The sequence below is a fragment of the Pseudarthrobacter oxydans genome (assembly GCF_030812335.1).
In the GTDB taxonomy this organism is placed as follows: Bacteria; Actinomycetota; Actinomycetes; order Actinomycetales; family Micrococcaceae; genus Arthrobacter; species Arthrobacter oxydans_B.
In genome coordinates this window covers 57,672-150,055 of record NZ_JAUSSN010000013.1, presented here as the reverse complement: position 1 = coordinate 150,055, position 92,384 = coordinate 57,672, and the positions used below count along the sequence as shown (strand labels likewise).

At 66.4% G+C, this 92,384-nt stretch carries 95 protein-coding genes, 1 tRNA gene, 1 pseudogene and 1 riboswitch (1 of these 98 only partly in view); of the genes and pseudogenes, 49 read left to right on the top strand and 48 right to left on the bottom strand.

Translation table 11 applies throughout. The annotated features are described in order from the left end of the window. Positions 1-407: 407 nt before the first annotated feature. Positions 408-1,310 (bottom strand): hypothetical protein, encoded by a 903-nt coding sequence (locus J2W14_RS19350; protein WP_307465546.1) that lies wholly within the window; start codon positions 1,308-1,310, stop codon positions 408-410. A 9-nt stretch (positions 1,311-1,319) separates the two neighbouring features. Then, positions 1,320-2,381 carry an SPFH domain-containing protein gene (locus J2W14_RS19345; RefSeq protein WP_307465544.1) on the bottom strand — a complete coding sequence of 354 codons (1,062 nt, stop codon included), beginning with the start codon at positions 2,379-2,381 and terminating at the stop codon, positions 1,320-1,322. A 107-nt stretch (positions 2,382-2,488) separates the two neighbouring features. Here J2W14_RS19345 and J2W14_RS19340 point away from each other — a divergent pair, with 107 nt between their 5' ends. Next, the gene (locus J2W14_RS19340) at positions 2,489-3,223 is read left to right on the top strand and encodes an NUDIX hydrolase (RefSeq protein ID WP_307465542.1); all 735 of its coding nucleotides are present in this window, start codon (positions 2,489-2,491) and stop codon (positions 3,221-3,223) included. A gap of 21 nt (positions 3,224-3,244) precedes the next feature. Here the strand turns inward: J2W14_RS19340 and arr are convergent, their stop codons facing one another. Beyond that, positions 3,245-3,670, bottom strand: coding sequence for an NAD(+)--rifampin ADP-ribosyltransferase (gene arr / locus J2W14_RS19335; protein WP_307465540.1), 426 nt, complete (start codon positions 3,668-3,670; stop codon positions 3,245-3,247). A gap of 156 nt (positions 3,671-3,826) precedes the next feature. On the opposite strand from arr, the gene J2W14_RS19330 reads away from it, so the two are divergent. Further along, positions 3,827-5,251, top strand: coding sequence for a phenylacetate--CoA ligase family protein (locus J2W14_RS19330; RefSeq protein WP_307465538.1), 1,425 nt, complete (start codon positions 3,827-3,829; stop codon positions 5,249-5,251). A gap of 54 nt (positions 5,252-5,305) precedes the next feature. Here J2W14_RS19330 and J2W14_RS19325 read toward each other — a convergent pair whose 3' ends face one another. Then, positions 5,306-5,800, bottom strand: a complete 495-nt coding sequence (locus J2W14_RS19325; RefSeq protein ID WP_307465536.1) for a hypothetical protein — start codon at positions 5,798-5,800, stop codon at positions 5,306-5,308. Positions 5,801-6,060: 260 nt separating this feature from the next. On the opposite strand from J2W14_RS19325, the gene J2W14_RS19320 reads away from it, so the two are divergent. Next, positions 6,061-6,276 carry a hypothetical protein gene (locus tag J2W14_RS19320; RefSeq protein WP_307465534.1) on the top strand — a complete coding sequence of 72 codons (216 nt, stop codon included), beginning with the start codon at positions 6,061-6,063 and terminating at the stop codon, positions 6,274-6,276. Positions 6,277-6,389: 113 nt separating this feature from the next. Here J2W14_RS19320 and J2W14_RS19315 read toward each other — a convergent pair whose 3' ends face one another. Together J2W14_RS19315 and J2W14_RS19310 are read right to left on the bottom strand one after the other, a co-directional pair. Beyond that, the gene (locus J2W14_RS19315) at positions 6,390-8,801 is read right to left on the bottom strand and encodes an alpha/beta fold hydrolase (RefSeq protein WP_307465532.1); all 2,412 of its coding nucleotides are present in this window, start codon (positions 8,799-8,801) and stop codon (positions 6,390-6,392) included. Between the two features lie 133 nt (positions 8,802-8,934). Beyond that, entirely contained in the window at positions 8,935-11,082 is a 2,148-nt protein-coding gene (locus tag J2W14_RS19310; RefSeq protein ID WP_307465531.1) for a transglycosylase domain-containing protein, read from the bottom strand. A 209-nt stretch (positions 11,083-11,291) separates the two neighbouring features. On the opposite strand from J2W14_RS19310, the gene J2W14_RS19305 reads away from it, so the two are divergent. After that, positions 11,292-11,984 (top strand): hypothetical protein, encoded by a 693-nt coding sequence (locus J2W14_RS19305; protein WP_307465528.1) that lies wholly within the window; start codon positions 11,292-11,294, stop codon positions 11,982-11,984. A gap of 3 nt (positions 11,985-11,987) precedes the next feature. Here the strand turns inward: J2W14_RS19305 and J2W14_RS19300 are convergent, their stop codons facing one another. Next, the gene (locus J2W14_RS19300) at positions 11,988-13,001 is read right to left on the bottom strand and encodes a LacI family DNA-binding transcriptional regulator (RefSeq protein ID WP_307465526.1); all 1,014 of its coding nucleotides are present in this window, start codon (positions 12,999-13,001) and stop codon (positions 11,988-11,990) included. 302 nt (positions 13,002-13,303) lie between these two features. Here J2W14_RS19300 and J2W14_RS19295 point away from each other — a divergent pair, with 302 nt between their 5' ends. The 5 genes from J2W14_RS19295 (at position 13,304) to J2W14_RS19275 (ending at position 18,175) form a co-directional block, all read left to right on the top strand. Then, complete coding sequence (locus tag J2W14_RS19295) at positions 13,304-14,323, top strand: asparaginase (protein WP_307465524.1); 1,020 nt, start codon at positions 13,304-13,306, stop codon at positions 14,321-14,323. A gap of 64 nt (positions 14,324-14,387) precedes the next feature. Next, the gene (locus J2W14_RS19290; RefSeq protein WP_307465522.1) at positions 14,388-15,275 is read left to right on the top strand and encodes a polysaccharide deacetylase family protein; all 888 of its coding nucleotides are present in this window, start codon (positions 14,388-14,390) and stop codon (positions 15,273-15,275) included. Then, positions 15,275-16,669: an MFS transporter gene (locus J2W14_RS19285; protein ID WP_307465520.1), complete on the top strand. Its 1,395-nt coding sequence runs from the start codon at positions 15,275-15,277 to the stop codon at positions 16,667-16,669. Before J2W14_RS19290 ends, J2W14_RS19285 begins: the two co-directional genes overlap by 1 nt. Next, positions 16,666-17,433: an SDR family NAD(P)-dependent oxidoreductase gene (locus J2W14_RS19280; protein WP_307465518.1), complete on the top strand. Its 768-nt coding sequence runs from the start codon at positions 16,666-16,668 to the stop codon at positions 17,431-17,433. Before J2W14_RS19285 ends, J2W14_RS19280 begins: the two co-directional genes overlap by 4 nt. A gap of 19 nt (positions 17,434-17,452) precedes the next feature. Then, positions 17,453-18,175 carry an SDR family NAD(P)-dependent oxidoreductase gene (locus J2W14_RS19275; protein WP_307465516.1) on the top strand — a complete coding sequence of 241 codons (723 nt, stop codon included), beginning with the start codon at positions 17,453-17,455 and terminating at the stop codon, positions 18,173-18,175. 526 nt (positions 18,176-18,701) lie between these two features. Here J2W14_RS19275 and J2W14_RS19270 read toward each other — a convergent pair. The 5 genes from J2W14_RS19270 to J2W14_RS19250 are packed head-to-tail and all read right to left on the bottom strand — an operon-like array spanning position 18,702 to position 21,127. After that, positions 18,702-19,319: a hypothetical protein gene (locus tag J2W14_RS19270; RefSeq protein WP_307465515.1), complete on the bottom strand. Its 618-nt coding sequence runs from the start codon at positions 19,317-19,319 to the stop codon at positions 18,702-18,704. A gap of 48 nt (positions 19,320-19,367) precedes the next feature. Beyond that, complete coding sequence (locus tag J2W14_RS19265) at positions 19,368-19,955, bottom strand: DUF6286 domain-containing protein (protein WP_307465513.1); 588 nt, start codon at positions 19,953-19,955, stop codon at positions 19,368-19,370. Continuing rightward, on the bottom strand, positions 19,952-20,422 hold the full coding sequence (locus tag J2W14_RS19260; RefSeq protein WP_307465511.1) for an Asp23/Gls24 family envelope stress response protein: 471 nt from the start codon (positions 20,420-20,422) through the stop codon (positions 19,952-19,954). The genes J2W14_RS19265 and J2W14_RS19260 overlap by 4 nt, the downstream gene beginning before the upstream one ends. Beyond that, complete coding sequence (locus tag J2W14_RS19255) at positions 20,419-20,598, bottom strand: hypothetical protein (RefSeq protein WP_307465510.1); 180 nt, start codon at positions 20,596-20,598, stop codon at positions 20,419-20,421. The genes J2W14_RS19260 and J2W14_RS19255 overlap by 4 nt, the downstream gene beginning before the upstream one ends. 58 nt (positions 20,599-20,656) lie before the next feature. After that, positions 20,657-21,127, bottom strand: coding sequence for an Asp23/Gls24 family envelope stress response protein (locus tag J2W14_RS19250; RefSeq protein WP_307465509.1), 471 nt, complete (start codon positions 21,125-21,127; stop codon positions 20,657-20,659). A gap of 191 nt (positions 21,128-21,318) precedes the next feature. On the opposite strand from J2W14_RS19250, the gene J2W14_RS19245 reads away from it, so the two are divergent. The 4 genes from J2W14_RS19245 (at position 21,319) to J2W14_RS19230 (ending at position 24,989) form a co-directional block, all read left to right on the top strand. Continuing rightward, positions 21,319-21,909 (top strand): RNA polymerase sigma factor, encoded by a 591-nt coding sequence (locus J2W14_RS19245; RefSeq protein WP_307465507.1) that lies wholly within the window; start codon positions 21,319-21,321, stop codon positions 21,907-21,909. Next, entirely contained in the window at positions 21,900-22,514 is a 615-nt protein-coding gene (locus tag J2W14_RS19240; protein ID WP_307465504.1) for an Asp23/Gls24 family envelope stress response protein, read from the top strand. Before J2W14_RS19245 ends, J2W14_RS19240 begins: the two co-directional genes overlap by 10 nt. Continuing rightward, positions 22,507-22,902 carry an Asp23/Gls24 family envelope stress response protein gene (locus J2W14_RS19235; protein ID WP_307465503.1) on the top strand — a complete coding sequence of 132 codons (396 nt, stop codon included), beginning with the start codon at positions 22,507-22,509 and terminating at the stop codon, positions 22,900-22,902. The genes J2W14_RS19240 and J2W14_RS19235 overlap by 8 nt, the downstream gene beginning before the upstream one ends. 143 nt (positions 22,903-23,045) lie before the next feature. Further along, on the top strand, positions 23,046-24,989 hold the full coding sequence (locus tag J2W14_RS19230) for a plasmid pRiA4b ORF-3 family protein (RefSeq protein WP_307465501.1): 1,944 nt from the start codon (positions 23,046-23,048) through the stop codon (positions 24,987-24,989). Positions 24,990-25,463: 474 nt separating this feature from the next. On the opposite strand, the gene J2W14_RS19225 is transcribed toward J2W14_RS19230, so the two are convergent. From J2W14_RS19225 to J2W14_RS19210, 4 genes are all read right to left on the bottom strand, one after another. After that, positions 25,464-25,536: transfer RNA gene (locus tag J2W14_RS19225), tRNA-Lys, on the bottom strand. 27 nt (positions 25,537-25,563) lie between these two features. Beyond that, positions 25,564-25,833: a hypothetical protein gene (locus J2W14_RS19220; protein WP_307465499.1), complete on the bottom strand. Its 270-nt coding sequence runs from the start codon at positions 25,831-25,833 to the stop codon at positions 25,564-25,566. Continuing rightward, positions 25,830-25,979, bottom strand: coding sequence for a hypothetical protein (locus J2W14_RS19215; protein ID WP_307465497.1), 150 nt, complete (start codon positions 25,977-25,979; stop codon positions 25,830-25,832). Before J2W14_RS19215 ends, J2W14_RS19220 begins: the two co-directional genes overlap by 4 nt. A gap of 316 nt (positions 25,980-26,295) precedes the next feature. Next, positions 26,296-28,518 carry a transglycosylase domain-containing protein gene (locus tag J2W14_RS19210; RefSeq protein WP_307465560.1) on the bottom strand — a complete coding sequence of 741 codons (2,223 nt, stop codon included), beginning with the start codon at positions 28,516-28,518 and terminating at the stop codon, positions 26,296-26,298. Between the two features lie 310 nt (positions 28,519-28,828). Here J2W14_RS19210 and J2W14_RS19205 point away from each other — a divergent pair, with 310 nt between their 5' ends. Next, a complete protein-coding gene (locus J2W14_RS19205) occupies positions 28,829-29,008 on the top strand; it encodes a hypothetical protein (RefSeq protein WP_307465496.1) in 180 nt (59 codons plus the stop codon). Between the two features lie 562 nt (positions 29,009-29,570). Here the strand turns inward: J2W14_RS19205 and J2W14_RS19200 are convergent. From J2W14_RS19200 to J2W14_RS19190, 3 genes are all read right to left on the bottom strand, one after another. Next, positions 29,571-30,374, bottom strand: a complete 804-nt coding sequence (locus J2W14_RS19200; RefSeq protein ID WP_307465494.1) for a MetQ/NlpA family ABC transporter substrate-binding protein — start codon at positions 30,372-30,374, stop codon at positions 29,571-29,573. A 61-nt stretch (positions 30,375-30,435) separates the two neighbouring features. Next, entirely contained in the window at positions 30,436-31,137 is a 702-nt protein-coding gene (locus J2W14_RS19195) for a methionine ABC transporter permease (RefSeq protein ID WP_307465493.1), read from the bottom strand. Then, positions 31,134-32,114: a methionine ABC transporter ATP-binding protein gene (locus J2W14_RS19190; protein ID WP_307465491.1), complete on the bottom strand. Its 981-nt coding sequence runs from the start codon at positions 32,112-32,114 to the stop codon at positions 31,134-31,136. The genes J2W14_RS19195 and J2W14_RS19190 overlap by 4 nt, the downstream gene beginning before the upstream one ends. Positions 32,115-32,484: 370 nt before the next feature. Here J2W14_RS19190 and ggt point away from each other — a divergent pair, with 370 nt between their 5' ends. Both ggt and J2W14_RS19180 read left to right on the top strand, forming a co-directional pair. Beyond that, positions 32,485-34,317: a gamma-glutamyltransferase gene (gene ggt / locus J2W14_RS19185; RefSeq protein WP_307465489.1), complete on the top strand. Its 1,833-nt coding sequence runs from the start codon at positions 32,485-32,487 to the stop codon at positions 34,315-34,317. A gap of 117 nt (positions 34,318-34,434) precedes the next feature. Then, on the top strand, positions 34,435-34,947 hold the full coding sequence (locus tag J2W14_RS19180; protein WP_307465487.1) for a mycothiol transferase: 513 nt from the start codon (positions 34,435-34,437) through the stop codon (positions 34,945-34,947). Here the strand turns inward: J2W14_RS19180 and J2W14_RS19175 are convergent. After that, positions 34,944-35,492 (bottom strand): hypothetical protein, encoded by a 549-nt coding sequence (locus J2W14_RS19175; protein ID WP_307465486.1) that lies wholly within the window; start codon positions 35,490-35,492, stop codon positions 34,944-34,946. The two genes, J2W14_RS19180 and J2W14_RS19175, sit on opposite strands and share 4 nt — an antisense overlap. Positions 35,493-35,494: 2 nt before the next feature. Next, positions 35,495-36,052 carry a hypothetical protein gene (locus tag J2W14_RS19170; protein ID WP_307465485.1) on the bottom strand — a complete coding sequence of 186 codons (558 nt, stop codon included), beginning with the start codon at positions 36,050-36,052 and terminating at the stop codon, positions 35,495-35,497. Between the two features lie 261 nt (positions 36,053-36,313). Here J2W14_RS19170 and J2W14_RS19165 point away from each other — a divergent pair, with 261 nt between their 5' ends. The 5 genes from J2W14_RS19165 (at position 36,314) to J2W14_RS19145 (ending at position 40,105) form a co-directional block, all read left to right on the top strand. Continuing rightward, positions 36,314-36,772 (top strand): universal stress protein, encoded by a 459-nt coding sequence (locus J2W14_RS19165; RefSeq protein ID WP_307465483.1) that lies wholly within the window; start codon positions 36,314-36,316, stop codon positions 36,770-36,772. Between the two features lie 193 nt (positions 36,773-36,965). Then, positions 36,966-37,286 (top strand): GYD domain-containing protein, encoded by a 321-nt coding sequence (locus J2W14_RS19160; RefSeq protein WP_307465481.1) that lies wholly within the window; start codon positions 36,966-36,968, stop codon positions 37,284-37,286. Between the two features lie 55 nt (positions 37,287-37,341). Then, positions 37,342-37,992 (top strand): DNA alkylation repair protein, encoded by a 651-nt coding sequence (locus J2W14_RS19155; RefSeq protein WP_307465476.1) that lies wholly within the window; start codon positions 37,342-37,344, stop codon positions 37,990-37,992. Between the two features lie 111 nt (positions 37,993-38,103). Further along, a complete protein-coding gene (locus J2W14_RS19150; protein ID WP_442512638.1) occupies positions 38,104-39,177 on the top strand; it encodes a DNA polymerase IV in 1,074 nt (357 codons plus the stop codon). Between the two features lie 121 nt (positions 39,178-39,298). Continuing rightward, positions 39,299-40,105: an aminoglycoside phosphotransferase family protein gene (locus J2W14_RS19145; protein WP_307465474.1), complete on the top strand. Its 807-nt coding sequence runs from the start codon at positions 39,299-39,301 to the stop codon at positions 40,103-40,105. A 398-nt stretch (positions 40,106-40,503) separates the two neighbouring features. On the opposite strand, the gene J2W14_RS19140 is transcribed toward J2W14_RS19145, so the two are convergent. Both J2W14_RS19140 and J2W14_RS19135 read right to left on the bottom strand, forming a co-directional pair. After that, on the bottom strand, positions 40,504-41,241 hold the full coding sequence (locus J2W14_RS19140) for a GrpB family protein (protein WP_307465471.1): 738 nt from the start codon (positions 41,239-41,241) through the stop codon (positions 40,504-40,506). Positions 41,242-41,357: 116 nt separating this feature from the next. Further along, positions 41,358-41,876, bottom strand: coding sequence for a hypothetical protein (locus tag J2W14_RS19135; RefSeq protein WP_307465470.1), 519 nt, complete (start codon positions 41,874-41,876; stop codon positions 41,358-41,360). Positions 41,877-42,139: 263 nt separating this feature from the next. Between J2W14_RS19135 and J2W14_RS19130 the strand changes: the two genes are divergently transcribed. Continuing rightward, positions 42,140-42,853 carry a phosphotransferase gene (locus J2W14_RS19130; RefSeq protein ID WP_307465467.1) on the top strand — a complete coding sequence of 238 codons (714 nt, stop codon included), beginning with the start codon at positions 42,140-42,142 and terminating at the stop codon, positions 42,851-42,853. 58 nt (positions 42,854-42,911) lie between these two features. On the opposite strand, the gene J2W14_RS19125 is transcribed toward J2W14_RS19130, so the two are convergent. From J2W14_RS19125 to J2W14_RS19115, 3 genes are all read right to left on the bottom strand, one after another. Further along, entirely contained in the window at positions 42,912-43,601 is a 690-nt protein-coding gene (locus tag J2W14_RS19125; protein WP_307465464.1) for an SDR family NAD(P)-dependent oxidoreductase, read from the bottom strand. Positions 43,602-43,678: 77 nt separating this feature from the next. Further along, on the bottom strand, positions 43,679-44,155 hold the full coding sequence (locus J2W14_RS19120) for an HIT family protein (protein WP_307465462.1): 477 nt from the start codon (positions 44,153-44,155) through the stop codon (positions 43,679-43,681). Between the two features lie 171 nt (positions 44,156-44,326). Beyond that, positions 44,327-44,635, bottom strand: a complete 309-nt coding sequence (locus J2W14_RS19115) for a hypothetical protein (protein ID WP_307465460.1) — start codon at positions 44,633-44,635, stop codon at positions 44,327-44,329. Positions 44,636-45,070: 435 nt separating this feature from the next. Between J2W14_RS19115 and J2W14_RS19110 the strand changes: the two genes are divergently transcribed. Beyond that, positions 45,071-45,622, top strand: a complete 552-nt coding sequence (locus tag J2W14_RS19110; protein ID WP_307465459.1) for a hypothetical protein — start codon at positions 45,071-45,073, stop codon at positions 45,620-45,622. A gap of 106 nt (positions 45,623-45,728) precedes the next feature. On the opposite strand, the gene J2W14_RS19105 is transcribed toward J2W14_RS19110, so the two are convergent. Further along, positions 45,729-46,307 (bottom strand): GNAT family N-acetyltransferase, encoded by a 579-nt coding sequence (locus J2W14_RS19105; RefSeq protein WP_307465457.1) that lies wholly within the window; start codon positions 46,305-46,307, stop codon positions 45,729-45,731. Between the two features lie 84 nt (positions 46,308-46,391). Between J2W14_RS19105 and J2W14_RS19095 the strand changes: the two are divergent. Both J2W14_RS19095 and J2W14_RS19090 read left to right on the top strand, forming a co-directional pair. After that, positions 46,392-47,562, top strand: a pseudogene (locus tag J2W14_RS19095) (IS30 family transposase). A gap of 258 nt (positions 47,563-47,820) precedes the next feature. Next, a complete protein-coding gene (locus tag J2W14_RS19090; RefSeq protein ID WP_307465449.1) occupies positions 47,821-48,258 on the top strand; it encodes a VOC family protein in 438 nt (145 codons plus the stop codon). 264 nt (positions 48,259-48,522) lie between these two features. Here J2W14_RS19090 and J2W14_RS19085 read toward each other — a convergent pair whose 3' ends face one another. Further along, positions 48,523-48,819: a hypothetical protein gene (locus J2W14_RS19085; RefSeq protein WP_307465448.1), complete on the bottom strand. Its 297-nt coding sequence runs from the start codon at positions 48,817-48,819 to the stop codon at positions 48,523-48,525. A gap of 203 nt (positions 48,820-49,022) precedes the next feature. Next, positions 49,023-49,193: riboswitch (cyclic di-AMP (ydaO/yuaA leader) on the top strand. A gap of 4 nt (positions 49,194-49,197) precedes the next feature. Between J2W14_RS19085 and J2W14_RS19080 the strand changes: the two genes are divergently transcribed. After that, on the top strand, positions 49,198-49,935 hold the full coding sequence (locus tag J2W14_RS19080) for a hypothetical protein (protein WP_307465446.1): 738 nt from the start codon (positions 49,198-49,200) through the stop codon (positions 49,933-49,935). A 59-nt stretch (positions 49,936-49,994) separates the two neighbouring features. Here the strand turns inward: J2W14_RS19080 and J2W14_RS19075 are convergent, their stop codons facing one another. Continuing rightward, on the bottom strand, positions 49,995-50,765 hold the full coding sequence (locus J2W14_RS19075) for a dihydrofolate reductase family protein (RefSeq protein WP_307465444.1): 771 nt from the start codon (positions 50,763-50,765) through the stop codon (positions 49,995-49,997). 55 nt (positions 50,766-50,820) lie between these two features. On the opposite strand from J2W14_RS19075, the gene J2W14_RS19070 reads away from it, so the two are divergent. The 4 genes from J2W14_RS19070 to J2W14_RS19055 all read left to right on the top strand — a co-directional run bounded on the left by J2W14_RS19070 (position 50,821) and on the right by J2W14_RS19055 (position 53,656). Further along, complete coding sequence (locus J2W14_RS19070; RefSeq protein ID WP_307465442.1) at positions 50,821-51,018, top strand: helix-turn-helix transcriptional regulator; 198 nt, start codon at positions 50,821-50,823, stop codon at positions 51,016-51,018. Next, positions 51,018-52,211 (top strand): type II toxin-antitoxin system HipA family toxin, encoded by a 1,194-nt coding sequence (locus tag J2W14_RS19065; protein ID WP_307465440.1) that lies wholly within the window; start codon positions 51,018-51,020, stop codon positions 52,209-52,211. The genes J2W14_RS19070 and J2W14_RS19065 overlap by 1 nt, the downstream gene beginning before the upstream one ends. A gap of 171 nt (positions 52,212-52,382) precedes the next feature. Then, a complete protein-coding gene (locus tag J2W14_RS19060) occupies positions 52,383-53,450 on the top strand; it encodes a serine hydrolase (RefSeq protein ID WP_307465438.1) in 1,068 nt (355 codons plus the stop codon). 5 nt (positions 53,451-53,455) lie between these two features. After that, on the top strand, positions 53,456-53,656 hold the full coding sequence (locus J2W14_RS19055; RefSeq protein WP_307465436.1) for a DUF1918 domain-containing protein: 201 nt from the start codon (positions 53,456-53,458) through the stop codon (positions 53,654-53,656). On the opposite strand, the gene J2W14_RS19050 is transcribed toward J2W14_RS19055, so the two are convergent. Next, a complete protein-coding gene (locus J2W14_RS19050; RefSeq protein WP_307465434.1) occupies positions 53,653-55,110 on the bottom strand; it encodes a DUF5129 domain-containing protein in 1,458 nt (485 codons plus the stop codon). The genes J2W14_RS19055 and J2W14_RS19050 overlap by 4 nt on opposite strands. 180 nt (positions 55,111-55,290) lie before the next feature. Here J2W14_RS19050 and J2W14_RS19045 point away from each other — a divergent pair, with 180 nt between their 5' ends. Then, positions 55,291-55,884: a hypothetical protein gene (locus J2W14_RS19045; protein WP_307465433.1), complete on the top strand. Its 594-nt coding sequence runs from the start codon at positions 55,291-55,293 to the stop codon at positions 55,882-55,884. Next, on the top strand, positions 55,884-57,563 hold the full coding sequence (locus J2W14_RS19040) for a DUF5671 domain-containing protein (RefSeq protein WP_307465432.1): 1,680 nt from the start codon (positions 55,884-55,886) through the stop codon (positions 57,561-57,563). Before J2W14_RS19045 ends, J2W14_RS19040 begins: the two co-directional genes overlap by 1 nt. 14 nt (positions 57,564-57,577) lie before the next feature. Here the strand turns inward: J2W14_RS19040 and J2W14_RS19035 are convergent, their stop codons facing one another. From J2W14_RS19035 to J2W14_RS19015, 5 genes are all read right to left on the bottom strand, one after another. Continuing rightward, positions 57,578-59,272 (bottom strand): SulP family inorganic anion transporter, encoded by a 1,695-nt coding sequence (locus J2W14_RS19035; protein ID WP_307465430.1) that lies wholly within the window; start codon positions 59,270-59,272, stop codon positions 57,578-57,580. 11 nt (positions 59,273-59,283) lie between these two features. Further along, positions 59,284-59,994, bottom strand: coding sequence for an endonuclease/exonuclease/phosphatase family protein (locus J2W14_RS19030; protein WP_307465557.1), 711 nt, complete (start codon positions 59,992-59,994; stop codon positions 59,284-59,286). Between the two features lie 178 nt (positions 59,995-60,172). Then, entirely contained in the window at positions 60,173-60,490 is a 318-nt protein-coding gene (locus J2W14_RS19025) for a hypothetical protein (RefSeq protein ID WP_307465428.1), read from the bottom strand. After that, positions 60,481-62,376: a carbohydrate-binding domain-containing protein gene (locus J2W14_RS19020; RefSeq protein ID WP_307465426.1), complete on the bottom strand. Its 1,896-nt coding sequence runs from the start codon at positions 62,374-62,376 to the stop codon at positions 60,481-60,483. Before J2W14_RS19020 ends, J2W14_RS19025 begins: the two co-directional genes overlap by 10 nt. Next, on the bottom strand, positions 62,373-63,011 hold the full coding sequence (locus J2W14_RS19015) for a DUF4956 domain-containing protein (RefSeq protein WP_307465424.1): 639 nt from the start codon (positions 63,009-63,011) through the stop codon (positions 62,373-62,375). Before J2W14_RS19015 ends, J2W14_RS19020 begins: the two co-directional genes overlap by 4 nt. 259 nt (positions 63,012-63,270) lie before the next feature. On the opposite strand from J2W14_RS19015, the gene J2W14_RS19010 reads away from it, so the two are divergent. Then, a complete protein-coding gene (locus J2W14_RS19010) occupies positions 63,271-64,074 on the top strand; it encodes a thioesterase family protein (protein ID WP_307465422.1) in 804 nt (267 codons plus the stop codon). A 47-nt stretch (positions 64,075-64,121) separates the two neighbouring features. Here the strand turns inward: J2W14_RS19010 and J2W14_RS19005 are convergent, their stop codons facing one another. Continuing rightward, complete coding sequence (locus J2W14_RS19005; protein ID WP_282383559.1) at positions 64,122-64,505, bottom strand: DUF2177 family protein; 384 nt, start codon at positions 64,503-64,505, stop codon at positions 64,122-64,124. On the opposite strand from J2W14_RS19005, the gene J2W14_RS19000 reads away from it, so the two are divergent. Both J2W14_RS19000 and J2W14_RS18995 read left to right on the top strand, forming a co-directional pair. Further along, complete coding sequence (locus tag J2W14_RS19000; RefSeq protein WP_370871353.1) at positions 64,498-65,271, top strand: lipoate--protein ligase family protein; 774 nt, start codon at positions 64,498-64,500, stop codon at positions 65,269-65,271. The genes J2W14_RS19005 and J2W14_RS19000 overlap by 8 nt on opposite strands. A gap of 176 nt (positions 65,272-65,447) precedes the next feature. Continuing rightward, entirely contained in the window at positions 65,448-65,690 is a 243-nt protein-coding gene (locus J2W14_RS18995) for a hypothetical protein (protein WP_307465419.1), read from the top strand. Positions 65,691-66,304: 614 nt separating this feature from the next. Here J2W14_RS18995 and J2W14_RS18990 read toward each other — a convergent pair. The 5 genes from J2W14_RS18990 to J2W14_RS18970 all read right to left on the bottom strand — a co-directional run bounded on the left by J2W14_RS18990 (position 66,305) and on the right by J2W14_RS18970 (position 69,653). Then, a complete protein-coding gene (locus tag J2W14_RS18990) occupies positions 66,305-66,538 on the bottom strand; it encodes a hypothetical protein (protein WP_307465418.1) in 234 nt (77 codons plus the stop codon). A 358-nt stretch (positions 66,539-66,896) separates the two neighbouring features. Beyond that, positions 66,897-67,544 (bottom strand): MBL fold metallo-hydrolase, encoded by a 648-nt coding sequence (locus J2W14_RS18985; RefSeq protein WP_307465416.1) that lies wholly within the window; start codon positions 67,542-67,544, stop codon positions 66,897-66,899. Beyond that, entirely contained in the window at positions 67,541-68,626 is a 1,086-nt protein-coding gene (locus tag J2W14_RS18980; protein ID WP_307465413.1) for an S-(hydroxymethyl)mycothiol dehydrogenase, read from the bottom strand. Before J2W14_RS18980 ends, J2W14_RS18985 begins: the two co-directional genes overlap by 4 nt. 165 nt (positions 68,627-68,791) lie before the next feature. Beyond that, on the bottom strand, positions 68,792-69,049 hold the full coding sequence (locus J2W14_RS18975; RefSeq protein ID WP_056429693.1) for a mycoredoxin: 258 nt from the start codon (positions 69,047-69,049) through the stop codon (positions 68,792-68,794). 118 nt (positions 69,050-69,167) lie between these two features. After that, positions 69,168-69,653, bottom strand: a complete 486-nt coding sequence (locus J2W14_RS18970; protein ID WP_307465411.1) for an AAA family ATPase — start codon at positions 69,651-69,653, stop codon at positions 69,168-69,170. 93 nt (positions 69,654-69,746) lie between these two features. Between J2W14_RS18970 and J2W14_RS18965 the strand changes: the two genes are divergently transcribed. The 4 genes from J2W14_RS18965 (at position 69,747) to J2W14_RS18950 (ending at position 72,206) form a co-directional block, all read left to right on the top strand. Continuing rightward, entirely contained in the window at positions 69,747-70,493 is a 747-nt protein-coding gene (locus J2W14_RS18965; protein ID WP_307465409.1) for an SOS response-associated peptidase, read from the top strand. A 46-nt stretch (positions 70,494-70,539) separates the two neighbouring features. Continuing rightward, a complete protein-coding gene (locus J2W14_RS18960) occupies positions 70,540-70,791 on the top strand; it encodes a hypothetical protein (protein WP_307465408.1) in 252 nt (83 codons plus the stop codon). After that, a complete protein-coding gene (locus tag J2W14_RS18955) occupies positions 70,788-71,333 on the top strand; it encodes an AAA family ATPase (protein ID WP_307465405.1) in 546 nt (181 codons plus the stop codon). The genes J2W14_RS18960 and J2W14_RS18955 overlap by 4 nt, the downstream gene beginning before the upstream one ends. Before the next feature lie 351 nt (positions 71,334-71,684). Continuing rightward, positions 71,685-72,206, top strand: a complete 522-nt coding sequence (locus J2W14_RS18950; protein ID WP_307465403.1) for a GNAT family N-acetyltransferase — start codon at positions 71,685-71,687, stop codon at positions 72,204-72,206. Positions 72,207-72,212: 6 nt separating this feature from the next. Here the strand turns inward: J2W14_RS18950 and J2W14_RS18945 are convergent, their stop codons facing one another. Further along, positions 72,213-72,635, bottom strand: a complete 423-nt coding sequence (locus J2W14_RS18945; protein WP_307465399.1) for a VOC family protein — start codon at positions 72,633-72,635, stop codon at positions 72,213-72,215. Positions 72,636-72,655: 20 nt separating this feature from the next. Here J2W14_RS18945 and J2W14_RS18940 point away from each other — a divergent pair, with 20 nt between their 5' ends. Further along, positions 72,656-72,976 (top strand): chorismate mutase, encoded by a 321-nt coding sequence (locus J2W14_RS18940; protein WP_307465397.1) that lies wholly within the window; start codon positions 72,656-72,658, stop codon positions 72,974-72,976. A 10-nt stretch (positions 72,977-72,986) separates the two neighbouring features. Here J2W14_RS18940 and J2W14_RS18935 read toward each other — a convergent pair whose 3' ends face one another. Next, a complete protein-coding gene (locus J2W14_RS18935) occupies positions 72,987-73,373 on the bottom strand; it encodes a hypothetical protein (RefSeq protein ID WP_307465395.1) in 387 nt (128 codons plus the stop codon). 143 nt (positions 73,374-73,516) lie between these two features. On the opposite strand from J2W14_RS18935, the gene J2W14_RS18930 reads away from it, so the two are divergent. From J2W14_RS18930 to pdxS, 6 genes are all read left to right on the top strand, one after another. Next, entirely contained in the window at positions 73,517-73,849 is a 333-nt protein-coding gene (locus tag J2W14_RS18930; RefSeq protein ID WP_307465554.1) for a DUF6504 family protein, read from the top strand. After that, entirely contained in the window at positions 73,846-77,346 is a 3,501-nt protein-coding gene (locus J2W14_RS18925; RefSeq protein WP_307465394.1) for a DNA polymerase III subunit alpha, read from the top strand. The genes J2W14_RS18930 and J2W14_RS18925 overlap by 4 nt, the downstream gene beginning before the upstream one ends. Before the next feature lie 106 nt (positions 77,347-77,452). Further along, positions 77,453-79,462 carry a threonine--tRNA ligase gene (thrS, locus tag J2W14_RS18920; protein WP_307465393.1) on the top strand — a complete coding sequence of 670 codons (2,010 nt, stop codon included), beginning with the start codon at positions 77,453-77,455 and terminating at the stop codon, positions 79,460-79,462. A gap of 20 nt (positions 79,463-79,482) precedes the next feature. Next, complete coding sequence (locus tag J2W14_RS18915; protein WP_307465392.1) at positions 79,483-80,106, top strand: HIT family protein; 624 nt, start codon at positions 79,483-79,485, stop codon at positions 80,104-80,106. Then, the gene (gene pgsA, locus J2W14_RS18910) at positions 80,096-80,734 is read left to right on the top strand and encodes a phosphatidylinositol phosphate synthase (protein WP_307465389.1); all 639 of its coding nucleotides are present in this window, start codon (positions 80,096-80,098) and stop codon (positions 80,732-80,734) included. Before J2W14_RS18915 ends, pgsA begins: the two co-directional genes overlap by 11 nt. Positions 80,735-80,905: 171 nt before the next feature. Next, a complete protein-coding gene (pdxS, locus tag J2W14_RS18905; RefSeq protein WP_307465386.1) occupies positions 80,906-81,832 on the top strand; it encodes a pyridoxal 5'-phosphate synthase lyase subunit PdxS in 927 nt (308 codons plus the stop codon). A gap of 151 nt (positions 81,833-81,983) precedes the next feature. On the opposite strand, the gene J2W14_RS18900 is transcribed toward pdxS, so the two are convergent. Then, positions 81,984-83,996, bottom strand: coding sequence for a M3 family metallopeptidase (locus J2W14_RS18900; RefSeq protein ID WP_307465384.1), 2,013 nt, complete (start codon positions 83,994-83,996; stop codon positions 81,984-81,986). Positions 83,997-84,077: 81 nt separating this feature from the next. Here J2W14_RS18900 and J2W14_RS18895 point away from each other — a divergent pair, with 81 nt between their 5' ends. Both J2W14_RS18895 and J2W14_RS18890 read left to right on the top strand, forming a co-directional pair. Further along, positions 84,078-85,364 (top strand): CapA family protein, encoded by a 1,287-nt coding sequence (locus J2W14_RS18895; protein ID WP_307465381.1) that lies wholly within the window; start codon positions 84,078-84,080, stop codon positions 85,362-85,364. Positions 85,365-85,387: 23 nt separating this feature from the next. After that, on the top strand, positions 85,388-86,224 hold the full coding sequence (locus J2W14_RS18890; RefSeq protein WP_307465378.1) for an alpha/beta fold hydrolase: 837 nt from the start codon (positions 85,388-85,390) through the stop codon (positions 86,222-86,224). 24 nt (positions 86,225-86,248) lie between these two features. Here J2W14_RS18890 and J2W14_RS18885 read toward each other — a convergent pair whose 3' ends face one another. The 4 genes from J2W14_RS18885 to J2W14_RS18870 all read right to left on the bottom strand — a co-directional run bounded on the left by J2W14_RS18885 (position 86,249) and on the right by J2W14_RS18870 (position 91,883). Continuing rightward, positions 86,249-86,722, bottom strand: coding sequence for a GNAT family N-acetyltransferase (locus tag J2W14_RS18885; protein ID WP_307465552.1), 474 nt, complete (start codon positions 86,720-86,722; stop codon positions 86,249-86,251). Between the two features lie 300 nt (positions 86,723-87,022). Then, positions 87,023-89,473: a hypothetical protein gene (locus J2W14_RS18880; RefSeq protein WP_307465377.1), complete on the bottom strand. Its 2,451-nt coding sequence runs from the start codon at positions 89,471-89,473 to the stop codon at positions 87,023-87,025. Between the two features lie 290 nt (positions 89,474-89,763). After that, positions 89,764-90,552, bottom strand: a complete 789-nt coding sequence (locus J2W14_RS18875) for a type 1 glutamine amidotransferase (RefSeq protein ID WP_307465376.1) — start codon at positions 90,550-90,552, stop codon at positions 89,764-89,766. After that, entirely contained in the window at positions 90,549-91,883 is a 1,335-nt protein-coding gene (locus tag J2W14_RS18870) for a Mur ligase family protein (RefSeq protein WP_307465375.1), read from the bottom strand. Before J2W14_RS18870 ends, J2W14_RS18875 begins: the two co-directional genes overlap by 4 nt. Before the next feature lie 81 nt (positions 91,884-91,964). Between J2W14_RS18870 and pdxT the strand changes: the two genes are divergently transcribed. Beyond that, positions 91,965-92,384 carry the 5' portion of a pyridoxal 5'-phosphate synthase glutaminase subunit PdxT gene (pdxT, locus tag J2W14_RS18865; protein ID WP_307465374.1) on the top strand. It continues 282 nt past the right edge of the window, so 420 of the gene's 702 nt are visible here — the first part of the coding sequence; its start codon is at positions 91,965-91,967; its stop codon lies off the right edge, out of view.

Genomic DNA, 92,384 nt, shown 5'->3' with positions numbered 1-92,384 from the left:
GCCCCGGTGCCGCTGATTGCAGCCAGCTCCGTAACGGACGCCGCGACAGCCGCCAGTGCCGCCCTGCTCTCCGCACTCCACACCGTGCTTTCCATACCCGCGGATTATCGGGTGGCTACGACAATTTTTGATCGCCCGGACCCAGCGGATGCTTCACTGGAATGTACGGCAACGGCAACGCTGCGGGCCCGCAGATTTGAACGGCAGTTCCGGACGATGGGCGCCTTCATGTTCGGGCGGGTCACCCATGTGCTGATGGCCGGATACTGGCCCACTGCCGACCAGGATCCGTCCATCTCGGCGGAACTCGCAGAGTTCGCCGGGATCTGGCGCGAGATGCTCACGTTCAATTTTGGCCTCCACTTGAGGCGCCGACCGCTCCTGAACGCGGACCAGCCTGGGCAAGGTTATAGGTCCACCAGCCGCAGCGGCCGTTCCCCCAGCTGCACCAGAATCTCCTGCCCCCATGACGCGGTGAGCCGGTCGTACTCCATGCCGTCGCCGAACACCACGAGCTGGTCGGATGCAACGGTGACGCGCAGTGCTTCGCCCGCGGCCAGCATCCCCTCGGTCAAGGAGGCCCCCGTGATGGGGGAGGGCCAGGCCTCACGGACGAACCACGCGAGCCGGGGATCCGTTGGTGCCGGCAATGCGCGTCCTCCGCGCTCCAGGGCGATGGAGGCGCACCAGCCCGTGGCGCCGGTGCCCGTGGAGACGATCAGGCCTGAGGAAGAGTGGCGTTCGGCCCGGCCGTCCGGGGTGGTGAGTTGGTAGCGGGCCGACTGGTGTGAGGCGTGCCCGATGAATACCTCGTTGAGCCCCGAGAGTTCCTGCCCGTCGTCGAGCCGTGCTGTCACTGTGGCGAGTTCCCGGCAGCGCAGCCGTACCACCGGGCCGGCGAGGCCGGCCTCCCGGAGCAGCTTTGCCGCCGCGTCGGGCGTGTGCCGGACCAGGACGCCCGGATTCGCCGCCGGTTCCGGATCGACCCCGATGACGGGCTGGCCGTTGAGATACTTCGCGGCGTTGGCCACGAGCCCGTCCTGACCCACCACCGCGATGATGTCCTCCGGGGTGAGCAGGAAGCGGCTCAGGTCGGCGCGCTCCACCTCGGCGTGACGCCACTCGCCCGGAACCGCGGCGCGGACGGTCGCCAGGGCCGCGGTGAGTCTGTCATGGCGCTCCTGCACCTCCTGGAGCGTGCGGCCGCGGGTCCGGAGGAAGAATTCGGCCTGGCCGCGTGTGGCGTGCCGGTCCAGGAGTTCCTGGAGCTCGGTGCGCCGGTGGACGATGACGAGACGGGGGTTTGCCATGACCGGATGCTACTTCCCGACCCGGACGGCTGTCGCAGCCCTGGCGCCGGCCGCAGCAGATGGAGCCGTGCTGGCCGCTGGCTCCCTGAACAGCCCGGCGAGTGCCCCGCTGAGCAGGTCCGGGGTGATCGTGAGGTTCCCGATGTTGGGCAGTGATGCGGCGGCGTCGCGCAGGGCCAGTGCCAGCAAGGTGGCCTGTTCCATGTCCCGGTAAACGTCCATGGTGGCGGCCTCGCGTGCCGCGTCCGCCTCGCCGACGAGTCGGATCTGGTTCGCTTCGGCGGAGGCGTTGATGCCCTGGCGTTCGGCGGAGGCCTGGGCCTCGATGAGTCCCGCGGCGGCTTTTTCCTCGGCCTGACGCCGAGCGTTGGCGCCTTCCTGGGTGACCAGGTGTTCGCGGCGGGTGGCCAGTTCGATCTGGCTCGCCATTTCGTTTTCCGAGATGGTCCGTTCGCGTTCGACGGCGACGGCCCGGCGCTCGTACACGGCCCGGTCCGCTTCGGCCTGGAGCTGTTCCCGGACAGGCGTTTGCAGTGCCCGCTCGACGTCGGCCTCCGGCCGGACCGCCAGGACCTGCACCGCAAGGATCTCGATGCCGGTGGACTGGAGCCGGGCGTCCGCACGGAGGGCTTCGGTGAGAACGCTGCGGAGCTGGCTGACTCCGCGTTCCAGCGCCTCGGCGAGCGTCGTGGTGGCGATCTGGTCGATGGCGTGGCTCTGGCACAGTTGGCCGATGATGGTGGCCACCTGCTCCTTGCCGGTTGCCTGGGCCGAGCCGGCCGGCTGGAGGCCGAAGTCGAGCCGGGTGGAGACGGACACCGGGTCGATGAAGCGGTAGGTCACGTTGGCCTGGACGCTCACATCCTGGTGGTCACGGGTGATGGCGTGGAAGAGAGTGGGCAGTTCTTGGTCATCCACAGGAACCTCGCTGAGCACGGAGTTCGCCGGCCGGAACCAGAAGGCATGGCCCACACCCTGGTGCCTGACCTGGCCCTTCTGCAGGTGGACGACGTGGCCGGTGGGGCTGCCCAGGAAGTGGCTGATCCAGGGGTAGCGCTTGATGCTGGCCATGGGATTCTCCTAATCCGTTCGATATTTTCGTCAACTTGACGATAACTGAACTTTAGGATGCACCTCGGCTTATTGTCAAGGTGACGATAAGTCCTTACTATGGGTTCATGCCTGAATCCCACCCGGCGCCTGCCTGCTTCCCGGTGACGGTCGACGTCGTAGCCCTCACCGTGGTCGACGACGTCCTGAACGTCCTGCTGGTCACCCGCCTCATCGAGCCCTTCCGTGGCAGGCTCGCACTGCCGGGCGGTTTCGTGCTGCCCGGTGAGGACCTGGTGACGGCGGCGATCCGGGAACTGGCGGAAGAAACCGGCGTCGAGCAGGTCCCTGGCCACTTGGAACAGCTGGGGAGCTACGGGCCGAGGGGGCGGGACCCTCGCGGGGATGTGCTCACCGTGGCCCACCTGCTGCTCGCACCCAACTTTCCCGTCCTGTCCGCCGGGAGCGACGCCGAGCACGCCGCCTGGTACCCGGTCGGCCAGGTCTTGGATGGGGAATTGGAGCTCGCCTTTGACCACGGGCGGATGCTCGCGGACGCGGTGGAGCGGGCAAAATCGAAGCTCGAATACTCGCCGCTGGGGGCGGCCTTTTGCGGCGACGAGTTCACCGTCGCCCAGCTCCGGACTGTGTATGAGGCCGTCTGGGGCACACGCCTGGACCCCCGGAATTTCCACCGCAAGGCCACGGGAACGCCTGGTTTTCTGGAAGACACAGGACGGATGACGACGGGTGAGACGGGCCGCCCGGCGGCGCTTTTCCGGCTGGCCGCCGCCGCCCGTCCGGCCGCTGGTCAGCCGATCAGGGCGGTGCTCAACCCGCCGCTCATGCGGCCCCGTGACTGACGCCAGGGACTGCGCGGGAGTTCAGTTGATTGCCTCAATGCCAAGCCGTTTGAGTTCCAAAAGGTGATTCCGCATGTTCTGCAGCACCTCGGGGGAGTGCGGCTGCCAATCCAGGATCTCGTCAACGACCCGCAGCGGCGCCTGCGTGCGGTAGGACCTCGTCGGGTTGCCCGGGAACTTCTTGTCCGTCAGATTGGGGTCATCCTCAAACGGGCCCGTGGGTTCCACACGGTAGATCCTGCCTGGTCCCTCGCCGACGCCGAGTTCCGCTCCCCAGGTGGCCGCATCCAGCGTCGCAGTCAGGTAAACGTAGTTCGCGCTCCTTCGTTCCCCGAAATTCGAGTTGTGACCGGGTTCCAGCAGGTCGCCGGGCTTAAGGTCAGCCTTCGTGCCGTGGTAGAAAGGGCCGGAGTCTTGGGCCCCGGACGACGGCGGTTGGTTCTCCATGCATGCCCTCCTCAAAGTTGCGCTCCCACAGTAGCCCGCTGACCAGTTCCGCTCCCAGAGACCAAGGTCCCATGCGTCTGATGGCGCGTACGAACAGGGGCGCTCACCTGCCTAAGGGCCCTGTGCCGGGGTGGCGGTGAGATCTAGAGTCGGGCCATGAAGACACGACGGCGGTCGGTGGCCGGAGACCGTTGGAGCAGTCCTGCCTCGGTGTGGTGGGACGCCCGCCGGGCCCACCGGCAGGGCCTCGAGGAGATCCGGCACCGGCAGACGGCCCGCCTGGTTGAATTGGTCGCCTACGCCCGGCAGCACTCTGCCTTCTACCGGGACCGGTACCAGGGGCTGCCCGAGCACATCGACGACGTCACGTCCCTGCCTGTGACAAACAAGCGCGAACTGATGGCCCACTTCGACGAGGTGGCCACGGATCCGGCAGTGACCCTGGCAGGGGTCCAGGAGTTCGTGGCGGACCCGGCCCGGATTGGGGGCCGATTCGCCGGGAAGTACCTGGTGGCCACCACCGCCGGCACCACCGGAAGCCGGGGCATCTTCGTGCTCGACGACCGGTACTGGGCGGTGACCTCCGGGCTGATGGGCATCCTGGCCGCAAAGTGGCTGTCCTGGCGGGACGTGCTGCGGCTGGTGCGCCGCGGGGCGCGGTTCGCCGAGGTGGTTGCCACCGGAGGGCACTTCCTGTCCGTGGCCGCCAGCACCCGGGAGCGACGGGAGAAGCCACGGCGTCATCGCAGCCTTGGCGTGTTCTCGGTCCACACGCCCCTGCCCCGGCTGGTGGCCCAGCTCAACGGCTTCGGCCCGGCCCTGCTCGGGGGCTACGCCAGCGTGTTGCGCCTGCTGGCCACCGAGCAGCAGGCCGGCCGGCTGCAGGTGCACCCGGTGCTGGTGCTGAGCACGGCCGAGGGGTTGCCGCCCGACGAGCGGGACCGTTTGGAGCGGGCCTTCGGGGCTGTCGTGCGGGAGGTCTACGGATGCACCGAGTCCGGCTACTCCGCCTACGGCTGTGCCCTGGGCTGGCTGCATCTGCTCGAGGACTGGGTGATCGTCGAACCGGTCGACGCCGACCACCGCCCCGTGCCGCCGGGCACCGTCTCGTCCACGGTACTGATCACGAACCTGGCCAATCGCGTCCAGCCGATCATTCGTTACGACGTCGGCGACCGGATCCTGGTCAGGCCCGATCCGTGTCCGTGCGGGGACCCGGCACCGGCGATCCGGGTGCAGGGGCGGGCCTCGGACGTGCTCACCTTCCCCGCCGCCGACGGCAGCGGCGTGGTAACGGTCCCGCCCCTGGCGCTGGGGACCGTCGTCGACCGGACCCCGGGGGTGGAGCTGTTTCAGATCGTCCAGACCGGCCCCACCGGACTGTCCGTGCGGTTGCTCCCGGACACGGGTGCGGACCCCGAACGGGTCCGGGCCGGCGCGCGGGAAGGAATCGCCGCCGTGCTCACTGAGCTGGGGCTGGCCCACGTCACCGTGGAATCTGCCCCGGAGCCCCCGGAGCAGACCACTGGCGGCAAGTACCGCACCGTTATCCCGCTGCCGACAAGGGCGCCGTCGTCATAACCGGTGAAAGCGCCGATGGCGACCGCGTCCTGAGGGACCGGCTGAGGCCGGCGGTCAGTTATCGGTGCGGGATGTGGAACCGGGCCGGAGATAGTCCCGCAGCAAGGGGAACTCCGTGCGGACGTGGGCATCCAGGTCCGCGGTGAACCTGGGCGTGAAGTACAGCCGCAACAGTGGGTCCAGCGCGCGGCCGATCCCTGGCCATCCGGCGGTGATCGTGTGGCGAACCGACACGCCGCCCGGCACCGCGGAGAGCTCCAGAGACAGGCGCGCCGGGAGAGGCACGAGCTTGCGGAAGCGCCACACGAGCCTGCGGCCCGGCTCGACCGCCTCCACCACTCCGCGCAGGCGCAGCCGGCGCCGGCCGATGAACTCGTCCATGACCACGACGTCACCCACCCCGCCGGTGGCCCGCCCCAGCACGTGGAGCTGCAGGTGGGTGCCCGGCCACCACTTCCGGTACTGCTCATCGGTGCAGGACACCATGAAGTCGGTGACATCATGGCCCGTCAACCCCGCGACGTCGACCCTCGATTCGATCACCAGCATCGGTGCCCCCCGGGTGTTGTGCGGCCTTGGCTCACCGCGCCGGCCTCTGAGTTTGATTTTGCTTCCGGAGGGCACATTTTTCCACCGAAAACTGGAGGTTTTCAGGGGGCCGCGGTGCCCATGAAAATTGAGGGACTTTGGCCCTAGTCTTCCTCCGGGGCAAGGCGTTAACTTGTGGGGCTGGGGCGAGCACCATGACCTCTGGCAGCGCGCCATGATCACCCCGAACCGCACATCGAAAAGGAAGGCGGCATCGTCAGATGCACATTAAGGACCATTGGGACCGTCTGGACCCTGCCACGCGGAAGTGGTTTATCGATAACCCCGGATGCCAGATCCTTCCCAGGACCATCACCGCAGTTGTCTCCAAGGCGGCGGGCGAGGATCTCGCCAGTGGGCAGCACGGCGAGACGGTCATATCCCAGGAGGATCATGACTTCATCCGTTCAAAGGCGGCCGAGGTCTCGAACGCCTGAACCACCTCGTCGTAACGGTCACACGAAAGGCGCACCTCTCTGACAGAGATGCGCCTTTTGTCGTAGCGGTCACACGAAAGGCGCACCTCTCTGACAGAGATGCGCCTTTCGTGTCAGATGCCTGCCGTCTGGCGGCCCGCCATGACCCGGGACAGGAACTGCTCCACGACCACGGCGAACTCGTCGGGCCGTTCGATCTGGGGCATGTGCCCCGTGTTCGAGAAGACGTGCGACTTGGCGCGGGGCAACGCCGCGGTCGCCGCCCTCAGCTGGCTGTGCGGGAGGACGTGGTCGTGGTCGCCCCAGACCACGAGCGTCGGAATGTCCGACCGCGCCAGGGCCTCGACGAGGGCCGTCCGCCAGTCGGTCCTGATGCCCGCGATCGTTCCGAGATCGCGGGCAATGTCAAGGGTTGTCTGGCGGTGGGCCGCCCGTTGTGACAGGGCGAATGCATGGTCGACGCGGGCACCGGTCGCCAGCTCCTTGTCGTAGAAGAGCGACCGGACCGTGCGGCGCGAGGCTGCCTCGTCGGGACGCATTAGCAGCGCAGCGAGCGGCCTGACAGTGAGCAGGCGCAGGACCAGGGCAACCTGCTGGCCGAATCCGGCGCTGTTGGCCAGCACCAGGGCTGAGACCCGATCGGGATGGTCGGCAGCGAGCTTCATGGCGACGGCACCTCCGAGGGAATTGCCGATGACCGGAAGCGGCTCGTGCACCCCGAGGGCGTCGAGGACGGCGGGCAGGGCGTCAGCAAGCTTCGCCAGAGTCGCCGTCCCGGAGAGCCGGTCGGAGTACGCGAAGCCGGGCAGGTCAACGCTGTAGACGGTGTGGCGTGCCGAGAGTCGCTGGTGTTGCTCGTTCCAGTCATCGAGGCTCTGACCAATGCCGTGCAGGAGCAGCACGGGGTCCCCGGTGCCGGTTTTCCGGTAGCGCAAACGCGTGCCTCCGACGTCGAGGTGTGCTGTTCCAGGAAGGTCGAGAGGGCCCTGGCATGCCTCCGGGGTTTCCAGCCCGGGCGCAATCACCGGCTGCCCGCGCCAGCCGAAACGAACGTGTTCCGTCAGTCTGCCGGCCTTGAGAAGGGCGAAATCGCGAACATAGTTCTGGTGCAGTCGCCAGGGCGATCCGGTGCCCTGCCGGGGCAGGTGGTCGGCGTCGCGAAGGATGTAGCCCGCCTTCAGGTCGATCAGGGACGTCAGCTCAGCGTCCGCGACGCCGGCGGGAGCCTTTGGCGTGACCCAGTGCAGGTTTTGCCGGTCGAGGTGCTTCAGCAGCCTGCAGATATAGCCGGCGACCAGATCCGCTTTCAGCGTCCACGACGCGTTGGTGTAGCCCACAGTGAGCGCAAAATTGGGAACGCCGTCGAGCATCATGCCCTTGTAGGTCAGGGTCCTGCCTACGTCCACCGGCTCGCCGTCGACCCTGAGACTCATTCCGCCGATCACGAGCAGGTTCAGTCCAGTCGCCGTGACGATCACGTCGGCCGGGATCGATCTCCCCGAGACCAGATCAAGTCCGCTCGGGGTGATCCGCGAGATCTGGTCGGTCACGATGTCGGCAGTGCCCGCGCTGATGGCATGGTAGAGGTCGCCGTTGGGGATCGCGCAGAGCCGCTGGTCCCAGGGCTGATACGACGGGGCCAGGTGCGTGTCGACCGCAAAGCCCTCCGGCAGCTTGGCGATGGCCGCCTTGCGGAGGATCGCCTTCATCGTTTCCGGCCGCCGCCGGCTGAGCTGGTAGGTCAGCATCGAAAATAGAATGTTCTTGGCCCGTACGACGGCGTAAGCCAGTTGCGCGGGCACTCTGCCCCGAAGCAGGTCGGCCAGGTGATCCCGGGACGGCACGGGGGCGATATAGGTGGGGGAGCGCTGCAGCATGGTGACCTTGGCAGCCAAGCCCGCCATCGACGGCACGAGTGTCACTGCGGTTGCCCCGCTGCCGATGATCACCACTTGCTTGCCTTCGTAATCGAGATCAGCAGGCCAGTGTTGCGGGTGGACGATCGATCCCGCAAACGTCTCGGACCCCTCGATGACCGGGGTGAACCCTTCGTCATACCGGTAATAGCCCGAGCAGACTGACAGGAACGAGCAGGTGAACGTGACCGACCGGCCGGCGGGCGACGCCGGATCGTCCCGTCGATATTCGCCGCCGGACGTGAGGGCTGCCGTGACGGTCCACAGTGCGGTTTCGCTTGACCACTCAGCCGATTTGACCCGGTGATGCAGCCGGATCCGCGGTTCGAGTTCCTCGTCCGCGACCGTCGCCTCGATGTATTCGCGAATCGAATCGCCGTCGGCAATGGCCTTGGCGCTGGCCCAGGGCCGGAAGGAGTAGCCGAGCGTGTACATGTCGCTATCGGAGCGGATGCCCGGGTACCTGAAAAGATCCCATGTGCCGCCCACTGCACCGCGGGACTCAAGGATCGTGAAGGTCTTCCCAGGTGCTTCGCGCTTCAGCCGGCTGGCGAAACCGATGCCGCTCAGCCCGGCTCCGACTATCAACACATCAACGTGTTCGCTCATGAGGCAAAGTTACCAAGTAACAACATCCGGGCGCAGAACATCGGCGAGGTGACGGGCACCGACGACCCGATCCGACGGCGTTCCGGCGGCCGCCGCCCTGCTGCTGCAGGGCGGACCTGGAGGACTCGGCGGGTCAGGGCTTCGTCATGGACTCGGGTGGAGGCGGAAACGCCTCGGTGGGATAGAGACCGGCGACCTCGAGCATGTAGTTCGCCCACTGCGGGCCGGCGAGCATGTAACCGTCAATGTTCTTGTAGAACTTGCCGTTGATGGTGACGTTCTGGCCGGGCCGCTTCTGGCCTTCCAGCGCGTCTCCGAAGAAGGACGCCGTGGCCAGGCCGCTGGTGTAGCCGGCCACCCAGGTCGCGCCGTTGTTGTTGGACGTGCCGGTCTTGGCCGCGACCGCGAAACGGGTGTGGACCTTGGGTTCGATGTACACGCCGGACCCTAGTTTCAGCACATCCTGGAGCACGGCGTTCACGCCCCGGGCAACCTCGGGCTTAACCGCGCTGCGGCAGTCGCTGAGCTGGGCCGGAAGCTCCCGTCCCGCCGCATCGGTCACGCCCGCGATGGCGATCGGGGCGCAATACCTGCCGTCAGCGGCGAACGTGGCAAAGGCGTTGGCCAGGTGGAGCGGGGCAACCCCAATGGCACCCAGCAGGTTGCCCAGCTGATGCATGTTCACCGGGGCGTTATCCACGCCGCTGTGAAGTCCCACGGCATCCACCATTCTCTGAATGCCGCAGAAGTCCAGCTCGGCGGCCTCCGCGAAGGTGGCCGTATTGATGGAGTTGTACAGAGCGTAATTGACGGGCATTTTGCGGTAGTAGCCCTCGTCGTTGTTCTGCAGGTCGTCTGCGGCGCCGAGAGCCTTTTCAGCCGTGTTGTAAGCCCCGAGGACCTTTCCACAGCTGGACTTCCACGGGAAGTCCAGCGGATAAGTCCGCCTGGAGGCATCCACCTCGGCGACCATGGACTTGCCTTCATTGAGCCATTCAGCGAAGGTGAACGGTTTCATCGTGGACCCGGGTTGGAACCCGCCGGCGCCGTTCAAGTCATTCCCGTCGGCGTCCTTTGCATCGACGTTGAAGTTCAGCTGGGTGTCGAATTTCCCGGGAGCGGGCAGAAACACGGTGTTTTGCGCCATCGCGAGGATCCTGCCGGTGCCGGGACCGATCGAGACCAAAGACGCGCCCCACTTGTCCGGGTTGGCCCCGGCAGTGGCGTCAACCTGCGCCTGCGCGGCAGCCTGGAGCCTGCTGTCCAGCGTCGTGGTGATGGTCAGGCCGCCGCGGTACAGCTTCCTCTCGCGAGCCGCGGCGTCGACGCCGTACACCGGGTTGTTGAGGATCAGGTGGGAGACGTAGTCGCAGAAGTACGGCGCCATGTCAGCAGCCGAGCACCCCTGCTTTGCAGGTGTGATCTTCAGCTCGACACCGCTGGCGACAGCGGCGTCATGATCAGCCTGGAGGATTTTCCTGTCGCTGAGCATTTTGTCCAGGACCTGGTTGCGCCGCTTGATGGCGTTGTCCGGGTTGACGGCGGGATCGTAGAAGCTGGGGCTGTTGACCAGGCCGGCGAGCAGGGCAGCCTGCGGCAGGGTGAGTTCCTTTGCGGACGTGCTGAAGAAATGCCGGGCTGCGGCCTCAATGCCGTACGCGTCCCGGTTAAAGAACACGATATTGAGATAGCCCTCAAGGATCTGGTCTTTGGTGAACTTCTTTTCCAGCTCGAGGGCGAGCTTCATCTCCCGCACCTTGTCGCCGATGCTCTTCTGCCCGCTGAGGATGACCTGATCGGTCCTCTCCGCCGACACCAGGGACTCATTGATCACGTTCGTTACGTACTGCTGGGTCAGTGTGGATGCGCCCTGTCTGTCGCCGCTGGTCAGGTTAGTCGTGAGCGCCCGGAGAATCCCCTGCGGGTCGACGCCGGCATGCTCGTAGAAGCGGCTGTCCTCGATGGCAACAATCGCGTCCCTGATGTACGGGGACATCTCGTCCAGCCCGACCTTCACGCGGTTCTCCGCGAAAAAGGTGGCGATGGTCTTCCCGTCAGCGGTCAGGACCTTCGTTGACTGCGACGGCGGAACAACCGCCAGCTCCGCGGGAAGGTTGTTGAAGAAGATGATTGACCTGCTGACGGCAACGCCGGCAGCAGCGACGCCGGGGACCGCCAGGCTGGCAACGAGAACACCGCAAACGGCGCTCACTGTCAGGAATCCGAGGACCCTCCAAAGGGCCGCGGCCAGACGAGATCGATTCCGCTTCTTCGGCGCCATGTTTTGTCCAGCTGTCGAGCTCAAGATATGCGTCCAGAATAGTCCGGTATGCCGCCGGGGGACCAGTGCCGGAAGTCCTCAGGGGCCAAGGACTCTTCCCGCCTCCAGCCCCGTGCTGATAGACCGGACCTCTCTTCGGAATTACTTCGAACGTCCCGGCGCATCCTCGCATTCTTTCGGCGACACCCGCGCCCTGAGGGGGAGACACGATGACACACCGCGCGACGAATTGGGCTCCCCAGTCTGGAGCTGCTGTCGGCGCTGCTGCCGCTGCAGCCGCTGTTGTCACCGCCTACCTGGCAGTGGTGCGGCCGCGCCTGCTGCGCGCCGGCGCCACCGCAGCGGAAGCAAACGGGCCCTACCCGGGGGACGGGCTTATCCCGGACGGGACCCGCAGCGGAACCATGGCCGTGACCATTGACGCGCCCCGCTCGCGCGTGTGGGCCTGGCTGGCGCAGATGGGGACCGACCGGGCGGGGTGGTACAGCTGGGACCGACTGGACAACTTCGGGCACGCCAGCGCCTGGACGATTCACCCCGAGTGGCAGGAGATTTTTGTTGGCGACCATCTGGCGGGCACACCGGACGGCAGCCAGTGGTGGGAGGTCGCGGCGCTGGAACCGGAGAAGTTCCTGGGTCTGCGCATGTCGCTTGATCTGCGGGGCCGCCCGTTCGATCCGGCGGGACAGCGTCCCCGATACTTCACCGACTCGCTGTGGGGGTTCGAGCTGAAGGACGCGGCCGGCGGGCGCACGCGGCTCGTCGTCAGCGGGTACTGGTCGTTCCGGCCGAAATGGCTGCAGCCCCTCCTGAGTGTCTTGTTGCTGGAGCCCTCCCACTGGGTCATGCAGACCCGTCAGTTCACGAATCTCAAACGCCGGGCAGCGTCAGAAAGGGCCTGAGCTTCAGGCGCTGCTTTCCCGCACGCAGAGGGTCGGTTCCAGCCTGACCGGCTCGGGAATTTCGCCGTCCAATAGCCGCTTTAGGAGTTGCACCGCAGTCCGCCCGATGTCCAGCATGGGCGAGCGAACCGAGGACAGCGGAATGGGAAGTTCCGCGGCCAGCGAAGTGTCATTGAAACCAACCACCGCCACGTCGTCGCCGACAGTGAGGCCGTGGGACCGCAGTGCTCCCATGGCGCCGATCGCCGCAAAGTCGTTAACGGCGAACAGTGCCGTCGGGGCGGGGTGGCAGTGGGTCAGGATATTTTCGGCCGCTTCCCGTCCGCCGGCGGTATCGAACCGAGACCAGACGACGGAGTTCTGGGGGATTTTGCCGCCCAGCGAACGCCAACGGTCCACGAAGCCCGCCGTACGGTCAACGGCCGTGCTGGCGTAGGGCTCACCGGCGATGACAGCTACGTTCCGATGCCCCTTGCTCCACAGGTGGTCGGCGACAAGTGTGCCGCCAAGGACGTCGTCGCACGTGGCGGACGGGTAGCCCGAGACACGGCGGTTCACGAGGACGAAAGGCACCTTCCGGTCCGTCAACTCCCGCAGCAGGTCACCGTCCAGGTGCGCGTCACCGATGATCAGTCCGTCCACGCGACGGGCCAGCATGGTGTCAGTCTTCCGTCGTTGTTCCTGGGGGTCGTCGCGGGAGTTCATGACGAAGGTCGAATAGCCCAGCGCCGCCGCGGCCTCATCCATGCCCTCGTACATGGTTGCCAGGACAAGGTCCGAAAGCCGGGGCACGATCACTCCCATGAGGCGCGTGCGCCGAGTCCGCAGGCCGGCGGCCTGCGGGTCAGGGGAGTACCCCCGTTTCCGTGCCAGATCCCGCACACGTTCGGCCGTCGCCACGGAGGCTGCCCCTCGCGCCACGGCGGAGTCCGAGTGAAGGATCCTGGACACGGTCGACGGGTGGATGCCAAGCTCGTCCGCCAGATCCCTCAACGTGACAGTCGTGTTCCCGGCCATGGTTCCTTCCAATCGCTTACCTGCCTCAGCTAAAAGAGATGTCGCCACTAAGCCTGCCCAATATCAGGCCGATCTCTGGTTCGGAAGACCCTTGACGTGCCACACATCACATCCTATAGTCAATTTACCGCTTACCCAATCGATTGGGTAGGCGTGGTTTGGGACCGACCCAAGGGTGAAGTGTTTACACCCTCGAAATACCCGCAGGCATACGCGGGAAACATCGCAAGGATAATTTTTATCCCACAACCCAATCGATTGGGTAAGCGTCTGACAGAAGATGCAGGACAAATGGAGCGGAAATGACTCTCACAGAATTGGCTGGCCCCCATGTGGTGCTCCTGGCGACCGGAGGAACAATATCCTCCCGTGCGTCGGAGGCCGGGGGAGCCGCCGTGGCGTCGGACTCGGGAGAGCAGGTGTTCGCCAGCATGGGGGTGCAAGCCTCGTATCCGGTCCGGGTGGGTGACGTCTTCCGCAAGGGCTCGTACCTGCTGACGGTCGATGACATGATCGCGATCTGCGCCAGCATCAGGCAATCCCTGGCCGACCCGCAGGTTCTGGGGGTCGTGGTCACCCACGGTACGGACACGATGGAGGAGACCGCCTATCTTGTTGATCTCACCCACGATGATCCTCGTCCGGTGGTGTTCACCGGGGCGCAGGAGGCGGCCGACTCCCCGACGCCGGACGGTCCCGGCAATCTCTCTCGCGCGATCGCCGTTGCCGGTTCCCCGCACGCCCGGGGAAAGGGCGTGCTGCTGGCGTTTGCCGGGACCATCTTCCCGGCTGCTGGAGTTCGGAAGAGCCACACAACCCGGCTCGATGCGTTCGCCGACCCGGATTTCGGAACAGCCGGGTCAGTATCCGGCTCCGGCGAGGTCAACATACATGCAGCACAGCGCGGCCTTGCCCCGTTACCGTTACCAGGCGTCGGCGCCGGCTCACCGCGTGTGGACCTTATAGCTGTTTATCCCGGAGCGGATTCCACGCTCCTGCAGGCTTCCCTTCACGCCGGGGCGGCAGGGGTTGTGCTCCAAGGAACCGGAACGGGCAACGCCAACCGCGTGCTGTGCCGGGACGTCGCCGACGCCATCGCGGCCGGGGTCGTGGTGGTGACGAGCACACGGGTGGAAGCCGGCGCAGTCGTTCCCCGATACGGCGACGGCGGCGGTGCCGACCTCCGCGCGGCCGGCGCCATACCCTCGGGTCTGCTCAGACCATCCCAGTCGCTGGTCCTTCTCAGCCTGCTACTCAGGCTTGATACCCCCGCGGCCGGCATTGCGGAAACCTTCGCCCGCCGGGGCACTCTCCCGGACTAGTTTCACCTCTAACCAAAACCGCACCAACAAAACCTCAACAAAAACGCAATGAAAGGTGGATCCCATGACCAAGGACATCCAAGTCGCATTCGGCGTGGACGTGGACGCCGTGGCCGGAATGCTCGGCTCCTACGGGGGCGAGGATTCCCCGTGCGATATCTCACGTGGCCTGTTCAGCGGCGAGGTCGGCGGCCCGCGTCTCATCCGTCTCTTCGAGAAGTACGGCCTGCCCGCCACATGGTTCGTGCCCGGCCACTCGATCGAGACCTTCCCGGACCTGACCCGGATGATCGTGGACGCGGGGCACGAAATCGGAGTGCACGGATACTCGCACGAAAACCCCATCGCCATGACCCGCGAGCAGGAGACGGCCATCCTGGACCGGTCGATCGAACTCATCGAAAAGGTCTCCGGCCGTCGCCCCACCGGCTACGTCGCTCCCTGGTGGGAGTTTTCCCCGGTCACCAACGAGATCCTCCTCGAACGCGGGATCAAGTACGACCACTCCCTGATGCACCGCGATTTCGAGCCCTACTACGTGCGCGTCGGTGACAGCTGGAAGAAGATCGACTACACCAAGGCCGCCGAGACCTGGATGGAGCCGCTTGTCCGGGGCAAGGAAACCGACCTCGTCGAAATCCCCGCCAACTGGTACCTGGACGACCTTCCTCCCATGATGTTCATCAAGGCGGCCCCGAACTCCCACGGCTTCGTCAGCCCCCGGGACATCGAACAAATGTGGCGCGACCAGTTCGACTGGGTATACCGCGAAATGGACCAGGCGGCCTTCACCATGACGATCCACCCGGATGTCTCGGGCCGCCCCCAGGTCCTGCTCATGCTCGAACGCCTCATCGAACACATCAACTCCCACGAGGGCGTCAGCTGGCTCACCTTCGACCAGATCGCGGACTCCTTCCTCGCACGCAGCCCCCGAAAGGAAAACCAGTAATGACCACCCAGCAGCCCGCCGTCGACCTGACGCAACCCGCCCCCAACGAGAAGCGCCGCTTCCCGACATTCTCCAAGCACCACACAACCACCGCCACCGTGCTGGCCCTGTGTGCCTGGACCGTCGCCGTGTTCGACTTCGGACTTTTCGGCACCCTCCTGCCGGCCATGCAGGAAGAGTTCGGTTGGACCGAATCCGAAGCCTATGCGATCAATACCTGGATCGCCGTCGGCACCGCGATCGTCTGCTTCGGCATCGGCCCGGTCATTGACCGGCTCGGCCGCCGCAAGGGCATGATGACCACCGTCGGCGGAACGGCCATCGTCTCCGCTCTGACGGCCCTGATCCCGACCGGAATCCCGTTCCTCAGCAACGGCCTGCTCGTGCTGGTGCGTTCCTTCGGCGGGCTCGGATTCTCCGAGCAGGCCGTCAATGCTACCTACATGAACGAGGTTTATCAGGTCACCGAAGTCGCCGATAAGCGCAAGCGCCCCGGCTTCCACTACTCCTTCATCCAGGGCGGCTGGCCGCTGGGCTTCCTGCTCGCCAGTGCCCTCGCCCTCGTCTTCCTTCCGTCCCTTGGCTGGCGGGCCCTCTATCTCATGGCAACCGTTCCGGCCGTGATCATCGTGTGGGTCATTGCCAAGAAGCTCAAGGAGACGCCGCAGTTCGAGCTGCACCACAAGCTGACCGAACTTGAGAAGAGCGGCAAGACCGAAGAAGCCCACTCCCTGGCCCGCGCCTTCGGCGTCGAACACTCTTCCGCTGCCCCGCTCAAGCGCATCTGGGAGCCGCACCTGCGCCGGAACACGATCGTCTTCTCACTGGCCTGGATCTTCAACTTCTTCGGCATCCTGATCTTCAGCATTCTCGGCAGCTCCGTCCTGAAAAACGCCAAGGGTGTGGAACTCACCGATGCCTTCTGGATGCTGATCGTCATCAACATGCTGGCCTACTTCGGCTACGTCTTCCACGGATGGCTCGGGGACAAGATCGGCCGGAAGCGGACCATCATCGGCGGCTGGATTCTCTCCGGCATTTCGTTCACCATCATGCTCAGCCCCATCGCCACCAGCCCCTTCATGATCATCGCAACCTACGGTGCCGGACTGTTCTTCCTGGTCGGACCCTACGCCGCGATCCAGTACTTCATGGCCGAGTGCTACCCGGTCAGCTGCCGTGCCACCGGCACCGCCTTCATCGGCGCAATGAGCCAGCCCGGCACCATTCTCGGCGGGTTCCTGTTCACGCTGGCGGCCGCCAGCGCAGGAACCGGTGCTGCAGCCCTGTGGGTCGGCGCCGCCGGAACGCTGTTCTCCGGCCTCCTGATGATCGCCGCGAAGCCCCCGGTCGAGGCCCTGCTCGAGGACCACCCGCACGAGGTGGAAGCATGACACCGGAAACGAGGGTGGCCGTGATCACCGGGGCGGCCAGCGGCATTGGACGGTCCGTCGCCGTCCATTACGCCCACCGGGGCGTGCATTCGGTGATCGGCACCTTTCCCGGTGACCCGCACGACCCGGAGGAAACCCTCCGCCTGGTGACGGACGCAGGCGGCCAGGGAGTCGTCCATGAAGTGGATGTCCGCAGCACACCGTCCGTGGATGCGTTCGCCGAACGCGCCCTGGCGGAGTACGGCCGTTTGGACTACGCGGTGGCCAACGCAGGAATTCTGCGCAACTCGCCCCTGGGCGAGATGACGGATGAGCGCTGGGACGACATGCTCGACGTCGACCTTACCGGCGTACTGCGGACCCTGCGGGCGGGGTCCGCGCGGATGACCGGCGGCGGAGCGATGGTGGCCGTGTCCTCCATTGCCGGAGGAGTCTACGGGTGGGAGGAGCATGCCCATTACGCGGCCGCCAAGGCCGGCGTACTCGGGTTGATCCGCAGCGTAGCCGCCGAGCTGGGACCGCGCGGCATCCGCGCCAACGCCGTGATTCCCGGACTCATCGAGACGCCCCAGTCCCTGGACCCGGTCAACTCGCTGGGTCCTGAGGGGCTGCAACGCGCCGGGCTGGAAATCCCGTGGGGCCGGGTCGGACGGCCCGAGGAGGTCGCCAGCGTGATCGGCTTCCTGACCTCCGAGGACGCCTCTTACATCACCGGCCAGTCCCTGATAGTCGACGGCGGCCTCACCATCAAGATGCGCGCCTGATGGCCATGGAAGGACAAGAATGAACAACCCAGAAGCCCCGCGTGCCGCAGAGGGCCGGGGCGTAGTGGTCACAGGCGGAGCCAGCGGCATCGGCAGGGCCATCGCCGAAGCCTTCACCGCCAACGGCGACAGAGTGGCTGTCCTGGACCGGTCGGGTGTGGCGGGAACCATCGCCGTCGACGTCTCAGACGAGGCGAGTGTGAGGGGCGCCTTCGCCGCCGCACGCGCCCAGCTCGGGAGCATCGATATTCTGGTGAACAGCGCGGGCCTGCTGACCGAATCACGCCTGGAAGACATGACCCTGGCCATGTGGAACGAGACGATTTCGGTTGACCTGACAGGTGTCTTCCTGTGCTGCCGGGAGGTGGTGGGGGAGATGCGGCAGCAGAAGTGGGGCCGCATCATCAACATCGCCTCCCAGCTGGCCATCAAAGGCGGAACCGGGCTCAGCCACTACAGTGCTGCCAAAGCCGGGGTCGTCGGACTGACCAAGGCTCTGGCCCTGGAAACCGCCGGCGACAACGTACTGGTCAACAGCATCGCCCCCGGCCCTATTGAGACGCCCCTGGTTGAAGGAATTTCCGAGGACTGGAAAACGGCGAAGCGTGCGGGACTGCCGCTGCTGCGCTTCGGCCTTCCGGCCGAAGTGGCGCCTACGGCGCTGCTTCTCGCCAGCGATCCGGGAGGCAACCTGTATGTCGGCCAGACGCTGGGGCCAAATTCCGGCGACGTCATGCCCTAGGAAGGGACACCTCACATGTGCGGCGCGTGCGGACGAAAAGTTGTGAGCGACCCCGTACTGGGGTCGAACCGAACGATGCGGCAGCACCTCATTGTCGCCCAAACGGTCAACGCCATCTGCCAAACCTGGCCCGGGGCCCCCAAGGTGGCCGCCACCAGCGACGGATGGCTGGTTTCGGGACCAACGGGGGCCACCGCGGCCATCGCGACGGTGGAGGCGGTGTGGTCCGCTGTTCTCCCCAGCAACCCGGGAATGCGGTCCTGGGATTTGAATGGCCTTGCGCACGAGCCCGGTGCTGCGGACAATCCTGGCGCCGCGGCGCACCACGGGGGTGCGGACGACGAATCGGTCCTGGCGGCAGCTGACTTGCCTCCGGAGGGCCTGCCTCGCCGGGTTTTGACTCTTGGCCACCAGATGGCGCGCGCTGCTGACACGGCGCTGGGATCGTAAACGCGAAGCACTCGAGGCAGCAACCTTGCTTGCTTCCGATGCGCCGGGGCGCTCCGCCGCCCGCATGGATCACTTGTTAATAGACGACGGTGCCGGTGGAATGCACAACGGTTCCGGTGCTTTGGGTTCGTCCGCTGACGTCGATCTGCAGCCGGCTGCTCTGCAGGGGCGCCTCCAGGGCGCTGGAGAGCTCCGGCAGGGTGGTTGTTTGGATGCGGTGGATGACGTCCCGGACGTCCGCCCTGTCATTGACCGTCACCTTCAGGGTCAGGTCGGGGGCCCTGGCGGTTCCCCGCAGCAGGGCCGCGGACGTGACGACACCGGGCAGGGTGTTGATCTGCTTTTCGACGGCGGCGGCGAGGACGGACGGGTCGCAGAGCGTGAACCCCTGGCTGCCGTCGTCGTGGAGGCGGTAGGCGCCTGCCCTGTTCTTTCTCGGGATCTGGGCGATGATCCACAGCAGCCCCAGGACCCCGATGATGACTCCGATGACCAGTACGGTGGCCGCCACCCACGGCTGCGCGAGGAATGCCTGCAAATCACCGGTGACGACGGACTGCCATGCGGGGGCGGTGCTGAGGAGAGTTTGCAGTGTCCCGTTCGTCTGCAGGAGCAGCGCGGTGCCCGCGGCCAGGCAAAGGATGCCGAGAATTGCCAGCCAAGTCCGGTTCAGGGTTCCTGCGTTCTGCCTCATCGGAAGCCATCCTTCAAGTAGTCGCGGTGGGCGCGTGCACGAACGGTCCTAGTCCCTGGACCGGACCGTGGCGGTAACCTGCGGCACCGGCGAGAGCCCGCTTTCTTCGAGACGGGCCCGGACGGCGTCGGTGATCCTCTGGCGCAGGTCCCCAGGCTCGTGCAGCGAAGTCGTCACGTTCAGGTGTACGCGCCGCGTGGTGGCTGTCGCGGAAGCCGAGCCGACGCCGTCGATCTGCACGCACCGGGCCTTGGCCAGGTGGGCGACGGCGCGGCGGGTCATCACTATCTCCTGCTCCCGCACCGGTGGCGCCTCGTCGCCGGCGCCCGTGCCCGAATCATCGATGGTGAGGGCACTGAACCCTCCCGGAATAATGGCGCAGAGTAACAGGATGACTCCTGCGACGACGGCGGCTATCCCGATCTGCCGCACGGCGGTGTCATTCCATGCCAGTGCGGCGAGCCAGTCGCTTGGTCCCTGCAGCACGGTCGGCCACGACCCGTTGACCAGCCGGGTGACGCTCAGCCAGACCAGCGCGGCGCCGGCGGCCAGGAGCAGTATTCCGGCGATAAGGGCCGGGATAGCGCGGCTGGGCCGGTGCCTCAGGCGCGTGGACCGTTGGTCGTGCCGGCTCACAGCAGCTTCCTTCGTCCGTTGGTGTCGGTTCCGGTGGTCAGCCACGCGATCCTGATGTCGACCTGCCGGACGTCTACTCCGGTCAACTCGGTCACCCGGGTCGCGATCCGGCGGCGCAGTTCCTCGGTGGCCTGGCGTAGCGGCACCGGATACAGCATCCCGACTTCGACGCTGAGAGTCGCGATGTTCCCGGTGATCACCACGGATGCCTTCGGCCGGGCGGAGAGATCAGCACGGGTTCCGATGCCCAGGAATCCGCCGGAGGAACCGCCGGCGGAGGATTCGTCGCTCGCGACCTGGGCGGCGATTTTCTCGATCACCCTGGCCGCAAGGACAGTGTGCCCTCGTGTGCCCGTCTCGACGAAGCCCGGGACGCTGTCCCCGGCCCCGGCCCTGGCCCTGGCCCCGGCCCCGTCCCCGGCCCCGTCCCCGGGCAGGGGCAGAGCGTGGGCTCCTGGCGGGTTCATCGGCTCGATGCTCTACCGAACAGGGCCTGTACATCGAGTTTTCCTTCCGCGACCCGGCCGACCAGCAGTCCAATGAATCCGAGGACCACCGTGGCCAGGAGAGCCAGCCAGCCGCCGAAGCCCAAAACGATTCCCAGTACGAGACCTATGGTCACGCACCAACGTGTAGTAGACATAGCCATCCCTTTTCCTCAACGACCGGTATTTCCTGGCAGGGGACACAATGACAGGTGGTTACTGCAGCTGGGTCTTCGGGACCTGCTGTTCGTCGTGTTCCTCTTCGGGCAGGTGAACGTCGGTGACGTTGATGTTCACTTCCAGCACTTCCAATCCGGTGGCGCGCTCAACGGACTGGATGATGTTGCGGCGGATCGCCTGGCTGACCTCCACCACGGAGAACCCGTAGTCGATGACGATGGAGACATCGATGGCGGCCTGGCGTTCGCCCTTTTCCACGGTGACGCCGCCGCTGACGTTGGTCTGGGAACCGGGAATGCGTTCGGTCAGGGCGCTGAACGCCCGCCGGCCGGCACTGCCCATGGCGAAGACACCGGGAACCTCGCGGGTGGCGATGCCGGCCAGCTTCTGCACTACGGTTTCCTCGATTGTGGTGTCGCCGCGATCGGTGTGCAGTGCGTCCCTCGCCTTCACTTGTTCCAGTGCGCCGCCGCTGGCAACTCCGGGGGTTTTGGGTGTCTCTGTCATGGAAAACATCTCCTCGGGGGACTGGTGATCGTACTTACACCGATAAAGACGAAACCCAATAGGAATCGTCACGTGACGGCACGGATTATTTTCCCCAGTGGGCAACGGAACCTCCTGACGGTTCCCGGCGCTGCCTGGCTGTGGCATATTGGGCCAGACACCGGCAAGTCACCGGACGGGATGGACAGCGAATGGGTGATCACGGCCCCGGCTTCGAACCGGACCTGGACGAGGGGAGCATCGTCGCCCGCGCCCAGGACGGCGACCTGGCAGCATTCGAACACCTGGTGCTCACGTATCAGTACAGACTCTTTCGGCTGGCGTACCGGATGCTCAACGACCGCGGCGAAGCCGAAGACATCGTGCAGGAGACTCTCACCACGAGCTGGTGTGGTCTGCCCATGCTCGCTGATGCCGACGCGTTCGGTGGCTGGATCTACCGGCTGGCGACCAACAAGTGCCTGGACGTGTTGCGCAAGCGGTCCGCCCATGCCGAAAGCATCGTCGACTCGGACGACATGGACGCCATTCCGGGAGCCCGCGCCCGTTCGGTCGGATGGGATCCGGCCCACGAGGCTGAATGGTCCGCCGAACAGGACGGCCTGACCGCACTCCTGAAGACGCTTCCCCCGGCACAACGGGCCTGCTGGCTGCTCCGGGAAATGCACGGACGCAGTTACGCCGAGATCGGTGTCACACTGAAGATCAGCCCGACAGCAGTTCGCGGCACACTCGCCCGGGCACGCCACCAGATAGCAGAAGGGATGAGCCAATGGCGTTAGACGACGTCCCCCGGCTCGGCTGCGGCCGCAGCATCGACAGCATCTGGGCCACCATCGAGCGGCCTCCCACCGCACACGAGGAACAGTGCGACCATTGCCAGACCGCCAGAACCCGGCTGGAAAGACTCAGTGAAGAAACCCGTGCACTGCGCGAAAGCGACGTGCACGATCCCGCGCTGAAACCCGGCCCCGGGATCAAAGACGCCATCATGGATGTGGCCCGCGCGGAAGTCCGCCGCGGCAGCAGAATCCTCCTGCGCAGCGCAGACAACGGCACCACGGAGATCAGCGAACAGGCCCTGAGCTCCCTCGTCCGGTTCGCGGCGGCAGCGATCCCCGGGGTCCACTCACGACGCTGCCGCATCGAAATACGCCCGGCCGCCTCCAGCATCGCCGGTGAAGACGACCCGTCCGGAACCGCTGGCAACGCCACCACTGCCGGCCCTCGCCTCATAGTCAATCTTCGGGTGGCCGCAGCCCCGGGCATCGACATCCCCCTCATGGCGGAGGTGCTGCGACACGAGATCAGCAACGCGATTCCGGCCGGCGTCGGCATTGGCGCCGGAACCGTCAACATCACCGTGGAGGACCTGTACGATGTCTGAAGCGCCCCTCCAAGGCTCCATCATCACCAGCCAGCTCATCGCCTCCCTCGCCGCCCGCACCACGCTGGAAACACCCGGAGTACTCAGGCTCGAACCCACCGTCCAAGGCTTCCTGGCCCGGCTTGGTCCCGCCGCCTTGCGACACCTCCGCAATCCCGGCAGCCAAAACGGCACGTACCGGCACGACGGCGTCACCGCGACCATCAGCAACGGCACCGCACGCGTCCACCTCGATATCGCCACCGACATCGCCTTCACCGCCCTCGATGTCGCCGAAACGGTACAACGACGCGTGCGTGAAAGCATCAGCCACACCGGCCTGACCCCGGGCGCGATCGACATCACCATCCTCGCCATAGAGCACCACCGCGGTCCCACGATCATGTGACCCCGGTGCAATCAACGGCTGCACCACCTGTCGCCGTCGCCGTCCGCAGCATTGCGGCGTCTCAGTCCCGCGAGGCACTGGCACGCCGACCGCAGGGTTAGTGCCGTCGTCGTAATACCAATTCGCACACAGGCGGGGGAACCATGAGCAGGAACGGCAGGAACCGGCACAAGGGCAAGGGCGCGGGGGGTCCCGGGAACCGCGCTTCCGCACCCCAATCCCTGAGCGCTGTCCGTGCCGGCCGTGCTGTGGACGCGCTCACGCCGGCATTTGTCCGCTGGTTCGAGGAGGTCTCACCCGGCTCGGCGGTGGCCGCCCTGGAATGCCTGGAGCCGATTAAGGCCGTCCTGGGCCGCTATATGGACACAACGGCCGCGGCCGACGTGACGAGCCTTGAACCTTTTGGGCTGTCGGTGGCCGTGTCAGACGAAATCCTGGCCACGCTGGACGACGCCGGAGACATTGCCGGCGCCGCGGAGGCGGGTCTCTTCGAGAGCACGCACTTCGTTGTGCACTCCGTTGGCGCCTTCGTCGAGTTTCTCGTTGAGACCGGCCGGTGGAGCGGCTCGGCGGATCAGCTGGCGGCCGTCATGGACTTCCTCGACACGACAGGGGAGGACGACGGCGGCGGGAGCCTCCTCGACGTGCCGGACATCCCCGATGAGGAGGCCCTGGCGGCCTTCTCCGAGCTGCCGCTCATCCGGCGGGCCACGGCGTTGCTGCAATGGATCGGCGAGGGGAAGCCCGTCACGGCCACCGGAGCCGTTCGCCTGCGGGACATTGAAGCCGCCGCTGCCTGCGTCGGCGTCACCGTCAAGGGTGGCACCAAACGGTCCGGTGCCCCGCTGCCGGGCACCGCCGGTGCGGAGGGCCCCGTGCCCACGGTCCGGAGCATGTACGAGGTACCGCTGCTGGCCCAGCTCTGGAACGCGCTGGAGGCGACCGAGCTCCTTGAGATCACGTCGACGAAGGCCGTTCCCTCTGCGGGTTCCGGTGTGTTCCTGGCCGGAGGGCCTTCCGAGCGCCTGGGGGAACTGGTGTTCTTCGTTGACGAGTTCCTGGACACGGCGGTGCTCGGATGGGATCCGGCGCAGCCGTGGGAACGGACAGTCTCGGGACTGCAGGCATCGCTCCTGCTCGCGGCGGCAACTTCGGATCCGCCGGAGAAAACGCGCATCCTGGCCGCCCCGGACAACGCGCCGCCCGCGGAACGGGCGATGGCCGGGCTGTTGACCGGCGTGGCCATCAGCCGCCTCGAAGAGCTCGCGGAGCTGGGACTGCTGACCATCGACACCCACTTCCGCGTGCCGCCGCCCCTCGTCCGCTGCATCGCGAACGTCTTCGACGACGACTGGCTGCTGGCCGACCTGGGGATCGGGCAGGCTCCGGACGATGCCGACTTCGAGCCCACTGGCTTCGAGCCGACCGAGGGGAGCCGTGCAAATTCGGAGCCGGCAGTTCGGACCCCGGTGCTGGCCGCGGTCCGGGATGCGCCGCGGCCGGCGGAGACGCCGATTCTGCAGCTGAAGGTCACGCTCAACGGTTCGAAGCCGCCCATCTGGCGCCGCGTCCTGGTTCCTGCCGGCATGCCGCTCCCTCAACTGCACCAGGTGATCCAGGCGGTGTTCGGCTGGCTGGACTATCACCTGCACGAGTTCCGGGTCGGGGGATTCCGCGGCACCGCTTATGCGCCGGCAAATCCGGACGGTGACGAAGAGTTCTACGGCGAGGCTTCCCGCGACGAATCGACGGCGACGGTCGGCGATCTGCTGCCGGCCGTGGGCAGCAGCATGGGCTACACCTACGACTTCGGTGACAACTGGGTGCTCGCCATCAAGGTGGAGAAGATTCTGGCGAACGACGGCGGTCAGCTCCCGCGGTGCACCGCGGGACGCGGCATGGCGCCGGCGGAGGACAGCGGCGGCACCTGGGGGTGGGCGAACATTGTCCAGGCGGTCAACGATCCGCACCACGAAGATCACAAGGAGTACCGGGAATGGCTGGGAATGCTGCCGGGGGACACGCTGGACCCGAAGGCGTTCGACCTGGAAGCGGCCAACGAGGACCTCGCTGACTTCATGTCCTGACAGCTGCCCGCGGGCGCACCATCAGGATCCGCCGGGGGTGCGGGCCGGCCCTTCTTACCGGCGGGACCTTTTGTTATCCTGAGGGCGGTCAGGCAGTCGGCCTCTCAGCTTCGTGGAGAGTTCTCTATGACAGCCAGACCCAAGGTGACGCCTGCTGCGGGCCGCGCCCCCCGCCCCCATCCTCGGTGCAGGCACGGGCCGTTGGAACACGTCGCACCGACCCGCCCTCGTCACACAGAGCCTCCGGCCGTCTTTCCCTGCCGCGTGACCAGGTGAGTAGTCGGCGACGGTGAAATGCTCCGCAATCCGCCCCATCGTGCCCCCGACCGTTTCGGCACGTCCAGCATGGCGGCCGGGGTGAGGGTACGCAGCCGGCGCGGGTGTGGCCCGCATTATTTTGGGGGCGGGCCACATCCGCGCAGCTTTGTCTGGCGACCGGGACCGCGGAGTCCGGTTGCATCCCGGACGAATCGGTGCACCCGGTGGGATTCGAACCCACGACCCGAGGATTAAAAGTCCACTGCTCTGCCAGCTGAGCTACGGGTGCCGGAGAGGCTTCGCCGGCGGTGGTGCGTCAGTTTTCGCTGGCCCGTTTCCGCGGCGCCCGGTCCTGCCCGGGAGTGCTGCGGCTTTCCGGAGGCTCCTTCGCGCTCCGCTGCCGGAGTTCCTCCGAAACAAGTGTGAGGAGTTCGTGGGCCGCCTCGGACCCGGCGAGCTCCACACACTGCGTCAGCGCGGCCTGCAGCCGGTACAGCTCGGCGGACGGTACGAGCGGCCAGCGACGGAAAGTGCCGAAGATCTGTGAGGAAGGGACGCCCTGGGGAACCTGGCGGTTGACCGTCAAACCGCCATCTCCCGAGGGGGTGCGGTCCGGCGGGCCGCCGGGGCAAGTGCCTGGCCACGGTTGCGGGCGGGTTTTGCGAAAGGGGTGAGGTTGGTGGTGCCGGAATCCATGTTCACGGCGACGGTGACATCCAGATTGCTTGCCATAGACACTATCTCTCTACGAATCACGTGTGGCCGCTGCCTGACCACTTCCAGAATACCGACTCCGGAACAGGCGGCTTCACATTTCCATAATAATTGCCATTTTCCCACCTTCCCGGCGTGGGACCAATGCCCCTAACCAGTCAGCACTGGCGTGCGTCTACTGGAGGTATGCGCCCGTCGCGGGCAACCCGTCACAATCCACGGAGGCTACACCGTGCCGGAGAGTGTGCCGGCTGAATCCAAGGGAACCAAGCTCCCCATCACCCGCGGATAGCAGGGGTACTGCCACCGCCGCTCAGTCCCGATCAGACTCCCGTCAGTCCGAGTCCCGCCGATCCGCATCCTTTCGGTCGGGCTTCTTGGTGGTCTTCGACCCAGCGTCTTTTCGATCGGACCTCTTGGTCATCGAGTCGGGCGGCGCCGGGAAAGCCTCGGCGGGATAGAGTCCGGCGACTTCGAGCATGTAGTTCGCCCACTGCGGGCCGGCGAGCATGTAACCGTCAATGCTCTTGTAGAACTTGCCGTTGACGGTGATGTTCTGCCCGGCCCGTTTCTGGCCTTCCAAGGCGTCTCCGAAGAAGGACGCGGTGGCCAGGCCGCTGGTGTAGCCCACCACCCACGTGGCGCCGTTGGTGTTGGACGTGCCGGTCTTGGCCGCGACCGGGAAACTGGTGTGGACCTTGGGTTTGATGTACACGCCGGACCCCTTTTTCAGCACGTCCTGGAGCGCGGAGTTCACACCCCTGGCAACGTCGGGTTTGATGGCGTCACGGCAGGACTTGGTCTGGGCCGGGAGCTGCTGCCCTGCCGCGTCGGTCACCTCCACAATGGCGACGGGCTCGCAGTACCTGCCGTCGTTGGCGAAGGTGGCAAAGGCATTGGCCAGCACGAGCGGCGCCACCCCAATCGCGCCCAGCAGGTTGCCCAGCTGATGCATGTTGACCTGTGCGTAATCCAGCCCGCTGTGGATTCCTGCGGCATCCACCATTCTTTGGATGCCGCAGAAGTCCAGTTTGGTGGCCTCTGCGAAGGTGGCGGTGTTGATGGAGTTGTAGAGCCCGTAGTCGACGCGCATGGGCCGGTAGTAGCCGGCGTCGTTGTTCTGCAGGTCGTCCGCGGCGCCGAGGCCCTTCTGCTTTGAGCTATAGGCGCCAAGCACCCTGCCGCAGCTGGATTTCCACTTGAAATCAAGGGGATACGACCGCCGGGAGGCATCCACCGTGTCGGCCAGGGACTTGCCTTCGTTGAGCCATTCCGCCAGGGTGAACGGCTTCATGGTGGACCCGGGTTGGAACCCGCCGGCGCCGTTCAGGTCATTCCCGTCGGCGTCCTTGGAATCGACATTGAAATTCAGCTGGGTATCGAATTTTTCCGGTTCGGGGAGGAACACAGTGTTCTGGGCCATCGCCAGGACCTGTCCGGTGCCCGGCCCGATCGAGACCAGCGACGCGCCCCATTTGTCCGGGTTGGCCCCGGCCGTGGCGTCAACCTGGGCCTGCGCGGCCTGCTGCAGCCGGCTGTCCAGCGTGGTGGTGATGGTCAGGCCGCCGCGGTATAGCTTCCTCACCCGGGAGGCAAGGTCGACGCCGTAGGCCGGGTTGTTCAGGATGAGGTGCGAAACGTAGTCGCAGAAGTAGGTTGCCATCTCCGCGCCGGCGCAGCCCTGTTTCCCCGGGTTGAGGGTGAGTTCCACCCCGGTGGCTGCGGCGGCGGCGTGCTCCGTTTCGGAGATCCTGCCGAGGTCGAGCATGGCGTCGAGCACGTGGTTCCGTCGCTGGATGGCGTTGTCCGGGTTGACGGCGGGATTGTAGAAGCTGGGACTTTTCACCAGGCCGGCAAGGAGTGCCGCTTGCGGCAGGGTCAGGCTCTTGGCGTTGGTGCTGAAGAAATGGCGCGAGGCAGCTTCAATGCCATAGGCATCCCGGCTGAAGAACACGATGTTGAGGTAGCCCTCCAGGATCTGGTCCTTCGTGTACTTCTTCTCCAGCTCGATCGCGAGCCGCATTTCGCGCACCTTGTCGCCGATGCTCTTCTGGCCGTTGAGGATTATCCGGTCTCCCTTGTCCGCCGACACCAGGGACTCGTTAAGGACGTTGGTGACGTACTGCTGGGTCAGGGTGGAGGCGCCCTGCCGGCCGCCACTGGTCAGGTTGGACGTCAGAGCCCGAAGAATTCCCTGGGGGTCGATACCGGCGTGCTCGTAGAAGCGGCGGTCCTCGATGGCGACAATCGCGTCCTTGATGTACGGCGACATCTCCTCGAGGCCGACCCTCACCCTGTTCTCGGCGTAAAAGGTGGCGATGGTCTTCCCGTCAGCGGTCAGGACCTTCGTTGATTGCGACGGCGGGTCGACGGTCAGCTCCGTGGGGAGACTATTGAAGAACCCCACGGATTCCCGGACGGCGACGCCGACCCCGGCGACGGCGGGGACCACGAGACCGGCGGCAAGAACGCCGCAGATCACGCACACGGCAAGGTAGCCGAGGACGGCGCGGACACCGGCAGCTGACTTCGATCCTGCAGGATTCGCCAGCGCCATGTTCCCCCCATATGCCACGCTCTAAAATTATTATCAGACTGCCGCAGGTCCCTGGCTTGTCAGACCGCGGGACTGGCGTGGCCGCCGTCGAACCTTCCCCCCGGTCTCCCGACCGTAGAGGCCCTGCGCCGGACGGCACCTCATCCGAACCGGATGGTCTGGCCGTCATTTCGCTTAGATGTTGACACGCCTCTTCGGGCGGGACAAGACTTACTCCACACAACAAACGCCGAAGGTCCTTTTCGGCGCCTTGTCGTGAGGTGGGACAATGCAGATTCCGGCTCCATTCGAATACTTGCGGACCCCCTTGATGGACACTGCGCTCGCCGGCGACCACAGCCCGCTGCAGCCGATGAACCTCCGGCCGAACCGGCCCCAGGGGCTGACCGACGTCGACGATCCTGACGAGCTCGGCGAACTCCGCCCCGGCGTCCGGTCGCCACGGACGCACCGCCGACACCCTCCACCGGCGCCCGGCGGTACAGGATAAGCCCGGTGCCCGCACGGCCGGCCCACCCCGGAAGAGGCTGAGCCTCGACGGCGTCGGCTTCGCCTACACCGCGGACCGCCCCGTCCTGCAGGACATCGACCTGACCGTTCCGGTGGGCAGCACCCTCGCGGTCGTGGGGCCCACGGGTGCGGGGCAGGCCGATCGTGCCGACCGTGTCTGCGCCCCGGAATTCCTTGAGCAGTACGTCCGCCCCCACCTGGGCGCGGACGCCGCAGGCGGTGGCGGGACGTGGACCACGCAGGTGATCCAGCTGGACGGCTCCGGGGCCGCTACCGTTCAGGTCGAACTCGACGGCGGGCCCCCGGTGTTCGCCAAGCTTTTCCCCTACGAGGACGGCCCCGCGGTCCACGCCAAGCTGCAGGCCCTGCGCGGGGCCGGGCTGGGGACCGGCTCCGCGTTCCAGGCCGTCGAGCCCTCTCCGGCAACGACTACGACAAGATCCGTCTCGAGGACCAGCGGCTGGCCTGGCTGGACGGGCACCGGGAGGCCCTGGCGGGCGTCTGCCGTGAGGTGCTGCGCCAGGCCGCCCGCCGGATTCCCGTCAGCTCGCCGGGATCACAAGGCCCTTGAACTTGGTCTGCAGGAAATCCTTCATGTCCTGCGAGGTCAGGATCTTGTACAGCTTCTGCACGCGCGGATCATCCTTCATCTCGGCCTTCACGGCCAGGACGTTGTAGTACGCGCTGTCCTTGCCCTCGACCAGCAGCTGCTTGTCGGCGCTCAGGCCGGCGGGAAGGGCGAAGGCCAGCGTCACGATGGCCGCGTCCTTGTCGTTGAGGGCCTGCGGCAGGCTGGCGTTTTCGATCTCGGTGAACTGGAGGTTCTTCGGGTTCGCCTTGACGTCCTTGAGCGTGATCGGGTTGTCGCTGACCTCGATCAGCCCCTTGGACGCCAGCAGCTTCAGGGCGCGGGACTCATTGGTGGGGTCGTTCGGGATGGCGATCGAGGCGCCGTCGGGAAGCTCTTCCAGGCTGGGGACATTGTTGGAGTACAGGGCCATCGGCGGCAGGTAGACCTTGCCCACGCTGACGAGATCCTTGCCGGAAGCCTTGTTGTAGGTCTCCATGAACGTCGTGTTCTGGAACAGGTTGGCGTCGATGTCGCCGTCGCTCACGGCGGGGTTGGGCGTGTTGTAGTCGCTGAACTCCTTGTAATCCACGGTGAGGCCCTCCTTGGCGGCGAGCTCCCGCTGGACATGCTTGAGCATGTCCCCGGCCGGCACCGCGAGGGCGCCCACCTTGATGGTCTCGGCCGAACCGGTGGAGGTGCCCGCGCCGCAGGCGGACAGGGCGAGGATTGCGGCCACTCCGGTGGCGGCGGCCTTCAGGATATGTGAACGGAACATTTGGAACTCTTTCGCAGAATGGAACGTGTGGAGGAAGGACATTTTCGGCGCGGTGCGGCGGCTACCGGTGGGACAGGCGCCGCGCCGCGAAGTTGCCCAGGGACTGGAACACCTGTACCAGCAGGACCAGGAGGATAACGACGCCGAACATGTATTCGGGGCTGTAGCGCTGGTAGCCGTAGCGGAAGGCGACATCCCCGAGGCCGCCGCCGCCGACGGCACCGACCATGGCCGAGTAGCCGATGAGGCCGACCACGGTGGTGGAGAGGCCGAGGGCCAGCGCCGGGACCGCCTCGGCCACCATGACCTTGGTCAGGATGGTCCAGCGGGTGGCACCCAGGGACTGGGCGGCCTCGACAAGCCCGACGGGCACTTCGCGGATGCCGATCTCCACCAGACGGGCGAAGAACGGAATGCCGGCGATGGTCAGCGGGACAACGGCCGCGGTCGGTCCGATGAAGGACCCGACCAGCAGCCGGGTGAAGGGAATCAGCAGGATCATGAGGATGATGAACGGGATGGACCGGCCAATGTTCACCACGACGTCCAGCACCCGGTTGACGAAGAACCCCAGCGCCCGGCTCCCGAAGAGCTTCGACAGCAGGCCGCCGGACTCGGTGGTCACGAGCAGGACACCCGCGGCGAGGCCGAAAACGACCGTGAACAGCAGGCTCAGGCCCACGGTGTAAAACGTCTCCCCGGCACCCTTGAGGATGGTGTCCAGGAGGTCCGACCAGAAGTACGGGTCATTGCGGTCGATCACTGGAGTACCTCCACGAAGAGTCCCTGGGAACGGAGATCGGCCACGGCGCCGGCGACGGTCTTCGTGTCACCGGGCAGTTCGAGCCTGGTTCGTCCGGTCTGGCGCCCGTGGATGGTTTCCACCGCGGCACCCAGGATGCCGACGTCGATGCCGTGCTTGCGCGCCAGTTGGGCGATCACGGGGCGGTCCGTGGTGACGCCGTTGAACGTGATTTCCACGATGGCGCTGGAAGTCACCGGGATTTCCCCGAGCGGGAACAGGGCCTGGCCCAGCAGTGACTTCTCCGTTGTCAGCAGCTCTTCCACGGGACCCTGCTCCAGGATCCGCCCGCCGCTCATGACGGCGGCGGAGTCGCAGATCCGCTTCACGACATCCATTTCATGGGTGATGAGCAGCACTGTCAGCCCCAGGTCCTTGCTGAGCTGGCGGATGAGATCGAGGATCTGCCGGGTGGTTTCCGGATCGAGCGCCGAGGTCGCCTCGTCGCTGAGCAGGACCGACGGGCTTGACGCCAGCGCCCGGGCAATGCCGACGCGCTGTTTCTGCCCGCCGGACAATTGTGCGGGGTAGGCGGCGGCCTTGCCGTGGAGGCCCACCAGCTCGAGGATCTCCAGTGCCCGGGTCCGCCTTGCCGCCCGCCCGGCGCCGGTGATCTCCAGGGAAAGCTCCACATTCGCCTGAACGGTCCTGCTGCTGAGCAGGTTGAAGTGCTGGAAAATCATGCCGATGTTGTGCCGGGCAGCGCGCAGCTCCGTGCCGGCAAGCGTGGTCATCTCGCGGCCGTCGACGCTGACGCTGCCCGAATCCGGACGCTCCAGGGAATTGATGGTGCGGATCAGCGTGCTCTTGCCGGCACCGCTTTGGCCAACGACGCCGAAAATTTCGCCGCGGCCGACGGACAGCGAGACGTCGTCAAGCGCCCGGACCGCCGCCGCCCCGGAGCCATAGCTCTTCGAGACCCGGCTTACGGAAATCATGGTTCTCCCTGGGTGGCTGGAATCCCGCGCTTTCGCAGGGATGGGGGCGGACTTTTTTGCCGCGCACGAGTCACAAATTCTGCCAAACAGTAGATAGTGGCACCTAATCCGAACTTCTTTTCACGAAATCTGCAGTGGCGGCGAAATAATTCCGTCACAATGAGGAGTACGGCGCCGAAGCATCCCGGCATCCGGAAGCGCCGGAAAACGGCAGCCCGCCGGTCATCCCGGCGGATTGTGTGCTTCGTCACTGGTGGGCTGATCATCCCCAGAGGCGTGGATTCTGCGGCGGGCAGTCTAGAGTTTCTCACCGCCGGGTAGTAGCGTGACAGGAAATGTCAACGCGCATTACATGCATTCGGGAGCGATCATGTCACATGTGACACGTCGGATGGTTGCCTTCACGGCGGCCTTGGCCTTAAGCATGACGGGCGGCGCTGTCGCCAGCCCCGCGTTCGCGGATCCACGGGAAACCGCCAAGACCTCGACCGCTACCGGGTACGGCGGCGCTGTGAGCACCGTGGACCCGGAGGCATCCGCCGCAGCCATCGACGTCCTCCGCAAGGGCGGCAACGCGGCCGACGCCGCCGTCGCCGCAGCCGCGACACTCGGGGTGACCGAGCCCTACAGCGCCGGGATCGGCGGCGGAGGCTACTTCGTATACTACGACGCGGAGTCCGGCGAGGTCGGCACGATCGATGGCCGCGAGACCGCCCCGGCCGGCATCACTGAAGACGCGTTCATCGACGAAGCGACGAAAAAGCCCTACAACTTCACGCCCGAACTCGTCACGAGTGGCGTCGCCGTCGGTGTTCCCGGCACCCCTGCCACGTGGGAGCGAGCCCTGGACCGGTGGGGCTCGGTCAGCCTCGGCGACGCCCTCAAGCCTGCCATCAAAGTGGCAACCCGCGGCTTCGTGGTCGACAAAACGTTCCGCCAGCAGACCCTCGACAACAAGCACCGCTTCGAGGCGTTCACGTCGACGAGCAGCCTCTTCCTCCCCGGCGGGGACGCCCCCGCCGTCGGAAGCGTCTTCCGGAACCATGACCTCGCCGCAACGTACCGGCTCCTCGCGAAGAAGGGCACGCGCGGCTTCTACAGCGGCCCGCTCGCGGCGGAGATCGCGGCGACCGTCCAGGCTCCGCCCAAGACCGCCGGCACGAAGCTGCCCGTCCCGGTCGGCTCCATGACGACGGCGGACCTAGCCGCCTACCGCGCCCTGGATCAGGAACCCACAAAGGTGGAATACCGCGATCTGGAGGTGTACGGCATGGCGCCGTCGAGCAGCGGCGGCACCACCACGGGCGAGGCGCTGAATATCCTGGACACATTCGACCTCTCCGGGATGTCCGCCCCCGGCGCGCTGCACCACTACCTCGAGGCGAGCGCGCTGGCCTTCGCCGACCGGGGCAGCTACGTGGGAGACCCGGCGTTTGGCAGCGTCCCCACCGCCGCGCTCACCGACCCGCTGTTCGGCAAGGAGCGCTCCTGCCAGCTCGACCCGCGGAACGCCGCTGCCAAGCCTGTCCTGCCGGGTGATGTGTCCTCGTACGACGGCGTGTGCCCCGCTACCGCCGCGGCGCCCGTGGATGAGAAGGACACCGAGAACATCTCGACGACCAACCTGACGGTCGCGGACAAGTGGGGCAACGTGGCCGAGTACACGCTCACCATCGAGCAGACCGGAGGGTCCGGCATTGTGGTTCCCGGCCGCGGCTTCCTGCTCAACAACGAGCTGACCGACTTCTCCACCGTGTTCAACAAGACCGACCCGAACCGGATCCAGCCGGGCAAGCGCCCGCGCTCGTCCATGGCGCCCACCCTCGTCCTGAAGGAGGGAGAGCCGTTCCTCGCGCTCGGCTCGCCCGGTGGATCGACCATCATCACCACAGTCCTGCAGACGATCCTCAACCGCGTGGACCTGGGCATGAACATCTCGAAGGCCATCGCGGCACCCCGTGCCTCACAACGGAACACGGCCACGGTCACGGCCGAGCCGAAATTCATCGCGCTGCACGGCAAGGAGCTCAAGCGGTACGGCCATCAGTTCACACCATCGGGGGATGCGTTCACTTCGGCGGCAGAAATCGGGGCCGCGACCGCCATCGAGTTCCTGCCCGACGGCCGCATGGTCGCAGCGGCCGAGCCGGCGAGGCGCGGTGGCGGATCCGCGATGGTGCTCACACCGTCGCCGAAGCCGTGAAACGAAGCGGGGAGAGTCACGTGCCGGATCAACAAAGCCCGGGGGAGCGCCCTATCTCGTGGTGCTGCATCCATGCAAGCATGGGGGCTCACCGAAAATGCGCAGAGACGGGACTCGATGAAATCCAACGAACTGCTGCTCGACGCCTTCGCCCGGATCCGCGAGACCGTGGCCGCCAGTCTCGACGGGGCCGACGCCGAGGTTCTGCTCCGTCGGCCTTCGGGGAACGGTAACTCGATTGCGTGGCTGATCTGGCACCTCAGCCGGGTCGAGGACGCACAAGTGGCCGCCGCCGCCGGCCTGAAACAGGTCTGGACCTCGCAGGGGTTTGCCGGGCGGTTCGAGCTGCCGCTGTCCGAGCGCGACACGGGCTACGGCCATTCCAGCCGCCAGGTCGACGCCGTGAAGGCACCGCCGGGGCTCCTGCTCGACTACTACGACGCCGTGCACCGGCAGACCGTGGAGTTCCTGGCCAGCCTCGGCGATGCGGACTTCGACCGCATCGTCGACACCCGCTGGGATCCGCCCGTCACGCTTGGTGTGCGGCTGGTCAGCACGATTGCCGATTGCCTCCAGCACGCCGGGCAGGCCGCGTACGCCAAGGGCCTGAACCCCGGGCCGGCAGCCTAGGAACCGTTGGTTTGGGTGGTACCGCGGTGCGCGTCGTTCGCCGCGGCAACCAACCGATCGAAACTGGCGGTCCCGATTTCTGGAGGGACCACGGTGAAGACTGCGAACCATTTCTCCGGGGTTTCCGTCTCCACCGATGCCACCCGTTCCACGTGCAGGTTCAGCCCGGGCACCCCGCCAACGAGGAGCGGCAGCCGCTCTCCGCTCTTGACCATACGCCGGAATTCCTTAACCGACAGCTGGTCATCCAGGGTTCCCGTCACCTCGGCGATCGTGTCGTTTACCCTTTTTGTCAGCCCCGTCATGAAGGCCCTTCGACGCGAGAGCGAGGGACCCGTCAGTACGGCCGCGACGATGACCGTGAACAGCACAACGGCCCCGAAACTCCTCAGGCCGTGAATGAAAATCATCAGGATGAGGCAAAGGATCAAAGCGAAGACGCTAAACATGACGAACCGGACCAGGGGATTCTCGCCGGGTTTCCTGGACCACCGGACCAGGACGACAGTGTTCTGTCGGGACTGATCGTGCCGTGGATTGTCCATGATTAGTACCCCTTCACTTCCATCAGCGCTTCCGCCAAAATGACCGCCCTGCGTGCTTCCTTGAGATCGCTCAGCAGACCCCGGTCGGGCAGGGCCGAGGTGGCCACGGTGGGACCGGCGAGGGCGGAAAAGACCGCGCTGAGTTTTTCGCGGTCCTCTGAAAGCAGCCGTGACGACGTCAGTTTGACCCTGCTCAGTTCCAGTTCCAGCAGTGAATTGTCGATTGCCCCGCGGCGGCCCTGCATCACCGTCAACTTGTCCCTGATGCGCTGGGCACGGTCCCGGAACATCGCTTCCATGTTGACCGCCACGTCGTGGAGTTCGCCCAGGGCGGTGTAGGACTGCGGCGACCCGGAGTGCCGGTCGAGTTGCCCGCTGACGTGGAGGCGCCGTCGTTCCCAGTCCCTGACGGCCGATTCGTAAGGACCCAGGAGCAGCGAAACGGCCGCGAGTGCCTTCTCCAGCGACGCCGCCCGCGTGCTCAGGCTTGTTGTAGCAGCGTCCAGCCTCGCCAGGAAGGCGTCGTAATTGTCAGAGCCCGGGGATGTGTCGCTCTTCATGAGCCACTCGCACGCCGTGGCGCCGCGCCGTCCAGGCAATACATCCCAAGACGGCGGGAATCCCGCCGCCGACATCCGCCCCCAACTCTCATGGCAAGAGACTAGAGGCTCTGTGCGCGTTGTCATAGGGTCTGTGGTTCAACTTTGCTGGGTACCCCACGAGGGGGTCCACAGCGATTGCGCGGACCTTGACACTGACTTTCACGGTCATCGAGACTGAAAGATCCAGGCTGCCCCCGAGGCTAGGGATTGGAAAAGACAATGGCCAGTACAGGTTCGTTCGTGATCGTGGTTGGTTTTGACGGTTCCAAGAATTCCCAGAATGCACTGAGGTGGGCCATGGACGAGGCCAAGCTGCGCAACGGCCGGATCCTTCTGGTCACGGTCTGGAGCAAGCCGCCGCTGTCCTGGTTTCCGGCGGTACTCGAAACGGCCGCCGGAGAGATCGTGACCGAGGAATCCCCGCAACAAACGGCCGAGACGGTCCAGGCTGATGCCCTGACGACCGCTGAAAGCGAGGGGGTGGCCGCCACCGGGCAGATCGTTCACAGTGATTCCGCGGCCTCAGCAATAATCAAGGCGGCCAGGGACGCGGATCTCGTCGTCGTGGGCGCCCGCGGACACGGGGGATTTCCCGGCCTGGACCTGGGGTCGGCGGCCACCCAGATCATCACCCATGCGCCGTGTCCTGTCCTCGTGGTCCGGCCCAAGGTTTCCTGAGCTGCCAGCCGCCGGCCGAATACGATTTCTTGGCGGCCGGGAACTCACCCGCTACCCGTTGTAAGGGCATGGGGGAGGGCCTAGGATGTGGCCACAGCCCCACTCTGGGGACCAACTCCGGGACCCACCCGCAAAGAGTTCTGGACACACCTGCGGATGCCCGAGTCCTGGACTTCACGGGACGGGAAGAACCATGACCAAGTATCTGTTCGAAGCGAACTACGTGGGCGAGGGCATTAAGGGCCTCATGCGCGAAGGCGGAACGAAGCGCCGCGATGCGCTCGTCGACGCCCTCAAATCCGTCGGAGGCTCACTGGAGTGCTTCTACTACGCCTTCGGCGAGACCGACGTGCTGGGGGTCTTCGAGGTCCCGGAGGCCTCCGACGCCGCTGCGCTGTCGCTGATGATCAACGCAACGGGATCCGTGAATGTGCGGCTGAAACCGCTCATGATGCCGGAGGATATCGACGCCGCGGCCAAGAAGACCCCGCGCTACCGGGCACCCGGGCAGTAAGGCACCAAGCCCAGCGGACAGGTTCCGGCGCCGCGGCATGCGGGAGAATGTCCCCATGAGCGATGCCGGCGATTTCATAGATCTTGCGCTCCAGCGTGAGTCGTCGTGGAGCCGCGCGGAGGAGTTCGAGGCACGCCACGGCGGCGGCCACCGTTACTACGGCGCGTCCGTCGGAGCCGTGCGCGGGACGGTCCGCGATGCCCTCCGCCGCCATCCGGGGCTGACGCACGATGACGTCACCGCCCTCAGCTCCGAGTTGTGGCAGGTGCCCGTCTACGAACGCCGCCTCGCCGCCGTCGTGCTCCTGCAATCCAGCGTCAGTCTGTTGAGGAACACGGACCTGACCCGGGTCGAGGGCTTCGTGCGGAGTGCACGGCTGGGCGCCCTTGTGGATCCGCTCGCCGTCGACGTTGTGGGTCCCCTGATCGAGGGGCTCGACGTCGTCGGCAGGGTGCGCGCGGACAGTGTCCTGGACCGGTGGGCGCGGGATCCCGACGGCTGGCTGCGCCGGGCCGCCCTGCTGTCCCCGCTCCGGGCGCTCCGGGCCGGCGCAGGGGACTGGCCGCGGTTCGTGCGCCACGCCCGCCTGATGCCGCCGTCGCCGCCCGGGCAGAACCACGAGGACGACGGCGGTGCGATCGCCGCCGAGGCGGTCTCCCTCGTGCTCGCCGAGACCGCCAGGCACCGTCCGGACCTGGAATTCTGACCGGGCGAATCCGACACTAAGCCAAATCCGGCCGCAAACCTGAGGCCAGGTGGCTACCCAAGCTCGGTGAGAGCCGATGCTTGCCGGGGATGTTTAGGGCAGACTGGTGGCGTGAGCGGAATCCGGTGGGTGCTGCACGTCGATCTCGACCAGTTCATCGCGGCGGTCGAGGTGCTCCGGCGGCCGGAGCTTGCGGGCAAGCCGATCATCGTCGGCGGCCGGGGTGACCCCAGGGAACGCGCCGTAGTGTCGACCGCATCCTACGAAGCCAGGGCATTCGGTGTGGGTTCCGGAATGCCCTTACGCATTGCAGCCCGGAAAGTGCCCGACGCTGTGATCCTGCCCGTCGATCACGAGGCTTACCTCGCGGCGTCTGAAACGGTGATGTCTACCCTGCGCGCGCAGCCCGGCGCCACCGTGCAGGTGCTGGGCTGGGACGAAGCCTTTGTAGGCATTGAAACAGAGAACCCGGAAGCCTACGCCCGCCAGGTGCAGGCCGCGGTACTGGAGCGAACGCAGCTGCATTGCAGCGTGGGCATCGGCGACACTCTGGTCCGGGCCAAGGTCGCCACCGGTTTCGGCAAGCCGGCCGGCGTCTTCCGGCTCACCGCAGGGAACTGGCTCGACGTCATGGGCAGTCGACCCACCAGCGAGCTGTGGGGCGTCGGAACCAAAGTGTCGGGCCGGCTGGCCAAACTCGGTATCAACACAGTCGCCGAGCTCGCTGCGACCGACCCCCAAGACCTGGTCCCGGAGTTCGGCCCCAGGATGGGTCCCTGGTACGCGGAACTTGGACGCGGGGACGGCGCCAGCGTTGTGGACGACACCCCGTGGGTTGCCCGCGGGCATAGCCGGGAGACCACCTTCCAGCGGGACCTGACCGAGCCAGCCCAGGTGGACGACGCCGTACGGGAACTGACAGCGCGTGTCCTTGAGGATGTTGCCGCAGAAGGAAGGCCTGTGGTTGGGCTGACCCTCAAGGTCCGGTATGCGCCGTTCCTCACCAAGACCCACGCGAGGAAGATCCCCGAGACTTTCGACCGGAACGAAATCCTCGCGCGGGCCCTGGACCTAGCGGCCGGAATCGAAGTGGGCCGTCCGATCCGGCTCCTGGGCCTGCGGGCCGAAATGGCAATGCCCGACGATGCCCGAAAGGGACATACGCCGACCCGCGGCGGTTGGTGATGGCGTCGTAGGTCTGATTCGACGCCTCCGTCCCGTCTGGGGAACCCTGCAGGTGAACCGCCTCAACGCCTGACCGGAGCGTCTTCGCAACGGCCGCAGCCGCAGCACCTAACATCGCTACATGACACAGGTTGCCCTGCCTACAGCTGCCCGTGACCGACTTCTCGATCGATTCGGCTCCGCGGCTGCGGCCTGGATCGACGACTTCGCAGCGCTTGTTGGGGAACTCTGTGAGGAGTGGGCGCTCGAGCCCCAATCTGTCCGCGCGGGCGGGACGGGCGCGGTTGTCGAGTGCGTCTCGACCAGGACGGAAACCCGGTACGCACTCAAGCTCTCACCTGACAGGGCGGTCACGGAGCAAGAGGCGGCTGCACTGGCCTACTGGACGGACGCTCTCACCGTCGTCGACCTGGTGGACGTGGACGCCACCCGTAGTGCGATCCTGCTCGAATGGGTTCCCGAATCCGCTGAACTCACCGCCGGGGCGTGGGGCATCGCCGACGTTGCCGGTCTCATCGGCGACCTCTACTTGCCGCGTAGGACACTGCCATCTGACGTTCCACTTGCCCGTGAACGCGTGGAGTTCGTTTTCGAGTTGTGGGATCGACGCCGGCGCACCCTCAGGGAATCCCCGATTGATGCGACCGTTTGGCGCCGATGTCGCGAGGCTGCGTTGGATATGGCAAATGAAGGGGATTCACTTCTTCACGGCGATCTTCATCCCGGCAATATTCTGCGGACGGGTACCGGTAGTCGGATTGTCGCGATCGACCCCCGCCCCTGTATCGGCCCTTTGGTGCTGCAACTTCGCCCCGATCATGGCAGTCTCAGTCGCCCGCCGCGGCGCCAGGACCGAGGACGTCACCCTCATGCGCAACCTGGCCAACACCCGCTGAGCTTCCGCCGAACGGGCAACAGCGGCCAGTAAACACCGCGATATGCCAGCCCCTTATCGTCGTGATTCGCTTTGTCATTTTTGAAACTGCACGGGCATCCGTGAAGGTACGGGGGTAATGCAGAGGTCCCGACGGAGATTCACGCTAAGCGGTCAGGCCGGGTCGCCTGCGCGTTTGATGGCCACGGTAGACGGATGAACGCGCTACGGCGAAGAGTTCGGCAAGTTCCACCGTCGGGTGGGTCCCTGCTCGGAGACGGAGACCAGGGGTCCTTCGTGACTTTTCGAGAGCTTGGGCTGCTTCCCCCGCAGACGGCCCTTCGCCGTCGCGACCGCCGTACCCGGCAACTCCGTTGCTTACTGCACGGGCCATGGACCGCTGTCTCGAGGAGCTGCAAACTGTCCCGCACAGGGTTCCCTTACCGAAGTCATCACTGATCGTCTAGGTTGTTGTCGGGCCGTGTCCGGGGTTGCGGAGAATGATGATGGGACGGATCGGTGAGGAAGATCCGTTCGTAGATGTCGTACACGGTCGCGGCCTTGCGGTCGTTGTATCGACGGGAGTCCCCAACATCCGCCGCAGCGCGCTTCGCCTCAGCGTAGATCCGCCGGTCCTGCTCATGTGACCGCAACCATGCGGCGAAAAGCTCATGCCGTCGAGGTTCCGTAGCGTGCGGGGCCCAGACGTGCAGATTGGTGTTCGGCTCATTGAACGTGAGGTGTCGATGCGCGTCCCCCGCCACGTCGTCCCGGAAAATGAGCCTGAATCCCGCTGACTCCAGCCGAGGGACGTAGCTAGGTTCAGCAGTCGGATCGGGTACGGTCAGGTCGATATCGATGACGGGTTTGGCCAGGAGGCCGGGAACAGCTGTCGACCCGACATGGCGGATGCACAGCGCTTGATCCGGGATCGTCTGGCTGATTAGGTCATGCATCGACGCGAACTGCCTCCCCCATGACGGGTGATGTGCCTCAAACGGACCCGGTTGAACCTGTCGGTGAGCGACACGTCCAGCCTGACGGCGGGCGTTATTGTCGGGTTCGAACGGGCGCCACAAGGGATGCGTCATCACAACCCCGATCGTTACACGGATCGGAAGGCACGCCAAGTAAGTATCTGGCCACGCATGTTCAAGGATCACCGGAGCAGGGCTGTCGTACTTGCGCACCATCCGAATCTCGACCACGTGGGACGTCAGCGTCCGGTGCAGGATCCTCTACCGGGACGTGATGGGTTCCGGTACCGCCGGTCCTCCCTGTGGTCAGATAATGAGCGCGCGTCTCATTAGCGGCCTGGCGATTGGAATGCGAGCCGATGGTCCGGCGCCCACACATACGTGTCATCGCACCGATAACCCCTCAGCCATGCCTGCCCGTCCACGACCCGGAGGTAGAAGCCCTTGGGGTACTCCACGTCCTCGCTTAGCGGCTCGGAAGCGACGTGGATGGCTCCGGTCGGCGCGCGACCTGCCGACAAAACGGAGTCCGGCGCGTTCGACTGGCCTATCATCGCCATTCGGAGGTAGGGGCCCGTCACCAAGGGACAAAGGGCGAGGCCCCGGTTCCGTGCAGCGCTGAAGACCCGGGACTGAACCGCGCCGTGCTCGAAGCCAAGCTCTTCTACCGTACGCTCTACGATTCGTAAGTTTTGACTCTCTGGGTTGTCGAAAACGGGGTGATCGAGCAGCGTCTCGGCATGGACATTGAGCATTACGTCCGCACTGCGCAGCAACCGTAGGATTTCAACTCGTGAATGACCCCCCGCTCGAACCACGAAACCCTCATCCTTTGCTGTGCTGATCATGCACCGATTCTCCATCACGGCCGACCGGCCAACGACCTGACGTGCTGATTGGGGATGTCCCGTTCAAGGACCCGGTAAGGGACCCCCACCGGGACGGCCGGTGTAATGGCAGACTGCTGGGTATGGGCACTCTTGAGCGGGACGCCTCCGGGGCCTGGTCTGCTCTTCGGAGTGTTTGGTCAGATATGGGGTGGACAAGCCCCGTATATAGCCATGGAGCTTTTCATCATGTCGCGGTGCTGGGCTCTACCGGAGTCGTTCGCGTGTCCTTTGCCACTGACCATGAGGCGCAGATCGCCCGTCAGAGCGCTGCGCTTCTTGCCGTCGGTAGTGCCGGGTTGAGGACCCGCATCCCGAAGCTCCTTCGAACTCATACCGGTGACAACTGGTCAGCGATGGCGTGCACCGTCGTCGAGGGAGCCCATATGGCGGGTCGGCCGTGGCATGAGGTCCGGGACGATTTTGCCCGTATCCTCAATGACCTCCAACGTGCGCAACTACCGACAGGGTTGCCTCCTGCACGCTCGTGGTGCGGCGGAAACTCCTGGCCTGACGTCGTAGAGCGCATCACGGCAGATTCCGGCTCTCGCGTGTGGAAGGCTGCTCAGATTGTGGTGCGGGAGGTTCTGAGTCTCGAGGAAGCGGGGACCCCTTCCCTCGTCCATGGTGACTTCGGTCCGCACAACATTTTGTGGGATGAGTCCGGCGCGCCGGGCCTGATCGACTTCGACAATGCGTGTGCGGCAGACCCTGCCATCGACGCTGCTCCCCTCATCGGGTTTTACGGGGCGGCCAAAGTAGGGGAACTTTTGGACGCAGGCGTGCTGGCGCGAGCGAAGGTGTACCGAGCATCTCTACCCCTCCAGGTAGCGGCGGCCGCCGCGCTGGGGGCAGACCGCAAGCTCCAAAGCCACGCCCTGTCGAACTTCGCACGCCGGCTCAAGGCAGGATCCCTTCACAATCCAGCAGCTACCTAGACACGTAAGATCAAGGATCCCCTAGGGGACGCTGATCAGGGGCCGCTTCCTTATGTTGCTACCAGTGGAGATCCTGCTCCCCAAGGGAACAGAAGCGCGGCGACGCCCGATCCCCTGAGTCAACGAGCTCGCGCATCTGGCGAGCAGCCGATCGCGGATCCTTGGACGCGTCAGTTTGACCCATGGCTGTTGCCAGTTTGCCGGGGTGAACTGCCCAGCAGCGGATACGGCCATGAAGGTCCTGGGCCAGGGAGACGGTCAGCATGTTCTGAGCGGCTTTCGAAATTTTGTAGGCGTAACTCGTCGAGAGACAGGAGAAATCACGGTTTGACTGGGCATCCAGAGACCCTAGTCGCGACGAAACGTTGATGATGATCGGATCAGGTGCCTCAAGCAGGTTCGGCAACAGGAACTGCACCAGGCGCAGCGGACCAGCGACGTTCACATCGACGGCGTTCAGGACCCCGTCAGCCCGGATAGTTCCCAGCTCCGCATGAGGCGCTCCCTGCACGGCATTATTTATGAGCAAGTCCACTGGACGGCCGTTCAGAGCTTCAGCCAACTCAGGGCCGGGTTCGAACCTCACATCCAGCTGGACCTTTAATACGTCCGTAGACCCGGCCCTGGCTTTCAGGACCTCGGGTGAACGCGTGATGGCGATGACGTTCCAACCGGACGCCGAGAACTCTTGCACCAAGGAACGCCCCAGTCCTCGATTGGCACCCGTGATGACAGCCAGCTTCTTCATCCCTTCAGGCTAGTCGTCGCACGAGTACCGACGTTGCGCTTGAGTGGGTCCCGCAGAGCGTTGGTCAAAGGGCCGAGCTATTGGCTGGATGTTCCACCCGGGGTGAGTTCGACCGAAGTAGCCAGCCACTGAAGCCCAGAGCGAACTTGATTTGCCGACTCTTCAAGGTCCGCCAGGCTGCGACGCTGCCAGTCCGCATCGATCCGGAAGCTGTCGCCGTTGAATCGAGGGAGGACATGAAGATGGGCATGAAATACTTCCTGGAAGGCGGCTTCGCCGTCTGCCAGGAAAAGGTTCACGCCCTCGCAGCGAAGTCTGCTTCGCCTTATCGCTTTGGCGAGTCTGTGGCCTAAGCGGAACATATGCGCCCCCGTTTCCTCGTCCAGTTCCTCAAGGTAGGCGGCGTGATCTTTGGGAATCACCAAGAGGTGGCCCGGATTTATAGGACTGGTGTCCATAAAAGCGAAGACGAGATCGTCCTCGAATACGATGTTGGAGGGCACGCTGCCTCTCACTATTTGGCAAAAGAGGCAGTCATCATCGTCCGTGGGCATGACGGTATTCTGCCAGTTATGCCGAGCTGTTCCGGATCGGCAGCCGGGCACGCCACAGGGTTCCGCAGAGAGCGTCCCATTTAGACACCACAAGATGGTTCCGTAAAAGGATCCTTTACCGGGCGCCCCATCTATCTTTGTGGCCTTGGGTGGCCCATTTGAGTCCCCATCCTAGGGAAGTATCGTGATGGGCTCCTGCGGCATTGCGCAGGAAACGAGTGCGAAGGCAGGGGCTTCTGCATCCGCTCGGTTGTTCCGGCCCGTGTCGTCGCACCAGTCGATGTCATATGGATAAGCGGCAATAGAGCCCTCTCCTGCCGCGGCTTCGGGCGGCACTCTGAAGGTGTAAGTGAATCCGCCGGCATCGCTCATTGGGGCTGTGGTATCGATGACTTTGCCACCGCTGAAGTCTGTCACGGTGATCTTGAAGCGGGCGTTCTCCCCATAGCGTGGATTGCACTGCACGTCGGAGGCTGACACCGTAACCTCCTCGCCAGTTCTAACACTGGATGGGTTGGCCGAGAACTTAGGGGGAAAGCATGGCGGCTCGCCCTGGGAAGAGGAGCTGCAGGCTGCTACGGCAGCCGCTGAGAGCACGGCAATCAAACTGATCGTCAAGTAGGGTCGGGCCATTGATATTTGCTGCCACACCCGCGCCATACTTGCCCCCGTTCAAAGTAAGCCTGACCGTCCTCGGCTTCAGCATGGCACTGCAATTGACGCTTGTATATGCGCGTGGCCACTTGTCAAAGCAAGGACTTTCCCGACTCTCAGGTAGTGGAGCAGGACACCCAAAATGAAATGGGGCGCCCGGCGAAGGATCCTTCACCGGAGTTTTCTCATAGGGTGTTCTGCTGACGCTGCAAGTTGTCTCACCCCCCGTTGTAAACCTTCACAGCGGGACACCCCGGTGCCATGCTGAAGGCGCGAGTATCACTTATTGGCGTTGCGAATATTGGGGGACAAGACATGCATCGGAACAAGTCGAAGTACGCAAGACGACTAAGTGCCAACACGATTTCTTTCCCACTGTCCGCCTTGGTTACGGCTGCTGGTGCCCTGCTGCTCTGTGGTTGCACAGTATCCGCTCCCCAGAAGGCATCCAACGCCACCCCACCGGCCCAGACCGTGGTCAGTCAGGCTGCTGCACCCCCTGACTCCATTCCCAGCGCAACCAATAGCCGGGACAAAACTACAGACTTCAAGACAGCCAAGAAGAATGCGCCTTGGTTGGGCAAGATCAAGTCCGTGACCGGAATCGAGCCAGGCCGGATTCGTATCGAAACCAGTATTGTGGACCCGCGCGGTGCGGACGGGAGCGAGGAGGCCAAGAGCGCGATTGCTATCTGCGAATCGGTCGTCACTCTTTTCGGCCCAAGCTACGTCTCGGTCTTGGAGGATGACGGCACTAACTTCGTCCTGTTCGGGCACCCTTCAGTACCTACGGGTGCTTGCGCTGAGGTCTGACAGATGAGTTGTTGACCGACCCAATTTCTTGGTTCCAAAAGCACACTTAGTTAGGACAGCGGGGCTGCCCGTTGGGGGATCCATAAACGGAATGGGAGTGTCGTGATTAGCGCTGGATTTTTGTTGACGGCAGGTCAGGGTCCTGTTCGTGAAGGACAACCTGGTAAAGGTTGTGGTCCTGCCATTTCCCGGCAATTTCCAAGTACTGTGGAGCCATCCCAATCTGCCGGAATCCCGCCTTTAATAGCACCCGTTGTGAACCAGCATTGTGCAGGAGAGTGCTCGCCTCTAAGCGGTGCAGGCCAAGTACGTCACGTGCCGCTTCGACGATCGTCTGGACGGCAGCGGATGCCAGACCGCGGCCCGCGTAGTTGCTATCCACCCAGTAACCTAGGCCTGCACTCTGGAAGGGTCCACGCACGATGCCGGCCAAGTTGAATCGGCCGACAAGGGTGTCGCCAGCAAATAACCCAAAGGGGAACCCTTCCCCGGCATCAGCCACAACAAGGCGGCTCGCAATATCCGCAGCCTGCCACGCTTCGGTGTAGTACCCCTCGGGACGCACCGGTTCCCAGGTCGAAAGGTACTCACGGTTGCGTACATAGGCATCGGCAAGCGCTGACGCATCACTCGAGCGCAATGTGCGCATGCTGACATTTTGACTGAGCTGACGCGGTTCAAACACCAGTCAACAGTACTCGCGGCCTGCCCTCCATTGATGCCCGGTTAGCGTTCCTTGGGTTCTCGCGGTGATTGCAACACTTAGCGGATGGGTGTTGTCGTGGCGAGGTATTCAATTTACGTAAGACCGGATCTTCTGCGGTTGTTTTGGGCCGGGATGCAGGCCGGTGAGTTCATCACCGATGCCGTTGTGCCGATCAACACGAGCAGACGGACCGGGCGCCGGGTCCTGGCGGAGGCCGGGGGTGTCAGGCCACGCCGCGGCCGGGATCTGAAGGGCAGGTGCCTGACCTTCGCCCAGCGTGAAGAGATCGCGGTGCTGCGCGCCCAGGGACACTCGCTGCGCCGGATCGGGGTCGTGATCGACCGATCTGCCTCGACGGTGTCCAGGGGAGCTGCGGCGCAATTCGGTGGCAGGATTGCCCTACCGGGCAACATCGGCCCACGCGCTGGCGTATGAGCGGGCTTCGCGGCCGAAACCATCGAAACTGCACACGAATACGGTATTGCGTGCGAAGGTGGAAGCGGACCTGAAAAAGAAGTACTCACCGGAGCAGATCGCAGGACGCCTGCGGGTTGAGTTTCCCGACGAGCCGGAGATGCGGGTGTCACCTGAGACCATTTACCAGTCCCTCTACGTTCAGTCCCGCGGAGCACTGAACCGTGATCTGGCCGCTTGTTTGCGCACCGGACGTGCACTCAGGCAGCCCTGCAGGAAAGCCGGTCAGCGGAAGAACCGGATCCCCGGGATGATCAATATCTCCGAACGTCCCCCCGAGGTTCAGGACCGTGCGGTCCCGGGGCACTGGGAGGGCGACCTCATTATCGGCAAGGGCAACCAGTCCGCGATCGGGACCCTCGTGGAGAGAACCACCAACTACACGATGCTCGTTCACCTGCCGGATGGATACAAAGCAGAACAAATGCGTGATGCTCTGGCAGCAAAGATCAAGACGCTCCCCGAGGCGCTGAGGCATTCCCTCACCTGGGACCAGGGCATTGAAATGCAGGACTGGAAAACCGTGAAAATGGACGCCGGCATCGACATCTACTTCTGCGACCCGCACTCACCCTGGCAGCGCGGCATCAACGAAAACACGAATGGCCTGCTGCGCCAGTACTTCCCGAAAGGCACCGACCTGAGTATCCACAGCGCGACAGACCTGGACTGGGTCGCCCAGGAACTCAACGACCGGCCACGTAAAAGACTAGAGTTCAGAAAACCGATCGAATTGATCGAAGAACTCCTGTTGCAATGACCGCCTGAATCCGCCGTTCCCCTTACGGACATGTGCTGCCGTGCGGACGGCTTTGAACATTTCGTGGAGACGACTTCGGAAATTGACGCAGACTGGGTCACGCTTGTTCAGTCTGGAAGTCGGTCAAAACTCATCCGCGATATATCGTGCTCGGCTGGTTGCGTGCCGTGCCGCAGCCCCCGATGGCTCCCGGAGCTTATAAAGTCGAGGCCAGGCTCGCCACTGGAGCTAATCGGTGTGCCTTGGTAGCTTCAACCCATGGCCATCAAACTTGAGAACGTCGGTATCGCCGTTCGCGACCTCGAAGCAACTATCGCCTTTTTCACCGACCTCGGGCTCACGGTCGTCGGCCGTGACACGGTCAGCGGCGAGTGGACCGAGACTGCCACCGGACTTGATGGCAACCACGCCAAAATTGCGATGCTCCAGACCCCGGACGGTAATGGTCGACTTGAGCTCTTCGAATACATCCACCCCAAAGCGATCGAGTCGAACCCAACTCGTCCCAACGGCATCGGCATGCACCGCGGGGCCTTCTCGGTCGACGACATAGACAAAGCCCTTGAGGTCGCTGCGAAGCACGGATGCCGTCCGTTACGCGGCGTGGCGACCTACGGCGACGTCTACAAACTCACGTACCTCCGCGGTCCCAGCGGAATCATCGTAATGCTCGCCGAGAAACTCAAGAAAGACTGACAGCCGGATCGGCCCAATTAACCTGTGTTGCGAGCCTTAGGCCGTACGGCCAATAGGTCATCACCTACCGCCGTCGTCATCCGCACAGGTCGTAATCGCGTGGTGGCCGTGCAGGTGACTTTGGACATTTCGTGAAGACGACTTCGCAAATTGAAAACAGCCGAGGCCGCTCCGCTGATACTTTCCGTTTCCCATCTCCCAGGCGTAATCAGATGACGTCTGCAAATAAGTCAAAAATCGCCTCGGAGATTCGGAATCCGAGGTTTACCGGGCCTGCTGCCGGAATGGGGTGGGCCTTCCCGGTCGGCGTTCCACCACGGCATAGGCCTTTTCGTCGAAGAACTCCCAGTCGGTAATCACCATAAAGCCGAGGGCGTCCACGCGGTCGTTCAGGACATGCACGTCGAAGCCTCCGTCGCGGGGCTCGGCGTCCCAAGTGGAGACGTGGACCTCCCCGTTTTCCAGCACCAGCAGTTCGGTGTTGACGTTGAAGTCCTCCTGCGGCTGACTGCTCAGCTGGCAGATGGCGACACTGTGCCGGGTAAGGTCGGGACTGTTCATTTTCGGGCCTCCGTTTCGGGCGAACGGTGTTGGCATCATCCTATGCCCGGGGCCGGTTTTGACGACGTCGGTAGCACACTCGGCGGCCACAGGCCGACTTGAGCTCGATGTGACAGGCCGTAATCATTCCGTTACCGTTGTTAGGTGCCTGTTGTTTCCGAGACGGGCTCTTCCCAGCCGATTGCCTAACTCTGCCGCGGCCTGGGGATAACTCGCAGCAACGTCCGGCAGAGACGGGGAAACCAATTTTGACCCGCTGTTCTCCAGGGGTCTTGGGGTGAAGCCGCACGGTCCGTCATGAACGGGCCAGCGTGCGGCCGGGTGCCTCCCATCCGAATCCGACAGCTCACCTCGCAGGCATTGGGAGAGGCTCTTTCAATGACTTTTATCAATACCCGTGCGCCCAAACGCGCCGCCCTTCGCACCAACCGCCGCACCGCCAGCACCATTGGCCGCCAGGCTGCGGTTCTCGTAGCCGCTTCCGGAATGGTGCTCAGCGGCGCCATGGCCGCGAATGCAGCCGATGCACCGACCGAGCGAGACTCCGCACCGGCGGCGTCCGTTGACGTCAAGGGTCAGGTCTCCGCGCCCGTCCTGGCGGACTCGACCGTCCAGATCAACTTCGAGCGCCCGGCTGTTGCCACCACGCCGGCGCCCGTAGTCGAGGCGCCCAAGCCCGTGGCCGCTCCGAAGGCCCCGGCAGCGCCGGCCCCGGCCGCCGCCCCCGCCGCAGCCAAGGCGACCGTGAAGGTCCAGGCCGCACCGGCACCCGCCCCCGCCGCTGCCCCGGCAGCCGGCGGCGTGAACGCCACCCTGCTGGCCGTAGCTTACGGCCAGATCGGCATCACCCAGGACTGCACCGCGGTCGTGGAGAAGGCCCTGAACTCGGCCGGCATCCCGGTGGGCAACATCGGCCCGCAGGCCTTCCTGAAGTACGGCAAGGTCGTCGCGTCACCCCTGCCCGGCGACATCATCGTCCAGTCCGGCCACGTCGCGATCTACGCCGGCAACGGCCAGGCCATCAGCGGTGGCATGAACGGCGTCAACGCCACCATGACGCACCCGTTGTCCTGGCTGACCGCCACCGGCTCCGTGACGTTCGTCCGCGCCGGCTAGCAGCACCGCTAACACAGCACGTCGAAGACCGGTCGATCGGTTGCCTTGGGGGCAGCGGATCACCGGTCTTCTGCGTGTCCGGCGTCCGGCTCCACTGAATACCGCAGCAGCACCACGCCGTTGCCGAAGGTGCGGCTCTCCAGCAGCCGGAGCGGCGTCACCGCATCGGTCTCCCGGAACAGGGCACTGCCCCGTCCGATCAGGACCGGGTGCACATAGATCCGGTACTCATCGATCAGCCCGAGCCGCCGGAAGGATGCCGCCAGATCGGCGCCGCCCAGCGCCAGATCGCCGCCGGGCTGGTCCTTGAGCCTGGCCACGTCCTCGGCGACGACGTCGTGCACCACCTCGGTATTCCAGCCGGCCGACGTCAGGGTTCTGGAGTACACAATTTTCGGCATGTCCCGCCAGATCCCGGCGAACTCGACCATCGGGGCGGGGTTTGAGGGGTCTTGGTCCGCCGTCGGCCAGAAGTCGGCCATCAGCTCGTAGCTGACGCGGCCGTCCAGGAAAGCGCCCATGGTCCGCAGTTCGTCGTTGAAGTGGCGGTGCAGTTCATCATCGACCAGGTGCCAGCTCAGATCCTGCTCCGGCCCCTCGAAAAATCCGTCCAGGGACACCTGCATCATAAAGATGACCTTGCGCATGACGGGCTCCTTCTGTTCACTGCCGGCCGGGGTCCCAGCGTACGCCGCACCCTGCAGCCGCGCAGGGGAGGTGCCGTCGACGCCGGGCGGCAGCTTCTTGCCGTTCCGCGCGTCCAGCCGGCCTTGAAGGGGCAGATCGGTCAGTACCGGCAGCATCTTGCCGAAAAGGGAGCTCCGCGCCACGATAGACGGACTGGAAGTCCGCAACCGGCAGCATCCTGCCGAATGGAGCAGCCCAATGGGTGATGTGTCGTCGATTGGAGCCAGCATCCGGAGCGCCCGCAAGGATGCCGGGATCACCCAGGAGGACCTGGCCCATCTGGCCGGGACCTCGGTGCGCACCGTCCGGGCCATCGAAACCGGGACGGGCAACCCCTCGCTTCGGGCCGTGCTGGCCGTGAGCGATGTCCTGGGCCTGCAGCTGACAGTGCGCTGATGGCAGCCGAACTGCAGGACCTGAAGTTCGTCCGGGATGCGGACGTCTACAAGGGCGGGATCCTCGCCGGCCACCTCAGCAGGACCGGGTTCGGCGGGGTCCGGTTCAGCTATACCGCGGAGTACCTCGCCGGCGCCGGGCCAGCCGTGGCCCTCTCCCTCCCACTTACCGGGGAAGCGGTGGAAACCCCCGGAGGTGCGCTGCCGGCTTTCTTCGCCGGGCTGCTTCCCGAGGGTCACCGGCTTTCCGTGCTGAAGAACGCGACCAAGACCAGCTTTGACGATGAACTGACCCTGCTGCTGGCTGTGGGGGCCGATGTTCCCGGCGACGTCCAGGTGGTTCCGGCGGGCGAGATCCCGGCGGACCCGCCGGCCCTGGCCGATACCTCGAAGCCGGAGACGCTGGACTTCTCCCTCCTGGTCAACACCGTGGACCTCCACGGGCTGCCAGGCGTCCAGCGCAAGACCAGCGCCTCGATGCTGACCACGCCCCTGGCCGTCAGGGGCCACCGCTACCTGCTCAAACTGGACCCGCCGGAACATCCCCACCTGGTGGAGAACGAGGCGGCGCACCTGCAAGGAGCCCGGGCGCTGAAGATCCCGGTCGCCAGATTCTCTGTCATCCAGGACCGGAACGGCCTGAGGGGGCTGCTGGTCGAACGGTTCGACCGGGTCAAAGGCCCGGCCGGAACCTGGGTCCGGCTGCCGCTGGAGGACGGGACGCAGGTCCTGGGCCTGCCGCCGGCGTCCAAGTACGGCGTCAGCTCCGAGGAGGTGGCAACGGCACTCGCCGCCGCCTGTACCGCTCCGCTGCTCGCGAGCCGCAATCTGTATTTGCAGTTCGTCTTTGCCTGGCTGACGGGCAACGGGGACCTGCACGCAAAAAATCTCGCAGTCCTGGGCAGCCCGCGCGGATTCGTGATGGCCCCGGTCTTCGATGTCCCGTGCACCCTGCTTTACGGAGACGAGACCCTCGCGCTGCCGGTCTCCGGCAAGACCCGCCACCTCAAGGCCAGGCACTGGGCGGAGCTGGCCGGTTCGCTGGGCCTGCCGGAGCGGGCCGCCGCCGCAGCGAACCGGACCGCGCTTGCCGCGGCCGCCGGGATTAGACTGGAGGAGTTGCCTTTCACGGGGTCCCCGTTGCGCGGGGCCCTGCGGGAACTCCGGTTCCGTCGCCGGGAGCTGTCCGGTTGATCCCGGGCGCCGCGGGCGTGGCCACTTGCGCTCCGGCCCGCCCGGTAGAAGAATGCAGGAAATTTGGAGCCGCGCCGCGGCTCGTTACTTTCGGAGGAAAAGCATGCCCACGAGCCTGCCTGCGGCGTCAGCCGACGTCGCGCCCCCGTTGATGTTCCGGGGTTGAGACCGGTGGAATCCTGGGGACCCGGCCGGCACTACAGCAGCGGCCGGCACACACAAGAGTCAACCCGTGCGGCCGGGCCGCGCCTGCCAGGGGTCACGGGCGGGATCCGCCCGCAGTTCCTGATTGCCCTGGTGACCGTCCTCGGCCTGATCACGGCCGGCGCTGTTTACGGCACCATGCAGGCCAGGGATCCGGTCGACGCCGGGGCTGCTCCGGCTGCCTCGGTGTCCGCCTCAGCTGGTGCCGCCGACCCGCTGTCCGCGTCCGGCGGCGCAACGCCGTCGGCAGCACCCCCGACGCCGTCACCCGCAGTCGTCACGCCCCCCGCGCCCGCCATCGGGCCGGCGCTGGACGCGGAAATCAATGCCGTGATCGCGGCCAACAGCGGCTACGAGGTGGGTGTGGCCCTGATCGATGTGGCTGACGGAACGGTGCACGAATACGGGGACAAGACCAAATTTGTGGCCGCGAGCACCGGAAAGATCCTCGCTGCCGCCGCCTACTACCATCTGGTCGAAACCGGCAAGGCCTCGCTGGCAACCCCGATGGGGGCATCCACCGCCGGCCAGCAGATCCGCCAAATGGTCCAGCAAAGCAACAACGATTCGTGGGCACTGATCCTCGGAGCCGTGGGCCACAGGGGACTGATCAACTATGCCGCCTCGATGGGCATCCCCTACGACCGGACCGTGAACGCCCTGACGCCCGCCGAGATGGCCACGATTCTGTCCGAGCTGTACAGCGGCCGGCTGCTCAACGCCGCCAACACCGCCCAGCTGCTGTCCTACATGCAGCAGACCAACTACGAAACACTTATCCCGGCCGCCGCGCCCGCGGGGGTCAGCGTCTTCCACAAGTACGGGCTGCTCAACGGGAACCTGCACGACGCGAGCATCCTGGTGCAGGGGGAGCGGGCCTATGTGTTTGTCGTCTACACGCTGGGCCGGGACGGGGAGACTACCCGGGCCCGAGTCTTCCACGAACTCACCAAAACAGTCGCCGCCGGACTCTTTTTGACGAAAGCGGCCGTTCCCCCGGAGGACACACAACCGTACGCTGGAGAAGGGAGGTGAATGCCATGAAAGCAGCCCAGGGAGACCGCATCATCATCCGTGGCACTACGGTCGAGTCATCGGACCGGCACGGCGAAATTCTGGAGGTCAAGGGGGCCGACGGGGCCCCGCCGTATCACGTCAGGTTTGACGACGGCCATGAGACGATCCTGTTCCCCGGCGGCGATTTCGTCGTCGAAAGCAGCAAGGGCGCCGGACCGCGCTAGAAACTCGATGAACTCCCGGAGCCGGAGAAGCTTCCGCCGCTGCTGCCGTAGCCGGTGGTGCTGCTGCCGCCGCCGCGGGAGCTGCTGACACTGCTGACACCGCTGTTGAAGCCGGAGTTGAACGTCGGCACGGAGAGGAAGTAGTACGAGGGGTACACGGTGCCCAGGATGCTGGGTTCGTACGTGCGCCCGTACTTGGCCTTGCTTCCCGCCTGTGCGTCCTCCATCTCCTGGTGCATGAGCCGGGATTCCTTCTCGTTCTTGGCGAAGCCGGCAATCACGGTATCGGCGTGGTTTTTGAGCAGTTCGGAGAGGTGGGTGCGCGCGTCCCGCAGCCGGTCCAGGGCCGTCTCGGGCGTGATGGCTCCGTCCGAGAGTTCCGTGGTCCACCGTTCGATCTCCCGGTGGGTTTCGTCGCGGAAGGAGCGCAGGGCCGCGGCCGTCACGGAGTCGCCCTCGGCGTTGCGCTTGCTGAGCATCTGTTCGATGGCGGCCAGGTCGGCGCGGAAGGGGGCCAGCTGCCGGTCCCAGGCGGGGGCCCAGGCGGAGCCCCGGTTCAGCAGGGCGTTGGTGTCGGCGATGACGTCGTCGAGGGCATCAAGTTCCGCTGCGGCGTCGGCGTAGCGGCGGACCAGCTTCAGGTTCGGACGCCGGCTGAGGTCCTTGGGCGACAGGGCGTGGACCTGGTTGGCGAGGCCGGTGGCGGTGTTGTACTTGGCCATAAAGGTCCGGTGCTTCTCGAGGACGGTGCTGCCGTAGCGGGAGGCTTCCGGGATGGTGCCGGCGTTGAGCTCCGTGACCTGGAGGTCCATGCTGACGTTGGAGTAGCTGGCGTCGCCGCGGGCCAGTTCCTTGCGGCTGTCCACCCGGGTCCGCCAGCGCACGATCAGCCACGTGCCGGCGCCCGCGACGGCGGCCGCGACACTGGTCCACGCCACGACGAGGAAGGCCGTGGAGCGGTACCACGGCTGATTGATCAGTTCCGCGCCACGCTGGATCCCGGCGATGGTGCCGTCCGTCCACTGGGCATCGCGAAAAAGATCCTTGGAAGCGTCCTGGATGTCCTCGCGCTGTTCGGGCGAGACCTTCCGGTCCTCACCCATGTACGTCCCCACGTGCCGGCCCTCCGGGTCCAGGGCGAAGATGAAGAGCCCGTTCGCCCACTTTTGTCCGTCCTCGCTGATCCACTCCGGACGCTCGGTTCGGGCAAAGCGCAGCACTTCCTCGTTGAGGTTGTCCGACGCCGAACCCTTGTAGGTGTAGACGGCCACTTTGGTGGGCTGGTAGAAATCGATCGCCTGAACGGCCGGCAGGAGGGTGTCCCGGTCCAGCACCCCGGCCCGGTCCTCCACGACGATGTCCACCGGCGTGACGGCCTGCGCTGCCGGCCCGGTTCCCGCCAGCCCGATCAGCACCAGAGCCAGGAGGCCCAGGACTTTCCGTACGATTCCCATTTCCCGAGCGTAGTGCCTGCCGCGGGCCGCGTCGACGTGCCCGCGCCGACCGGGACCTGTCTTTCGGGGCTGGTGCCTGCTGCTGGCGAGGGCCGTCCGGGGTCGGCATAAGTGCAGGTCAGGACGGGACGGGCCGAAAGACACCATGACGGCGCGCCCCGGTTGCTACATACTGGCGGCATGAGTCCAGAGGCGAAAGAACCCGAGCCGGATGTGCCCGAACCGGCAGCACCGCCAGCGGCAGTACCCGCAGCGGTACCCGCAGCAGAACCGGCCGGGCCGGCGTCGGCAGGACCGTCGGGCACGGGGACCGCAGCAGAGCCGCGCCGGCCGGACCGCACGCTGCTCGCCATTCTTGCCGCTATCGCCGTGATCGTGGCTGTCGCCCTGATTGTTGTGTTCACCCGCGGCGAGCCGGCGCCGGTGGACGAGGCCACTCCCGCCGGGGTGGTCCAGCGGTATTCCGCCGCGGTGATTGCCGGGGACGAGGCTGCCGCGGCCGCCTACCTGACGGACGCCGCCAAGAACCGTTGCAGTACCAGCATGGAACGGATGTCGGGGGACAACCTCCGTGTCACACTCGTCTCAACGACAGAGCGGCCTGCCTCGGCGGACGTCAGGGTGCTGATCACCGTCTCCGAGGGTGGCGGGCCGTTCGGAAGTGCCGAGTACCAGATAGAGGACGAATTCGACCTGGTCAAGACGGGGGACCAGTGGCTGGTCGACAGGGCTCCCTGGCAGCTGACGGTGTGCCAGAACCCGGCGGTGAAGTGATGAGCGCTGACTCCGCCGTGGGCGGAGCCCAGCGGACCGTCCGCCGCCTCATCACCTACCTGCTGCTCTTCGCCCTCGTGGTGATCGCCGCCGTCGGGCTCAGCGGTCTGCTGGGACGGCTCCTCGTGGCGGACACCGTGCTGGCCACCGGAGACGTGGCCGGTCTGGCGCGCTCCCTGGCCTTCGCGCTGATCGGCGGACCCTTGGCCGCGCTCCTCTGGTGGGTTGTCTGGCGGCGCCTGGACGACGAGGCGGAGCGGGCGTCCGTCGGCTGGGGACTGTATGTGACCGGCGCCTACGTGCTTTCCCTGGTGCTGGCGACGAGCAACCTGCTCAGCACGGTGACCACGCTGATCGGCGGCCGGTCGCTGCAGTGGCGCCCGGCCCTGGCCACCGGGCTGGTGTGGGCAGCCGTCTGGGTCTGGCACCGGTGGATGTGGCGGCACCCGCGCAAGCGGCCCCTGGACATCGCCGACGCCCCCACGGTCCTCAGCAGCTACATCGGGCTCGTGATCGGGGTCAGCGGCGCCGTCTCAGCCCTGTCTGTCCTGCTTGACGCCGCTCTGCGCGGCGCGCTGGCCGCCTCGACGGTCGGCAAGCCCTGGTGGGTGTCCGCGCTGCAGTCCCTCGTCTGGGCCGCGGGAGGCGGGCTGGTCTGGTGGTGGCACTGGCAGCACGACGGCGGTCGTCGCCTGCGCGGCGATCTCGCCAGCGTCGGCCTCATCGCCGTCGGGGTCCTCGGCGCCGGGGTGCTGACCCTCGGCGGCGCGGGGATCACGGTATTCGTCCTGCTGCGGCTCGCCTTCGACCGCACCGAACCGATGAACCAGCTGCTCGAGCCGCTGGCGCCGGCCGTCGCCGCCGCCGCGATCGGGTCACTGGTCTGGGCGTACCACCGCGGGCTGGCCCGCGACAGTTCCGAAGCCATCCGGCAGGGAAGCCGTCTGGTGACGTCCGGCGTCGCCCTCGTGGCCGCCGCCTCCGGGATCGGCGTGATCGTGAACGCCGCCCTGGCCATGGCGGCGAACCCGCTGGCGGGCTCCGGGGCACGCACCCTCCTGCTCGGCGGCATCAGTTCGCTCCTGGTCGGCGGCGTTGTCTGGTGGCTCACGTGGAAGCCCCTGGAGAGGACCCCGGCGGCGGCGGCGCCCAGCCCTGCCGGCGACACCGGGAACTGGCAGAACGCCCGCCGGATCTACCTAATAGTGGTGTTCGGCCTCAGCGCCGTGGTCGCCGTCATCACCCTGCTGGTGATCGGCTACCGGGTGTTCGAGTACGTCCTGGGCGACATCTTGGGCGGCAGCGTGGTGGACAGGATCCGGGCCCCGCTCGGTCTGCTGGTGGCCACCGGCCTCGTCGCCGGCTACCACTTCGCGGTGTGGCGCCACGAACGTGCTGTCCTCGCGGCGGCGCAGCCCGCCCGGAAACGGACGATCGGTCACGTCGTCCTGGTGACCGGCACCGATCCGGCGCCGCTGCACAGGGCCATCGAGGACGTCACCGGGGCCGGGGTGACCGTCTGGAGACGGGCCGACGTCGCGCCCGGCGCCGCTGCCGCTGGCGACGACGGCCAGCTCGCCGGCCGGCTGGCAGGGGAACTCGAGGGTGTCACCGGAAAGCAGGTGCTCGTGACGGTCAGCCCGGACGGCAGGATCGATGTGATTCCGCTGCTGGGCTGAGGCGCCGGGGGCCCCTATTCCAGCTCGAACGCCCTCTTGTAGCTCCGCACCGCGTTATTGACGGTGGGGAAGAAGTGGTCCGGCCCGAACCGGCTGCTGACGCCGAACCGGATCAGACGGTCCTTGATGGGGCCCTTCATTTCGGCGAAGACCAGGCTGATGCCGCGCTTCGCGAGCTCGTCGTCGAGGGCCACGAGGTCATCCAGGGCGGTGGTGTCCAGGCCGGTGATGGCCTCCGAGGCCACGATCACCCACCGGACCGGTTCCGGGGCGTTGGACACCAGAGTGCGGATGTGTTCGGTGAAGACGGCGCCGTTGGCGAAGAACAACGGGGCATCGAAGCGCGCAATCACGAGCCCGGGGACGCGCTGGCCCTCGGGGTGCCGGTTCAGGTCGTGGTAACCGGGCACGTCTCCCACGCTGCCCAGTTCGGTGCGGTAGGGGTCCAGGGCGCGCAGCACAAAAGCGATCAGGGACAGGCCGATCGCGACCACGATGCCTTCGAGGACACCCACAAAGGCGACGCCCAGGAAGGTCGCGACCAGCAATGCGGCCTCGGTCCGGCTCATCCGGAGCAGCCGGAAGAGCGTTTTCACGTCGAGGATCGACGCCGCGGCGACCATCACGACTCCGGCCAGCACGCTGGAGGGCAGGAATGTCGTCAGCCCGGGTGCCAGGATCATGAACAGCAACACAAGGGCGGCGGCAACGGCTCCGCTCAGCGGGCTCTTGGCGCCGGCCTCGACGGCGATCGGGGTGCGCGAGGTGCTGCCGGAGATCGGGAATCCGCCAAAGAGGCCGCTGGCCACGTTCGCCACGCCGAGGGCTCCCATTTCCTGGTTCCCGTCCACCTGGACACCGCTCCGGGCGGCGAAGCTCTTGGAGAGCACTGTGGTATCGGCAAAGGCGATCAGGGCGATGCCGGCCGCCGGGCCGAGCAGGGCGATGACATCCTCCATGGTGATGCCGCCGAGGGCGGGAGCCGGCAGGCCTTGGGGCAGGGCCCCCACGGTGGGAAGCGCCGTCGTCAGGTCCAGGACGGCGGTGAGTGCCGTGGCTGCCACGACGGCGAGCAGCACACCCGGAAGCTTCCACGGCAGGAAGCGGCATCCGACGATGACGGCGATGGTGCCGGCGCCGAACAGCAGCGCCAACGGATTGATGCCGCCCTGGGCCACCGCCTGGACCGTCCCGGTGGCGCTGGTGACCAGGGACCCGCCCGTGCCCGACATGCCGAGCAGCTTGGGCAGCTGGCTCAGCATGATGACAATCGCGATTCCGTTGAGGTAGCCGACACGGATGGGCTTGGACAGCAGCCCGGTCACGAACCCCAGTCTGAAGACCTTGCCGACCAGCAGCAGGCCTCCGATCAGCAGGGCCAGAAGGCCGGCGAGCGCCACCGCCTCGTCGGGATCCTTGCCGGCCAGCGGCAGGACGGCAGCGGCGATCATCGGTGCCAGGCTGGAATCCGGGCCGATGATCAGGACTCGGGAGGGCCCGAAGACCGCATAGGCGAGCAGGGGGACGATCGAGGCATAGAGGCCCGTGACGGCCGGCAGCCCGGCGGCCTCGGCGTAAGCCATTCCGGCCGGAATGAGGAACGCGCTGAGTGCGGCGCCGGAGGCGAGGTCAGATTTCAGCCAGGGGCGTTCATAGTCCCGCATCATTCTGAGGCCGGGCGGGAGTTTCAGTGTCCTGGCGCCGCTCACGGTGGGCCTGGCTACGCGGCAGGGGCCGCGGAGTCGCCGGCCACCGGCGCGTCCTGGCCGTACTCCGCCGAAATGAGGATGGGGAGGTGGTCCGATGCCCCGCGAGGCAGGGTTTCAACACTCTCGATATTCAGCCCCTGGGAGGTGGCGAAGTCGAAGTGGCCCTTGAAGACCTTGTACCGCGTGTATGTCCGCCGGTCACTGAGGGTCAGGTCGTAGCCGGCATCCTTCATCTTGGCCGTGAGGTTCTTGGTGAAGAAGGGGTAGTTGAAGTCGCCCACCATCAGGGACATCAGGCCGCCGCGCATGCTGAGCAGTTCCGCGTGCGCGGCGTGGATCTGGTTCCGGCGCAGCGAGTTCGACGCCGTCAGGGGGGCCGCGTGGAACGACGCGATGACGAGGTCGTGGTCCGTCTCATTGTCGATCACCCGGGTGCCGATCAGCCGCTCGTGCGCAGGGGACAGGACGCGGTCGTGCAGCGATTTCTTCAGCGCGAAGGTCTTCGTCTCGTACGCCGTGAACCGGTCCATGCGGTAGTAGATCGCCAGGCCCAGCCGGTTGCCCTTGGTGGCGTCGGCAAGGTGCAGGTCACCTATGGTGTCCGGGAGGTCGTTCGTGTCGCACTCCTGGAGACACAAGGCATCAATCTCAAAATTGCTTGCCAGGTTAACCAGCTCACCGATGGCATGGTGCTTTCGCAGGTTGTAGCTGATGACTCGAATCAGGGGGGCACCTCTTCGGTGGAATAGTCGCGGAAAGTCTGATTCCGAGTCTACCCAGTCCAGCCAATCGAAGGGGGACCGGCGGCCGCGGGTCCGGGCGGGAAGACAGCGGGATCAAGGGGTCGGCTCCGTCGTTGAGCCACTGACGGGGGCCGCGCGCGGCCCCCGTCGTGTGGGCCTAGCGGCTGCCGGGGCCCCGGGCTGCCGTGTACTCGCCCGCGGTGACGGTGCCCTGCTCCTGCGCCCCGTCGAGAGTCCCGTCGCCCAGGCCCGCCCCGACGTCGGCCGTTCCGCCGGTGTAGACGGTGTAGTCCTCGCCGTCCCTGATCTCGAACGAGGAGTAGACCAGGGACGCGGTCATCTTCGCCGTCACGAACGTGGCCACGACGTTGCCGCTGGTGTCTGCCAGCTGGATGGTCGTTCCGGCGGCAACAGCCGTGCCGAAGGTCAGCTGGACGCCCGACTGCGAGGACGATGTTCCCGGCGTCACCGCCATGCCCGCGCTGCCGGCCGCCGCGACCGTGCCGCCCGTGACTGCCAGTTCTCCGTTGACGTCCAGCGCGCCGTTGCCGTCGTTGCTGGGTCCGTTGACGACGACGGTGCCGCCGGAGATGCTGGCGTTGCCGTTGGAGTCCAGCCCATCGCCCTGTGAGTTGATGGTGAGAGTTCCGCCGCTGATGTCAACGGAGTAGTCGCCGACAGTTTGCCGCCTCCCATCCCGCCGCCCGGGCCCGCTGCCTGGCCGGCCTGGGTGCCGGTGCTTGAACTTCCGCCGGACGCGTTGACCCCGTCGTCCCCGGCGCCGACGGTCAGTGTTCCTCCGCTGACCAGGAGCCAGCCGCGGCCCTCGTCGGTCTCGTTGTCCGCTTTCACCCCGTCCCCGCCGGCGGTGACGGTGTACGCGCCGTCCAGCAGGACGGTGTAGTCCTTGCCCCGGATGCCGTCGTCCGCCGCGTTCACGGTCACATTGCCCGCGGCCAGGACGAGGCCGTCCTTCGAGACGATGCCGTCGTTGTACCGGCCGCTAACCGTCAGGGAGCCGCCGCCGGCGATGGTCAGGTCGGCCATGGAATAGAGCGCGGCGTTGGGGGAGTCCTCGCCCTGGTCCGCGTAATCGGCGGCGTCCTGCAGCGCATTGGCGGAGCCGTCCGCGAGGTAGACAAGGGCCTCGTTGGCGCTCTGGACCACAAACGGGGAACCCGTGGAGCTGCTGAGGTACACGCCGTCCAGAATGACGCGCACCAGGTCCTCCTCTCCGGCAGCGACCACGACCTGGCCGTCGGACAGTCCGCCGGCGAGCCGGTACGTGCCGGCGGCGCTGATGGTGACCGTGTCGCCGTCGACCTTGACAGCGTCCGACGACGAGCCGGCCGCCACCGAGCTGGCACCGTCCGCGAGCGTCACGCCCACCTCCCCGGCGGTGTCCCAGCTCAGGTCGTCGGCGTCAAAGTGGGTGTCCTCGTCCACCGATGCGACGGTCAGGGCCTGGGCTCCCGATGCCAACGCCGTCCCGGCCTGTCCGGTGGATGCGGCGGTGCCGGGCACCGAGCAGCCGGCCAGCGAGACGGCGAGCGCCATGGCGGCGACGGAAAAAGAAGGGGTCAGTCGGTCGGTGCCGGGGTCAGATGCAGGCTCCGGCCGAGCGTGCTGTGCCAGCGGTTGACCGGCAGCTCCGGGCAGAGGGCGGCCATGCCGGTGGCGAACTTGGAGATGCGGCTGGGCCGGACGCCGTTGGCCCAGAGATACCGGTCCAGCGGTCCGGCGGCGGAGCCCGACTTGGTCTCGAGCACCATGGACCCGTCCAGGAGCCAGGCGGGCTGCCCCGGGCGCTGCCAGGACGGCTTCGTCCAGGGTGGCCCGGCTGCCGGAACCCGGCAGGAACAGTGTGGTGCGCCGGTAGCGGGTCTCGAGCACCGGGCCCAGCGGTCCGGCCGGGACCGACCCGACGGCGGCGGCAAGCGTCTCGTTGACGTAGGTGAGGCCTTCGGCGGTGATCCGGCTCCGGTCGGCCGGGGCGTAAGGGATGCGTTCCTTGACCGTGGCCTCGCGGCCGCCTTCCGTTTTCACTTCCAGGAAGCTTGCGTCGCTGTCGACGTAGGTCCGGGTGCGGACCTTGAAGCGGCGCCGCCGGCCCCTGGCTGCCAGCAGATAGCTGTCCCGCTGCGGCGTGTCGAAGTACACGGAGTCGTACTCGAAGGTCCGCAGCCCGTCCATCTCGAGAATCCGGACGCCGGAGTCCAGCGAGGCGAGCAGCTGTTTGGCCTGCAGGACGGGGATCACGTATTTGCGGTCCACCCTGGTCTGCAGGGCCGCCGCGGTGTTCAGTTCTTCCAGCCCCACGGCCGGCAGGTGCCGCAGGCCCGCTGAGATGGCCGCGTTCATGCCGCGCCTGCCGTGGCCGGGGCCAGGTCCTGCCGGGACAGGTCCCCGTGGGTGTCGGCGAGGAGGGACCCGGCTGCGGGGGTGAATGTCTGCGGGGCTCTCGCCGGGCGGTAGGCGTAGCGGACGTCAACGATCGTCTTGTCATTGACAAGGTCCAGTTCCTGCACGGTGGCCGAGTGGACCGTGCCGTGGAGGACTTCCTCGAGCCGGGCGTGCAGTTCGCTGTCCGCGGCGATGGCACGGTCCAGGATGACGGTCTGGTGGCGGTAGGCCGGCAGGACCCGGGGGTGGTCACCGACGAACATCACCAGGAGGATCAGGGCCATCAGTGCCAGCGGGAGCCACACCGGCTCGATCCCGAGTCCCGCAATGAGGCCCAGGGCCAGGGCGGAGAAGTAGTAGGCCACCTCGTGCTGGGCCAGTTCGGTGGAGCGGAGCCGGATGATGGAGAGGACGCCGAAGAGGCCCAGGCCCAGGCCGATGCCGGCGGCCGAGCCGGAGAGTGCGACGGCCACGGCCATGACGCCGACGTTCATGCCGAGGTAGGACACCACAAGGTCCCGGCGCAGGTACAGGGCGAAGGTCAGGACGGTGATGGCGGCCAGGTCGGCGGCGATGAGAACAAGGGGTGTCATGGGGGTGCTCCGGAATCAGTGGGTGGATTGGTCCCTACGATTCCCGGCGGGGCTGTGCGGGAACTGTGCCGGGACCATGGCTGGGATATGAGTTGCGGATGTTGCACCTGTGGCGTGTGTTGCGCTCGCGGTGACCGCGGTGACCGAGGTCGCAGCCGGCAAGGTGTCTGCCGGGTTCGTGCTGTGCGGTGGGCCTGCCGCCGGTGCGGAAGCGATAGTGTGTTCTGGGATTACCAGCCACGCGAAAGGGCAGACGTTGATGACTGCTGAACTACCGGAGCTTGCCGAGGGCGACTTCTACTACGAGGTACTGGGCGGCGGGCGTTTCCGCTCCACCATCCACGCGCAGGGCGCCTGGAATGAGCACGAGCAGCACATGGCTCCCGCCTCCGGCATCATGGCCGACTGCCTGGACCGGCATGAGCCGCGCGACGACATGCGGATGGCGCGCCTGAGCTACGAGATTCTTGGCCTTATTCCCGGCGGCGAGTTCGAGGTCGTCACCACGACCCTCCGCCCGGGCCGGACGATCGAACTGGTGCAGGCCGAGCTGACCGCTGGCGGCCGCACCGCGATCCGCGCCACGGCGTGGCGGATGATCACCTCCGACACCAGCGCCATCGCGGCATTTGAGGATCCCAGGATTCCCGCGCCGGAGGACTGCGAACCCTACGACGCCGCGAGCATCTGGCCGGGCGGCTACATCGCATCCCTCGAAATGCGGATTGCCGCCGGGCACCGCGCCGGGTCGGGCACGGTCTGGCTGCACACCGGGCATCCGCTGACGGACCGGAAGGACAGCAGCGACCTCGCCCGGCTCGTCGGCCTGGTGGACACCGCCAACGGCATTGCCGCCCGCGTTCCCCCGGGCAAGGGCAGTTACTCCTTCCCCAATCTGGACCTCCAGATCCACATGTACCGGCGCCCCGAAGGGGAGTGGCTGGGGCTGGACAACGAGGTGTCCTTCGGCACGGACGGGATCGGACTGACCTCGACCGTGCTCCACGACCTCACCGGCCCGTTCGGCCGCGCCGAGCAGATCCTGACGCTCCGGAAGTCGTAGGGCTCAGCCGGTCCCGCCGGTCGTTCCGCGGCGGCCGGTTCCGATCGCTAGTGGAAGACGAGCCAGCCGACCACGGTTGCCAGGCCCGTCAGCACGGCCCCCCAGGCGATGTCCGCGACCACGATAATGAGCGGCCAGTTTTTCAGGGTCGCGGCGTTGGTGAGGTCATAGGTGGCGTAGGCGAAGGTGCCCAGCGCCGCGCCGTACCCGAGCGCCGTGAGCCAGCTGCCGCCGTCGAGCGCCGGCCGGAGGGCGAAGAAGACGATCCCCGCGATGTACAGGACATAGAAGGCGACGGCGTACCCTAGATGGGGCTTGTCCGCCATGAGGTGCCCCAGATGGCGCCGGTAGAACTTGCTCATCGACTTGAGCCACACGGAATCTATAACGGCGAACGCGGCGGCTACAACGAGGAACTGCAAAATGACCATAGGGGAGCATAACAACATGCCGGAGGCCGCAGGCGCAGCGCGGACGCTGACGATATTCCGCCAGGAGGCATCCCTGGGCGCCGCCGCGGACCTGGACCTCGCCCTGGAGCTGCTACGGAAGGTCAAAACGGGCGGTGTGGGCCCCATGATCCGGCTGTACCGGCCCGCGCCCACCGTTGCCTTCGGGCAGCGGGACACGCACCTGCCGGGTTTTGACGCCGCCGCGCAGGCCTGCCGCGAACTGGGCTTCGAACCGCTGGTCCGCAAGGCGGGGGGACGCGCCGCCGCGTACCACCAGGGGACCCTGGTGATCGATCACCTGGAACCGGACACGGATGCGATCGCCGGGGCCAAGCGGCGGTTTTCCTTCTTCGGCGAGCTGCTGGCCAGTGCCCTGCGCAGCGCCGGCGTCGACGCCGCGGTGGGGGAGATCCCCGGCGAGTACTGCCCCGGAGAATTCAGTGTCCACGGCCAGGACCCGGAGTTTCCGCAGCACCAGCTCAAGCTGATCGGCACGGCCCAGCGGGTGGTCGCCGGCGGCTGGCTGTTCAGCTCCGTCATCGTGGTGGAGAACTCGGCCCCGATCCGCGCGGTGCTGGAGGCCAGTTACGCCGCCCTCGGCCTGGACTGGGACCCGGCCACGGCGGGCGCCGTCAATGATCTCGTCCCGCACCTGGACGTGGACGCCATCGAGGCGGCCGTGATCGGCACCTACGCCCGCTACGCCACCCTGGCCTACGGCGACTTCGGCAGCCTGCTCGGCTGAGACGAACACGAGCCAGGAAGACGATATACCTCTAGCTGGCAGCTGGTCCGCCCGCGCCGGCAGAACAGTTCGACGGGACAAAGCCTCTTGCGCCGCGGGGTCGTTTCCAGATGGAATTCGGACAGGCGCCACCGATGGCGGTTGGGCCCGCCCTTACGGCAAACGGGAGGGCCATCGTGAGTGAGATCGAGGGAGCCTCCATGGAGAAGTCAGCACGAAAGCTCGCGGCGGGCCTGCTGGTTGCGTCGTTCGGCGTGATCGGTTCGGCCCTACCGGCTGCTGCGCAGCCGGGTCCGGGGCCGGGTCGCGAGTTCGGACAACATGTGGTCGCGTGCAACGACCACTTCAGCGGCGAGCACAACCCGGGTGTCCACCATCGCGGGTTCTCCGGATGGCAAATGCACGACGACTGCGATTGACTGCCGCTGCAACAGGAGTCCGAAGAGAACGGGCCGGCGGCCAGCGGGGATAACGGTCCGGGGACCACGCTGGGGCGGGCTCATGGGCGGCGATGGTGTCTTCAGAGTCGCGGCCGGCTCGGCCCCCCTGGCGCCCCACAGGAATGGGCGCCCGGGGAGGACAGCTGTGTCACGGGCAGGTTGGGGCTGTGGTCCGGACCGGTTCCCGGACCGCCGGCGGGGAATGAGGCATCGGTTGATCCGCAGGCGCAACCCACCGAGTGAAGGCGCCGGCCTGACCGGTGACCACTCCTCCCACGCACATCCGCGCTCGGGCCCCGACGCCGGGACGGTTCCGGCGCGGACCGTCCCGGGCAGGCTCCACGCGCTGTGGCACACGGTCGTCGGAGCAGTGGGTCTGACGATGGGCCTCCTTCCGCACGTTCTGCACCACATCGGGCTGCTCGCCGGCACCGCACTGGTGGCCGGATCCGGCGGCACCGCGTTGTTCGGGGCACTGGGGCTTCTGGCGTCCATTCCCATGCTGGTCCGCCTCCACCGCCGGTTCGGCAGCTGGGTCGCGCCGGCTCTGGGACTACTGGTATTCGCCGGCATGTTCTCCCTGTCCGCGTTTGTTAGCCGCGGCTGCGGGGTGGCAGGTCATCCAGGAGACGTCCGGGCTGCGGGTCCTCGTCGCGGGCCTCGCTCCCGGAGCCTCCGCCGAGGGGGTGCGGACTGCCGTAGCCGCCGCGCTCGAGGACGCCGGTGTAGTGGACACCCGTGTGGAGGTTCACCCTGTTGAACGCGTTGAACGGACCGCTTTGGGGAAGGCACCCTTCGTGCGAGGGCTGCCGGGCCGGCGATGACAAGGCCCTCCTGCTGAACGCAACCCCTACAGGTGTGTGGGGGTATTGGGGGAGTCGGCGAAGAGCAAAACGACGATCGAGCGGCCCCGAATAAAAGGCTCCTCGAGTACGCGCTGCGCCTATTCATCCCACAAGGCAACGGCTGCTTGCCCTAGTGAGCCGTCCCGGCGGCAGGACGGTCTCTGCCTTGCCTGCCGCCCAAAGGTGATCGAAACACTGCGGCAGCCCCGGTGGGAGTCGCCGGCCGCGAACAAATCCGGATGGAGCTGGTACCTCCGGTCCCCACAGGGGCCCAGACGACGGCCAACAGTTGCAGGGAGCCCGTGACAACGCCGGTAAACGGGCCCCTGCTGCGAGTCAGTTAGTGGCCCCGGGCGAGCCATTCCTGAAGCTGCGGCGCCTCGGCGCCGACCGTCGTCGGATCGCCGTGGCCGGTCCGCACCACGGTGTCCGCCGGCAGGGTCAGCAGCCGGGCCTTGATGGACTCGATGATCGTGGGGAAATCGCTGTAGGACCGGCCCGTGGCGCCCGGACCGCCCTGGAACAGGGTGTCGCCGCTGAACACGGTGCCCTCGCTCTCGAGGGAGAAGCACATGGAGCCGGGGGAATGTCCCGGCGTGTGCAGCGCCACGAGCCGTGCGCCGGCGACGTCGAAGGAGTCCCCGTCCTCGATGGCGTGGTCCGGTTCGGTTCCCGGGAACACCCGCTCCCAGAGCATCCAGTCCTCGCGGTTGAGGTACACGGGCGCGTTGACGCGCTGGCGGACCTCGCCCACGGCGGCGATGTGGTCATCGTGGCCGTGCGTGAGCAGGATCGCGGTGACCTTGCGGCCGGCGACCGCAGCCTCGACGGCGTCGGGGTCGTGCGCCGGGTCGATGACAACGCATTCGGCGTCGTTGCCCACGATCCAGACGTTGTTGTCGACGTCCCAGGTGCCGCCGTCGAGCGAGAAGGTGCCCGAGGTGACCAGCCGGTCGATCCGGAGGCCGTTCACAGGCCCGGCGCTCACAGTTCCACGACCGAGCGCAGCACTGAGCCGGAGTGCATCTTGTCGAAGGCTTCCTCGATCTGGTCGATCGTGATCCGCTCCGTGACGAAGGCATCCAGGTCCAGCTTGCCCTGCCGGTAGAGGTCGATCAGCATGGGGAAGTCCCGCGAGGGGAGGCAGTCGCCGTACCACGAGGACTTGAGCGAGCCGCCGCGGCCGAACACGTCCAGCAGCGGCAGTTCCAGGGTCATCTCAGGGCTGGGAACGCCCACGAGGACCACGGTGCCGGCGAGGTCGCGGGCGTAGAACGCCTGCTTGTACGTCTCGGGACGACCGACGGCGTCGATCACGACGTCGGCGCCGAAGCCGCCGGTCAGTTCGCGGATCGCCTCGACCGGGTCGACGGCGGAGGAGTCCACGGTGTGGGTGGCGCCGAGGTCCCTGGCGCGCTCAAGCTTCTTCGGGTCAATGTCGACGGCGATCACCGTGGTGGCGCCGGCGAGCGCGGCGCCTGCGACGGCTGCCACGCCCACGCCGCCGCAGCCGATGACGGCGACGGAATCGCCGCGCTTGACGTTTCCGGTGTTGATGGCCGCGCCGATGCCTGCCATAACGCCGCAGCCAAGCAGGCCGATCGCGGCCGGGTCAGCCTCGGGGTCCACCTTGGTGCACTGACCGGCCGCGACGAGGGTTTTCTCGGCGAAGGCGCCGATGCCGAGCGCCGCGGTGAGTTCGGTGCCGTCCTCGAGCGTCATCTTCTGGGCGGCGTTGTGCGTGTTGAAGCAGTACTGCGGCTGGCCCTTGGCGCAGGCACGGCATTCGCCGCAGACGGCGCGCCAGTTCAGCACCACACGGTCGCCCGGGGCCACCTCGGTGACGTCCGGGCCCACGGCGCTGACGATACCGGTGGCCTCGTGGCCGAGCAGGAACGGGAAGTCGTCGTTGATGGCGCCCTGCTTGTAGTGCAGGTCGGTGTGACAGACACCGCAGGTGAGAATGTCCACCAGGGCCTCGCCGGGTCCGGGATCCGGGACCAGGATGGTCTCCAGGGTGACGGGTGCTCCCTTGGAGCGGACTACTGCGCCTTTGACTTTATGGACCATGGAAATAGCTCCTCTGCTCGGTCGCGGTTCTGGCCGCAAACACTCTTGTCTCAAGACTTCTGTCACGCAAGACTTCGCTCACGCAAGATTCTGCCGTACAACGCGGTGCGGCGCGGCCCCCCGTGGGTGGCCGCGCCGTCGTCGTCATCTGTTCAGGGGTGTGCCTTAGGCCGCGAGGCGGCTCTTGACCTCGGCGGCGGAGGGGTTGGTGGCGGCGGTGCCGTCCGGGAACAGCACGGTGGGAACGGTGCGGTTGCCTCCGTTGAGCTTCTCCACGAGATCTGCGGTGCCGTCCACTTCTTCGATGTTGATCTCGGTGTACCCGATGCCCTGGGCGTCCAGCTGCTTCTTCAGGCGGTTGCAGTAGCCGCACCAGGTGGTCGAAAACATGGTGATGGTGCCAGATTCGGGGGTGAAGTCCACGAAGTTCTCCTCAAGCTGGTTGACGGCGCGCGTCGGCAGCGCCGATTGCGACAAAAAATCGTACATTACTGCCAATAACCGTAACCCGCGCACCGGTATTCCCGCAGGGCGGGCGCGGTCACAGGCGGATGATGGTCTCGCCCTCATCCGCGGGGGCTTCGAAGCCGGCCAGAAACTTGTCCAGGTAGTCCGGTCCGACCGGCGCTGAGTTGGGTCCCGGGTCCAGCTGACGCAGCGCAAGACGCCGGAGCAGTTCGTCCCGGGGTACGTCCAGATACACGAGTTGCCAAGCGCCGCCGTGGGCGGTGATGACCGCTTTGTATTCATCGCGCCGCTGGCGGGACCAGAAGGAAAGGTCGACGACGACGTCGAGGCCTTCTGCCATCAGGTCCACGAGGCGGGAACGCACCTGTCGTTCCACCGCGAGCGTGAAGTCGAAGTACTCCGGGGTGCCGAAGCGGGCCGCCAGGGCCCGGTCCAGGCGCCACATCTCCTCGTCAACGGAGAGGCGGACGTACCCGGTACGTTCGAGCGTCTTCGCGTAGCTGGTCTTGCCCGAGCCGGGCACTCCACACATCAGCACCACGGTCGCAGTCTTTGCCATGCACGGAGTCTAGGGGACGGTGTGATTGGGGGAGTGAACACGCAGGACGCCACGGCGGATGACAGGGATTGGGCGCGGTGGCATGCTGGTGCCATGTGTGGACGCTACGTGATGGCCCGGGCCGTCGGAGACCTGCTGGCCGAGTTCGACGCGGAACTCGAGGAGGAGATCGCGGTTCCGCCGTCGTGGAATGTCGCCCCGACGGCGGACGTGCCGATCCTGCTCGAACGGCTGGTGGACGGGGAGCCGGTCCGCCAGCTTCACCTCGCGCGCTGGGGACTGGTGCCCTCCTGGGCCAAGGACCCGCGGATCGGCTCGAAGATGATCAACGCCCGCAGCGAGAGCGTGCTGGAGAAGCCGGCGTTCCGGAAAGCCACCCGGGCCCGTCGCTGCGCGGTGCCCGCCGACGGCTACTACGAATGGAAGGGCGAAGGCCGCGGCAAGCAGCCCTACTACGTGCACCCGAGGGACGGCCGCCCGATCGTCTTCGCCGGACTCTACGAATGGTGGAAGGACCCGTCCAAGGCCGAGGACGACCCGGAGCGCTGGCTGCTCTCGACGTCGATTATGACCACTGACTCGCCGCCGGAAGGCTATGCCGGGGGAATGCTGGCCGAACTCACGGCCCTGCACGACCGGGTTCCTCTGCCGATGGACCGGGGGACGATGCAGGCGTGGCTGGACCCGCAGGCCGACGACGCCGCCGGACTGGTGGATCTGGTCCGTGCCGGGGCGCACGACGTCGCGGAAGGCTGGACGATCGACGCCGTCGGCACCGCCGTCGGAAACGTAAAGAACGACTCCCCGGAACTCATCCAGCCGGTGGGAAGCCTGTTCTAGCCCGAAGCGAACCGCCCGGCGGTGGCGCCGCGCTTAGAGTGTACGGATGAAACGGGCCGTAATCCTTGGTGGCACTGGAGTTCTCGGCCGCGCCATCGCGTGGCGGCTCATCAAGGGCGGGTGGGCAGTGGACGTGACCGGCCGCGATGGCCGCAGGATGCCAGCGGGCCTCGCGGATGCGGGAGTGCGCTTTTTCGCCTCCGATCCTCGGCCGCACGAGAGACTGGCCGTCGCTTCCGGGACACGCCCGGTCCTGTCCGCCGGCCTCCCCGGCGCGAAGGTACCGTCGAGCGCATGATGATCTGGATCAACGGAACCTTCGGCGTGGGGAAGACGACCGCTGGTACGGCGCTCGTGGAGCGGCGTCCTGCTCTGCGGCACTTTGATCCTGAGGTGGTCGGCTACATGCTCGCGCACAGCTTGGAGGACCAGGCATTCACCGACTTCCAGGACTTGCCCGGGTGGCGCGCCTTGGTCCCGGCTACTGCAGTGGCCATCCGCCGGCAGACCGGACAACACCTCGTGGCGGCACAGACCGTGTTGCGGCAGGAATACTGGGGAGAACTGAAAGCGACGTTCAGCGGCCTCGGCGAGCAGATATTCCATGTCGTGCTGGACGCGGACGAAGCCAGCCTTCGGCACCGGATTGAGAATGATCAGCTGGAGTTAACCGGCAGGCAGTGGCGGCTGGACCACATCGCGGAGTATTCCGCCTCCCGGGACTGGATGATCTCTGGCGCCGACCTGGTCATCGACACGTCCCGACTCACAGCGCAGGACGTTGCCGCCCGCATCTCCGGGGCAATCCCGCCGGAACTTGCGGTTAGGACGGATGGCTAAGGGGGACGGCTGCTCAATCCAAGGGCGCGATCCCGCCGGGAACCTTCTTTCCGTTGCTCCGAAAGCTGCGGGGTGCCGCCGTAGAGACGCGGCACCCCCGCTGTTCGTAGCCCACCGCACACCGGCTCGAAAAGCGTGCCGCCGTGTGCTCCAAGCAACGTTAGCGGCGGCGACGGGCAGCCCAATAGGGTCATTGTGCCCTTGGTCACAATCGGCACCTTCTGCTGAAGCCCATCCGTACAGGGATTTGGTGGCTTCCGTTCCATCCCTCGGTCCAAGGGCGAGGGTAGGATGCCGCCCAGGGGCGCGGTGCCGGATCCGCCCGCACCAGCCCGGCAGGGGGACTTTGACGTGAAGATCAACTATTCGATTCGGGAGGCAGTCCACAGCGACGCTCCGGACTTTGCGTCTTCCCAGATCCTGGCCTGGCGTGCGGCCTACGCAGGAATTCTTGATGCCGGCTATCTTGCAGGAATGGACGTCGAGCGGCTCACCCAGGGTTGGGCCGGGATCCTCGGGGATACCGATCAGAGCGTCCGCCGTCTGGCCGTGACAGTCGGGGGCGCTGCGGTGGGCTGGTCCGGATTCGGGAGGCCGCGGGATGACATGGCGGAGGGGACCGGGGAACTCCATGCCTTGAACCTCGCGCCGGCGTATTGGTCCCGTGGACTGGGCTCCGAACTGTTCCTGGCGTCGATGGACGGCCTTCGTGCCATGGGCTATGAATGTGCGTATCTCTGGGTCGCTGACGGCAACCACCGCGCCATCCGCTTCTACGAAAGGCATGGCTGGTGCCGGGGTGGCGAAACCAAGCAGGATGCCCGCTTTGACCCGCCGCTGTTGGAACGCCGGCTTTCGGTGACTCTCCGCTAGTTGCCGTTAGAGCGTCACGTTGCCGCCGCCGTCGACCGCCCAGCCGGGATTGAACGCCACTTCCCAGCGGTAGCCGTCGGGATCGGCGAAGTAGCCGGTATAACCGCCCCAGGGCTGCGTCTTCGGCTCGGCGACGATTTGCGCCCCGGCCGTCTGCGCTTCGGCCATGACCCGGTCGACTTCCGCCGCGCTGGCCAGATTGTGGCTCAGCGTGATGCAGGGACGGCCGGTGGGGGGATCAGTGGCGGCTTCGGCCTGCATTTGCCCGGCGTCCCAGAGCGAGAGGATCAGGCCGTGATTGGCCTGGATGAAGAGGACCTCGCCGCGGACTTCCCGGCGCACGGGCCAGCCCAGACCGTCTACATAGAAACTGCGGGAGGCGTCAACACTGCGGACGCCCAGTGAAATTAAATCGACTCGTGGCTGCATCTTTCGATACTGTCATTGACATGTCCACAAATCACGAAAACGATAAAGCTGCCAAGGCCGACCGGGAACAGCTCGCCGCCGTGCGGGTGGCTGTTGACGAGGTGGACGAGCAGATCGTGTCGCTGATCGGACGCCGCGAGCGCCTGATCCGGATCGCCGGGACCCTGAAGTCCGATAGCGCCGAGGTCCGTGCCCCCGGCCGCGTGGAGCGGGTTATCGAGCACGTCCGCGCCACGGCGGAACAGAAGGACATCGACGTCGAACTCGTTGAGAAGACCTACCGGGCCATGATCGACGCCTTCATCACGCTCGAACTGGAAGTCTACAAAGCCAGCTCCTAGGCCCGGGAGCCTAGAGGGATTCCTCCACCGGGACGTTCGCCTGGTAGTCCCGGCCGTCACAGTCGCTGAACGCCGTCATGAGGTGGCCCTTGGCCAGGCCCATGATGGTGCTGATCGGGAAGTACCCGGTAATGGTGTTGCCGGAGTGCTCCACACCCTTGAGGTCAAAGTTCTCTTCCGTGCCGTCGTGGCTGAAGCAGTAGAAGGATACGGCCTCGCCGTTCATGAACTCGATCCCCATTCGTCGCTGGTGGGAGTGATCCGGGGTTGCTGCCACTAGCCCCACAACGTAGGCGCCCTGACCGGGGATATTTCCGTCTATATCGAACTTCGCCACCAAGGACTTGTCCTCGGCGGCGATGCTTACGTGCTTGAGAAGTGCGTTATGGGAGCTCATGGCTCAATCCTGCTACCTGTGCCTGCGTCCGTCCACCCCTGATCTAGGTTTTGCCCCGGCACCGTCGTAGACTGGAGTTGTTCGAATATGTGTTCGAATAGTTACTGGTGAGTTTTTACAGATGGTGTGGTCCGGGAGGCGCGATGGGCATGTTCAGCGAGTCGGTGGACGTCGTCTGCGCACCCTCCGGCCAGCCCTTGGAACTCGACTGGGCCGGCCGCCACTACACCGTCTGTGCGGAACCGGTCCGCTGGTACGAGCGGCGCCAATGGTGGGCGGAAGAACAGCGCGCACCCCTGGGCAGCGGCCCGGGCCTGGTGGACCATGAGATCTGGCGGGTCCAGGTGCGCCGGGCAGATTCCCCCGACCAGGAAAGCCTCACCCTTGACCTGACCCGGCATGTGGGCAGCGGACGCTGGCGCCTGCTGCGGATCCACGATGCCCTGCTTCCCGTCCGGAAGCCCGAATCGGCATGAGTTTCACCCATCTCCATGTCTCCACCGCCTTCAGCGCCCACTACGGGGTCTCCTGGCCGGAGGAGCTGGCCGCCGCCGCGGCCGCGGACGGGGCGACGGCGCTCGCCTGCACCGACCGCGACGGCCTCTACGGGACGGTCAAGCACCTGAAGGCCTGCATGGCGGCGGGGCTGGATCCGATCGTCGGCGTGGACCTTGCGGTCTTTGACGACGACGGCGACCTCCGCACCCAGGTGGGGGGACGCGTCGTCGTGCTGGCCCACGGGAACAACAGCGGCGCCGGCTACCGCGCGCTGTCCCGGCTGATCTCGGATGCCCATGCCCGCACCACGGGCAAGGCCGGGGGAGCGGTGCCCGTCGCCGTGACCCGGGCCGAGCTGGCTTCCCGCACCCTTCACCCGGAAACGCTCAAACCGGTGCTGACCGTGCTGATCGGCCCGGACTCCGACGTCGGACGTGCCATGGGCGGCAGGCGCTACCTGCGCCCCCGCACCCTGTTCAAACGCTGGCTCGATGCCATGCCGCCCGGAACCATCGCCGCCGAGGTGGTCAGCCAGCTCAGCCCGCCCGGGGAACCGCTCAGCACCGCCCACGCGGTGCGGATGCTCAAGCTCGCCGCCGAACACGGGGTTCCGGCCGTGCTGAGCAACGCCGTGCGGTATGTCGCCGAGGACGGAGCGGCCACCGCGGACGTGCTGGATTCCGCCCGCACCCTCAAATCGCTGCCCGAACTCTCCGCCGCCCCGCTGCTCCAGCCCAACGGGCAGGGCTGGCTCAAATCCGCGGCGCAGATGCTCCAGCTGGGCAAGGAGATCATGCACGCCGCCGGGTACGGCGCCGCGGACCTCAAGAACCTGACCGCGCAGACCGAGGCGCTCGCGGACCGTTGCCGGATTGATCCGGTGACGGACATGGGATGGAAACAGCCCGTGGTGCCCGAAGCCTCGGTCATCGGGATCGCCGGGGACGCCCTGATGGAGCTCACCCAGCGCTGTGAGGCAGGCATCAGCCGGCGGTTCCCGGGGATCACCGGCAAACCCGCCGAGGAGCTGCACTCGCGGCTGGGGCACGAGCTGCGGATCATCGACAGCCTGGGCTTCGCAGCCTATTTCCTGACCGTCGCCGAGGTGTCCCGGATGATCCTGGACATGGGAGTCCGGGCGGCGGCCCGCGGCTCGGGGGCCTCCAGCCTGGTCAACTACCTGATCGACGTCAGCCAGGTGAACCCGCTGGAGCACGACCTGATCTTCGAACGCTTCCTCTCCCGGGACCGCGCCACCCTGCCGGACATCGACATCGACGTCGAAAGCGCCGAACGGCACAACGTGTACCGGAGGATTTTTGAGCGCTTCGGCTCCGAGCGCGTCACGCTGATGAGCATGCAAAACGGCTACCGCGCTCGCGGTGCCGTGCGCGACGCCGGCCTGGCCCTGGGCATGGAGGAGGGCGAAATCGGAGACATCGCCAAACAGCTGTGGCGTTTCTCGGCCCGGAACTTCCGCGAGGCCCTCGAGGAGAAGCCCGAGCTGAAGGAATTCGCCGGCCGGGTGGGGCAGCGCGATTTCAGGGAGAACCAGCAGCTGGACCTGCTGGTGGACCTCACCGAACGGCTGGACCGGCTGCCGCGCCACATCTCCATGCACCCCTGCGGGGTGATCCTGGGGGACGCCACCCTGCTGGACCGTACGCCCGTGCAGCCCAGCGGGCTGGGCCTGCCGATGAGCCAGTTCGACAAGCACGACATGGACCCGATGGGCATGCTCAAGCTCGATGTCCTCGGCGTCAGGATGCAAAGCGCCATGGCCTTCGCCGTCCGCGAGGTGATCCGGATTCATCCCTCCAAGGCCGAGGTGGTGGCCGCCGGCGCCCACCCGCGGGGGCCGGACGGGACGGGCCCGGACTACATCGCCGCCGACGGGAAGATCGACCTCAACGCCGTGCCGCTCGACGACGAACCCACCTATGAGCTGATCCGCAGCACCCACACCCTGGGCTGCTTCCAGATCGAATCGCCCGGGCAGCGGGAGCTCATCGGCAAACTCGCCCCCCGGGAGTTCAATGACCTCATCATCGACATCTCCCTGTTCCGGCCGGGGCCGATGAAATCGGACATGGTCCGGCCCTTCCTGGAGCACCGGCACGGCTTCGCGCCCGAGGTCTACCCGCACCCGGACCTCAAACCCGTCCTGAAGGAGACGCACGGCGTCACGGTGTTCCATGAGCAGATCCTGAAGACCTTTGACGTCATGACCGGCTGCGGGCTGGCGCGGGCCGACGAATTCCGCCGCGCCCTCGGCAACGAGGTCCTGGAAGGCAAGGTGGAGGAGTTCTTCCGGAAGGAGGCCCGCTCGCGGGGGTACAGCCCCGAAGTGGTGGACAAGGTCTGGGGGACGCTCAAGGCCTTCGGCAGCTTCGGCTTCTGTAAAGCCCACGGCGCCGCTTTTGCCGTGCCCACCTACCAGTCGGCCTGGCTCAAGACCCACCACCCGGAGGCCTTCCTCGCCGGGCTGTGGGAACACGATCCGGGCATGTATCCCAAGCGGCTCCTGGTGGCAGAGGCCCGGCGGCTGGGGATCCCCATCCTGCCCCTGGACATCAACCGCAGCCAGGCCGAGTACCGGGTGGAGCGCGTGGCCGCCGGCCCGGACCGCGGGAAGCTGGGCATCCGGCTGAGCCTGAACGGCATCTACGGTCTCTCCGGAACCGAGCTGAAACGGATCGTGGCGGGACAGCCCTATGACTCGCTCGCGGACCTGCGGGCCAGGTCCCGGCTAAGCAAACCCAGCATCCAGCGGCTGGCCCAGCTGGGGGCCTTCGACTCCCTGCACCGGGCCTCCGGCGGGACGGCCAACCGCGCGGACCTGGTGCAGCATCTGCAGACCCTGCAAAGCAGGCCGCAGCGGAAAGGCCTCGACGTGATCGAGGGGCAGCTCTCGCTGCCGCTGGGAGACGTCGAACTGAAGAACCTCAAGGCCGGCCTGCCCGCGCCCACCCTGGTGGATACCGTCCGGGCCGAGCTGGACCTGATGGCGGTGGATGTCAGCGACCACCTGATGGCCAGCCACCGGCCGCTGCTGGACCGGCTCGGCGTCACCACCGCGGACCGGCTGCTGGGACTGCGCAACGGCACCGAGGTGCTGGTCGCCGGGGTCCGCGTCGCCACCCAGACCCCTCCCATGCGGGGAGGGCGCCGCGTCGTGTTCATCAGCATCGACGACGGCACGGGCTGCGTGGACTCCGTCTTCTTCCATGAGGCCCAGGAACTGGCCGGGCCGCTGCTGTTCGGCACCCGGCTGCTGCTGATCCGGGGAACCACGCGGCGGACCGGGCCGAGGGGGATCAGCATCAGCGCCAGCATGGCCTGGGACCTGAGCCGCACCGAGACCCTGCCGTTCCCGGTCCCGGCTTCCGGGATCCCGGAGCACCGGGAACCCGAGCCGCCCGGACCGCTGGACGGGATCAGCCGAAACCTCGCCATTACCGGGCTGGGAGGCTGAGCGGCGCGTTGGTTGGCCTCTTCAGAAACCGATAGCATGGACGAGGCTGGCTGTGGTCCCCGTATGCCACAAGCTACGAAGCCTAAACTTTGAATAGGAGACACCCGTGTCAGATGCCCAGCAGATCACCCTTCTCGTCGATGGCGAAGAGACCAAGGTGACTACCGGGACCACCGGCGCGGAACTCTTTTTTGAGCGCCGCGACGTCGTTGTGGCCCGGATCAACGGCGAGCTGAAGGACCTGGACCAGCCGCTGCCCGAGGATGCCACGATCGAGGCCGTCACCATCGACTCCCCGGACGGGCTCAACGTCCTGCGCCACTCCGCCGCTCACGTTATGGCCCAGGCCGTGCAGCAGCTGCGTCCCGACGCCAAGCTGGGCATCGGCCCGTACATCACCGACGGCTTCTACTTCGACTTCGACGTCGAGGAGCCGTTCACGCCGGAAGACCTGAAAACCCTGGAAAAGATGATGCAGAAGATCATCAACCAGAACCAGAAGTTTGTCCGCCGCGTCGTCACCGAGGATGAGGCCCGCGAGGCGATGAAGGACGAGCCGTACAAGCTCGAACTGCTGGGCAAGAAGAACAACGCCGCCGAAGCGGGCGAAGGTGTCAACGTCGAGGTCGGCGCCGGCGACATCACCATCTACGACAACGTGGACCGCAAGAGCGGGGACAGCATCTGGTGCGACCTGTGCCGCGGCCCGCACCTGCCCAACACCAAGCTGATCGCCAACGCCTTCGCGCTGACCCGGTCCTCCGCCGCCTACTGGCTGGGCAACCAGAACAACCAGCAGCTGCAGCGCATCTACGGCACCGCCTGGCCCACCAAGGACGCCCTCAAGGCCTACCAGGAGCGCATCGCCGAGGCCGAACGCCGCGACCACCGCAAGCTCGGCGCCGAACTGGACCTGTTCTCCTTCCCCGACGAGCTGGGCTCCGGCCTGCCGGTGTTCCACCCCAAGGGCGGCATCATCCGCAAGGCCATGGAGGACTACTCCCGCCAGCGCCACGTCGACGCCGGCTACGACTTCGTCTACACGCCGCACATCACCAAGGGCCACCTCTACGAGGTCTCCGGCCACCTGGACTGGTACAAGGAGGGCATGTTCCCGGCGATGCACATCGACGCGGAACTGAACGAGGACGGCACCGTGCGCAAGCCCGGCCAGGACTATTACCTGAAGCCGATGAACTGCCCCATGCACAACCTGATCTTCCGCTCCCGGGGACGGTCCTACCGCGAACTTCCGCTGCGGCTCTTCGAGTTCGGCTCCGTCTACCGCTACGAGAAGTCCGGCGTCGTGCACGGCCTCACCCGGGTGCGCGGCATGACCCAGGACGACGCCCACATCTACTGCACCCGGGAGCAGATGAAGGACGAGCTCACCACCACGCTGAACTTCGTGCTGGGCCTGCTCAAGGACTACGGCCTGGACGACTTCTACCTGGAACTCTCCACCAAGAACCCGGACAAGTTCGTGGGCGACGACGCCGCCTGGGACGAAGCCACCCGCACCCTCGCCGAGGTGGCCGAAGCCTCCGGCCTGGAACTCATCCCCGATCCGGGCGGCGCCGCGTTCTACGGCCCCAAGATCTCCGTCCAGGCCAAGGACGCCCTCGGCCGCACCTGGCAGATGTCCACGATCCAGCTGGACTTCAACCTGCCCGAGCGCTTCGAACTCGAGTTCCAGGCCGCAGACGGCACCCGTCAGCGCCCGGTGATGATCCACCGCGCCCTGTTCGGTTCCGTGGAACGGTTCATGGGAGTCCTCACCGAGCACTACGCCGGCGCCTTCCCGGCCTGGCTGGCCCCCGTCCAGGTGGTCGGCATCCCGGTGGCCGAGGCCTTCAACGACTACATGTTCGACGTCGTGGACCAGCTCAAGGCCGCGGGCATCCGCGCCGAGGTGGACATGTCCTCGGACCGGTTCCCGAAGAAGATCCGCACCGCCAGCAAGGACAAGATCCCCTTCGTGCTGATCGCCGGCGGGGACGACGCCGATGCCGGCGCCGTGTCCTTCCGCTTCCGTGACGGCAGCCAGGACAACGGCGTGCCGGTGGCCGAGGCCGTGCAGCGGATCGTCGACGCTGTCCGCAACCGGACCAGCTAGCGGACAGGGAAGAACCAGGCATGCAGGAAACCACAGGGGCCGCTCCGGAGTATCCGGGGGACGACGGCGTGACCGACGACTTTGGCCTGGCCGGGGTGCCGGACGCGTTCCAGCGCCTGTGGACCCCGCACCGGATGGCGTACATCAAGGGCGGGCAACACCAGTTCAAGAACGTGGACGACTGCCCGTTCTGCGTGGCGCCGGAACGCGAGGATGACGATTCCCTGATCGTCTACCGGGGCCGGACCAGCTACGTCGTGCTGAACCTCTTCCCTTACAACCCGGGCCACCTGCTGGTCTGCCCGTACCGGCACATCCCCGACTACACGGACCTGACCGTGGAGGAAACCGCCGAATTCGCCGAGCTGACGCAGACGGCCATGCGCGTGCTGCGTAAGGTCGCCAACCCCACCGGTTTCAACCTCGGGATGAACCAGGGCGTGACCGGCGGCGCCGGGATCGCCGGGCACCTGCACCAGCATGTGGTGCCGCGCTGGGGCGGGGACGGGAACTTCTTCCCGATCATCGCCCAGACCAAGGCCATTACCCAGACCCTCGGTGAGGTCCGCCAGCAGGTGGCGGAGGCCTGGCCCCAGGCCAACGACGCGGGGCCGGCGGCCGCCGGGGCGACGGATGCTGAATAGGCACGCGCGCGGTTTCTTCACCGCGCTGTTCTCCCCGCTTGCCCGCTGGCTGCTGCGGATCGGTGTCTCCCCGGACGCCGTCACCATTGTCGGGACGCTCGGCGTGGTGATCGGCGCCCTGGTGTTCTACCCGCTGGGCCAGCTCCTGTGGGGCACGCTCTTCATCACCGCGTTCATCTTCTCGGACGTCATCGACGGCATCATGGCACGGATGCAAAAGGGCGGAGGCCGCTGGGGCAACTTCCTGGATTCCACCCTGGACCGGATAGCGGACGGTGCACTGTTCGCCGGCGTCGCGGTCTGGTTCTTCACCGGGGGGGCGAACACGCCCATCGCGATCGCCGCCGTCCTCTGCCTGGTCCTGGGCATGGTGGTCTCCTACGCCCGGGCGAAGGCCGAGTCCCTCGGCTTCCAGGCCAATGTGGGCCTTGCCGAGCGTGCCGAGCGGCTGGTGTCCGTCCTGGTGGTCACCGGCCTCACGGGTATCGGCCTGCCCACCGTGGTGCTTTTTGTGACGTTGTGCCTCCTCGCCGCGGCGAGCCTCGTGACGATCATTCAGCGGATCATCACCGTGCGCCGGCAGTCGCTTGAAGAGACCGAGGGCACCGCGACCGGACAGGCCGCCTGAGCGCGCAGCTTCGGCCCCGCCAGCGGGTGTAATCGGAATTCAGCCGGGCGCGGCGGGGGGACTAGTATTAGCACTACCGGCCAATGGATCCGGTAATCCGGTGTGTGCGAAGCGGCATTTGTGTGCCGTCCGCGCTCCGGCGAGGTCATCTATCTACCCATAGGGGTTTTTGTGTCTACACCTGATGTAAGCAGCGAAGCCGGCGCGTCCGCGAAGAGCGTTACGGGCAGCAACCGCGTCAAGCGCGGCATGGCGGAGATGCTCAAGGGCGGCGTCATCATGGACGTCGTCAACGTCGAGCAGGCCCGCATCGCTGAGGATGCCGGCGCCGTGGCGGTCATGGCGCTGGAACGCGTTCCGGCCGACATCCGCGCCCAGGGCGGCGTGTCCCGCATGTCCGATCCCGACATGATCGAAGCGATCATCGCGGCCGTGTCCATCCCGGTCATGGCGAAGGTCCGGATCGGCCACTTCGTCGAGGCCCAGGTCATTCAGACCCTCGGTGTGGACTACATCGACGAGTCCGAGGTCCTGACCCCGGCCGACTACGCCCACCACATCGACAAGTGGAACTTCACCATTCCGTTCGTCTGCGGCGCCACCAACCTCGGTGAGGCCCTGCGCCGCATCAACGAGGGCGCGGCCATGATCCGCTCCAAGGGCGAGGCCGGCACCGGCGACGTCTCCAACGCCACCACCCACATGCGCCAGATCCGTGCGGAGATCAAGCGTCTGGGCGGCATGGCCGAGGACGAGCTCTACGTCGCCGCCAAGGAACTGCAGGCCCCGTACGAACTGGTCAAGGAAGTTGCCGCCACCGGCAAGCTCCCCGTGGTCCTGTTCACCGCCGGCGGCATCGCCACCCCGGCCGACGCCGCGATGATGATGCAGCTCGGCGCCGACGGTGTCTTCGTCGGCTCCGGCATCTTCAAGTCCGGCAACCCGGCCCAGCGCGCCGCCGCCGTCGTGAAGGCCACCACCTTCTTCGATGACCCCGAAGAGATCGCCAAGGCCTCCCGCGGCCTGGGCGAGGCCATGGTCGGCATCAACGTCGACGAGATCCCGGAACCGCACCGCCTCGCCCAGCGCGGCTGGTAACGGCACCACAGCACCACCCGCGACGGCGGCGAGTCACCAGAAAGGTGACTCGCCGCCGTCGTCGTTTCTTTCCCCATCGAGTGCTCCACAACTGCCCTTATGGGACTCCAAAAGGGCCGTTACGGAGCAGTCGACGGGGGTGAGGGTGCGGTCAGTCGAGGCCGCGGCGCTTGAGGAGCGGTTCGAGCTCGGCGTCGCGGCCGCGGAAGGCGCGGAAGGAATCCAGCGGGTCGCGGCTGTTGCCCCGGGCGAGCAGCTCCGCGCGGAAGAAGTCCCCGTTGGCCCGCGTGAGGCCGCCGTGTTCCTTGAACCATTCCACCGTATCGGCGTCCAGCACCTCGCTCCAGATGTAGGAGTAGTAGCCCGCGGCATAGCCGGCGCCGGCGAAGATGTGCTGGAAATAGCCGGTGCGGTAGCGCGGCGGGATCAGATGGTGCGCCACGCCGGCCGCGGCCAGCGCCTTGGCCTCGAACTCCAGGACATCCTCGGGGACCTCGGAACCGTCCAGCACATGCCAGGCCAGGTCCAGCAGGGCCGCGCCCAGGTATTCGGTGGTGCCGAAGCCCTCGCCCCAGAGCTGGGCGGCGTCGAGCTTGTCCACGACCTCCTGCGGCAGCGCCTCTCCGGTGGCGTGGTGGCGGGCGTAGTTGGCCAGGACCTCCGGCCACATGATCCACATCTCGTTCACCTGCGAGGGGTATTCCACGAAGTCCCGGGGCACGGAGGTGCCGGAGAAACGCGGATAGGTGACCGCGGAGAACAGCCCGTGCAGGGCATGGCCGAACTCGTGGAAGGTCGTGCGGAGCTCATCCAGGGTCAGGAGCGTGGGTTCCCCGGCCGGCGGCTTGGAGATGTTGAGGTTGTTGATCACCACGGGACGGGTGTTGAGCAGTCCGGACTGCTCCACGAGGGAGTTCATCCAGGCCCCGCCGCGCTTGGATTCGCGGGTGTAGTAGTCGCCCAGGAACAGGCCCAGCTCGGTCCCGTCGGCGTTGCGGACTTCCCAGACGCGCACGTCCGGGTGGTAGCCGGCGAGGTCCGCGCGTTCGTGGAACGTGATGCCGTAGAGGGCGTTGGCGGCGAAGAACACGCCGTCGCTGAGGACCCGGTCCAGCTCGAAATAGGGGCGCAGGGCCTGCTCGTCCACGGCGTAGCGTTCGCGCTTGACCTTGGCGGAGTAGTAGGCCCAGTCCCAGGCCTCGAGGGGGTGCCCGGCGACTTCCGCCAGCGCCTCGGCCTCGGCATCGGCATTCCGGACGGCGGCCGGTGCGAGCCGGTTCATCATGGTCTGCACGGCGGCGAAATCCGGGGCGGTCTGCTGGTCCACGACGAGTTCGGCGTAGTTCGCGAAGCCCAGCAGCGCCGCCTTCTCGGCGCGGAGCCTGACCATGTCCTTGACCAGGTCCAGAACGTCCAGGGCGCTGCCGTCGCTGCCGCGTCCGATGGAGGCCTCGTACAGGCGGCGGCGGACGTCCCGGTTTTCGAGGGACGCGAGGGCGGGCTGGTTGCTGGGCTGGATGAGCGTCAGCAGGAACTTGCCCTCATGCCCGGCGGTGCGGGCGGCTTCCGCGGCGCTGGCAACATCGTCAGCGGGCAGGCCGGCGAGTTCGGCGGCGTCGTCGAGCAGCAGGGAGGCTGCCTTCATCCCCTCCTTCACCCGCTGTCCGAACTCGGTTCCGAGCCGGGAGAGCTCGGCATTGACGGCCTTGAGCCGCTCCTGTCCGGCGCCGTCGAGCTGGATGCCGGACTGGCGGAACTCCTTGAGGTACTCGTCCACGAGCCGGGCGGATTCGGCGTCGAGCTGGTCCGTGTTGACCGCGGCGAAACGCTCGAAGAGCCCCCGGTTGAGGTAGACGGCGTCCTGGTGGGCAGAGAACCGCGGGGACAGGACGGTCTCGAGGTCGCGGATGGGGTCCGAGGCGTCGGCCGAGACGAGGGTGAAGAAGGAGGCCGCCGCACGCTGCAGGAGCTGCCCGGACCGCTCCATGGCCAGCGCGGTGTTCTCAAAGGTGGCCGGCTCCGCGGTGTTCACGATTGCCTGGATTTCAGCGAGGTGCTCGGCGAGGCCGGCCTCCACAGCTTCGGCGTAGTGCTCGTCGGTGATGTCCGCGAACGGCGGCAGGCCGAATGGCAGGGGGCTGGGGCTCATCAGGGGATTAGTCATGAAATAACTCTTTCATGTAAAGGGGTGAGTCTCAATGGTCTGCTCCCCGTGTTGGCGCCGTTGCCGCCGTAGGATGGCGCCATGCGTACCATCACCCCCCAGCTACGCGGCCGACTGTTCGCCGCCGCCGCAGCGGTGTCCCTTGTGGCCTCCGTGGCTTCCTGCGGCATCGGCGCCCAGACCGAAAGCACTGCCTCGGGCTCGCCGGCGGCCGCCGGGAGCACCGCCGCTTCGGCCGCGGCACAGAGTCCTGGGACGACGCAGGCAGCGTCGCCGCCGAGCACCCCGAGCCCTTCGCCGACGCCGACGCCGGGCAAGGGGCCCGACTGCGCGGCCGTCCGCTGCGCCTCGGTCGTGGTCACGGGGGACATGCTCGTCCATGCCCAGCTCTGGGAGCAGGCCCGCGCGGATGCCCTGGCCGCCGGCGCCAAGGGCCTGGACTTCGGGCCGCTGCTTGAGGGCCAGCGCAGGTACGTCGAGAGCGGGGACCTCGCGGTCTGCCACCTGGAGACACCCGTCGCCGCCGCGGCCGGGCCCTTCTCCGCGTACCCCTCGTTCAACGTTCCGCCGCAGATCATCCCGGCCGTCCAGCAGGTCGGCTACCAGGTCTGCACCACCGCGAGCAACCACACCGTTGACCGCGGCACCGCCGGGCTGGTCCGCACCCTGGATGCCCTCGACGCCGCCGGGCTGCAGCACACGGGCTCCTACCGGAGCGCAGCCGACGCCGAGGGTGTCCTGATCCTGCAGACCGCCGCGGCGAAGATTGCCGTGATCAGTGCGACCTACGGGCTGAACGGACAGCTCCCGGAGGCGGCCTGGCAGGTGGACATGCTCGACCCCGAGGTCATGATCGCCAAGGCGAAGAAGGCCCGGGACCTGGGCGCCGACATCGTGCTGGGCGCGATGCACGCCGGCGAGGAATATTCGAGCGTGCCCAACGCCGAGCAGAAGAGCGTCGCCCATGCCCTCGCGGACAGCGGCCAGTTCACCATGATCTACGGCCACCACTCGCACTCGGTCCTGCCGATCGAGCAGTACAAGGGCACCTGGATTGCCTACGGCCTGGGCAACGCGATCACCGAACTCTCGCCGAACTACGTCGTGAACAACGAAGGCCTGCTGCTCCGGGCCCAGTTCAGCGAGGACGACGCCGGCACCTGGACCGCGTCCGACCTGGCCTGGGCCCCGTCGGTCATTGTCCGCGGCCCCTACCGCTGGTGCTCGGTTGCCTCCGACGCCCCGCAGGGTTCCTGCGCCGGTGCCGCGGCGGACGCGGCCACCCGCAAGCGCACCCAGACGGCGGTCGAGTCGATGGGGGCAGCTGCTGCGGGCGCGCACGAACTGCTCATCACCAAGGAACCGTAGCCGCACTGTGACAGGAGGCCTTCGTGGGCAAAGTATCGACGGCGGACCGGGAACCCCGGAGCGGGACCTTTCCCAACGGCATGGACTACCTGAGCTGGGGCAGCGGCCCGAAGACGCTCCTCTTCATCCAGGGCGGCCCGGGTAGCACGGTTCCCAACGGGATGCTGCGCCGGATGTTCCGGCGGCAATTCGATGCCTTTCTTGACGCCGGATACGCCCTCTGGATTGTGACCCGGCGCCGGGGCATGGCGCCGGACCACAGCATCGCCGACATGGCGGACGACTACGCGCGGCTCATCACCGAGGAGTTCGGCGGGCGCGTTGACGTGCTCGTGGCGGAGTCCTTTGGCGGGATGATCGGCCAGTATCTGGCGGCACGGCATCCCGACTCCTTCGGCCACATCGCCTTGGTGGTCACGGCCGCGGAGTTGAGCGACTGGGGCAAGGACGTCGACGCGCGGATGGCCCAGGCCCTCGCAGGCGGAGACACGAACGGTGCCGGGACGGTCTTCGCCGAGTATCTGCTGCCGGGCCGGCGCCTGATCTGGCTGCGGCGGCTGATCGGGCCCCTGATCAGCCGCCGGCTGATGAGCGGATCGGATTTCCCGGCCCAGGATGTCCTCACCGAGGTGAAGGGCGAAATGACCTTCAATTCCCGGGCGGTGCTCCCGCTCATCCGGCGGCCCGTGCTGCTGATCTGCGGAGGCTCGGATCAGTTCTTTCCCCGCGAGGTCGCCCAGGAAACGGCCGGGCTGATCCCGGACTGCACCCTCGTCTGGTACGAAGGGAAGGGCCATCTCAGGGCAGCCTCGAGCGGACGCATCGCGCAGGACGTGCTGGCGTTCGCCGGACGCAGTTGACCGGCGGCGCCGGAACGCGCAGGGCTACGTCCGGCCCGGGTCCAGGGCCAGGCTCATATAGACGCTGTTCGGGTCGTCGCCGTAGTCGGCGAAGGGCGGGCAGATACTGAATCCGTGACGCTGGTACAGCCGCCGCGCCGGAGCGAAGAAGTCCTGGCTTCCGGTCTCCAGGTACAGGCGGTCATAACCGCCGAGGCGGGCCTGGGCCAGGATGTGGGCCAGCAGGAGGCTGGCGATGCCGCGGCCCCGTGCGTGGGGCGCGGTGCGCATGGACTTGATCTCGCCCTGGCCCCGCTGGAGCTCTTTCAGCGCCCCGCAGCCGAGCACCTGGGCATCCTCCCGCGCGGTCCAGAACGTGATGGCCGGCCCCGCGAGGGCCGCGGAATCCAGGGCGTGGACGCTTTCGGCGGGCGAGGTGGCAAACATGTCCGCGAGGTGGTCGGTCAGGAGCTGCTGGACGTCCCCACGCCCGGGGCTGTCGCGGTCAATCCGGATCATCGTGCACTGGTCCTCCGCGGGATCTGTCATCGGTCACCCAGTCTACCGGGTTGCCGAACCCAGGTAGCTGGCCCCATGGAACCTCCTCCGCACCACGCCGACCCTGATCCGGAGTGCGGTCGAGAGCTGCGAGCAGGAGGGCCACGACGTCGACTGGACGTCCAGATTGGTTGACGCCACGCCATCCACACCGCAGGAGCGGGCTGTTCAGATGTCACCGTCGGTGCGACACACCGACGGTGACGAGACTCAGGCAGAGCCTATGGCGGAGCCTTTGCCCCCGCAACCCGGTTCATCCGGTTAGGGGGTGCCGGCGAGGAAGTAGCCGGCGACGTCGGCGATCAGGTGCGTCGTGCCGGAGGAGCGGTTGTAGATGGCGACTTTTCTGTCACTGCCTACCGGGACGGTGACGGAGTTCGGCACGGTCTTGCCCTGGGAGAAGTTCTGGTTCGAGGTGCTGGGCAGGTTTGTTCCGGAGGCGTGGGCGGTGGTGAACCCGAAGGACTTCGGCTCGGTCACGGTCAGGTTGAAGACGACCGCGGAGACCCTGGCCGGGATTCCGGGGACACCGCCGACCTGGAAGGATACCGAGGAGTCCGCACCGGCAGGATTGGTTTTTCGGGTGTCCAGGAGCCGGGACGGGTCCAGCGGGGCGAACGCTCCCGCGGCGACCGGGGTGCCGGCGAGGTAGTAGCCGGCGACGTCGGCGATGAGATGCGTCGTGCCGGAGGAGCGGTTGAAGAGGGTGACCTTTCCGTCGGCGCCCACCGGGACGGTGACGGAGTTCGCCACGGTCTGGCCCAGGGAGAAGTTCTGGTTCGAGGCGGTGGGCAGGTTTGTTCCGGAGGCGTGGGCGGTCGTGAACCCGAAGGACTTCGGCTCTGTCACGGTCAGGTTGAAAACGACCGCGGAGACGTTCGCCGGGATTCCGGGGACACCGCCGACCTGGAAGGATACCGAGGAGTCCGCACCGACAGGATTGGTTTTCCGGGTGTCCAGGAGCCGGGACGGGCCCAGCGGGGCGAACGCTCCCGCGGCGACCGGGGTGCCGGCGAGGTAGTAGCCGGCGACGTCGGCGATGAGATGCGTCGTGCCGGAGGAGCGGTTGAAGAGGATGACCTTTCCGTCGGCGCCCACCGGGACGGTGACGGAGTTCGCCACGGTCTGGCCCTGGGAGAAGTTCTGGTTTGAGGCGTTGGGCAGGTTTGTGCCGGAGGCGTGGGCGGTCGTGAACCCGAAGGACTTCGGCTCTGTCACAGTCAGGTTGAAAACGACCGCGGAGACGTTCGCCGGGATTCCGGAGACACCGCCGACCTGGAAGGAGACCGAGGAGTCCGCGCCGACAGGATTGGTTTTCCGCGTGTCCAGGACCCGGGACGGGCTCACGGGCACGAAAGCGCCGGGTTCGGTTGGAGCCGGCGAAGTACCAAGGTGCCTGTCGGAAAACCAGTAGCGCTTAGCGATGTGGTCAGTTGCCAACACCACAATGCCTGTGGTCGTGTTCACCGACTGTTTGCTGGTGGTCACGTTGTTCATGTTGGGGGAGGCCCCGTCCTGAATGACGGGGGTGCCGCGGCCGGACTCGAAGACGGGATTGTCCATGGACGCGGTTTTCTCGTAGATGCTGCCTGCCACGCCCCTGAAGGCGCAGCCACTGACGTATGTGGCAGGTGCGGTATGGAACACGCGCACGAGGTCGTTTTCGGCGTCAAGTACAACCTGCATGCGGGTCACGCAGTCGCCGGTGGTGGAAATTGTCGACTGTGTGAACGCCCCGGTGCCCGGTTTGAAGACCAGCAACAGTGTCTGGGGAAGCGTCGGATCGGCGGAGGTGTCGTCGAGGCCGGTCTTCACTGCCGCGAAGACCCGCCCGGCGGCGTCGGACTGCAGCGACTTGATGTTCAGGTGATCATCGGCCAATCCCCTACCTTTGACCGCCGACTGTACCTTCCACGAAGACGAAGCCGCCGGAGCCGTTCCGTCTGTTCGCGTCGCCCACCACACAGTTCCGGTGAGTGCGTCGCTCCACATCACCCCGATCTTATTGCTGCCGTAAGCCACGATGGTTGAAATGTCATCCGGTGCCGGGTTTGGGTTGGACACGGGGAGGACGAAAGGAGTCCCCCAACTAGTGCCGTCGGGTCCGGAGCTGTTTGCGTAGACCGCGTTGGTGAAGCCGGAGGCGGAACTGCCGCTGACCTGTGTCCATGTGGCCCAGATGGCGCCGGTGCTGTCCTTGGCGATGGTCATGGACTCGCTGCTGTAGTTGGTGATAACCGTAGGGAAACCGCTATCCAGCGTGTATTTGCCATCGGCGTAGCTGTACCGGTACAGGTTTGCGGGTTGCCCGGAAACGGAGGGCGCCGTGCCGGTCTCACTGGACGCCGTGACGACGTGGGAGGCTATGTACAGATGACTGCCGTCCCAGAGCGTGTCCGCCAGGGTGCTGCGGCGGCTGTCAATGAGCACCCCGGTGTTAACCCACTTATCGACGCCCCGGTCCAGCCGGTAGATTTGCCAGCCGCTGCCGGAAGTCCACATGTCCGCCCACCAGGAACCGTCGTTCCACCATAGCTTGCTCTGGGGCTTGTCCGCTGTCGGAGGGTTGTCCACCCCAAAATAGCTGATACTTGGAGAACCGTAACTGCTCTCGGCCACCGCGCTGCTGGAAACAGCAAGGATGTTTCCGGCAACGATGGTGGCCACGACCAACGACTGAGCCAGCCAACTGACAACACGCTTCATTTTCATCACAGCACTCCCGGCCTGGTCGGACAAACAGACGGCGCCGCGCTCACTCAGGAGAAGGACGCGGCACAGGTTCCATCCGGTCGTGGTCTGGCCCCAGCTTCCACAGCCCTCGACTCCGGCCGGTCCGTTGAGCCTATGGTCGGTCCGGAGAGGCTGTCACGGGTAGCCACTACCCGTTTTGACGGCCCTTCACCACTCCCAGGTTACTTACGGGGGAAATCGCGCGCCCGGTGAATGTGTCGTTGGATACTTAGTCGCCGGACCGAACTGAGCGCGCACTGACCGCCGGGTCAGCGCGGGCGGCGGGCGGCGTGCTCGCGGGCCAGGACGGCATAGGAGTCGTCCGGGGTGCCGGGGGAGAAGCTGCCGTATTTGCGTTGGACGGCTGTCCGGATGAGGAAGTCCGCCAGCGCCGGGTTCTTGGGCAGCAGGGAGCCGTGCAGGTAGCTCGCCACGATGTTCCGGTAGCGGGCGCCTTCCTGGCCGTCGGTGCTGTTGTTGCCGGTGCCCTTGGCCGTGCTGCCCAGCGGTGACACACCCGGACCAAGCGTGGTCTGGCCGCTGTGGTTTTCGTAGCCCAGGACGGTGCCGAACTCGGGGGAGGAGACCGACACGTTGCCAATCAGCCGCTCGTCCGTGCCGTGGGTTTCCACGTCCAGGATGCCGATCCCCGGGATCACGGACCCCGTCCGGGTCTTGAAGAACTTCCCGAACAGCTGGTAGAGCCCGCAGATCACCAGCATCGGGGTGCCGTCCTCGGCGAGTTCCTTCAGGACGGTCTCGCGCGACAGCAGGTCGTCCTGGATGACGAGCTGGCCGCTGTCCTGCCCGCCGCCGCCGACGATCAGGTCGATGTCGGCGGGAAACGCGTCGCCGACGTTGTACTCGAGCAGCTCCGGCGTGTAACCGTGCCAGCGCAGCCGCTGGGCCAGCACCAGGGCGTTGCCCCAGTCGCCGTAAATGTTCATGTCCCGCGGATACAGCTGCAGGACCCGGATCGTGCCCTTGCTGGGCGCCGGGGATTCCTCGGGAGGAAGCTCGTGCCCGAAGGAGAACGTGGACCCGGGCTGGGGGGTCATGAGACCACCTCCACTGTGGTGATTTTGGACAGCTCGCGGCGGATCGCCAGCATCGCTGTGTAGGTGCAGAAGACCCGCTTCGGTTTGTCCCGGGCGCCGCTGATGAAGGCCGCCAGCGCGGGCGCTATCTCGGTGTTCACCGCGCCGATCGCGACGTCGTCGTACTGCAGGCGAAGCGCCATGTCGTAGGCGCGGGAGCCGCTCAACTGGTCCACACCGGCCTCCCGGAGGGTGTCGAATTCGACGTCCCAGAGCCAGGACATGTCCCGGCCGTCGGCATAGTTGTCGTTGATCGCGATCATCGTGGCGTAGCCAGCGGCCGGGAAGGACTTCAACCCGAGCCGGAAGCCGCTGGGGTTCTTCACCAGGATCAGGTCGAGCGGCAGGCCGTCGACGACGAGGCTCTCACCGCGCCCGAACGCCGGCGCCACCTCGGCCAGCGCCTTCAGCAGGCCCTCGTTGTCCACGACGGCCGTTTTTCCAGGGACCGGGTCCCCCGCCGCGATGGCCCTGGCCAGGGTCAGCGCCGCAGCGGCGTTGAAGATGTTGTAGACCCCGCGGAGCTTCATCGCGGTGGTGGCCGTGACGCCGTCGTACTCAAAATCCGCGTCCGCCGCACCCACCCGGCGCAGCACGACGTCGGCGTGCGGCTTCGCGGGAGCCGGCGGCACCGGGCTGCCGGGGGCAGCCCGCATCTCGTCGTCGTTCGGGAACGTGCTCAGCAGGGAATCGTCGAGGCCGAAGTAGAGGACGTCGGGACCGGCGTGCGTGCCTGATTTAGGCGTTTCCGCATTAAGCGTTTCCGCGATCCGCGCCACACGCGGGTCCTCCCGGTTCAGCACGACCGTACCGGTGGTCTTGGAGGCGATGTGCTGCAGCAGCTGCGCGGTCTTATCGATCTCGCCGAAGCGGTCCAGCTGGTCCCGCAGGACATTCAGCAGCAGGCAGTAGCGCGGCGGCACCTGGTTGACGAAGTGCACCGCGTGGGCCTCGTCCAATTCGAGTACGGCGACGTCCGCGTTCAGCCGTCCCCGCCAGTCCACCTCGCCAAGCAGCGCAGCGGCCACTCCGCGGGTGAAGTTGCTGCCGGTGCGGTTCGTGAACACCTTCAGGCCCTGGCTCTCGAGCAGTTCCACCACCATCTTCGTAGTGGTCGTCTTGCCGTTCGTGCCGCTGACGACGGCGACGCCGTGCGGCAGCGTGGACAGTGTTCTGCGCATGAAGCCGGGGTCGATTTTTTCGACCACGAGCCCGGGAAGGGCAGAGCCTCCGCCCCTAAGCCGGGAGACCCGGCGGACGAGCTTGCCGAGCGGAACGCTGAAGTAAAACATGCTTTGTAATATATCCCAGCGGCGGCATGGAAGCCCGCCGGGAGGCGGCACGCCACGTGTCCGGGCCACTATGCTGGTCCGATGACCAACCCCACTTCTGCGCCCTCTTCCCGCGTGGGTTCAGGGCTGCGGATCGGCGTCCTCGCACTTCAGGGCGACTTCCGCGAACACCTGCACGCGGTGGAAGCGGCCGGCGCCACGGGCGTCGGCGTGCGCCGGCCGTCCGAACTCGACGGCCTCGACGGCCTCATCATCCCCGGCGGAGAATCGACCACCATCGACAAGCTGTCCCGCGTCTTCGGGCTCCGCGACCCGCTGCGCCAACGCATCCGGGACGGGCTGCCGGTCTACGGCTCGTGCGCCGGCATGATCCTCCTCGCGGAGGAGATCACCGACCCCGCCAGGGACCTCGCCGGCAACCCGCAGCAGACCTTCGGCGGACTGGACATCACGGTGCGCCGGAACGCCTTCGGCCGGCAGCGCGAATCCTTCGAAACGGAC

What these genes read in the sequence shown, in the direction of transcription:
- J2W14_RS19315 (WP_307465532.1), bottom strand. Translation starts at nt 8,801, where the DNA reads ATGAGCGAACACGTTGATGTGTTGATAGTCGGAGCCGGGCTGAGCGGC.
- J2W14_RS18930 (WP_307465554.1), top strand. Translation starts at nt 73,517, where the DNA reads ATGGGCATGTTCAGCGAGTCGGTGGACGTCGTCTGCGCACCCTCCGGC.
- J2W14_RS18900 (WP_307465384.1), bottom strand. Translation starts at nt 83,996, where the DNA reads ATGACTAATCCCCTGATGAGCCCCAGCCCCCTGCCATTCGGCCTGCCG.
- J2W14_RS19280 (WP_307465518.1), top strand. Translation starts at nt 16,666, where the DNA reads ATGACACCGGAAACGAGGGTGGCCGTGATCACCGGGGCGGCCAGCGGC.
- J2W14_RS19350 (WP_307465546.1), bottom strand. Translation starts at nt 1,310, where the DNA reads ATGGCAAACCCCCGTCTCGTCATCGTCCACCGGCGCACCGAGCTCCAG.
- J2W14_RS19175 (WP_307465486.1), bottom strand. Translation starts at nt 35,492, where the DNA reads ATGGACAATCCACGGCACGATCAGTCCCGACAGAACACTGTCGTCCTG.
- J2W14_RS19155 (WP_307465476.1), top strand. Translation starts at nt 37,342, where the DNA reads ATGAGCGATGCCGGCGATTTCATAGATCTTGCGCTCCAGCGTGAGTCG.
- J2W14_RS19000 (WP_370871353.1), top strand. Translation starts at nt 64,498, where the DNA reads ATGACCATAGGGGAGCATAACAACATGCCGGAGGCCGCAGGCGCAGCG.
- J2W14_RS19045 (WP_307465433.1), top strand. Translation starts at nt 55,291, where the DNA reads ATGAGTCCAGAGGCGAAAGAACCCGAGCCGGATGTGCCCGAACCGGCA.
- J2W14_RS19190 (WP_307465491.1), bottom strand. Translation starts at nt 32,114, where the DNA reads ATGATTTCCGTAAGCCGGGTCTCGAAGAGCTATGGCTCCGGGGCGGCG.
- J2W14_RS19310 (WP_307465531.1), bottom strand. Translation starts at nt 11,082, where the DNA reads ATGGCGCCGAAGAAGCGGAATCGATCTCGTCTGGCCGCGGCCCTTTGG.
- J2W14_RS19250 (WP_307465509.1), bottom strand. Translation starts at nt 21,127, where the DNA reads ATGACAGAGACACCCAAAACCCCCGGAGTTGCCAGCGGCGGCGCACTG.
- J2W14_RS19160 (WP_307465481.1), top strand. Translation starts at nt 36,966, where the DNA reads ATGACCAAGTATCTGTTCGAAGCGAACTACGTGGGCGAGGGCATTAAG.
- J2W14_RS19110 (WP_307465459.1), top strand. Translation starts at nt 45,071, where the DNA reads ATGCTGAAGGCGCGAGTATCACTTATTGGCGTTGCGAATATTGGGGGA.
- J2W14_RS19040 (WP_307465432.1), top strand. Translation starts at nt 55,884, where the DNA reads ATGAGCGCTGACTCCGCCGTGGGCGGAGCCCAGCGGACCGTCCGCCGC.
- J2W14_RS19080 (WP_307465446.1), top strand. Translation starts at nt 49,198, where the DNA reads ATGACTTTTATCAATACCCGTGCGCCCAAACGCGCCGCCCTTCGCACC.
- J2W14_RS19300 (WP_307465526.1), bottom strand. Translation starts at nt 13,001, where the DNA reads ATGGCCGGGAACACGACTGTCACGTTGAGGGATCTGGCGGACGAGCTT.
- pgsA (WP_307465389.1), top strand. Translation starts at nt 80,096, where the DNA reads ATGCTGAATAGGCACGCGCGCGGTTTCTTCACCGCGCTGTTCTCCCCG.
- arr (WP_307465540.1), bottom strand. Translation starts at nt 3,670, where the DNA reads ATGGAGAACCAACCGCCGTCGTCCGGGGCCCAAGACTCCGGCCCTTTC.
- J2W14_RS18885 (WP_307465552.1), bottom strand. Translation starts at nt 86,722, where the DNA reads ATGATCCGGATTGACCGCGACAGCCCCGGGCGTGGGGACGTCCAGCAG.
- J2W14_RS19245 (WP_307465507.1), top strand. Translation starts at nt 21,319, where the DNA reads ATGGGTGATCACGGCCCCGGCTTCGAACCGGACCTGGACGAGGGGAGC.
- J2W14_RS19270 (WP_307465515.1), bottom strand. Translation starts at nt 19,319, where the DNA reads ATGAGGCAGAACGCAGGAACCCTGAACCGGACTTGGCTGGCAATTCTC.
- J2W14_RS19230 (WP_307465501.1), top strand. Translation starts at nt 23,046, where the DNA reads ATGAGCAGGAACGGCAGGAACCGGCACAAGGGCAAGGGCGCGGGGGGT.
- J2W14_RS18935 (WP_307465395.1), bottom strand. Translation starts at nt 73,373, where the DNA reads ATGAGCTCCCATAACGCACTTCTCAAGCACGTAAGCATCGCCGCCGAG.
- J2W14_RS18940 (WP_307465397.1), top strand. Translation starts at nt 72,656, where the DNA reads ATGTCCACAAATCACGAAAACGATAAAGCTGCCAAGGCCGACCGGGAA.
- J2W14_RS19285 (WP_307465520.1), top strand. Translation starts at nt 15,275, where the DNA reads ATGACCACCCAGCAGCCCGCCGTCGACCTGACGCAACCCGCCCCCAAC.
- J2W14_RS19065 (WP_307465440.1), top strand. Translation starts at nt 51,018, where the DNA reads ATGGCAGCCGAACTGCAGGACCTGAAGTTCGTCCGGGATGCGGACGTC.
- J2W14_RS19210 (WP_307465560.1), bottom strand. Translation starts at nt 28,518, where the DNA reads ATGGCGCTGGCGAATCCTGCAGGATCGAAGTCAGCTGCCGGTGTCCGC.
- J2W14_RS18895 (WP_307465381.1), top strand. Translation starts at nt 84,078, where the DNA reads ATGCGTACCATCACCCCCCAGCTACGCGGCCGACTGTTCGCCGCCGCC.
- J2W14_RS19330 (WP_307465538.1), top strand. Translation starts at nt 3,827, where the DNA reads ATGAAGACACGACGGCGGTCGGTGGCCGGAGACCGTTGGAGCAGTCCT.
- J2W14_RS18875 (WP_307465376.1), bottom strand. Translation starts at nt 90,552, where the DNA reads ATGACCCCCCAGCCCGGGTCCACGTTCTCCTTCGGGCACGAGCTTCCT.
- J2W14_RS19235 (WP_307465503.1), top strand. Translation starts at nt 22,507, where the DNA reads ATGTCTGAAGCGCCCCTCCAAGGCTCCATCATCACCAGCCAGCTCATC.
- J2W14_RS18870 (WP_307465375.1), bottom strand. Translation starts at nt 91,883, where the DNA reads ATGTTTTACTTCAGCGTTCCGCTCGGCAAGCTCGTCCGCCGGGTCTCC.
- J2W14_RS19015 (WP_307465424.1), bottom strand. Translation starts at nt 63,011, where the DNA reads ATGACACCCCTTGTTCTCATCGCCGCCGACCTGGCCGCCATCACCGTC.
- J2W14_RS19070 (WP_307465442.1), top strand. Translation starts at nt 50,821, where the DNA reads ATGGGTGATGTGTCGTCGATTGGAGCCAGCATCCGGAGCGCCCGCAAG.
- J2W14_RS19085 (WP_307465448.1), bottom strand. Translation starts at nt 48,819, where the DNA reads ATGAACAGTCCCGACCTTACCCGGCACAGTGTCGCCATCTGCCAGCTG.
- J2W14_RS19025 (WP_307465428.1), bottom strand. Translation starts at nt 60,490, where the DNA reads ATGGCGGTGACGCCGGGAACATCGTCCTCGCAGTCGGGCGTCCAGCTG.
- J2W14_RS19120 (WP_307465462.1), bottom strand. Translation starts at nt 44,155, where the DNA reads ATGCCCACGGACGATGATGACTGCCTCTTTTGCCAAATAGTGAGAGGC.
- J2W14_RS19020 (WP_307465426.1), bottom strand. Translation starts at nt 62,376, where the DNA reads ATGAACGCGGCCATCTCAGCGGGCCTGCGGCACCTGCCGGCCGTGGGG.
- J2W14_RS19050 (WP_307465434.1), bottom strand. Translation starts at nt 55,110, where the DNA reads ATGGGAATCGTACGGAAAGTCCTGGGCCTCCTGGCTCTGGTGCTGATC.
- J2W14_RS19180 (WP_307465487.1), top strand. Translation starts at nt 34,435, where the DNA reads ATGAAATCCAACGAACTGCTGCTCGACGCCTTCGCCCGGATCCGCGAG.
- J2W14_RS19305 (WP_307465528.1), top strand. Translation starts at nt 11,292, where the DNA reads ATGACACACCGCGCGACGAATTGGGCTCCCCAGTCTGGAGCTGCTGTC.
- J2W14_RS18880 (WP_307465377.1), bottom strand. Translation starts at nt 89,473, where the DNA reads ATGAAAATGAAGCGTGTTGTCAGTTGGCTGGCTCAGTCGTTGGTCGTG.
- J2W14_RS18915 (WP_307465392.1), top strand. Translation starts at nt 79,483, where the DNA reads ATGCAGGAAACCACAGGGGCCGCTCCGGAGTATCCGGGGGACGACGGC.
- J2W14_RS19290 (WP_307465522.1), top strand. Translation starts at nt 14,388, where the DNA reads ATGACCAAGGACATCCAAGTCGCATTCGGCGTGGACGTGGACGCCGTG.
- J2W14_RS19295 (WP_307465524.1), top strand. Translation starts at nt 13,304, where the DNA reads ATGACTCTCACAGAATTGGCTGGCCCCCATGTGGTGCTCCTGGCGACC.
- J2W14_RS19240 (WP_307465504.1), top strand. Translation starts at nt 21,900, where the DNA reads ATGGCGTTAGACGACGTCCCCCGGCTCGGCTGCGGCCGCAGCATCGAC.
- J2W14_RS19200 (WP_307465494.1), bottom strand. Translation starts at nt 30,374, where the DNA reads ATGTTCCGTTCACATATCCTGAAGGCCGCCGCCACCGGAGTGGCCGCA.
- J2W14_RS19125 (WP_307465464.1), bottom strand. Translation starts at nt 43,601, where the DNA reads ATGAAGAAGCTGGCTGTCATCACGGGTGCCAATCGAGGACTGGGGCGT.
- J2W14_RS19345 (WP_307465544.1), bottom strand. Translation starts at nt 2,381, where the DNA reads ATGGCCAGCATCAAGCGCTACCCCTGGATCAGCCACTTCCTGGGCAGC.
- J2W14_RS19090 (WP_307465449.1), top strand. Translation starts at nt 47,821, where the DNA reads ATGGCCATCAAACTTGAGAACGTCGGTATCGCCGTTCGCGACCTCGAA.
- J2W14_RS18945 (WP_307465399.1), bottom strand. Translation starts at nt 72,635, where the DNA reads ATGCAGCCACGAGTCGATTTAATTTCACTGGGCGTCCGCAGTGTTGAC.
- J2W14_RS19135 (WP_307465470.1), bottom strand. Translation starts at nt 41,876, where the DNA reads ATGATCAGCACAGCAAAGGATGAGGGTTTCGTGGTTCGAGCGGGGGGT.
- J2W14_RS19255 (WP_307465510.1), bottom strand. Translation starts at nt 20,598, where the DNA reads ATGTCTACTACACGTTGGTGCGTGACCATAGGTCTCGTACTGGGAATC.
- J2W14_RS19165 (WP_307465483.1), top strand. Translation starts at nt 36,314, where the DNA reads ATGGCCAGTACAGGTTCGTTCGTGATCGTGGTTGGTTTTGACGGTTCC.
- J2W14_RS19215 (WP_307465497.1), bottom strand. Translation starts at nt 25,979, where the DNA reads ATGGCAAGCAATCTGGATGTCACCGTCGCCGTGAACATGGATTCCGGC.
- J2W14_RS19205 (WP_307465496.1), top strand. Translation starts at nt 28,829, where the DNA reads ATGGACACTGCGCTCGCCGGCGACCACAGCCCGCTGCAGCCGATGAAC.
- J2W14_RS19055 (WP_307465436.1), top strand. Translation starts at nt 53,456, where the DNA reads ATGAAAGCAGCCCAGGGAGACCGCATCATCATCCGTGGCACTACGGTC.
- J2W14_RS19145 (WP_307465474.1), top strand. Translation starts at nt 39,299, where the DNA reads ATGACACAGGTTGCCCTGCCTACAGCTGCCCGTGACCGACTTCTCGAT.
- J2W14_RS19260 (WP_307465511.1), bottom strand. Translation starts at nt 20,422, where the DNA reads ATGAACCCGCCAGGAGCCCACGCTCTGCCCCTGCCCGGGGACGGGGCC.
- J2W14_RS18965 (WP_307465409.1), top strand. Translation starts at nt 69,747, where the DNA reads ATGTGTGGACGCTACGTGATGGCCCGGGCCGTCGGAGACCTGCTGGCC.
- J2W14_RS19275 (WP_307465516.1), top strand. Translation starts at nt 17,453, where the DNA reads ATGAACAACCCAGAAGCCCCGCGTGCCGCAGAGGGCCGGGGCGTAGTG.
- J2W14_RS19005 (WP_282383559.1), bottom strand. Translation starts at nt 64,505, where the DNA reads ATGGTCATTTTGCAGTTCCTCGTTGTAGCCGCCGCGTTCGCCGTTATA.
- J2W14_RS18925 (WP_307465394.1), top strand. Translation starts at nt 73,846, where the DNA reads ATGAGTTTCACCCATCTCCATGTCTCCACCGCCTTCAGCGCCCACTAC.
- J2W14_RS18955 (WP_307465405.1), top strand. Translation starts at nt 70,788, where the DNA reads ATGATGATCTGGATCAACGGAACCTTCGGCGTGGGGAAGACGACCGCT.
- J2W14_RS19320 (WP_307465534.1), top strand. Translation starts at nt 6,061, where the DNA reads ATGCACATTAAGGACCATTGGGACCGTCTGGACCCTGCCACGCGGAAG.
- J2W14_RS18970 (WP_307465411.1), bottom strand. Translation starts at nt 69,653, where the DNA reads ATGGCAAAGACTGCGACCGTGGTGCTGATGTGTGGAGTGCCCGGCTCG.
- J2W14_RS19325 (WP_307465536.1), bottom strand. Translation starts at nt 5,800, where the DNA reads ATGCTGGTGATCGAATCGAGGGTCGACGTCGCGGGGTTGACGGGCCAT.
- J2W14_RS18960 (WP_307465408.1), top strand. Translation starts at nt 70,540, where the DNA reads ATGAAACGGGCCGTAATCCTTGGTGGCACTGGAGTTCTCGGCCGCGCC.
- J2W14_RS19340 (WP_307465542.1), top strand. Translation starts at nt 2,489, where the DNA reads ATGCCTGAATCCCACCCGGCGCCTGCCTGCTTCCCGGTGACGGTCGAC.
- J2W14_RS19170 (WP_307465485.1), bottom strand. Translation starts at nt 36,052, where the DNA reads ATGAAGAGCGACACATCCCCGGGCTCTGACAATTACGACGCCTTCCTG.
- ggt (WP_307465489.1), top strand. Translation starts at nt 32,485, where the DNA reads ATGTCACATGTGACACGTCGGATGGTTGCCTTCACGGCGGCCTTGGCC.
- J2W14_RS19010 (WP_307465422.1), top strand. Translation starts at nt 63,271, where the DNA reads ATGACTGCTGAACTACCGGAGCTTGCCGAGGGCGACTTCTACTACGAG.
- J2W14_RS18980 (WP_307465413.1), bottom strand. Translation starts at nt 68,626, where the DNA reads ATGGTCCATAAAGTCAAAGGCGCAGTAGTCCGCTCCAAGGGAGCACCC.